The sequence below is a fragment of the Xanthomonas vesicatoria ATCC 35937 genome (assembly GCF_001908725.1).
GTDB classification, from domain to species: Bacteria; Pseudomonadota; Gammaproteobacteria; order Xanthomonadales; family Xanthomonadaceae; genus Xanthomonas; species Xanthomonas vesicatoria.
Genome location: NZ_CP018725.1, coordinates 976421 through 1091763, shown reverse-complemented (window position 1 = coordinate 1091763; position 115343 = coordinate 976421). Strand labels below are relative to the sequence as shown.

The window sequence follows — 115343 nt, the reverse complement described above, 5'->3', positions numbered from 1 at the left end:
ATGAGATCTCCTTGTCTGTGGTGCGAGCGTGTTGGGCGGTGGATGAATATGTTGTGAGTCGAACGCTGCCGCGCAACCGCCGCGCGCAGCGTGGAGTCAGCGGGCAAGCACGGCCAACAGGTATGCTGGGCGGATGCTCTATCTCGCCTCCCGTTCGCCACGCCGACAAGAACTGCTGCAACGCCTGGATGTGCCGTTCCAGACCCTGGAACTGGACCTGCCCGAGCTGCGCGCGCCCGCCGAATCGCCCGAACAGTACGTACAGCGCGTTGCACTGGACAAGGCGCATGCCGGCCTTGCGCAGGTGCGCGCGCGTGACCCCGACGCGATCGTGCTGGGCTCCGATACCGAAGTGGTGCTGGGCGAGCGCGTGTTCGGCAAGCCGGTCGATGTCGGCGATGCGATCGCGATGCTGCGCGTGTTGTCCGGGCGCACCCACCAGGTACTCACGGCGGTGGTTCTAGTCTGCGCACAGCGCGCCCCGGCGCAGGCATTGGTGGTGTCGGAGGTGACCTTCGATACGCTCGATGACGCGCAGATCGCGGCCTACGCGGCGTGTGGCGAGCCCATGGGCAAGGCCGGTGCCTATGCGATCCAGGGGCGCGCAGAACGTTTTATCCGCCATTTGTCCGGCAGCTATTCCGGCGTGATGGGATTGCCGCTTCATCACACCTCGCAGTTGCTCACAGCCTTCGGAGCGCATTGATGTCGGAAGAGATCTTGGTCAACGTCACCCCGCGCGAAACCCGCGTGGCGGTGATCGAGAACGGCATGCTGCAGGAGCTGCATATCGAGCGCGGCTGGCGCCGCGGCGTGGTCGGCAACATCTACAAGGGCAAGGTGCAGCGGGTGATGCCCGGCATGCAGGCGGCCTTTGTCGAGGTCGGGCTGGAACGCGCGGCGTTTTTGCATGCCAACGACGTGGTGCGCCTGGCACCGGCGCCGGCCAGCGTGGTCGATACCGAGGAAACCCCGATCCCGCCGCCGCCGGCTGCGTCGGTCCCGATTGTCGAGCTGCTGCGCGATGGGCAGGACATCGTGGTGCAGGTGGTCAAGGACCCGATCGGCACCAAGGGCGCGCGGTTGACCACGCAGATCAGCATTCCCTCGCGCTATCTGGTGCTGCTGCCGCAGTCCAAGATCGTCGGGGTGTCGGCGCGGATCGAGGACGAGGCCGAGCGGCTGCGCCTGAAGACCATCGTCAGCGAGGTCTCCGCACAGCACGGCGGCTTCGGCTACATCATCCGCACCAACGCCGAAGGCCAGCCCGCCGAGGCGTTGGCCGAGGACATCGCGTATCTGTCGCGGGTCTGGACGGTGGTCGAGCGGCGCGGGCGCGAAGCGCCGCCGTGCAGCATCATCTATGAAGACCTGAGCCTGCCCTTGCGGGCGGTGCGCGACCTGATCCGCAAGGACGTGGAAAAGGTCAAGGTCGACTCCAACGAAACCTTCGTGCAGTTGCAGGCGTTCGTGGCCAAGTACATGCCGGTGCTGGCCGAGCGGCTGGAGCTGTATACCGGCGACCGACCGATCTTCGACCTGTACGGGGTCGAGGACGAGATCGGCCGTGCGTTGAACAAACAGGTGCCGCTGAAATCCGGTGGCTACCTGGTGATCGACCAGACCGAAGCGATGACCACCATCGACGTCAACACCGGCTCGTTCGTGGGGCAGCGCAATCTGGAAGAAACCGTGTTCCGCACCAATCTGGAAGCGGCGCAGGCGGTGGCGCGGCAGCTGCGGCTGCGCAACCTGGGCGGCATCATCATCATCGACTTCATCGATATGGACGACCCGGAGCATCGCCGTCAGGTGCTGCGCACGCTGGAAAAGGCGCTGGCCCGCGACCATGCCAAGACCACGGTGTACGAGTTCTCGCCGTTGGGCCTGGTGGAAATGACCCGCAAGCGCACCGTCGAAAGCCTGGAGCGGCAGTTGTCGGAAACCTGCGGCCAGTGCGGCGGGCGCGGCACCATCAAGACCGCCGAAACAGTGACCTACGAAATCTTCCGCGAGATCACCCGTGCGGTGCGCCAGTTCGATGCCGCACGGCTGTTGGTGATCGCCTCGTCCAAGGTGGTCGCGCGCATCACCGACGAAGAATCCGCAGCGGTAGCCGAGCTGGAAGAATTCCTGGGCAAGAGCATCCGTTTCCAGTCCGACGATCAGTATCTGCAGGAGCAGTTCGACGTGGTGCTGCTGTGAGGCCGGGAATGGGGAATGGGGAATGGGGAATGGTTGTGGAGCAAGACACGCTCTACGGGACCTTCGTTATCCTTTCCAAGAAGAGGCATGTGCCGAGGGTTTATCGCTCGTGCGCCGCGGCGTGTGCTCTTACGATTCCCCACTCCCGATTCCCGATTCCCCGCCGTTAATGCCCACCCCGCTGCGCCGCCGTCTGCGCCTGTTCCGCCGCTATGCGATCACTGCCTGCGCGCTTGCGGTGGTCGCGGTCGCGTTGCTGGTGGGCGCAGCCAGTCAGGTGTTGCCGTTGGCCGAGGAGCACCCGCAGCAGATCGCCGACTGGTTGAGCCAGCGCGCCGGGCAGCAGATCGCCTTTGACCGCCTGGATACCGAGTGGACCCGGCGTGGCCCGCTGCTGCGGCTGGACGGTTTGCGGATCGGCCCGCATGGCGATGTGCGCGTGGGCCAGGCGGAAATCCTGCTGGCGATGTACGCCGGGTTGTTGCCGGGGCATTCGTTGACCGAGGTGCGCCTGCGCGGGTTGGCGCTGACCCTGCAACGCAGCGACGACGGTGTGTGGTCGGTGCAGGGCCTGCCGAGCGGGAAGCGCTCCGACCCACTAGATGCCTTGCGTCGGCTCGGCGAGATCCAGCTGGCCGAGGCGCGCCTGAAGGTGAGCGCGCCATCGATTGGTTTGGACACATCCTTGCCGCGGATCGATCTGCGCCTGCGCGTGAGCGGTTCGACGGTCAAGGTCGGCAGTCGCAGCTGGATCGATCTCACGCGTGCGCCGCTGACCGCAGTGCTGGACTTCAACCGCGACAGCGGCGACGGCAGCGCCTATTTGCAGTCCGATCCGGCCGATCTGGCGGCATGGGCGTCGCTGCTGCAGCTCGGCGGCATGCGCGTGGACGGTGGCGGTGGGCGCCTGCAGGCGTGGGCACAGCTGCGTGCCCGCCGCATCACCAGTGTCGTCGTCGATGCCGACCTCACCCAGATTGCGCTGTCCGGTGCGCCGCTACCAGATGAAACCGCACGCCGCGCGCTGCGCTGGGAACGCCTGCAGGCCCGTACGCGCTGGCGCACTATCGACGGCGGCTGGCGGTTGGATGCGCCGGTGCTACGGCTGGGGCAGGCGGCCGCGTTGCAGCGTCTGGACGGGCTGAGCATCGCCGGCGGACGTCGCTATGCGGTCGCTGCCAAACAGGGCGATGTCTCCGGCCTGATAGCCGCCGCCGCATTGAGCGATCAACTGTCGCCTGCGCTGCGCCGTTGGTTGATTCTGTCCAAACCGCAGCTGCGTGTGGCCGATCTGCAGATCGCCGGCGAGCAGGGTGGCCCCGTGCGTGCGCAGGGGCAGATCGAAGAGCTCGGTTTCCTGCCGGTGGGCAATTCGCCGGGAATCACCGGTTTACGCGGCCACGTCGACGGCGACGCACAGGGCGGCGAGCTGGACACTGCGGCGGACGCCACCGTGCGCTTCGACTGGCCCGCCGGCTTTGGCGTGGTGCACGAGATTCAACTGGCCGGCAAGATCGTCGGCTGGCGCGAAGGCGCCGGCTGGCAAGTTGCCACCCCGGCCCTGCGTGTGCAGGCCAAGGACTATGGCGCCAACGTGCGCGGGGGGCTGTGGTTCCAGAACGACGGTACCCGCCCGCGCATGCAACTGGCCGCGCAACTGGACGATGTAGCGCTGCCGGTGGCGCGCAAGTTCTGGATCCGCTCGAAGATGAGCAAGGCCGCCATCGACTGGCTGGACATGGCCGTGGCCGGTGGCGTGATTACCGGAGGCACCGGCCTGGTCAGCGGCGATCTGGACCAATGGCCGTTCGACAACAACGATGGGCGCTTCGAAGCGTTCGGACAGATCCGCGACGGCACGATTCGCTTCAGTCCGGACTGGCCGGCGATGCAGCAGGTGCAGGCCGATCTGCGCTTCATCGGCAATGGATTTTCGTTGCAGGGCAGCGGCGATCTTGCCGGCACCCCGATCGCGCAGCTGGACGCCGGCATCCCCAGCTTCAAGACCTCCGAGCTCTACGTGCGCGCCTCTACCCAGGCCGATGCGGCGCAACTGCTGGGCATGTTGCGTAAGAGCCCGCTGGAGCAACGTTACGGCGATACCCTGCGCAACCTCACCGTGTCCGGCCCGGCAACGGTGAGCTTCGATCTGCTGCGCCCGTTGCGCACCAAGGGCGTTGGCGGGCATCTGCAGGGCACGGTGGCGTTGCAGGGCGCCAAGTTGGCGGACGCGCGCTGGAATCTGGCCTTCGACCAGGTCAGCGGGCAGGCCGAATATCGCGACAGCGGGTTTGCAGCCGAGCACCTGAGCGTGCAGCACCAGGGTCGCACTGGCGAGTTGGCACTGCGTGCCGGTGGCTTTGTGCAGGACCCGGCGCAAGCCTTCGAGGCACGCCTGAACGCCACCCTGGACGCCAAGGAGTTGTTCGACAGGGCGCCGCAAATGGAATGGCTGCGCCCGTATGTGCATGGCAGCGCGCCATGGCAGGTGGGCGTGGACGTGCCGCTCCCGACACCGAGTCAACCGGATGCGCAGACACTGCTGACGCTGCGGTCGGAGCTGATGGGCACCACGCTGGATCTGCCCGCGCCGCTGGACAAGGCTGCCTCCCAACCGCTGGACACGCAGGTCAAGGTGGCCCTGCCGGTCGGCGATGGCGACATCGACGTGGCCTTCGGCAAACTGGTGGCGCTCAAGGCCAGCAGCCGTGGCGACCAGACCGGCGTACGCGTGGTCATGGGCACCGACACGGTGACCGAGCGCCCGCCCGCGAACGGACTTGTGGTCACCGGCCGCACCGCCTCGCTGGATGCGATCGACTGGATCAGCCTGGCGCGTGGCAGCAGCGACAGCGATGCCGATATGCCACCGCTGCCGGGCCAGCCGGCACCGCCCAAAAAAGACGCGGTGCCGTTGCAGCAGGTGGATGTGCAGGCGGACAAGCTGCTGATGATCGGCGGCGTATTTCCGCAGACCCGGCTGCGGCTGCGGCCGACCCGCGATGCGGTGGCGGTAACCCTGGACGGGCCCTCCCTGGCCGGCCAGCTCACCGTGCCCAACGCAGACGGCGGCATCGTGCAGGGCAAGCTCAGCACCGTGCGCTGGCAGCCGGTGGCCGACGCGCCCGAGCCTGCGGCCCCCGAGCCCGGCGACCCGCTGGCCGGTGCGCTGCCGGAACCGGCGCGCCGCGCGGTTGCCGAGTTCGACCCGGTCTCCATCCCGCCGCTGGCGCTGGATATCGACGACTTGCGCGTGGGCAAGATGACCCTGGGCGCGGCCATCCTACGCAGCAGCCGGCTCACCGACGGCATGCAGGTGGATCAACTGCAGCTGCGCTCGGACGACCAGAGCATCGGTCTGACCGGCGCCTGGCGCGGCAAGGGCGATGCCGCCAGCACACGGCTGTCGGCGCGGGTGGATAGCCGCAACCTGGGCAATCTATTGCAGAACCTCACCCTGGGCGGCCAGCTACGCGGCGGCGAAGGCCAACTGGAACTCAACGCCGGCTGGCAGGGCTCGCCGACGGGCTTTGCGCTTGGCTCGCTGGATGGCAACTTGAAGGTGGATGTGCGCAACGGCCAGCTGCTGGAAGTGGACCCGGGCGCCGGTCGCGTGCTGGGCCTGCTCAGCGTGGCGCAGCTGCCGCGCCGGCTGATGTTCGACTTCCGCGATTTCTTCTCCAAGGGCCTTGCCTTCAACACGCTGGACGGCGAGGTGCGCTTCGGTGACGGCTTCGCGCGCACCGATGCCATTCGCATCGCAGGCCCCGCGGCCGAGATCGCCATCCGCGGCCAGACCGATCTGCGCGCGCAGACCTTCGACCAGACGGTGGATGTGAACCCCAAGGCCGGGAACCTGCTGACCGTGGTCGGCGCCGTGGCCGGCGGGCCGGTGGGCGCGGCAGTGGGCGCGGCCGCCAACGCGGTGCTGGGCAAGCCGCTGGGCGCGATCGGCGCCAAGACCTACCACGTCACCGGGCCGTGGAAAGACCCGCAGGTGGACGTGGTCGAGCGCGAAGCGCGCGAGCGTGCGCCAAGCAAGCCAGCGCCCACTGGCAAGCCCGCCGCATCGCCGCGCTGACGCCGTCTGGCGCTTGGGTGCAACGTGCATCGATGGACTGGCAGGGGCGTTCCTCGGCGATGCCGGGCCTGGCGGCCGAGCCGTCGACCCGGTTGGCACCAACGGCGGGCGGTACGCCACCTGTCGCTTTGTACGCACCTCGATGCGCAGCCTCTGCTTATTGTACGCACCTCGATGCGCAGCCTCTGCTTAGCCGCCTGCCGCGTCCTCGTCGCTGCCGGCGCGCGTGAACATCGGCAAGCGAAGGCGGGCACGGTGGCCCGGTTGCGGCGTCGGGTCTGTTCCGGCGACGCCGCGAAAATAGCCGCGCTGCCACTTTTCGCGCGCTGCGGCCGATTGCGGTTCCGTGAGCGCATCTAAGAAGCGCGTGCGGCTGTGCGTCCAGTCGGCATGCTGTTGCGCCAGTTCCGGCGCCTCGGACAGCGGCATCCACTGCGGCTGCACCTGCTCGATCATCTGCCGTTGCAGCGGGAACAGATGGCAGAACGGCTCGCCCGCGTCGAAACGCACTCGCCCGGGCCGGGTGAAACGCCAGTTCATGGTGAAGGTGTAGAGGCTCCAGTCGGTTTCCACCAGGCCGCTCAATGCGCCGATGCCGTCCTTGGGCCGATTCAACGGCCCCGTGACGAACAGGTCGATGCCTGCGTCGGTGCGAAACAGGCAGGGCACATGGAAGGTCAGCACGCCGTAGCCGAAGTGGCTGATCGCCGGTGCCGCCGTGTCTGCATCGGCGCTGATGGTGATCGCCGCCAGTGCGTCGCCGCCGTTCCAACTGGCTTCGAAACCGGACTGGCACAGCAGCTCCCAGCCGTGCGCATTCGCAATCGCCAGCGGCAGGCAGCGATACGCATAGCGTTGATCGGTGGCGTCCATCCAGTCGCGCGCATGCGGGGCAGGGCGGATGTCCAGCGTGTGGCCATCCAGAACGTGGGCGATGAGCTTCATGCGCTGGCAGTGATCGAAGAACGAGCCGGCGATGATAGCCGCGCCACATGTTCAGCCGGACGACTTGTCTCCCCGGCGCGCGGGCCCCATCCTGACCGCATGACCGATAACGCTCTCACTCTGGCCGAAACCCGGCTGCTGCTTCCCTCCGGCCTGGATGCCGGCCATCTGGACCGCACCTTCGGCGCCCTGCTCGGCCCGGGCATCGACTTCGGCGATCTGTACTTTCAGCATTCGCGCCGCGAAAGCTGGAGCGTGGAAGACGGCATCGTCAAGGACGGTGCGCATTCCATCGAACAAGGCGTCGGCGTGCGTGCGATCGCCGGCGAAAAAACCGGCTTTGCGTATTCCGACGACATCCAGCGCGAGACCTTGCTGGAAGCGGCGCAGTCGGCGCGTGCGATCTCGCGCGACGGCGGCGCGCAATCCACCCGCGCGCTGGTGCGCGGCAACGGCCGCGCCTTGTACCCGGCCACCGACCCGATCGACGACATGGACAGCGCCACCAAGGTGGATCTGCTGCGCCGCATCGACCAGTACGTGCGCGCCGCCGACCCACGCGTCAAACAGGTGATGGTGAGCCTGTCCGGCGGCGTGGACACGGTGCTCATCGCCCGCAGCGACGGCGTGCTGGCGGCCGACGTACGCCCGCTGGTGCGCTTGAACGTGCAGGTGATCGTCGAACAGGGTAGCCGTCGCGAATCCGGTTATTCCGGTGGCGGCGGTCGTTACGGCTACGCCGAACTGTTCGCCGATGGCCGCCCGGAAGGGTTTGCGCGCGAAGCGCTGCGCCAGGCGCTGGTCAATCTGGATGCCATCCCCGCGCCGGCCGGCGTGATGCCGGTGGTGCTCGGTCCCGGTTGGCCGGGTGTGTTGCTGCACGAAGCCGTCGGCCACGGGTTGGAAGGCGACTTCAACCGCAAGGGCACCAGCGTCTATGCCGGGCGCATGGGCGAACGCGTCGCCTCACCGGGCGTGACCATCGTCGACGACGGCACCCTGGACGGCCGCCGCGGCTCGCTCAACATCGACGACGAAGGCACGCAGACCCAGTGCACCACGTTGATCGAGGACGGCGTGCTGGTCGGCTACATGCAGGACACCCACAACGCGCGCCTGATGGGCGTGGCGCCCACCGGCAACGGGCGGCGCGAATCGTTCGCGCACCTGACCATGCCGCGCATGACCAACACCTACATGCGCGCCGGCCAGCACGACCCGGAAGAGATGATCCGCTCGGTCAAGAAGGGCATCTACGCGGTGAACTTCGGCGGCGGCCAGGTCGACATCACCAGCGGCAAGTACGTGTTCTCGGCCACCGAGGCCTATCTGATCGAAGACGGCAAGGTCACCGCGCCGGTGAAGGGCGCCACGCTGATCGGCAACGGCCCGGAAACCATGCAGAAGGTGCGCATGATCGGTAACGATCTGGCCCTGGACGAAGGCGTGGGCGTGTGCGGCAAGGACGGGCAGAGCGTGCCCGTCGGCGTCGGCCAGCCGTCGCTGTTGATCGACGGCATCACCGTTGGCGGAACGCAGGCCTGAGATGCCGGGTATCGGGAATCGGGATTCGGGATTCGCAACAGCAGGGACTGCGGGTTTTGGTGGGTTCGGCCTGGGTGATTGGCCGTTTCCGCGGGAATTCGGGAAACGGGATTTGGGATTGGCAACGGCCGGCCTGGCCCTTGCGGGGCTGGTCGGATCGGGCGGAGCCTTATTCGTCGTCTTCCGACGCCGGTTCGCCGTCTTCCAATCCCGAATCCCCACTCTCCAATCCCTGCTCCTGAGACAGGTCGCGCAGCACCTGGAACAGCTCGCGGTAGGCGCGCGGCGGCTTGTTCTTGGCGCGTTCGTGGATCGCGTTGCGCACCAGCTGACGCAGTTGCTGACGGTCGGCGGCCGGGTAGGTTTCCAGCAACTCGGCCAGCGCGACGTCGCCTTCGGCGAGCAGGCGCTCGCGCCAGCGCTCGACGCGATGGATCGCCGCCACTTCGCGGCGCGCGGTGTCGCTGTTGGCATCCAGCGCATCGCGGATCGCAGCCAGCGTTTCATCGTCCTCGCGGCGCATGTGCTTGGCCAGAAACGCCAGCTGCCGCTTGTGCGCAATATGCGAGGTGATGCGCTTGCTCTCTTCGATATGCGGGATCAACGACTCGGGCACCGGCAACTTGGCCAGCTGCGCCGGCGTGAGCGCTACCAGCTTTTCGCCCAGGTCGAAAATTTCCAGCGCCTCGCGCCGTTGCTGGCTGCGGCTGGCGCCACGAAATTCACCGGTATCTTCATCGCGTCCGCGCATTGCCACTACATCCCGAAACTTGGTTAGTTGAATTCCGGCCGTGAATGGCCGGACGCCGGCGGAAGACTCCGCACCAAATTCAGACACTGCGGCCATGGATGGCCGAGCTTTCTGCGGAAGGATCCGCATCCAAATTCAGACAGTCCAGCCATGATGGCCGGGCTTTCGCGGACGGATCCGCATCCAAAGGATAAAGCATTGAACGCACTCTCCTCCGAAACCCGTGTCACCGACGACAGCCTGCAGCGCCTGGATGCACTGACCGATATCTCGCAACGCCTGCTCGAGCGCGCCCGTGCGGCCGGCGCCACCCAGGCCGAAGTGAGCTGCAGCGAAGAGCGCGGCCTAGACGTCAACGTGCGCCTGGGCGATGTGGAAACGGTCGAATCCACCCGCGACCGCGGCATTGCGGTGACGGTCTACTTCGGCAAGCGCAAGGGCAGTGCCAGCACCGCCGACCTGCAGGACGCCAGCCTGGAGTCCACCGTGGCCCAGGCCTGCGCAATTGCGCGCTATACCGAGGACGATGCGGCCTCCGGCCTGGCCGACCCGGAACTCATGGCGCGCGACTTTCCCGACCTGGACAGTTGGCACCCGTGGGCGCTAGACGCCGACACCGCGGTAGATCTTGCACTGGCCTGCGAGGCCGCCGGCAGGGATGCCGATGCACGCATCAGCAATTCCGACGGTGCCTCGGCCAGCACCGGGCTCAGCCTGTCGGTGTACGCCAATTCGCACGGGTTCATCGGCCGTGAGCGCGGCACCCACCATTCGATCAGCTGCGCGTTGATCGCCGGGCAGGGCGACGGCATGCAGCGCGATGGCTGGTACAGCAGCGCCCTGGCGCGCGAAGACCTGGAGGCGCCGGATGCCATTGGCCGGCATGCCGCGGCGCGCACCCTGGCAAGGCTGGCACCGCGTTCGCTGCCCACGGGCCCGCTGCCGGTGCTGTTCGCGCCGGAAGTGGCGCGCTCGCTGGTCGGCCATCTGCTGGGTGCGGTCTCCGGCGGCGCGCTGTATCGCCGTGCCAGCTTCCTGCTCGATAGCGTTGGCACCAAGCTGTTCCCGGACTGGTTCAACATCGAAGAGCTGCCGCATCTGCGCCGCGGGCTGCGCTCGGCCGCATTCGATGGTGAAGGCGTCGCTACGCGGCGGTCGGCACTGATCACCGATGGCGTGCTGCAGCGCTACGTGCTGGGCAGCTACTCGGCGCGCAAGCTGGGCCTGCAGACCACCGCCAATGCAGGGGGCGTGCATAACCTGCAGGTCAGCGCCAACGCCGGCGATCTGGCGTCGATGATTGCCGGCATGTCACGCGGCCTGCTGGTCACCGAACTGATGGGCAACGGGGTCAATCCGGTGACCGGCGATTACTCGCGCGGTGCCGGCGGCTTCTGGATCGAGAACGGCGCCATCGCCTATCCGGTCGACGGCCTGACCATCGCCGGCAATCTGCGCGACATGTTCGCCGGTATCGAGGCGGTGGGCAGCGACGTCGACCCGCGCTCGCACGTCAAGATCGGCTCGGTGCTGGTCAACCGGATGACCGTGGCCGGCGATAGCTGAGCCCGCGGCCCAGGCAGAGGTCTGGCCATGCCAACGGCTTAGTCGGCGGGCATTGCCGAGGCGTCGCAGCAGCGTGCGGGCCTTGGGCAGGCCATGCGCGTGTGCCATCTGGTCTCGGAAGTGCATGTGGGGCCTACCAGTACGCTGCAACAAAGCGTCGAACCCAACGTCGCTGCGCCCTGCCGCCGCGCGATCGCTGTGTCACCGCCTCACCGAAGGGCGCGTGCGATGACCGGTGGCAGGTGACTCAAACCAGACCATGTCTTCCCGCACTGGTGGCTGGCTGAATCGTTGTTATAGTCCGCCGCACCACAATCATGTTCGGGGAGAGATATGAGCGAGTTCGAGACACACGCAGCGCCGCCGCCGCCGCCGGTCGGTACCAGCACGCCGTCGGAGGAGCGCACCCTTGCGCTGGCCGCCCATCTGCTGGCCATCCTGACGTCGTTCATCGGTGCACTGGTGATCTGGCTGATCAGCAAGGACGCCAGCCCGTCCAAGCCGTTTGCCACCGATCAGGCCAAGGAAGCGCTGAACTTCCAGATCACCGTGATCATCGCCTACGTGCTGGCGGTGATCCTCACCATCGTGTCGTTCGGTATTTTGTTCTTCGTGCCGACGCTGGTGTGGGTCGCCAACTTGGTGTTCTGCATCCTGGCCGCAATCAAGGCCAACAACGGCGAGCATTACCGCTATCCGTTCGCGCTGCGCCTGATCAAGTAATCGGCGCGGTGTAAACAGCAAAGGCCCGGCATCGCTGCCGGGCCTTTGTCGTTTCAGACGATGACGCGATCAGTTCTGCGCCGGGGTGTTCTCGGCGAAGTACTCGTGGCTATCGGCATTGGTGATCGCCTGGGCCGGATTGCTTTGGGCAAGGCTGCGGGCGCCGGACTGACCGTAGACGCGGTCCTGCGTGCCGGCCACCACGGTGAAGTGGCTGGTCTCATGCACCAGGGTGCCGGCCTTGGAGTCGGTGCCAGTGGTCGACGCACTCCAGAACGCGTTGCAGACATGGATCTCGTACGGTTGGTTCGGATAGACGTAGGCGAAGGCATCTGCCAGATCCGCCTCACAGCTGCAGTTGATCGTCAGCTGGCCGTTGTTCTGGTCCAGGGCATTGTCGATGTTGACGAAGTTGGAGCTGACCCGGCTGTAGCGCGAGGCGTTGTAGGCGCCGAACCAGGTGGTGTAGCGGGCGCCGGTACTGCCGGCATTGAGGTAGTTGCGCGCGTTCTGCGAGTAGTTGCGCGCGGCAGTGACGGCACTGGCGGACTGGTTGGTGCGCGTGGTGCTGCAGTTGAGATAGTTGATGCCGTTGACCACGGCGGTCGGGCCGACGGCGAGCTGGCGCTGTACGCCACGACGTGCGCCGTCCAGCCAGACGGTGAGCGGGGTACTGGTGGCCACGGCCGGCAGGCCGTTTGCAGCCTTCATCAGGCTGCCGTCGGACAGCGAGGCGTACTGGAGGGTCGAACGCACCTGGATGGTGTAATTGCCGCTGGTGGACAGGTCATAGGCGCCCGCCAGATCCACCTCGCCCTGGACACTCTGGCCTGGCTGCAGGATGGTGAAATCGGCTGCCTTGGGCAGGCCACGCTTGACCAGACGCCCGGTGTAATCCACCGGCTTGCCGTCGCGGCTCACCTCCAGGATGCCGTTGTCCAGCGACTTGAGCGGCAGCTGATAGGTCGGAACGCGGGCGATTTGGCTGCCGTTGTTGGTGACGGTGACCGCGATCTTGCCTTGATGTCGCCCGGCCTGGTCGGCGACTGGCGCCAGTTCGATGGTCAACGGAACCGGTCCGCGCACGGACTGTGCCTGTGCCGAACCAAGCACGCCGACGACGGCCAGCGTGCCTGCTGCAAACGATGCGAGAAAAACATTCTTCACCAGTGACTCTCCTTGGTCGGGGGATGCCCGCCAGTGCGGGCAGGCCAAACCTAGGCAGAGCGAGCGGGCGCGACAAGTCGTTCAATTAGCGATATTTCTGGATGTCGCGTATCGGGTATGTGGCCCGGCACACCACTGATGTAGATAATTCAGCAATAAAGAGTGTCCGGCGTCATGAAATGAGCTAGCTCATGTGTCCTTGGCTGACACAAACCTGGGTGTCCAATGTGTCGTTTTGTGACCACGATAGCCCGTTGCCTGAATTAATCCGCATGACGGGCCGTGCGGCGGCGCACGGAATGCGCAAAGGTGTCGCATAAAGCGAGCGTGGGAGGTGGCTCAGGCGGCACCCGCTGTGAATAGGGGGGCATCTGTCAGCGCCGTGATGTGGCACGGAATTTGCGTTGGATGTCGCGCCATGGCATGAGTGCCGGCCGAGGGCGGGCCGGGGTGCTCTCCGACACCTGGTGTAACGCGCTCAGCGACGCTTTCGACATCGGACTCTCGGCACGCGTAATCGCCGCCGGAGTCAGGCGTTCAATCTGCCTTTGGTGCAGCGTCGCACGTCATCGCCGGCCTGTTTGCATGCGAGGCCAGCCGCACCCGGGCGCTAGGCGAATATCGGTGCGGCTGTCGGTGGTGTAGGAAGTGCCGGGAAGCGTGGCCTACGAACGGAATTGCACGTGATCCAGGCAACGGGTGCGCCCGCGTGGCAGGAACTGCCGTCTCTTTGTCTGTCGCGCATGCAGCGACTTCCACCGCCTCTGAGCGACCAACCGACAGCGCACTGGCGCAGCTGTTACTTGCAATCGGCATGGCCACTCGTGCACTTTGCTGCCCTGGCACCATCAAGCGCCTGGCGGCCGCTTGCGACGCTTGGTTGGCCGCGCTTAGTGCGCGCGGTCCACCGCAAACCGTCCCAGGGTCGCCAGGGTTTCGCCGGGCGGACCATAGGGCTGCAGCACGTCGTGCATGCGTGTCGCCAACTCGGCCAGCTTGGCCTTGGCTCCGTCCATGCCGAGCAAGGCGGGATAGGTGGATTTGGATTGCGCGGCGTCCTTGCCGGCGGTCTTGCCCAGCTGCGCCGAGCTCGATTCCACATCCAGGATGTCGTCGCGCACCTGGAAGGCCAGGCCCAGCGCATCGGCAAAGTCGTCCACGCGTTGCTGGTCGGCCGGCGCGGCGCGACCGCTGAGCGCGCCCATGCGCACTGCGGCGCGAATCAGCGCACCAGTCTTGAGCGCGTGCATGCGTTGCAGCGCGTGCAGGGATTGCACCTGACCGGTGGCGTCGATATCCAGCGCCTGGCCGCCGCACATGCCGCCGGCACCGGCCGCGCTGGCCAGATGCTGCAACCAGCCGACGCGTAGCTCGGCGCTGACCGGCGCGCTGGCCAGCAGTTCGAAGGCGCGGGTCTGCAATGCATCGCCAGCCAGGATGGCAGTGGCCTCGTCGAAAGCGATGTGTACGGTGGGCTGGCCGCGGCGCAGCGCGTCGTCGTCCATCGCCGGCAGGTCGTCGTGCACCAGCGAATAGGCGTGGATCAGTTCGACCGACACGGCAGGCGTATCCAGCAGGTCTTCCGCAGCGCGGAACAGTGCGCCGCTGGCGTATACCAGCAGCGGCCGCATGCGCTTGCCGCCGCCCAGCACCGCGTGCCGCATCGCCGCGTGCAGACGCTGCGGTGCCAGGGTGGCGCCGGGCAGGGCTGCCTCGAGGCTGCGCTCGGTGCGAGCGATCCAGTGGTCGAACAACGCAGAACTCACCTCAGCCGCCGTCCAGCGACGGCGGCTCGAAGGCTTCGGCAAGTTCGGGGCGGGCCGGGTCGGTCAGCAGGCGGACGCGCAGCTCGGCTTGCTCCAGCGCCTGCTGGCAATCGCGGTACAGACCGATGCCGCGTTCGTAAGCGCTGAGCGATTGCTCCAGGCTGAGGTCGCCGACTTCCATTTTCTGCACCAGTTGCTCGAGTTCTTCCAGCGACTGTTCGAAGCGGGCAACCGGGGATGTTTCGTTCAAGGACTTCTTGGCCATCGCTAAAGTGTGGGGCGCGCGCGCAGGCGGGTCAATTCGCGCCGGCATCGACGCGCCATTGCAAACGTGCGCCATTGGCCTGCAGCCAGTGCGTCAACGCAGCGGAAACGATGCGATCGCCGGCGGCAAGCACCTGATCGTCGGCCCAAAGGATCGGCAGGCGTTCGCGTTGCCACGGCGGCAGATCGGCGGTTTGCAGCACGTGCTTGAGCTGATGCGAATGCGTGCGCTGCGGCAGCACGATCCGCTCGCCGCCGTGTCGGCCGCGTACCAGCAACGGTTGCGCGAAGCGCAGCCCCGCGGGGCCGTGCAGGTGCAGTTGCGCACCGTCGGGCAACGACAAGGGCTGCGCGCCATCCCAGTGCGCGGACCACTGCGCAGGCCATGGCGGTGTCGGGCCAAGCAGGTACAGGCAATGCCGCCAGCGCCGCACCTGGATCTGTTGCCAGGCAAAGCAGGCTTGCCGATCCGGTGCGTGAGTGGCGATTTCCCGTTCCAGCGCGGCCACGCCCTGGGCGGGTAGCGGCGGCGCACCGGCTGCTGCGGCCCATGCACGCAGCAAGCGCGGCCGGCGTGCAGCGGGCTGTGCGCGTAATAGGTGCAGGTCCAATGCACCGTTTTCGGTCAGCAGGTCGGGAAGGACGGCCAGATCGTCGTGCTGCAGCAGATCGCTGGCGTCGGCGCTCAGCTGCGCGCTACGCGCCAAGGCAGCGGCGGCCTGCGGCCAGCGTTGCTGCAGCAACGGCAGCACCTGCGTGCGCAGGAAGTTGCGGTCGTAGCGGGCATCGGTATTGCTGGGGTCGTCGATCCAGTGCAAGGCATGCAGGCGCGCATAGGCCTGCAGGTCGGCGCGTGCATGCGCCAGCAACGGCCGCCACAAGATGCCCTGGGCAAACGGGCGCTGTATGCGCATCGCCGCCAAGCCATCCGGGCCCGATGCACGTAGTGCGCGCAGCAGAAACGTTTCGGCCTGATCGTCGCGATGGTGGGCCAGCGCCAGCCATTCGGCGGGTGCCAGGATTTCCGCAAACGCGGTGTGGCGCGCCTGACGCGCAGCCGCCTCCAGCCCCAAGCCGCGATCGCGCGCGACCTGGACCCGCACGATCTGCAGCGGCACCTGCAGGCCAGCGCACGTGCGCTGGCAATGCGCTGCCCAGGCGTCGGCATCGGCATGCAGGCCGTGATGCACGTGCAGCGCCCGCAGGCCGCGATCGCGGTACGCCGGCAGGGCAGCCAGTGCGTGCAGCAACACCCCCGAATCCATGCCGCCGCTGTAGGCAATCAGCACCGGGCCGGGTGGGGGGGCGGGCAGCTGCAGCGGAATGTCGGTCAGCACAGGCGTGATCCGGTGGCGAGTGCTGCGCGCAAGCGCTGCGCTTGCTGGGTAGCTGCCGGGCGGTCGCCTGTCTGATGCGGTGGCTGCGGGCGCTGCATCGACAATCTCGTCGTTTCCGGCGCGCGTCTATTCCGGCAATGGGGCGCAACTGCAGTGTCGAGGGCATCACGCCGCCGTGCGCGATCAGCGTCCTGATGCCCCACGGCGAATCCGAACGCAACCATTGCCGTCCGGAATCGCCGCCGTTCCAGGGCGCTAATGCACAACGCCGTGGCGACGTCAGCCGAGCAGCTCGATCGGCCACGCCGTGGATGCGTCATCTGCTTGCCATCGCCGCATTGCAACCCGCGCATCAGCGCTTGGCTGCAGCCTCGAAGGTGGCCGGCTTGGGCAATTCCACCGGCACGCCAGCGGCATCGCAGGTGCCGGCCTTGCACAGGCGCTCGCGCAGGCGCGGGGTGGCCTGGACGATGACGTGGTAGATCACGTTCTCTTCCAGCGTGCCGCGGAACGCCGCACTGCCCGGGCCGGTGGCCCAGATGCCGACGTCTTCGCCGCCGTGGCTTTCGGACTTGGTCGGCACCAGCGATTCCTGCATGTAGCTGGGGGCTTCGGTGTCGACATGGGTGAGGTCGGGGCGGCCGTGGGCCGGCTCGCTGCTGCTGGGCTCGTGCGGATACTTCTTCGGTCCGGCCGGCTGTGCGTTGGTCGCGCCGGTATGGCCGGGGCCATTGGCGTAGCTGAGGGTGGTGTAAGGCTGGCCGGCCAGGTCGGTGGCCAGCTGGGTGCGGTCGCCTTCTTCGCCGCCGGTGCCGCGCACCTTGCCCAGGATCGGGTTGCCGCGCACCGGGTAGCCGACGAAGTTGAGCGTGTGCGAATGGTCGGCGGTGACGATGATCAGCGTGTCTGCCGGCGCAGTTTCCACCGCGGTGCGCACTGCATCGGACAGCGACACCGTTTCGTCCAGTGCGCGGTAGGCGTTGCCGGCATGGTTGGCGTGATCGATGCGGCCGCCTTCGACCATCAGCACGAAACCATTGGGGTCGCGCGATAGCGACTGGATCGCGGTGCGGGTCATCTCGGTCAGGCTGGGCTCGCCCTGCGGGCCGCGGTTGCGGTCGTGGTCGAACTGCATGTGATCCGGCTCGAACAGGCCCAGCAGCGCGGGTGCGCCGGCGGCCGCCTGCAACTGCTGCTCGTTCCAGACGTAGGCGCCTTGCGGGTGCGCCTGTTGCCACTCGGCGACCAGATTGCGGCCGTCCAGGCGCAGGCCGACCTTGTCGTCGTACTCGGGGTCGCGCTCCTGCACGGTCTGGAACTGGCTGCGGCCGCCGCCGAGTACCACCTGCGGGCCGCGGCCGTAACGGGCGGTCGACAGCAATTGCTGGGCGATGTCCTGGCAGCCGGCAGCGCGCGCGGCCTCGGGCAGATCGGTATCGTTTTCCCAGTTGCGATCCGGCGAATGCGCGTAGGTCGCGGCCGGGGTGGCGTGGGTGAGGCGGGTCGTGGTGACCACACCGGTGGCCATGCCGGCGCTGTCGGCCAGTTGCAACCAGCTCAACAGGCCCTTGTTCAAACTGTCGGCGCAGTCGCTGCGGTTGCCGCTGCTGACGCCGATCGCGCCCATGTGCGATTTCACACCAGTGGTGATCGCGGTCATGGTGCCGGCCGAATCCGGGGTCTGCGAATCGGTGTTGTAGGTCTTGCTGAAGGCGGTGGCGGGAAACTGTTCCCACGACAGCAGGTTCTCTTCGCCCGGGCCGCCCTTGCGCTGGCCATCCAGGATGCGCGCGGCCGCCACCGTGGTCAGGCTCATGCCATCGCCCAGGAACAGGATCACGTTGCGCGCCTTGCCGGCCATGGCGCCATTGCCGGCCGCACGTGCGGCGCCGGAGCGGTACCACCACTGCGGGGTCTCGCCGGCCGGGTGCGTCACCGGCGGCACGTCCACGCGGACGGCGGCAGGTGCGGACGCGGTGGTCCCGGCAGTGGAGGCGCAGGCGGCTACGCACAGGGTGGTCAGGGCGGCAAGGGCAGGCAGGCGGTAACGCATCGGGCTCGAACTCGTGGCTGAATCAGCGCCCATTATGCCGGCCCGTGTCCGTCGCACAGATGACACGCTGCTGTTCCAGTCGTGGCCTCGCGGGCAAGGCAGGGCTGCGCTAAAGTGCATGCACTCTCCCCCGGATGATTCGACGACATGAGACTGGTTGCGGCCTGGTTGCGCATTCCGTTCTGGCAGCGCGTGGTGGCCGGCTTCGTTCTCGGCGCGATTGCCGGTGCGGCGATGGGCCCGGCGGCCGAGGTGTGGTTTGGCCCGCTCGGCGATCTGTACGTCACCCTGATCAAGATGATTGCGATACCGCTGGTGTTCTTCGCGGTGATCAATGCCATCTCGTCGCTGCACGGGCAAAAGTCGGTCGCCGCGCTCGGCGGTCGCACTTTCCTGTGGTTCGTGATCACCGCCACACTGGCGGTCGGCGTGGGCCTGGCGGTGGGCACGATCATGCAGCCGGGCGCCGGGCATTTCAGCCTGAGCGTGGACTCGGCATGGACGCCGCGCGATGTGCCCAGCCCGATGAAGGTGTTGCTGGATGTGGTGCCATCCAACCCGTTCTACGCACTCACCGGCATCGGCACCAAGACCAACGCCGCGGGCGAAACCGTGCTGGCCGCCGGTCGCGGCTCGATCCTGCCGGTGATCTTCTTTGCCGCATTGCTCGGCTTTGCGATGGTCAAGCTCGGCGAACGGGTGGCCGAGGCACGCAAGCTCACCGGGCAACTGAGCGACATCATGATCCAGGTGACGCGCTTCGTGCTGGAGATGACCCCGCTCGGCACCTTCGGTCTGATTGCAGGACTGGTCGGTAGCTACGGCTTCGCCAAGCTGCTGCCGTTCGGCAGTTTCGTGCTCGCGCTGTATGTGGCCTGTGCCATTCATATCCTGGTGGTCTACAGCAGCCTGTTGCTGGCGCACGGGCTCAACCCATGGAAGTTTTTCCGCGGTGCGGCCCCTGGCATGCAGGTGGCCTTCGTCAGTTCGTCCAGCTTTGCCGCCATGCCGGTGGCGATGCGTTCGATCACCCACAATCTTGGTGTCAACAAGGACTACGCTGCATTTGCGGTGCCGCTGGGCGCCAGCATCAAGATGGATGGCTGCGGTGCGATCTACCCGGCGCTGTGTGCGGTGTTCATCGCGCAATACACCGGCGTGCCGCTGACGGCCAACCAATACTTCGTGGTGCTGATCGCCTCGGTGCTGGGCAGCTTCGGCACCGCCGGTGTGCCGGGTACCGCAGTGATCATGGCCACCGTGGTGCTGAGCGCGGCCAATTTGCCGCTGGAAGTGATCGGCTATCTGTACGCCATCGACCGTATCCTCGACATGATGCGCACCATGACCAACGTCACCGGGCAGATGCTGGTGCCGGTGCTGGTGGCCAAGGAAACCGGTTTGCTCGACAAGGCGATCTATGAATCGGCATCCACCAATGTGGGGCTGGAAGATCCGCCCGCCGACAGCGCCAAGCCGCTGCGCTGAGCGCGACGCATGACGGTGGGATTCCCTGTGTTGCGCGAGCACCTGGCGCAACTGCCCGAGCTGGCCATCGTGGATGGCGTGTTCGTCCAACGTACGCTTGCCGACGATCCCTTCGAGGATCGCTATCTGGAGGTGCGGCGCAAGGAAGGCCGGTTATATACCGATGCGCAGGTCCGCAGCCTGCCGCGCCCCAGCGGCAAGCTCGGTACCAGCCTGGAATGGCAGGTGCGCGCGCTGTCGAGCACATTGCTGGTGCAGCACCTGCAAGCACGCGCCGGCGAGGGCGCCATTCTGGAATTGGGATGCGGCAATGGCTGGCTATCGCAGCTGCTGGCGCAATCGCTGCAGCGTGATGTGTGCGGCATCGACGTCAATCGCACCGAGCTCACGCAGGCCGCGCGTGTCTTCGGCCACGACCAACGGCTGAGTTTCGTCGCTGCCGATATCCAGACCTTTGCGTTGCCGCACGATGTCTTCGACGTCATCGTGGTGCCGGCGTGCATCCAGTATTTCCCGGATCCTGCTGCCCTGATACGCCACCTGCTTGCGCAGCTACGCGACGGTGGCGAGTTGCACATCCTCGACAGTCCGCTGTATCCAGACCGGCAGCGTGCCGACCAAAGCGCTGCACGCAGCCTGCGCTATTTCACTGGTCTGGGCGTGCCTGCGTTGGCCGAGCAATATCACCAGCACACCTACGCCGCCTTTGACGCGTTCGCGGTGCAGTGGCTGTTCGATCCGCGGCGCCTGGGTGCGCGCGTGCGCCGCATGCTCAAGCTGCGTCAGCCGCATTTTCCATGGTTGTGTCTTCGCAAGCAGGACAAACAGGGGCGGTAACTCGGCTGCGTCATCGCCCTTGCAGGGCCTCCACCAACGTCGTTGCTTGCGGCGCCTTGTGCTGCGCGACTGCGCCGACCACGAGAAAGAACGCCAACACGCCGATCAGCGGCCACAGCGTGTGGCGAACGCACAACCACCACCAGCCTTGCGCCTGCACGCCGCGCATGCGTCGATACAGCCCACCTGCCAGCGCCGCGTCCACCACAAGCTCGGCCATCAAGACTGGCGCCGACCACACCACCCAAGCGGCAGCCACGATTGCCACTGCCGCGGCGGCCAGCACTATCACTACGGCCACGATCGGCAGTGCGGCATCGCCATCGACGAAGGCGGGGAGTTCGCTGTCGCCCAAAACATCCGAGGTGGACCCGGATGGCGTGCTCCACGTGCCGGAACGACCCGCGCCGCTGGAATTGCCGCCGTGGCCCGCCCATCCCGAGGTGTCTTGCGCCGCGCTGCTGCCGAGGTCGACGCAGTCCTCCACGACGTCACCGTCGATGTCGTTACGCCAGCGTAGCCACGCCCACATCAGCAGCAAAAACACGCCGTACGCGAACAGCGTCGCGATCGGATAGCGGACGGCCATCGCATCGACGCCGGCATTGCGCAGCAGAAACGAGGCCAGCAACCCGCCTGTTGCGGTGATCAACACGATGGCGCTCATCTGCACGCGTGGCCATCCGTCGCGTTCCAGATGCCGCCGTGCTTGTTCGATGCTGACTCGTCTTCGGTCCGACATGACGTACTGCTTCCTGCTGCGGGCGGCCTTGCCCGGATGCCGAGAGTAAGTGACTTACCCTAATGCATGCACGTGCTTGCTTCAGATGTGTCATGTGTCAAGGCACGGTGGTCGATGGTGATCTGGCCGGCGTGAAGCGGACAGGCGATTGCGCACCAATACTTGAGAGGCACGCGTTCGGTGCGTGTAAGTCGGTAATCACGTGCGGTGGGCATGAGGCACCTGCGAGGCAGGCGCAGGGACATGCTTGCCGTCGGCGCATCCGAGTGCGCGGGGGCGAATCCCTTCAACGCGCGCGCATGGCACACTTCCAATCCATCCCCAGCGAGAGCGTCCAGTGATTGGCCAACAACGTGATCTGACATTTCGTTTTCTGGCCGAGCCCAGCGACGTCAACTTCGGCGGCAAGGTGCATGGCGGGGTGGTGATGAAGTGGATCGACCAGGTTGGCTTTGCTGCGGCCAGTGGTTGGAGTGGACACTACTGCGTGACAGTGGCGGTGGGCGGGATCCGCTTCGTGGCGCCGGTACGCATCGGCGATCTGGTCGCAGTGTCGGCCAAACTGGTCTACACCGGGCGCAGTAGCATGCATTTCGCCATCGACGTACGTGCGCGCAGCCCGATGGGCGGCGACTCGCGGCTGTGTACCCATTGCATCATCGTCTTCGTGGCGATGGACCCGGATGGCGTCACGCCGGTGGAAGTGCCTTCCTGGCGACCGGATACGCCCGAGGATCAACGCTTGGCTGAGTACGCGCTCAAGGTGATGGAGCTGAGCAAGGGTATCGAGGACACCATGGCGCACTACAAGGCCGATACTGACCGCTGACTTGGCGCGCTGCTGCCGATGTGCAGGCTGCGGCGGCTAGCGGCATTCGGGCAATTCATCGCTCACACGATGCCGGCGCAGCGGATTGATCAAGCGCCTAGTCGTTGCCTGTGTCATCGGTCACCACGACAGGTTCGCCGTCGTGGCTACTCGCGATGAGCGGCAGACGCAGCACCATGACGGCACCGCCCTGTGCGCTATTGTGTGCCGCGATGGTGCCCTTATGCTGTTCGACAATGCGCTGAACGATCGCCAGCCCCAGCCCCGTGCCCTTGCGACGCCGGGTGAAGAATGGATCAAACAGGAACGGCAGGTCGTCGGTGGCGAAGCCTGCGCCCCGATCCTGAACGCAACACTCCACTAGCCGTTGGCCATTGTCCTCGATCATGCTGGCGCTGATGGTCACCTCGCTGCCAGCAGGTGCGTGCTGCACTGCGTTCTCGATCAGGTTGACGAACACCTGTAGCATGCGGCCATGATTCATCTGCATCGCGCCGTCGCAGGTGTCCACCTGATTGACGATCGCAACCTCGGCCGCATCGGCGGTGGCGCCGCAGATGTGGCTGGCTTCGGCGATGACAGTGCCGAGGCGGCCACTGGCGAACGTATCGGTTGGCGGCCGGCCGTATTCGAGCAGGTCGGTCATTAACTTGTTTAATCTGCGCACCTCGCGGCGCAATACTTCCCGATGCCGTCCTCCGACGTGGTTGGAGCCGGCCTCCATAGCATCCAGTGTCGATGAAATGCCGAACAATGGGTTGCGCACCTCGTGGGCAACGCCTGCCATCAACGCACCGATGGCTGCCATGGCCTCGCTGCGACGCAACTCGGCCTGCAGCTTCGCGCGTTCCCGCTCGGAGAGCTCGCGCTCCTCGATTTCCTGGCGCAATTCCGACACCGTCAGCCGCAGCTTCTGCTCGCTGGCTTCCAGTAGTGCTTTGGAGACAGTGCTTTCCTGCAGTCGTGCCACCATCAGATTGAACTGCTGCGCCAGCGCGTCGAACTCGTCCTTGCCGTGCTCGATGATGCGATAGGCCAGGTCGCCGTCGCCGATGGCCTTGGTACCCGATGCCAGCCGTCTCAATGGTCTGACGACGGTCATGATCAGTAAGGCGCCCACGACCAACGCCACAACCAGATACAGCGGGATGGCATAGCCGAGCATGTTGAGCACGCGCACCGCAATGCGGTCTGCCTCTTTCTGCGGCGCCGTCAGCCCCTTCGCCGCCAACGGTTCGATCTCTTCGTCGGAGACGTCGTCGATGGCGTTTTGCAGCCGCACGAATTGCATCGCCATCGTATTGATGGCGTCTTCGCCTGCAAGCAGCTCATCCACACCATGCCGGACCTGCACGCGCAATGTCTCGACCTCCGCCGCGAGCCGACGCTCTTCCGGTCCCAGTGACAGGCGCCTGTAGCCGGCGACTGCGCTGTCGAGTTCTGCGACTTTTTCCAGCAACTGCGAGGTCGCCTGCGCCGTCGGCCTGCGTGCGTATGCCGAGAGCCAGAACCCCGTTCTGGCGGCCTGGCTTTCCAGGTTCCCTATGGCGACCAGCGTCTGCCGTCGCGCCGGTTCGCGGCTGGGCGCCACCGCCAGCATGCGGTGGTCGGCCAGTGCGTCGATCTGATTCAACAGCCCGGTGATGCGTTCGAAGGAGGCATCGAGCGCGTCGCGCTTTTCCATCAACGTCGTACCAATACCGGACAATGTCTTGAACTCGGCGGCAAGGTGGCGCCCCAGCTCGATTTCCCTCTCGGTGCTGCTCAACTGCATGTAGTTGGCGTGATAGCGGGAAAAGTCGGCGCTGTCGTTGGCGGTTTCTGCGCGGATATCCGGCAACGGTTGTGCAACGTATTGCAGGACGCCATACGCATATTCGCCGACGTTTTTTTCCATCTCGAGGGCGGCGATGCTGAACGGCGCATCGATCTGTTCGAGCTTGGTCAGATGGCCGACGACCTCGTCTAGTCCGCGATGGACGTAGAGCATGGACATCACCCCGAAGGCGACGATGATCGCGATGCCTGCGTAAATCTTCGCCTTGACCATGTCGTGTTCCTCTGCGCTGCTGTCGCGACGCGTGAATGCCCCGACGCTGCGACGCGCGCCCGTTCGGGAATGGTTTACGCGGTGCCGATGCCGTGCATCTTGATCTTCTGATACAGCGTGCTGCGTGGAATTCCCAGCCGCACCGCCGCCTGCTCCACCTTGCCGCCCACATCGCGCAGCACCCGCTGGATGTGCTGCCGTTCGAGTTGCTGAAGCGTGAGGTCCAGGGCGGGGACCTGCGCATCCTGCGCCGATGCCGGCTCGAAACGCAGGTCGCGTCGGGTAATGCTATCGCCATGGCACAGCAGTGCCGCGCGCTCAAGCACATTGCGTAGTTCGCGGATATTGCCCGGCCACGGGTAGTCGAGCAGCGCCTGTTGCGCATCCTCGCTCAGCTGGACGCGCCGCGCCGGGTCGGTTGCCAGACGTGTCAGCAGTGTGGACGCAAGCGCCAGGATGTCTTCTTTGCGGTCGCGCAGGGCCGGCATGGTCAACGGGATGCTACTGATGCGGAAATACAGATCGCTGCGAAACGTTCCTGCCTTCACCTTGCTGCCAAGGTCGTGGTGGGTGGCAGCAATCAGCCTGATGTCCACCTCACGTTCGCGCACCGCGCCCATGCGGCGGAACCGTTTCTCTTCCAGCACCTTGAGCAGCTTGGGTTGCACGCGTGGGTCGACATCGCCGATTTCATCCAGAAAGACGCTGCCGCCATCGGCAATCTCGAGCATGCCCTGCTTGCTGGCGCTTGCGCCGGTAAAGGCGCCTTTTTCGTGGCCGAACAACTCCGTTTCCAGAAACTCCGGCGACAGCCCGGCGCAATTCAGGTCCACGAAAGGCTCCTCGGCGCGCGCGCTGTGGTGGTGCAGCCACTTGGCGAGCATGCTCTTGCCGGTGCCTGTTTCGCCAAGGATCAGGATGGGGCTATCGCTGGCCATTACCTTGCTGGCCTGTTCGGCGAGCATGCGGATGGCTGGGCTTTCGCCCAGCAACGGGTTGACCCGTTCGCGCTGTTCGCGCTTGCTTGTCACCTGCTGCTGGCGCTGTAGCCGCCGGTTGGCCAGCAGGCGTTTGACGATGGCATGCAGCGCCGGCATCTCGATCGGCTTGGTCAGGAACTGCTCGGCTCCCTGTTTGATCGCTTGCACCGCCAGATCGATCGATCCATAGGCGGTCAGCACGATCAGGGGGACATCCGGGTCGATCTGCCTGAAATCGCGCAACAGATCGATAGCGCTGCCATCGTGCAGCCGGTAATCGATGACTGCGACATCGGGCGAGGAGGCCTGGAACAGCTCGCGCGCCCGCTGGCAACTTTCGGCATCGATGACGTCGTAGCCACGCGATTCCAGGAAGTCGCGCATGCCGAAACGGATGCTGTCTTCATCGTCGACAATCAGAATTCGTGTTCTTGCCAATCTTGGTCTCCTGCCGCCACGCTTGCTCAGAACGACAATTGTGTGCGCAGCAGCAGGATCTGCGGGTTGTCTTTCCTGCCCCTGCGCTCGCTGTGTACGTCGATGTGATTGAGCATGATACGCACGCGATCATTGAGGTAGTAGTTCAGGCCGAGGGTGATGTTGTCTTCCTCGCCGCCGCGCACGCCGCCATCGTCCAGATCCAGATGGCTGAAGCGGGCGGCCAACTCCCAGGCACCGGCCGACGGTTGCACCGACACGCTGCGAAACCTGCCGTGCCGGTACTGGCGTGACTGACCGGTGAGCACCCAACTGCCCATGACGTACCAGCCCTGTAACTGCGCGTCCGGGTCACCGTGATCACGCTTGATCGCCGCGCGCATCCATTCCGCCTGCAGCGAGGCGGGGCCAGCATTCGCACCGGCTTCCAGTCCGAGACGATCGATGCGGTCGATGTTGTCCAGGTTGCCGGTGTTCAAGAAACGCACATCCAGGGCACGCGATTCGGGCCGTGCATTGAATTTGACGTCGTCGCTGGGGTGCTCGAGCGAGACCGCCAGACCCAGATGCACGAGCGCGCCGCCCTGGCCGGTATTGATGGGAGTGTAGGTGGCCCGCACGGCTGCGCCGTGACCCTTGTCGCGTGCATCGATCGACGAGCCGAAGCCCATCGCCGATAGGGTATAGCGCTGGCGGTTCCTGCTGGCCCCCACGCCGATCCGGCGCGATGGCGCGAATGCATCGCTCACCAGCGCCCGTTCGATGAAGGTGATGTTGTTGGAGCTGTTCAATTCTTCCAGCCCGAACGGCACCTTGAACTGGCCGAACTCCAGATCGGCCGCTTTCCAGCCGTCGTATTGCAACGAAACGCCGTCGAAGCCCTCCTTGAATGCGCCTTCCTTGCGGGTGCCGGTGTCGGTGACGCTGTAGACCGCAGCGAAGTCGTAGGCGGCTTCGAACGACCAATCATCGGTGAGCTTGCCTTCCACATCGAGTTTGGCACGACGCAGCAGAAACGCATCGTCGAGCTGTCTGACATCGGCCCGGTAGGCGGCGTAATCCACGTGCACACGGCCACCGACGCGCAACTCGGCAGCGTGCGCTTGCGTCAGTGCGGCAAGGCACGCCGCCGCCAACGCAGCCCGCAGTGCGGTGCTCATGTCAGCATCCCCTTGGATAACGCAGACAGCGTCATGAACGCGGTACCAGCACGAAGTCGGTGCCCTGCGTCACCAGGCCGGCGTTATCGCTCACCAGCAGAAGATGCTGCGGATCGATGAGGGTCATGCCTTCGAAGTTGTCCGGTCCGGCAGGAAGCACGGCCACGGTCTCTGTCGCGCACAACCCGTCGCTGCCGCAGGCACCGAGATCCAGCCGGCGGACGCTGGCCCCGAACACGTCCTTGGTGCCGGTCTTGTTGCGCTCAAGCACCAGCACGCTGCCGTCGGGGAGCAGGTCCAGGCCCTTGAGGCGGCTCTGCGGCGAGTGGCGCCGGAACGACCAGTCCCGTTGCTTGGCATACACCGTATGGCGGTCCTCGCTCTGCCCCAGCAGCGGCGATTCGGGCGCGGTCAACAAACCGTAGGCCGGATGCAGTGCCACGCTCTCCAGCCCACGCCCGCTCTTGCGGTAATGGCTCAAATCGTTGGCGGGCGAGGGCACGGCCACATCGCCCAGGAGGGCGCCGTTTGGGCGGAAACGGGCGATCCGGGGCAACTTGTCTTCCAGCGCCACCACCAGTTCAGTATCGCCTGCTACGCCATTGGCGGAGTTATTGACCGCCAGCCCTTCGGCATTGAACGCCTTGGGAGGTAAGCCGGATGTTGCATCGACCAACGCGGCGGCGTGGACCGGCTCGATGCGCGTGATCCTGTTGCCGTCCAGCACCAGGCGGAAGTGGAATACGTAGCCGTTGTCGGAGACCGCATACAGCAAATTCTCGTCTGCATCCCAAGCCAGGCCGGACAGTTCGGTGAGGTGGATGCCGTCTACCATGGTCGTCGGTGCCAGCGTAAATCGCTGCGGCTCTACGGAAGCACCGGATGACGGCTGCTCGGTATCGGTATGTGATGGAACCTTGTTCGCGGAGTTGACGTGTGCGTCCTGTGCGCACGTCGTCAACAGCCCGACGCCGACCAGGGCGGCGGTGAGCAATACATTGAAATGCATGGGAGTGTCCTCTCGACAAAGAGCCCGCACGGTGTGGGGCCGGCTTGTGCGTGACCTGGGTGCGTCAGGCAGTCGGGGCCTTGCAAGTGGGAACCGCGGCGAGCTTGCGCAGTGCGGGCAGTAATTTGTTGTACTTGGAGACTTTGCCCAGCGCGGCCAGGCTGACGCAGTACTTGGACGCGCTGTTGGTGGGGTGCTGGTGCAGGACGCGCAACACCTTGTCGGCAATGCCGTTGGCGTTACCCGACTTGGTTTCGACAATGACCAGGTCGTCGTCGATTTCGCAGCTGCCGTCGTTATCCATGAACACCATGCCGCGATCGATCGTCATGCGTTCACCACCATTCCTGGCAACCAGCGTGGTCCGGCGATAGCGCATCCAGCAGATGGGTTCCAGTACCTGAGTGAGCTCACGCGCATATAGCTCGCGATAGGCCGCGCGGATCTGTTCCTGTGCGCGCGCATCCAGCACGCCATATTGATCCAGCGAGCAGGCGATCCGGCGCTTCTCGGTCTGGCCGCGCTTGCCCTTGAGTTTTATTTCGGCAAAGCACAGCTGCGCGTCGACATAGTGGCGCATGCGAATCTTGCAGCGCTGGCGCCGTCCACGGTGGTGGTCGAAGTAACTGGTATGTTCCGGGTCGTCGAAATAGCAGGTGTCGTAGATGAAATCTCGCTTGCCGTCGATCTCCAGAATGTCGAACTTTCCGATCAGCTCGGCCCATGCGGGCGCTAGCCGATCTTTGTGAACCACGTACTTGTTGTCGCGTCGGATCAGCATCGATGCAGTGGCGTTGAGTCGTTCCAGGCCGATGGCGCGAAACTGCTGCTCTGGATTCAAATCGGGGGCATCAGCGGGCCTGTCGATGCGATCCGGTTGTGGGGTCATCTCCCTGATCGGTGGAAAGATGGACGCCCGTTCGGCGACGCGTTGGTGCGGAAACATGGGGTGAAAAGCGCAGGGGTTCATGTTCGTCTCCTCAGGGTTTGCGGTAGAAGATCCGCATGCTCACGGTGTCGTTGAGGTAATCGATGGCGCGGACCTCGTAAGACACAACATCTACGCCTAGCCGCTCGGCGATACTTGCGTTCATCGCCTTCGGGTCGGAGAGCGCGTGAATATGGATCTGATCAAAGGTGATCTTGATGTTCTCGACCGAACGAACGATTCGCGGGTGGTCGAAGACGTAAGCGCCCAGCAGAACCAGCACGACCGTGGCGGAGATGAGCGGCAACGTGGTGCCTTGCACCGAACAGATCACCGCCATCGCAACGCTGCCGAAAAAGTAGGTGATCTCGATCTTGGTGATCGGTTCCGAGCGCAGCGTAAAGAGCGCCAGGATGGCGAACAGGCCGAAGCCGGCCGCAACGCTGAACTGCACGCTCGAAAGAATCGTGAGCACCGCGAACACGAAGATATTGAACAGGGCTGCGGCGGTCACCAGCTCCTTGTCCTGATGGCGGCGGTAGTACATGCCGAAGATCAATGCTAGGACGGCGGCGAGGTCTATACCGAAACGCGCAAACAGTTCGAAGAACGGCGTATGGATCAATGCGGATGACAAGGCTCTACTCCGGGACGGGCGGAATGCCGCGTTTACCGTGTTCTAAGCAGAACGCGTGCCAACCTCGACAGCAGAACTGAATCGACGCTCGAATGTGTTGTTTATCAGGCGGATACGGCCGACGTTGGTTGTGCGACCAGTGCCGTCAGCACCGTCGGGCGTGGCTCCGGTATCTGGCAATTCCAGGATCTGGACTGGATTCTGGAATCCATACACACGCTACGGCTCGGATCGTGTCTGCGTTGGCGTTGGCGTGTGTACGGTGTTCGTACGGGTCGCATTGCGCGCCTTGAACTGCGCCTTCGGCTTCGCCGCCGATCGAGCATCGTCTCGTAGTGCGGTTACGCCGTAGCATGCGTGAGCTGAGCGGCGGCAGGGGTTCAGCCGTCAGAGCCGGCGATTGGTTGCCCCCGTAGCTACAACGTCAGGCGGTCGCTGCCCCATGGCGCTGCGGACGCGTTGCGAACGGACCGCGTGACTTGCCGATCCACGAGATGGGCTTTGCACAGCTTTCCGTGGCACGATCGCGCAGGTGCTGCCTACCGCATCGACGGACCGGCGCATGCATTGATTGATCGTGCGATCGATCTGGTGAGACCGTCCACCACGGGGCTCCCCTGTGGCTCGTGCGGCAACCCCCGCGCCGTCAGTTACGAATGCAAAAAAAACCGCGGCTGGGCCGCGGCGGTGTTTGCGATTCACTGGAGCGTTAAAGCACCCGGCGCGCCTGGATGAACTTCTCGCTCCAGTAGCCACTGGCCAGCGAATCGACGCGTACGTCCTTGCCGCGGCTGGGCGCGTGCAGGAACTTGCCGTCGCCAACCACCAGGCCGACATGATCGATGCGACCGCGCTTGCCAAAGAACACCAGGTCGCCGGCCTTCAACGCATTCGGGTCCTTGATCAGTTCTGCAGATTCATCGCGGGCGATGTCACGCGAAACGCGTGGCAGGTCGATGCCGAGCGCGGTCTTGAACACATAGCCGACCAAACCGCTGCAGTCGAAGCCTTCGGTGGACTCGCCGCCCCAGACATAAGGGGTGCCGAGCAGAGCCATGGCGCGTTGCAGGATTACCTGCACGCGGCTGTCTGCGACGGCGTTCTGCGCAGCATTGGCAGCGCTCTGCGATACATCGTAATTGGCAAGCAGGCGGCTGAGGTCGCCGGCGAACATCGCCGAGCGGTCCATCAGCGGAATGGCGTCATTGGCGGCCAGGTGCGGAAGCAGGGCGGCCAGTGTTGCAGTGGCAGCGGCGTCGGCGCGGCTGCGGGTAGCGGCTTTCTCTGCGGCGACGGCGCTCTCTGGCGTGGTCGTCTGCGGAGCGGATGAGGCGGGATTGGCGGTCTGCGCTAGAGCGGGCAGCGCTGCAATCCAGAGAGCGGTGGCGCATAGCAGGCGGAGCGGTTTCCGGAGCGGAAGCGGTGCGGCGCCAGTTTTGGTCTGTTCGTCGTTCGTCACGCGGGAATCACAATTCTGCTGTCGATGCGGGATGATGCCCTGGTGAACGAATCGTTACGTTCAAAATAAGTTAACTTTCCGTTTTGTTACTTGTGACGCACGTCACATTTCAACGCAAAACCCGCTTTGAACCTGAATAATGGTCACGCCAATAGGCGCCATCGAGGAAATCCAAACGGACTGTACCGCCGGTGGTCGGGGCATGCACAAAGCGGCCTTCACCGACGTAAATACCGACGTGGCTCACGCTTCCGCCAGATCCAAAAAAGACCAGGTCCCCCGTCGCAAGCTTCTCTGGCGGGATCCGCGGGCCCTGGATGGCGGCCAGGTCGCGTGAGGTGCGCGGCAACGACAGCGCCAGCACATCCTTGTAGACATAGGTGACCAGGCCACTGCAGTCGAAACCGGTCTCTGGCGTGTTGCCGCCGAACCGGTAGGGCGTGCCGACCAGGCCCAGGGCACGCATCAGGATGTTGTTGGCGGCGGCCGGGTGGGCTGGCGGCACCTGCGGCCACACGCGCGCCGCCGGTGGCGGGGCGGACGGGCGGCGCACCGGTGGCTTGGACGAACAGCCGCCCAGCAGGAGCAGGCCCAGCAGCAAACAGGCCGTCGCGCGGTGCGCGCGGACGGCGAAAACTGGCGTGATATGCATGGAGCCGGGATAATGGGCGGTTCGGAAGGTCGCCATGATGGCGGCGCACCCGGCGGCCGACAAGCCGTCCTCCATCCTCTGCCACCGGGCAGCCTCATTCAGAGCTACGCATGAAGATCGAAAAAGACAGCGTCGTCCGCTTCCACTACACCGTTTCGGAGATTGGCCAGGAGCCGATCGAGAGCTCCAAGGAGCGTGACCCGTTGGCGATCATGATCGGCCACGGCAACATCATCCCGGGCCTGGAAGCGGCCATGATGGACAAGGAAGCCGGCGAGAGCTTCGGCGTGGACGTCAAGGCCACCGAGGCCTACGGTGAATACCGCGAAGGCCTGAGCCAGCGCGTGCCCAAGAAGCACTTCGGCGCCACCAAGCTGGTCCCGGGCACCCAGGTGGTGCTGCAGACCAACTTCGGCCCGCGCGCAGTCACCGTCCAGAAGGTCGGCATGAGCGTGGTCGACGTCGACCTCAATCACCCGATGGCCGGCAAGGATCTGCACTTCGACGTGGAGATCATCGAGGTGCGCGAAGCCACCCAGGAAGAGCGCGATCACGGGCACGTGCACGGCGACGGCGGTCATCACCACTAAGTGCGGCGGTCAACACCGCTGCGCGGCCATCGTCCGGGATGCCCGGCCGTTGTCACCAGCGCGCGGCGCGTTTGCACGCGGAGGGTTGCGTGGCACCCGTAGCCGGTTGCTAATGACGCCCACCATGGTGCTGGCCGTAGCCATTGATAGCTCCATTCCTGACGGCCCGCCCCCTCGGCGGGCCGTCTGCTTTTTACGGTGCGTCCCCCTGCTTCCGGGTGCCTGAGCTGCGATGACACAACGCGATCTGCTGTTACCCATTGCTGCAACCGAGCGCATCGTCGTACTTGACGTCCTGCGGGGCGTTGCGTTGCTCGGCATCTTGCTGATGAACATCGAAGCTTTCGCCGGGCCGCTGGATCTGGCGCTGAGCGGCGTGGAGCCGCATTGGCAGGGTGCCGACCGGGTTGCCGATGCGTTGGTCTACATCTTTGTGCAGGGCAAGTTCTACACGCTGTTTTCGATGCTGTTCGGCATGGGGTTTGCGGTGATGGCCCAGCGCGCCGAACGCGCCGGGCGCGGGTTTTTCGGCATGTATCTGCGGCGCACGGCCGGCTTGCTGGTCATCGGTCTGGCGCATGCGCTGCTGTTGTGGTCGGGCGACATTCTGGTGACCTATGCACTGCTGGCGTTGCTGCTGCTTGGCGCTCGCAATGCGCCGACGGTGACGCTGCCATGGCTTGCCGCGCTGGTGTACCTCTGCGCGCCGGCGCTGGTGCTGCTGTACGGCGTCGCCGGTGCACTGATGCAGGCCGACCAGGCGTCTGCGGTGGAGTGGAAAACGGCCATGGCCGATGTCGCGCAGCAGGCTGTGGCCAATGTGCAGGCACAGCGCGTTGCGCTCGGGCACGGCACGTATCTGCAGGCGACTGTGCAGCGCTGGCACGATCTGCGCGAAGCAATGAGCGGGTTGAGCATCAACGGCCCGGCCATGCTCGGCATGTTCCTGCTGGGGAGCTGGTTCGTGCGCTTTGGCGCGATTGCCGCGCCAAAGCGCTTCCCGCGGTTGTTCCGAATGTTGCGCTACGGCGCCTTGCCGCTTGGGTTGGGCGTGATGTTGCTGAGCTATGCAATGGAACCGTGGATGGACCCGGCGCGGTTGAGCCTGCGCCTGTCCGGCGCATTCGCGATGGCGTTGATCGCCGGCCCGCTGATGAGCCTGGGCTACGTCGCGTGGGTGGTGCGCTTCGCGCCGCATCTTGCCTGGCTTGCGCCGGCTGGACGCATGGCGTTGAGCAACTACCTGCTGCAGTCACTGCTGTGTACCTGGATTTTCTATGGATACGGGCTGGGATATTTCGAGCAACTGCCGCGGGTGTGGCAACTGCCGTTCGCGGCAGGGCTGTTCGCCTTGCAGGTGGTGCTGAGCCAGCTATGGCTGCGCTGGTTCCGTTTCGGGCCGATTGAATGGCTGTGGCGCAGCGTGACCTATCTGCGTGTGCCGCCGATGTGGCGCGGCAACGCGCGTGCTGGATAGCACGCGATGGCCGCCGTGCGCGAAGACGTGGTGGTGATCGGTGCGGGCGCGATCGGATTGGCCACCGCGCTGGCATTGGTGGAGGCGGGCCGTCAGGTACGCGTGCTCGATGCCGGCGCGATTGGCGCGGCAACCTCGCATGGCAACTGCGGCACCATCACGCCAAGTCATGCGCCACCGCTGGCGGCACCCGGCATGATCACCCAGGCGCTGAAGTGGATGCTGACCCCGGATGCGCCGCTGTATATCCCGCCGCGTCTTGATCCTGGGTTGTGGCGCTGGTTGCTGCGGTTTGCCCAGCGCTGCAATGCGCGCGATTGGCAGGCCAGCGCGCAGGCGCGTGCGGCGTTGCTGCACGACGCGCGTGCTCGGTTGGATGACTGGGTCGCACGCTATGCATTGGACTGCGAGTACCGCAACGATGGGCTGGATTATGTATTTGGCGACGCACGTCGCTTTGCGCAGTATCGCGACGAATGTGCGGTGCTGGCGCAGTGGGGGATCCAGGCGCGCGTGATCGAAGCGGACGACTACCTGCGGCAGGATCCGGCGTTTCGCACTGGGATTGCCGGCGCGATCCATTTTCCTGGCGATGCGCATCTGCGCCCGGAGCGCTACACCGCAGAGCTGGCCAGGGTGTTGCGCAGCCACGGTGCGACGATCGATGAACATTGCCGCGTGGAAGGCGTGCTGCCCGATGCATCCGGTGTACGCGTACAGACCGAACACGGTGCGCTGCAGGCGCGCGAGGCGGTCATCGCTACCGGGCCGTGGTCGCCGCTATTGGCTGCGCAGCTGGGCGTGCGCCTGCCGGTGCAGGCCGGCAAGGGCTATTCGATCACCTATAGCGCTCCCTCGCTAATGCCGCGTCGCCCGGTGGTGTTGAAGGATCGCTGGGTATTTGTCGTGCCATGGCGTGACCGGCTGCGGATCGGCAGCACGATGGAATTTTCCGGTCGCAACACGCAGCTCACGCCTACTCGCCTGGCAGCGCTGGAACGTGCGGCGGCCCAATACCTGCACGCGCCGTGCGGACCTGCAGTGATCGAGCGCTGGTACGGATGGCGGCCGATGACCTGGGACGATGTGCCGGTGTTGGGTGCGGCGCCGGCATGTCCTCACGTCTGGCTCGCAGCGGGGCATGGCATGCTCGGCATCAGCATGAGCACTGCAAGCGGAAAATTGATGGCCGACCTGATCACGGGCCGCGCACCTGCGCTGGACCCGCATCCTTACCGGGCGGAGCGATTCGCATGAGTGCGCGCTACGACTACGACGTGGTGATCCTCGGAGGCGGTTCCGGCGGACTGGCGGCCGGATTTCGGGCGGCAAAACATGGCGCACGCGTGGCGATCATGGAGCCCAATGAGTTGGGCGGCACCTGCGTCAATCTTGGTTGCGTGCCGAAAAAGGCGATGTGGCTGGCGGCCGATCTGGCCGGCAAGATCGAGCTGGCTAGTGCGCTGGGGTTCAAGGTGCCGCGACCGACGCTGGAATGGCAGGAACTGGTAACCCATCGGCAAGGCTATATCGCCAACATCCACGCCAGTTATCGGCGTCGACTCGATGAAGATGGCGTGGTGCTCATTCCGCAACGCGGCGTGTTACAGGACCGCCATACGATCATGGGCAGCGATGGGGTTGCGGTGACGGCCGAGCACATCGTGATTGCAACCGGTGCGCATCCCTTGCGTCCAAGTGTGGAGGGCGCCGAACATGGCGAAGTCTCCGACGACTTCTTCAATCTCTGTCATGCGCCTGCGCACGTGGCGATCGTTGGCGGTGGCTACATTGCGGTGGAAATCGCCGGGCTGCTGCAAGCGTTGGGCAGCCGCGTGCATCTGTACGTGCAGGGCGACCGGTTGCTGGAACGCTTCGATGCGGAACTGACGCTGCAACTGGCCGATAACCTGCGCCATCTCGGCGTGCGCCTGCATTTCGGTTTCACCACCACCGGCCTTGAGCGCGATGCGCAGGGCGGGCTGCGGGTGCATGGCCATCCGGCGCACCCGCGCGAGCAGGGTAACGACGTGTTCGACAAGGTGTTCTTCGCCGTCGGTCGGCGGGCCAACACTGCAGGCCTGGGGCTGGACTCTGTGGGGGTAGCGCTGGGCGAAAAGGGCGAGGTGGTGGTGGACGACGGTCAGACCACCACGGTGCCCAATATCCATGCGATCGGCGATGTCGGCGGCAAGGTCGGACTGACACCGGTGGCAATCGTGGCCGGACGCAAGTTGATGGACCGGCTGTTCGGCAATCAACCGGAGGCACGCATGGACTACGAAGGTGTGCCGAGCGTGGTGTTCTCGCACCCGCCGCTGGGCCATGTCGGGCTCACCGAAGAACAGGCGCGCGCGCGCTACGACGGCGCGGTACGTGTGTATCGCAGTAACTTCCGGCCAATGCTGCATGCCCTGGCCGACGCACCACAACGTAGCCTGTTCAAGCTGGTCTGCGTGGGTGACGAAGAGCGCGTGGTCGGCTTGCATTTGCTTGGCGAAAGTGCGGACGAAATGCTGCAAGGCTTTGCCGTGGCAGTGAAGATGGGCGCCACCAAGCGCGACTTCGACGAGACGGTAGCGATCCATCCGACGTCGTCGGAAGAGATCGTTTTGATGCATTGATGGATCGGTTAGGGGCTTTTGACTCTTGCCGTCGAGGCAGCATTCGTTGACGCGCTTGATCGCAGAAGCCCCGTGGCCCGGTCGGCATTGAGTCGCGTCAGCTGGCATGCTTGCCTGATGTCCAAGCCTCGTCAGCCAGCGCTGAGTCCACTTGCATCTGCCAAGTCGGCCGCGACTCCTGCTTCAAAGCCGGCCGCGCCTTCAGGCGAGCAGGTGCGGCTGCGCATTCTTGACGTCATCCGCGCCATTCCTGCCGGACGGGTCGCCGGCTACGGCGAGGTCGCCGCGCGTGCCGGGTTGCCTGGCCGTGCACGCATGGTGGCGCGTGTGCTCAGTGGCAACGACGACCCTGATCTGCCCTGGCATCGCGTCCTCCGCAGCGATGGCCGCATTGCCTTGCCGCCCGGGTCATCGGGCTATGACGAGCAATGCCAACGCCTGCGTGCCGAAGGGGTGCCGGTGGTGCAAGGGCGGGTCCGCCGCGCCACGGCTGCGCAGCGTTTGGATGCGGCCGTGTGGGGTCCTTCATAACGCTGCCGTTATCATCGACCGCATTCAAAAGGATGCCGCCATGCCTCAATTGCCGCCCGTCACCAAAGCACTGTTGATCGCCAATATCGGGTTGTTCCTGCTGCAATGGGCTTTGGGCGATCTGGGGGCGGGGGTGTTGCCATCCGACTCCACCTTGTCATGGCTCATGCTGTGGCCGATATCGAATGGCTTCGATGCGTTCTCGCCGGGCGCCAGCTTCATGCCGTGGCAGTTGCTGACTTATGCGTTTTTGCATGGTGGTTTCAATCATCTGTTCTTCAACATGCTGGCGCTTTTCATGTTCGGCGCGCCGCTGGAGCAGACCTGGGGTCAGAAGCGTTTTCTGACCTACTACCTGGTGTGCGTGGCCGGCGCCGGTCTCTGCCAGCTGCTGATGGCCTGGTTTACCCACAGTGGTGCACCGGTGGTGGGCGCTTCCGGCGGCGTGTTCGGGCTGTTGTTGGCCTACGGGATGCTGTTTCCGAATCAGCGCGTGATGCTGCTGTTCCCGCCAATCCCGATGAAGGCGCGGACGTTTGTAATTGTGTTCGGCGCCATCGAATTGTTTCTCGGTGCGACCGGTTGGCAGCCGGGCGTTGCGCACTTCGCCCATCTGGGCGGCATGCTGTTCGGCTGGTTGATGATCCGCTACTGGCGCGGCCAGTCGCCGTTTGGCGGCAGCGGTGGCCGTAAGGGTGGCGGCGGAAAAGGGCGCAAGCCGCCGCTGCGCGTGGTGCGTTGAGTCAAGGTGACGGTTTGCCGGGTCGGCATGATCCGTAGGAGCTGGGCTGGCTACGATTGAGCTTGCCGGTAACGCCGCGTCGCGGCCGGGTCCGCTCCTGCCGGGGCAAGGCGGAAGACGGTACATCGTCGGAACAGGCATGGCACTGGAGCATCTAGCGACCAGCGGATAGGGCAGCGCGCCGGCTGCAATGCGGACCCAAGGAGAGGTCCGGCCCGGCAGAAATCGGATCTAGCGGAAAGCGAATGGAGCTCACAGCGGATCAGGCGAAGGACAGATCAGGCAGATCAGGCAGATCAGGCAGATCAGGCAGATCAGGCAGATCAGGCAGATCAGGCAGTTTCCGCCACGAGTGCCAACAAAAAAAGAGCGCGGAATCCGCGCTCTTTTTATTGCCTATCGTCTCAGAGCTCAGCGCCAGATCTTGATCTGGTCTGCCTCCACGCGTTGCATCGGCTGGCCGGCCTTGCAGCTGAAGGCTGCACCGAATTCCGGCAGGTTGGACAGCGGGCCGTTGGTGCGCCACTGGCCGGGTGCGCGGATGTCGGCGCTGGCGCGCTGCACCGCTTCGTTCGGCGACAACTGCTGTGCCCACAGGCCGGCCCAGGCCGTGAAGAAGGCCTGCTTGTCGGCCTCGGTGGCCGCAGGTTGCGCCTTGCTGAAGGCCTGCCATGCCAGTTCGATGCCGGCCAGGTCGGCCAGGTTTTCTTCGGCGGTCTGCGCGCCGTTGACCTTGACGTTGGGCACGCCCGGATACGGGTAAGCCGCGAACTGGTTGGCCACCTTGCCGGTCAGCTGAGTCCAGCTGCTCTTCTCGGCAGGCGTCCACCAGCTGCGCAGCTCGCCCTTGGCGTCGACCAGCGAACCCTTGGCATCGATCGCGCGGGTGAGCTCGTGCGCCACCAGCGCACCATAGGCGCCGTACTGGGCCGCTGCGGTGCTGCCGGTGGTCAGCACCGGTGCCTGCAACACGGCAGCGGTGACGATCAGGCGGTTCTGTGCGATGTCATAGGCCACCGCCGGCTGCTGCGGCAGCACGTCCCAGCGACGGTCGGCGTTGCCCTTGCCGATGCGCTTCATTTCCTCGCGGTGACGCCAGGTCGAGGCGATCAGCATGTTGCCGCCGAAGCTGCCGCGGCCCATCGGCTGCACGGTGTAGTCCAGATCGCGTCGCGGTGCGCCGACTTCGATCTTCATCGCGGTCAGCTTGGCCTTGGCTTCGGCAACTGCCTCGCCATTGCCCCAGCCGGTACGCTCCAGCGCGGCCAGCTGCGCATCGCGGACCTGGTCGGCGATGGCCTCGGCCTGGCGGCGGGTATCGCTACTCAGGTAGCGCGCGACGTATTCGCGACCCAGCATCGGGCCAGCGGCCACGTTGATGGCGTCCAGCACCTGCTGCCAGCGCTGCGGCGGCAAAGCATCGCCGCGCAGCAGACGGCCGCGGAACTGGTACTCGGCATCGTGGAAACTCTTGGACAGGTACGGCGCCATCGCATCGCCCACGCGCCAGCGCAGATAGGCCTTCCACTGGTCCGGCTTGATGCTGACGATCATGCTGTCGAGCTGCTTGAACATCGCCGGGTCGGCCATCGACACTAGGTCGTCTTTGACGCCTTGTGCTTCCAGGAAGTCGGCCAGGCGCAGGTTCTTGTACTGCTTGGTCAGGTCCTTGGTGGCGATCGGGGCGTAGTTATTGAACGGGTTATTGATGCCCTGCACCGACTGCGCGCTGCGCGCAAGTGCGGTTTCGATCTGCAGCACGGAGGCGGCATCGGCGTCGAGCTTGTCGGCCGGGGTACCGGTCAGCGCCAGGATCTGCTTGACGTAGGCGCGGTAGCGGCCCATCAGCGCCTGGGTGTCGGCGTCGGTGCGGGTGTAGAAGGCCGGGTCCGGCAAACCCATGCCGCCCTGCATGAAGTAGCCGATGTGGCGGTCCAGCGCCTTCAGGTCTACGTCCGGGCCGAAGTTGAAGCCGACCGGGATACCGACCTGATGCAGCGCGGCGATCGAAGCGGGCACATCCTTGGCCTTCTTGATCGCGTCGATGCGCGACAGCAGGGGAGCGATCGGATTGGAGCCGTCCTTTTCGACGGCGGCTTCGTCCAGGCCGCTGGCCCAGAAGTCGCCGAGCAGCTTCTGCACGTTGCCCTGCGGGGCCTTCATTGACGCGTCCAGCAGCTCGCGCTGCTGCTGCAGGGCGCGCTCGGACAACTGACCCAGCGCGGTGACAGCGCCTGCCTGCGGGACCGGGTTGGCCTTGAGCCAACCGGCGTTGGCGTAGTCGTAGAAATCGGTGCAGGCCGCAGACACGGCCGGCGCCTTGGGGGCTGCCTTCTTCTTGCGAGCGGCGTCGGCGTCGGGAGCGGACAGCAGCGTGATCAGGCTGAAGCCAAGAGCGAGGGCAAGCGGGCGAATGGTGGGCATCGAGAAGAAGAGTGGCCAGAGTAAAGTCGGCGGAGTTTAGCAAGGCTGCGCGCTGCGCAGGCAGGCGCCCGCCGCCGTTCGTCATCGGCACCAGCCGTTTGCATGAACGTGACAGGCCCGCGTGTGCGGGCCTGTACGGTGTTATCGCATTTGGAAACGCTTGCAGCCGTTTACCAGATCACCACGCGGTCCTTGTCCGGGCGCACCATGGAATCGCCCTGCTTGCACGAAAACGCCTGCGCGAACTGAGGCATGTTGGATGGCGAGGCATTGGCGCGCAGGTGGTCGGGCGCATGCGGGTCGCTGGCCAGATAGACCAGCTGCTGCTGTTCGCGTACCTGCCCACGCCAGCTCAGTGCAAAGCCCAGGAAAAAGCGTTGATCCGGGGTATAGCCATCGATGCTGGCGGCCCGCTCGGGATGCGCGCGCAATGCACTCTGCAGGGCGTCGTAGGCGACATTGGTGCCGCCCAGGTCTGCGATGTTTTCGCCCAGTGTGAGCTTGCCATTGACGTGCAGGTCGGGGCGGTCGGGCAGGGGGGCGTAGGCATCGAACTGCTTGACCAGCGCTTCGGCCCGCTGCTCGAAGGCCTCGCGATCTTGCGGCGTCCACCAGTTGACATTGTTGCCTGCACCATCGAACTGGCTGCCCTGATCGTCGAAGCCATGCGTGGCTTCATGCCCGATGACGGCGCCAATGCCGCCATAGTTCAGCGCATCGTCCGCCTTGGCGTCGAAGAACGGCGGTTGCAGGATGCCTGCCGGAAAGTTGATGGAGTTGGTGCTGGGGTCGTAGTAGGCGTTGACGGTCTGCGGGGTCGTCACCCAACGCGTGCGGTCGGTGGGCTTGCCGATCTGGGCGATGTCGTAGCGATAGTTGAACTTGGACGCCGCCTGCAGGTTGCGGTAATAGGCGCCGGGAACGATCTCTAGCCCGGACCAGTCGCGCCAGGTATCGGGGTAGCCGATCTTGGGAAGGAAGGTTTCCCACTTGGCGAGGGCCTTGTCCCTGGTTTGCGCGCTCATCCAATCGACATTCTCGATACGCGTCTTGAGTGCAGCGCGAATGTTGTCGACCAGTTCGCCGGCGCGCCGTTTTGCCTCGGGAGTAAAGACCTTGGCCACGTAGAGCTGGCCCAGGCCTTCGCCCATGCTGGCATTGACGGTACGCAGTACGCGCTTCCAGCGTGGCTGTTGTTCGGGTTGGCCGGACAAGGTCTTGCCGTAGAACGCGAAGTTGTTGTCGACAAAGGCCTTGCTGAGCTGTTTGGATGCGTCGTCGATGGTATGAAAGCGCAGATAGGCCTGCCATTGCGCAATCGGTGCGCTGGCGAGCTGGCGGTCGAATTCTGCGAAGAAGCGCGGGTGCGATAACGAGAATCCGGCACCCGCGTCCACGCCTTGGGCTGCGAAGAATTGCGTCCAGGAAAAGTGCGGCGTCAACTTGTCCGCCTCGGCCAGGCTGACGAAGTGATACTGATTCTCTGGTTTCCGTGCATCGACCCGGGTCAGCGAGGCCGCTGCCAGGCGCGTTTCCAGCGCAAGCACATCGTTGGCCTGGGCGCGCGCTGCGTCCTTCGCGGTACCGGTGAGCTCGAACGACTTGGCGATGTAGTCCAGATACGCTTCACGGATGGGCGCGTACTCGGCGGCGCTGTAGTACTCCTTGGTCGGCAGGCCTAGGCCCCCTTCATTGGCGAAGGCGATCTGCATGTCCGCCTTGCGGAAATTGGCGCCAGCGCCGAAGTTGAAGACCTGCCCGTCGCCTTCGGCATAGCGGCTGGTGATGTAATCGGCGATCTGCTTGCCGGAGCTCAGCGCGGCGATGGCGTCGAGTTGCGGCCGGATCGGCTGATCCCCCGCAGCCTCGATCGCGACCTCGTCCATGCCTGACGCATACAGCATGCCGATCTTGCTGGCCACCGGATCGGTCTGTGCGCCGGTCTGTTTGGCGGCGTTCTCGGCGATCTCGCGCTGCGTGAGCAGGCTTTGTTCAACCAATATGTCGCTGACGCCCCAGCTGGTGCGATCTGCCGGAATGGGATTGGCCTTGCGCCATTTTTCGTTGACGAAGTTATCCAGGTCCTGGCACGCGCTGGTGGACGCATCCAGTGCGCTGATGTCCAGCGTCGGCACGGCCGCCGGCGCGGGCGTTGCTGCTGCCGGCATGGCCGTTTGCTTGGGGGCGTGGCTGTCATTTGCAGGCTTGCAGCCGGCCAGAGCGACCAGAAGTGCCATGGCGAGGGTGGAGGTCTTGAGCAGCGGCATGCGGATCGCTCTTGGTGTAAAGAGCCAAGAGCATAAGCGTGCGCCACCGTGACAGGGACGCAGGTTGAGATTTATTGAGACTCATCGGCCGCTGCGCGGCGACGTGCAGGGCGTGGCCGGTACCGTTGAGGTATCAGGCGCCACTGGCGCGTTTCATGGGTGTGGCGCTGCAGGCGCGTCGGAACCAACGGGCCGTGGCACACGCCATCTTTTCTTGTCAGCGATGAGATCGATGTCCGCTCGCTGGCGTCTTGTACTGCGGCAGACAACGGCACTTGCGCCAACCCGCACAAAGCGCAAAAAAAAGGGCGACGCTCGTTCGAGCGCCGCCCCTCATTGCATCACCTGGCAATTACCAGATCACAACCTGCTTGTCGCCCTGACGCACCATCGCATCGCCGGCCTTGCACGAGAACGCAGCGGCAAAGGCCGGCATGTTCGACGGTGCACCGATGGCGCGGAAGTTGGCCGGTGCATGCGGATCGGTCTTCAACCGCACCACCAGTTCTTCCGGGGTGAAGTTGCGGCGCCACACCGTGGCCCAGTTGAGGAAGAAGCGCTGGTCGCGGGTGATGCCGTCGGTCTTGGGATCGTCCTTGCCGGCAGTGGCGGTCTTCATCGCGTCATAGGCGGTGTTGAGGCCGCCCAGGTCGGCGATGTTCTCGCCCAGGGTCAGGTCGCCCTTGACCTTGTCGCCCGCCGGCGTGCGGTAGCCGTCGAACTGCGCGACTAGCTTGCCGGTGCGGCCCTTGAACGCGTCCAGGTCTTTTTGCGTCCACCAGCCCGGATCGGGGATGAAGTTGCCATCGGCACCGAAACGGCTGCCCTGGTCGTCGTACCCATGGGTCATTTCATGCCCGATCACCGCACCGATGCCGCCGTAGTTCATTTCCTCCGGCGCATTCGGGTCAAAGAACGGCGGCTGCAGGATAGCGGCCGGGAACACGATCTCGTTCTGCAGCGGGTTGTAGTAGGCGTTGACCGTCTGCGGGCTCATGCCCCATTCGGTCTTGTCCACCGGCTTGCCGATCTTGGACAAGTTCCACTTGTAGTTGAATTCCTGCGCGGCCAGCACGTTACCCAGGTAGCTATCGCGACTGGTGGCAAGGCCATTCCATTCGCGCCACTTGTCCGGGAAGCCGATCTTGGGCGTGAAGCTTTCCCACTTGGCGATGGCCTTGGCCTTGGTCTCCGGGCTCATCCAGTCCAGCTTTTCGATGCGCGCCTTCAACGCGGTGCGCAGGTTGGTCACCAGCGTTTCCATCTTGGCCTTGGAATCGGCCGGGAAGGCCACCTTGACGTACATCTGGCCCAGCGTCTCGCCGGCCTGGCCGTTGATGGTGGCCAGCACGCGCTTCCAGCGCGGCTTGATTTCCTTCTGGCCACGCATGGTCTTGTTGTAGAACGCGAAGTTCTCATCGACGAACGGCTGGCTCAGGAACGGCGAGGCGCCATCGACAGCGTGGAAGCGCAAGTAAGCGCGCCAGATTGCCGGGTCGGTGTCGGCGATCATCTTGCTCACTTCCTGATGGAAGGCCGGGATCGCCAGCGAGAACATCTCCGGCGTGGCCACGCCCTGCGACTTGAAGAACTCGGTCCACGACCAATTGGGAGTCAGCTTGTCGGCATCGGCCGGCGAGATCGGGTTGTAGGCCAGCGACGCATCGCGCGACATCTGCGTGCTGGTCTTGGAGACCTTGGCCAGGCGGGTTTCGAACGCGACCACCTGCTTGGCCTGCGCGGCGGCATCGGCGGCGGCGACGCCGGACAGCTCCAGCACCTTGGCGATATGCGCCTGGTACGCCTCCAGCTTGGCCTTGTTGCCGGCACTGGTGTAGTACTCCGGATCCGGCAGGCCCAGGCCGCCCTGCATCGCGTAGGCGATGTTCTGGCTGGACTTCTTGAAGTCGGCTTCGGCGCCGAAGCTGAAGAGATCGTTGTTGCCCTTGGCGGCGCTGCTGCGCAGATAGTCAACCAGCTTGGCCTGGTCGCCGATGGCATCGATGGCAGCCAGTTCCGGCTTCAGCGGCTCGATGCCCTGGGCATTGATCTTGGCTTCGTCCATGCCGGTGGACCACAGGTCGCCGACGATCTTTTCCACGCCGGTGGCGCCGGTGTCGGCGGCCGCCTGTTCGGCCAGCTGCTGCTGGATGGCGTTGGAGCGCTCGTCGAGCATTTCGAACGCGCCCCAGCTGGTGCGGTCGCCCGGCACCGGATTGGCAGCCAGGAACTTGGCGTTGGCGTAGGCGTTCAGATCGGTACAGGCATTGCCATTGGGGTCCAGATCGGCTGCGGTGAACTGGTTTACTGCCGGCAGCTTGCTCTGGTCCAGGGTCAGGGTCTTGGGGGCCGCCGGGGCGGTGGCCGCAGCGTCGCCCGCAGGGGCCGCAGGCGCGGTGTCTTCAGACTTCTTGCAACCGCTCAGCGCGGCCGCCACTGCCAGGGTCAGCGTCAATAAATGAGGTGTTCGAATCACAAAGGCTCCAGGAGCAACAGTCGATTGGGGAGCCCCGTCACGGGGCCGTGGCCGGCACTCTACGCCTCGCCAGCCGGCAGGCATGGTGTCGAAGGTCATGGGTGCGGGGTGTGTAGACGAGCCGGCTTGTTGTCGCTGTTGGGTCCGGCAGTCTTGCACGGGTGGCGACACGCAGCGGCAGTCGGGCGTTTTCTTGTCCTGGGCGTAGAAGCTGCGGGCCATGTTGGTGGTCACTGTTTGGCTTGGCCGTCGACGTCGATGTGTCGATAGCGATGAAGATGGCCGCCAAGGCCCGAATGGTCCAGCCGCGCACGCGGTGCTATATACGACTGCATGCCTACCGCTTCCGACCCGTTGGATGCTTTGATTGTCGGCGCCGGCCACAACGGCCTGGTGTGCGCGGCGTATCTCGCCAGGGCCGGCAAACGCGTGCTGGTACTGGAAGCGCGCGACGTGGTCGGCGGCGCAGCGGTCACCGAAGAATTTCATCCCGGATTTCGCAACTCGGTGGCGTCCTACACGGTGTCGTTGCTGCAGCCCAAGGTCATCGACGATCTTGCATTGGAGCGGCACGGGTTACGCGTGGTGGCGCGTCGCATCAACAACTTCTTGCCGCAGCCCACTGGCGAATATCTGCTGGCCGGGGCGGGGCGCACCGCGCTGGAAGTGGCCAAATTCTCCGCGCGCGATGCCGCTGCACTGCCAGCCTATGAAGCGCGCCTGGAGCAACTGGCCGATGTCTTGCGTGCGCTGGCCTTGCAGCCGCCACCCGATGTTACCGATGCCGGATGGCTGCGTGCGTTGCCGCAGCTCTGGCGTGCGGGCAAGGTGGGGCTGCAGCTGCAGGAATTACCGCTCGCGTTGCGGCAAGACCTGCTCGACCTGTTCACCATGTCGGCCGCCGAGTATCTGGATCGCTGGTTCGAGAGTGAGCCGATCAAGGCGCTGTTCGGCTTCGACGGCATCGTCGGCAATTACGCCAGTCCGTACACCCCGGGCACGGCGTACGTGTTGTTGCATCACGTGTTCGGGCAAAGCAATGGCGTCAAAGGCGCCTGGGGCCACGCGATCGGCGGAATGGGCGCCATCACCCAGGCGATGGCGGCCAGTGCGCGCGAATACGGTGCGCGGATGCGCACCGGCTGTGCGGTGGATCGGGTGTTGGTGGAGCAGGGACGTGCCGTGGGCGTCGTGACGGCCGATGGCGAAACGTTGCGCGCGCGTGCCGTGGTTTCGAACGTCAACCCGAAGTTGCTCTATCAGCGTTTGATGCGAACAGAGGACGTACCGGAGGCCACACGCGAACGCATCGCCCATTATCGCTGCGGCTCGGGCACCTTTCGCATGAACGTGGCACTGTCGCGCCTTCCCGATTTCACCGCGCTGCCCGGCGCTGGCGACCATCTCACTGCCGGCATCATCCTGGCCCCGAGTCTGGACTACATGGACCGCGCCTGGCAGGACGCACGCGCGTCGGGATGGTCGCGCGAACCGGTGGTCGAATTGCTGATCTCCAGTACGCTGGACGACTCGCTGGCACCGCCCGGCCAGCATGTGGCCAGCTTGTTCTGTCAGCACGTTGCGCCAACGTTGCCGGATGGCTGCCATTGGGACGATCATCGCGACGAGGTGGCCGACCTGATGATCGCCACTGTGGAACGCTATGCTCCCGGATTTGCCGCATCGGTCCTGGGGCGCCAGGTTCTGAGTCCACTCGACCTGGAACGCATCTTCGGCCTAGTCGGTGGCGACATCTTCCACGGCGCGCTTAGCCTCAATCAACTCTTCAGTGCACGCCCGATGCTGGGGCAGGGCGCATATCGCGGTGCGGTACCTGGGCTATATCTCTGCGGCTCGGGAACCCACCCCGGCGGTGGGGTGACCGGCGCGCCTGGGCATAATGCGGCGCGGGTGATTCTGGGCGGCTGACGCGACCGGCGATGGCAGCCAAAAAAAAGGCCTCAGAAATACCGAGGCCTGAAGTAAGCGTCCAGCCGATACCGAAAGCGTCGAATCGACGCTTTCGGCTCGCACACCATCAGAAGTCGTACGATGCAGTCAGGCGGACGTAGCGCGGCACGTTGTAGTTGTAGGGCTGCAGCCCCACTCGGTAGGTGTTCGATACGACAAACGGAGAGTCGCCTTCGTACACCCCGTCGACACGATTGGCGGTGCGGTCGTTGAGGACATTGAAGACCTGCACGCCCAGCGCCAGCTTGTGATCGGCGAACGAGGGACGGTATGTCAGACCCAGGTCTAGGTTCTTGATCCAGGGGGTGCGCCCGGCATCGCCAGGAGGCGAGGGTTCGCCCCCACAGTAGTGGTAGCCCGACCCATAGCCAATCGGGTCGTAGTCAACCGACGCTGCATCCGGGCCGCCGTAGAAACCCAGGCAGGAAATCGGCGTGCCCGACATGACGCGCAGGGTTGCAGAAGCCATCCATTCCGGAGTGATCTGATATGCCCCAAACGCCTTGATCTGATGACGGCGATCATTGGCCAGGCTGCCGCCGGCGTAATACATCAACGCGGCTGCATCCCAGTCCTGGGTCTTCGAAACGTCGGCCTGGCCCAGGTCGGACTTCACCTGGCCCTCGGTGTTGCCATAGCTGTGTGACCACGTGTAGTCGACGCGGCCATACCACTTCTCGTCGAAGGGATGTTCCAAGAACAAATCGACGGACACGTAGCTACGCTTGGCCTTGTCGGTGAAACCCCAGTCCGACTGTGACATGGCGACCTGTGTGTAGCCGGATCCATCCGAGTTGGGCAGGTTGTAGGTATTGGTCTTGCCGGGGTTGAACATCACGCAGCCGGGGATCTCCACCGAACCAGAATCGCCGCCGCTGGCGTCGATCTTGTCGGCCATACGGCCGGTGTCGCAGACGTCGTCAATGGCAGCCTGGAGCTTGCGATAGGTGACCTTGGCGCCCGAATTCCAGCTTTCGCCAAGGGTCTTTTCGAATCCAAGGATGAACTCATCCTGGTACTGGGACTTCAGATCCGTCGGCGCGAAAGCATTCGGATCCGGTGCCTGGCCGTATTCGCCATTGCTCGAGACCGGGCCAGGACCGATGGGGCGCAAGCCGGTCGGCTCGCCGTTGGCGTCGATACCGGTGTAGGCGAAGTATTCGTCGGTGTAGGTGGATGCCGACGCACCGCGGATCGCCACCTGGTTGGGCAATGCAAGATAGTAGCGGCCGAGGTTGGCGAAAACCTTCAACGACGAATCGCCGAAAACATCCCAGCTGGCGCCGACGCGCGGTGCCCACTGGTCGCCGCTGTCGACGTAGGCGACATGATCGCTGTTGAAGTTGGTGAATTTGTCGTTGCGGATGCCAAGCGTCAACAGCCAGTTGTCGTTGACCTGCCAGCGATCTTCCAGGTAATACGCCTTCTGCTCCACTGCCATGCTGGTGGTCGTGGTGAAGATGCGCTGCTGCGCGTAGTAACCATTGGTCCCTGCGCCAGTTGCTCCGACGCCTAGCGAGCCGCGCACGGGCGTGACCTCGTCAACGGCGCGGTTATAGATCCACTGGTAGCCAGGACCTGTTGTGCGAACGCCCTCGTCGTAAGCATTGAAGTACATGTTGTCGACGCCGGCGGTCAGGTCGTGATCGCCAAGCCGATAATTCAACTCCAGACGCAGGTTGCGGGTCTTGTTGATCGGATCATCGGCCTTCGAACGATTCGTGGCTTGATCGTTGGAGACCGGTGTACCGCCGTTGATTGCGGGGTTCTGCAGGTTCAACCCTGCGATGAACGGAAGCGTGGAGATCAGCGGATTGAATTGCTGATTGTGCTGCGTGCTCCTTCCCCATGTCGCATTCAGGGTGAGGTCGTCGGTGATGTAGCCGGTGTACTTGAAGATATCGTAGGTGTCTTTGATCTTGTAGGTGTCCGGATACAGCCCGGACGGGCCGCCATCCGACATAGTGTCGTAGCTGTAGTTGCTGTACGAGCCCGCACGGCGATCGGTGTTCTCGATGCGCGTGTACTCGAGGATGTTGCTGTCGTTGATGTTCCAGTCGACCTTTCCGTAAAACTTCGGCGAGCTGTAGTCGTAGTGATTACGTCCCTGCGCACTGGCGGCTGTCGCCGTGCTGGTGACCGCGCCATCGGTCTTGTCGGTCTCGCCTGCCACGAAAATAAACAGCTTGTCTTCAATCAGAGGGCCGCCTGCATAGGCGCTATACACAGTACGGCTCTGCACGTCATCCTTGCTGCTGCGGTACATCGTGCCTGCCAGCTCCGGATCTTCATAGCGGTAACGCGGGTTGGAGTTAAGCGTATTGGTCGGATACCAGACATCACCAACCGAACTCGAAAGATTCTTCGGTTCCCATACCGCCTGCGCCCCAAAATGCCATTCGTTGGTACCACGCTTGCCCAACTGATTGATCACGCCGCCGGTCGAGCGGCCGTACTTCGCGCTATAGCCGCCAGTGTAGGTTTCCTGCTGGTCAATCGCGCCGTAAGGCAGGCTGACGCCGCCCAGGTTGCTCAACGGATTGCTGACATTGAAGCCGTTGATGTAATACGCATTTTCGGTAACACCTGAGCCACCGAAAGACACTACCGAGCGCGAGCCATTGTTGAATGCACCCGCGCCGGACACTGCACCCGGTGCCAACAACGCAATCGCTTCGGCGCTACGGCCCAGCGGCAGTGTGGCCAGCTGTTCCGAGGTGATTACCGAGCGCGAGCTCGTCGAGCTCACATCGATCTTCGGCGCATTGGCAGCGGTGACAGTGATTGCACCAAGCGTGGTTGCATCCGCATTGCTGCCCCCGGCGCTGGCGCCAGCGAACGAGACTTCGGTGCCCGAGCCAACGCGCAGCTGCACATTCTTGCGGGTGTCGACGACCTGGTCGCCGCGCTTCAGGGTGACGGTGTAGGCGCCAACCGGCAGCGAACCGAGGTTGTAACGGCCGTTTGCGTCGACGGTGATGGTACGGCTCAGGCCGGTGTCGCTCTGCACGACGATCGTGCTGCCGGCTTCGGAGGGGGCGCTGCCATAGATGCTGCCAGTGGTGCTCTGCGCGTAGACCGCGCCGTTGGCTAGGCAAGCGCCAAGGACAACGGCGAGAGCGGTGCGCTTGAGGATTTGGCGACGAAACTGATTGCTCATTCCTGACCTTTCAACTGGGAGTGCGGATAAGGGGCGGTCATCGCGGAGTCAGATGGCCTTAACCCGAACGTAATGAATGTCTGCTTGGCAGTGCAAGCAGTTGAAACGATTTATTAATGAAATAGGGGCAATCCGCATCGAAAATGGGGAATTCGGCACAAATTCGCGCCGTGCGCCACAAACCAATAAACAACCTCGACAATGCAGTGCGAACCATTAGTTACATTTGATGCAGGTTATTTGGCGCTGCTAAGCGATCGCGACTACGGCTGTAGCGCTCAGGATCCGCTTGGCCCGATCAAATCAGAGGGCAAAAAAAAGCCCCGGCATGCGGGGCTTCATTTCAAGCATCACTTCCAGTCAAAACCGCACTGTTGTCCCCAGGTAGAAGAAGCGACCAACGTTGTCGTACAACGCCGAGTTGAAATCCGAGCCGAAGTAGTTGCGGGGCGGATCCTTGTCGAAGGCGTTGTCGATGCCGAGGTAGACGTCGATCTTCGAGCCGGGGAACTGATAGCCGAACTGGAAGTTGTGGTAAGTGTACGAGCCATTCTTGATCGGGCTGGCCGAACCCGGGTTGCTGTTGTAGCTCTCCGGGGTCACGCGCAGGTTGCCGTCAACGTAGTTCATGTCCCACGAGGCGCGCCATTCGTTCCAGTTGTATTTGGTCTGGAACTGCGCACGCCAGCGTGGGTCGGTCACGTAGGTCACGTACTCGTCGTACTCGGCCGGGAAATCCTGGAAGACCCATTCGCGTGACTGGATCAGGCGGGTGCCGACCAGGCGCAATACGGTGTTGCCTTCGCCGAGCTGGAAGCGGTAGTCCATTTCCAGATCCACGCCCACACGCCGCGAGCGTGACAGGTTTTCGTTGAGCGCCTGCCAGCCGATGATGCTGTGCTCGGGATAGATGCGGCCCTGCGGGTCGGTGAATCCGCCAAGCGGGGCGCGCTGCACGAAGCCGCAGAAGCTGTTGTTGATGCCGCCCGGGTTGTCTACGCAGCGCGTGGCGTTGGTTTCTGCAGTCACCGTGCCGATCGCGTCCTGCAAGTCGATGCGCCAGTAGTCGATCGACATGCCGAAGCCTTCGAAGAATTCCGGTTGCCAGACCAGACCATACGACAGGCTGCGCGCGCGCTCCGGCTTCAACTCCGGATTGCCCCCGCTCACGCCCGGACGGGTGGCGGTGTAGGTGTCGATCCAGCCGACCGGCACGCCCAGCGCGCTGCAGTTGGCCTGGCGCAATGCCACGTCGCCGGCAGTACCAGGACGATTGGAATTGGTCGGCAGGTAGTTGCAAGGATCGTTGATGGTCGCGAAGTTCTCGCTCTGCGAGTCGTACAGCTCGCCAATGCTGGGCGCGCGTACCGCCTGGGCCAGCGTGCCGCGCAAGCGCAGCGACGGGAGGATGGTCCAGTCCAGACCGATGTTCCAGGTCTTGGTCGAGCCGATGCTGTCGTAGTCCGAATAGCGCCCGGCCACATCCAGCGCCAGCCGGTCTACGCCGGGCAGGCCGGCGAGCAGCGGAATGGTGCTTTCGACGAAGACTTCCTTGACGGTGTACTCGCCGCCGCTGTTGGGAATGGCATTGAGGAAGGTCACCCCGGACGCAGCCAACGGGTCGGTGATTTCCTCGCTTTGTTCCTTGCGGTATTCCACGCCGCCGGCAACACCGATGTCGCCCGCCGGCAGAGACAGCAGGTTGCTGTTGGCGACCGATGCGCTGAACACGGTCTGCTGGATTTTGGCCTGCGAGCGCGCAGTGGTGTTGAACCACGCAGCCGCTTCCGGGGTGACCGCACCGTTGCCGAAGATGCTGAAAGGCACGCAACCTTCGCGCGCCAATGCCGAATACACGCGGTTGGTGTTGGGGTTGATCGCGTTCGGGTCCAGCGTGGTGCGGCAGACGATGTTGCCGTTGGCATCGCGTGCGGCATCGATACCGGCCTGCCAGCGTTCGTTGATGCGGTTGTTGAGGTTGAGGCGGTCGACCGTGGTCTTGCCGTAGTTGGCAGACACGTCATAGGTCCAGTTGTCGGTGAAGTTGCCTTCGGCGCCCAGCACGGCGCGGTAGGTCTTGCGTTCGATGTTTTCGCCGCGGCGGCCAGCATCGACGTTGAAGCGGTTCATCAGGATCTGGGTGGCGCCGCGTGAATCCATCAGGGCGCCGAGTTCCGGGCTCACGTACGGGTTCTGCCGGCGCACGCGCAGCGAGCTGTCGAAGGCGGGCTGGCCGAAAAATTCCGAATCGGTCTCGCTGTACTTTCCTTCGAAGAACAGGCGATGGTTTTCGCTGAGTTCGAAGTTCACCATCGTGTTGACGCTCTTGCGATCGAAGCCGGGCTGCAGGTCGGCCACGGCGTTGAGATCGGCGAAGTCGCAATCCACGCATGAGGTGTTGCTGACCACCGTGCCGTTGTAGCGGTTGCGGCGGAACGTGCCATCGTCATTGAACAGATAGCGGTTGCCGTAGGTGGCCGGGTTGCGGAAATCGAACGTGCCCAGGTTGAAGGTGCCGCCATAGGAAGTCGAATGGTTGCCGCCCGGGCCGCTCAGCACGGTCTGGGGGTTGCTTTCGCTTGGCGGGCGGCTGGGGTCGAAGCCGGGGTTCTGCACACTCACCAGGTACTCGCGACCGATGGCGCGGTTGCCGCGACCGAAGCGATCCTGCTTGCTGTATTCGCCCGAGATCGCGATGTTGCCGCGGCCTTGCGCAAAGTCGGTGCCGGCAGAGAAGCTGGCGAACGAGCGGTTGTAGTTGCCTTCATCGGCCAGGCCGGTCTGTGCCCGCGTCTCGAACCCAGTGAAACTTTTCTTGAGGATGAAGTTGACGACGCCGGCCACTGCGTCGGCGCCGTACACCGCTGACGCGCCGCCGGTGATGACTTCCACACGTTCGACCCATTCCACCGGAATCGTGTTGACGTCCACCGCGGTCGAGCCCGGGCTGGAACCCACATGGCGGCGCCCGTTGACCAGTACCAGCGTGCGATCGGTGCCCATCCCGCGCAGGTCAAGCAGGCCCAGGCCGGCAGTGCCGATAAAGCGGGTGGAATTGCCCAGTGTGTAGGTGGGTGCTAGTGCGGGCATGCGCGCCATCAGGTCGCTGATGGTGGTGGCGCCGGTGGCACGGATCTCTTCGGCAGTGATCGCGGTGACCGGTGACGGGGTGACGAAGCCAGTACGCGCAATGCGTGAGCCGGTGACGGTGACCTTGTCCAGGTCGGTGGTGTCCGGAGCCACGCCATTTTCGGACTGCGCGACAACGTGACCGGCGGGTGCGACTAGCGCGACCAACAGAGCGGCGCTCAAACGATGGCGACGGGTAGGGTGCGGGAGACGACTCGACATGAACGTGCAAATTCCTTGCTGGATGAGTTCCACAGCTGCGCTCGCTGAGCGCGGGCTGAATCGGAGCTCGAACGTAACAAGTCCTTCATTCCGTGTCCACAATTGTGAAATATGTCGTCGAATGACATGGCGTACGTGAGTTGTGCGGCGAGGCCGACAGCGGAGGCAACCGACATGAGCCGCTAAACTGGACGTCTTTCGCCGCGCGATCGGCATGGTTCGCGCAGCCGCACTCGACGAATGGGATAGGTAATGGGAACGATGAAGTGGAACAACGAGCCGTGCGCAATGGCCGGCGGCGCAGCAGGCAGCCAGGCATGAGCGGCGAACGCAGGATCGCCGCGCACGCGGTGCAGGGCGCACTGGCGCCGCACCCGCGTATCCGCAATGTGATTGCGGTAGGGTCGGGCAAAGGCGGGGTGGGCAAGTCCACCACCGCGGTAAATCTGGCGCTGGCGCTGCGGCAGCAGGGCGCGCGCGTGGGCGTGCTGGACGCCGACATCTATGGGCCGAGCGTGCCGGCGATGCTGGGGTTGAGCGGTAAGCCGGACAGCCCGGATAACAAGTCGATCGAACCGCTCCGCGCTTTTGGAATCGAGGCGATGTCGATCGGTCTGCTGGTGGATCAGGACACCCCGATGATCTGGCGCGGTCCGATGGCCACCTCGGCATTGACCCAGCTATTCAACGACACGCTGTGGGACGACCTGGATTATTTACTGATCGATCTGCCGCCTGGCACCGGCGACATCCAGCTGACCTTGTCGCAGAAGATTCCGGTGGCCGGCGCGGTGATCGTGACCACGCCGCAGGACATTGCCACGCTGGATGCGCGCAAGGCGCTGAAGATGTTCGAAAAGGTCGAAGTGCCGGTGCTGGGCATCATCGAGAACATGGCGGTGCACACCTGCAGCAACTGCGGCCATCGCGAGCATCTGTTCGGCGAAGGCGGCGGCGAGCGCATGGCCGCGCAGTACGGCGTGCCGCTGCTGGGGTCGCTGCCGCTGGATGTAGGAATCCGCGAGCAGGGCGATGCCGGCCAGCCGATCGTGATTGCGGCGCCGGACTCTGCGGCCGGCCAGGCCTATCTGGTGGCCGCCAGCCGCTTGTCGGAAGAATTGGGCAAGCGCCCGCGCGCCAGTATCCCGATTTCCGCCTCGCTGCTGTAACGCGTCGGCCGGCCTCCGGTGCCGGCCGCTGCTAGACTTTGCCGTCTTTCGCGCGGGCCGCCCGGCCTGCCGCCTTCCGTCTTCAAGGAACACCGCATGAGCATCAAGAGCGACCGCTGGATCAAGCGCATGGCCGAGCAGCACGCGATGATCGAGCCGTTCGAGCCCGGCCAGATCAAGCACGACGCCGTCGGCCAGCGCATCGTCAGCTTCGGCACCTCCAGCTACGGTTACGACGTGCGCTGCTCGCGCGAGTTCAAGATTTTTACCAACATCAACTCGACGATCGTCGACCCCAAGCATTTCGATCCGGGCAGCTTTGTCGATATCGAATCGGACGTCTGCATCATCCCGCCCAACAGCTTCGCACTGGCGCGCACGGTGGAATATTTCCGCATCCCGCGCGATACGCTGGTGGTGTGCCTGGGCAAGAGCACCTACGCGCGCTGCGGCATCATCGTCAACGTGACCCCACTGGAGCCGGAGTGGGAGGGCCACGTGACCCTGGAATTCAGCAATACCACGCCACTGCCGGCGCGCATTTACGCCAACGAAGGCGTGGCGCAAATGTTGTTCTTCCAGTCCGACGAAGTGTGCGAAACCTCGTACAAGGACCGCGGCGGCAAGTACCAGGGCCAGACCGGCGTGACGTTGCCGCGCACCTGATGCGTTGGTGCGGCCGTAGCCTTCAACAGGTCGCGGCCGCCTTCTCGCGGTAGCGCAGCAATTGGCGCACACCGGCGGCAATCAGGAACACCGGCCACCAGGTCGCGGTCAGGTGGCCCACATCCATCTGCGCTAACCCCAGGTTGTCCAGCAGAAACAGCGCGCCCAGGACGATCAGGAACAGGGCAGGAATCAGACGGTAGTTCATGACGACATCCTCGGTTGGTGTGAGGACATGCTGCGCTCGATGCGCCCGTCGATCAGGTGCCGGAAGTCAACAATCGCCGATGACAAACGTCATGTCGGCAGCGCCATGCGTGGACGGCCGCTGGCGCAGGTGTGGGCGCCGCCGCTGCTCGCTAGCCGCGACCAACGCGAAAAGCAGCGTTGGCGGAGATGTCGAGCGTTCCATTTCGAAGCGGCATCGATAGCGCATTAGGCTTCGCCCGTACCCGCATCCGCCTCGTGCGCGCATCTTTACACTCGAGTGGAGATGGGAAAGGGAGCTAGGCGATTCGTCTTTCGGTGCCAGACCAGATGGTGCGCACCAGCTTTCCCAATCGGGCAGGCAAACGTGCAGCGCTCGCCATGGCGCACAAGCTGCAAGGTCTGAGAGACTGCTAGCAGTGGTTGGCGAGGCTTCGCCCGTGCCCCTCATCCGCCCCGCGGGGCATCTTTCTTCCGGCGGGAGAGGGGAGCGCCGGGTGATTCATTTGCAATGCCAGGCCAGGAATTACACGCCGACGGATGGAGAGCCTTCAGCGTAAATACACCGCTCTGACGCTTCCCCGATCCCGAATCCCAGCCTTACCTACTTGCCACGCCCGAACAGCATGCCAATGCCACAGGCCACCAGCGCCGCCGGCCACCAGGTGGCGATCAGCTTGCCCAGGCTGAGGTTGGTCCAGCCCAGGTTGTTGGCCAGAAACAGCAGGCCCACAAGGATCAGGATCAGTGCGGCGACGACATTGGATTTCATGCGAGAGGGCAGGTTGGCGAACGGGCGCCTATCGTAGCCGCTGCGCCCATGCCGCGACACGCTCCTGCAGTGTGTCGGCGGCAAACCGCTGAGCCGGGCCGCTGCCCCAGACCGGCCCTGGCCAGGCCGCATCGCCGGGATGACGGCCGACCAGGTGCACGTGCAGCTGCTGCACGATATTGCCCAGTGCTCCGATGTTGAGCTTTGTCACCGCAGGCTCCGCGCGTAGCAGTTGCGAAAGCTGGTTGATTTCGGCCAGCAACAGGCGCTGCTGGCCACCATCCAGATCGATCCACTCGCTGACATCGGCCACGCGCGGCACCAGCACCAGCCAGGGGAAACGGGTGTCGTCCATCAGGCGCACCTGCGACAGCGGCCCGTCGGCGACAAACACGCTGTCGGCCGCCAGCCGCGGATCCAGCTGGAACTCGCCTGCCGAAGGGGCGCTCGATGCCGGCACGCTCATCCCAAGTGCGCCTCGAAAAAGCCCAGGGTGCGTTCGAGTGCCCGATCGGCGCTGTCGGCATCGTAATGGGTGGGGTCGATGCTGCGGTTGAAGGCGTGCCCGGTGGGATATACGAAGGTTTCCATCTGCGGCAGTTTCTCGCGGTGAGCCTGGATCGCCTCCGGCGGGATGCTGGCGTCGCGTTCGCCGAAATGGAACATCACCGGCGCCTTGGGCGTTTCGTCCAGCAGCTGGGTGTTGCGGCCGCCGTAATAGCTTACCGATGGCAGGCCCAGGCGGATGGCCGACAGCAGCGCCACCGAGCCGCCCCAGCAATAGCCCACCGTGCCCACCTTGCCGGCGCGGGTCAGTAGCGTGGCGGCGGATTTGACAACCTCCACTGCGCGCTCCAGGCCGACCGCATTGGCCAGTGCCAGGCCGCGCTGCAGGCTTTCCTGGTCGTAGGGCAGCTGTACGTCCTTTTCTTCCAGATCGAAAAAGGCCGGTGCCAGCACCTCATAGCCGCGCGCGGCGTAGTCGTCGGCCACTGCCCGGATATGCTCGTTGACGCCGAAGATCTCCTGGATGACCACCAGGCCGCCGCGCGGGCTGGTGGCGGGGGTGGCGTGCCAGGCGGCGACCTGGCCGTCGGGGGTGTCGAGTGTGGTCCAGTGACCCATGGGGATTCCTGATGTGCAGCGAGGGAGGCGCGCATTATCGACCGGACCGGCATCGCGAAAAGTGAGGGTTTCGCAAAGCCGGCCGGGCTGGCCCGGCGCGGCGGTTCAGAGCGCTGCCCGCACGCCGCTATAATTGGCCTTGCCCAGGCCCAAGGCCGCTCCGTTTCCCAGGCTCCTGCTTCCATGTCCCAGCTGAACCCCAAAGTCGGCTTCGTCAGCCTTGGCTGTCCGAAGGCGCTCGTCGATTCCGAACGCATCCTCACCCAGCTGCGCGTGGAGGGCTACGACATCGTGCCCAGCTACGACGCGGCCGATGTGGTGGTGGTCAATACCTGCGGCTTCATCGACTCGGCGGTGACCGAATCGCTTGATGCCATCGGCGAGGCGATGAACGCCAATGGCAAGGTGATCGTCACCGGCTGCCTGGGCAAGCGCCCCGAACAAATCCGTGAGGCCTACCCGCAGGTGCTGGCGGTGTCCGGCCCGCAGGACTACCAGAGCGTGATGGAAGCGGTGCATGCCGCCTTGCCGCCGCGCCACGACCCGTTCGTGGATCTGGTGCCCGACTACGGCATCAAGCTGACCCCGCGCCATTACGCCTACTTGAAGATTTCAGAGGGCTGCAATCACCGCTGCAGCTTCTGCATCATTCCCTCAATGCGTGGCGATCTGGCCTCGCGTCCGGTCGATGAAGTCCTGCGCGAAGCCGAGCGGCTGGTGCGCGGCGGGGTCAAGGAGTTGCTGGTGGTGTCGCAGGACACCTCGGCCTATGGCGTGGACCTGAAGTACGCCGAGCGCCCGTGGCGCGACCGCATGTACCAGACCCGCATGAAGGCGCTGTGCGAAGGCCTGTCGGAGCTGGGCGTGTGGACGCGCCTGCATTACGTGTACCCGTACCCGCACGTGGACGACGTGATCCCGCTGATGGCCGAAGGCAAGCTGTTGCCGTATCTGGATATCCCGTTCCAGCACGCCAGCCCGCGCATCCTCAAGCTGATGAAGCGGCCCGGTGCGGTGGAAAAGACGCTGGAGCGTGTGCAGCGCTGGAAGGCGATGTGCCCGGAGATCACGGTGCGCTCGACCTTCATCGTCGGTTTCCCCGGCGAGACCGATGCCGAGTTCGAATCGCTGCTGGAGTTCCTGGATCAGGCGCAGCTGGATCGTGTCGGCGCGTTCGCGTATTCGCCGGTGGACGGCGCCAGCGCCAACGCGCTGCCGGACCCGGTGCCGGAAGAGGTGAAGCAGCAGCGGCTGGCGCGTTTCATGGCCAGGCAGGCGGAGATCTCCGCCGCGCGGCTGGAAGCCAAGATCGGCAGCGTGCAGCAATGCCTGGTCGACCTGATCGAAGACGACATCGCAGTGGCGCGTTCGCGCGCCGATGCGCCGGAAATCGACGGCCTGGTGCATATCCAGAACGGCGGCGAACTGGGTTTGAAGGTCGGCGACCTGATCGACGTGGAAATCACCGACAGCGACGAGCACGATCTGTTTGGCGACGCGTTGCCGCCCACCGGCGCTGCCCAGCACGGGCGCGCGCTGAATCTGCAGATGGTGTAACCAGCCACGAGGTGGTGCACGTTGCGCAATGTGCGCCACCGCGCCGCCACTGGCCCGTTGTAGGAGCGCGTCAGAATGTGACGATGCGTTCGCGATCAAGCCAATCGCGCACGCTTCGCAACTGCAGCTCAGTCGATTGCGTCAACCGCCGGCGCTGAGCCCCGCCGGTGAGGGCATCGCGAGCAGAATGGCGCTAGCGTCAGCGGCGATGCTTCTCGCAGACCACACCATCGCGTCAGCCCGCGCCCCACAGATCGGCCCTGCGTTACCCGCGCACTACCTGCCGTAATCCACCGACACCACAACGAAGGTGTGCTTACCGGCGGGTAGTTGTGCCTCGAACTCATCGTCCACGCGTTTTTTCAACAACGCGCGCGCCAGCGGCGAATCGATACTGATCCAGCCCAGGACGGCGTCGGTTTCGTCCGGGCCGACGATGCGGTAGCGCAATAGCTCGCCGCTATCAGCATCTTCCAGCTCCACCTGCGCACCGAAAAACACGGCGTTCGGGTCGGTGGGGGCGGTGTCCACCACGCGCAGCGCTTCCAGGCGTTTGCTGAGATAGCGCACACGCCGGTCGATCTCGCCCAGCTGCTTCTTGCGGTAGGTGTACTCGGCATTTTCCGACCGGTCGCCCTCGGCGGCAGCTGCGGCCAGTGCACGCACCACCTCGGGGCGCCGCACCCGCCACAGGTCTTCCAGCTCGACCTTCAGACGGCTGTGCCCCTCGGGCGTGATCAACGCAGTGCTTTTTTCGGCGGGCGGGCGCCAGCGGCTCATGTGGGGCTTGGGGTATCGGACAGCGGGGGCGCGATGCTAGCGCGCATGGACGGCTTGCGCATCTGCCATCGCCCGGCGAAGCTTTGCGCCATTCTTAAGACACGGACGTCGTCATGTTGCTCATGCCGCTGCACAAACCTTGGTCGCGCCAGAACATTCCGTGGGTGACCCTGCTGCTGGTGCTGATCAATGTCGTGATCTATCTGGGTTATCAGCGCAAGGACGACGGGCTGGTCGACAACGCCGTGCATTACTACGTCGAGTCCGGGCTGGGCACGCTCGAAGCGCAGGCCCACGCACACTACCTGGCGCAGACCGCCGATCCCAAACTGCGCGCCGCGCGGCAGGGCAAGCTGGACAGCGTTCCGGCGCCGCAACGCACTATGTATCTGGCGCATCTGACGATGCACGATGCCGCCTTTGCGCGGGCGTTGCGCAGCGGGGCGCTGTTCAAGGACGAAGCGCAGATGCGCGAGTGGCGCGGCCTGCGTGCACCCTACGATGCCCGCTTGTCCAAGGTGTTCACGCTGCGGCATCTGCAACGCAGTTCGGAGTGGTCGCCGGCGCGCATGTTCACCGCCACCTTCCTGCATGGCGACTTGGATCATCTGTTCGGCAACATGGTGTTTCTATTGGCGCTGGGCACCTTTGCACGCACCACCTCGGGGCGCCGCACCCGCCACAGGTCTTCCAGCTCGACCTTCAGACGGCTGTGCCCCTCGGGCGTGATCAACGCAGTGCTTTTTTCGGCGGGCGGGCGCCAGCGGCTCATGTGGGGCTTGGGGTATCGGACAGCGGGGGCGCGATGCTAGCGCGCATGGACGGCTTGCGCATCTGCCATCGCCCGGCGAAGCTTTGCGCCATTCTTAAGACACGGACGTCGTCATGTTGCTCATGCCGCTGCACAAACCTTGGTCGCGCCAGAACATTCCGTGGGTGACCCTGCTGCTGGTGCTGATCAATGTCGTGATCTATCTGGGTTATCAGCGCAAGGACGACGGGCTGGTCGACAACGCCGTGCATTACTACGTCGAGTCCGGGCTGGGCACGCTCGAAGCGCAGGCCCACGCACACTACCTGGCGCAGACCGCCGATCCCAAACTGCGCGCCGCGCGGCAGGGCAAGCTGGACAGCGTTCCGGCGCCGCAACGCACTATGTATCTGGCGCATCTGACGATGCACGATGCCGCCTTTGCGCGGGCGTTGCGCAGCGGGGCGCTGTTCAAGGACGAAGCGCAGATGCGCGAGTGGCGCGGCCTGCGTGCACCCTACGATGCCCGCTTGTCCAAGGTGTTCACGCTGCGGCATCTGCAACGCAGTTCGGAGTGGTCGCCGGCGCGCATGTTCACCGCCACCTTCCTGCATGGCGACTTGGATCATCTGTTCGGCAACATGGTGTTTCTATTGGCGCTGGGCACCTTGCTGGAAGGGGCGATCGGCAGCGGCTGGTTCCTGCTGCTGTATCTGCTGGGTGGCTTCGGTGCCAGCGCAGCGAGTCTCTGGTGGCGCTGGGGCGAACCCGGTGGCGGGCTGGGCGCGTCCGGTGCCATCGCCGCCTTGATGGGAGCGTTCTGCGTGGTGTGGGGGCGCCGTCGCGTGCGGTTTTTCTACTGGTTTTTCGTGGTCTTCAACTACGTGCGCGGCCCGGCGATTTTGCTGCTGCCTCTATGGCTGGGCTGGGAGCTGTACAGCCTGCTGGGTAGCGATAACGGCGGTGTCGCGTTCGAAGCGCATGCCGGCGGGTTGATCAGCGGTGCGCTGCTCGGCGCGTTGCTGGTGGCGGTGCGACAGATCCGCCCGGCCTTCATGGACGAGGACGCTGCCGCGCAGGTGGACGACCGCTGGGAGCGAGCGCAGCGACATCTGGGCCGCATGGAAAACCTCGAAGCCGAGCGGCTGCTCGCCGAGCTTGCCGGTGAGACGCCGCACAGTTCCGAGATCGCGCTGGCCCGCTATCGCGTTGCCCGCAACGCCGGGCGCATGCATGAGGCCGTGCGCCACGCGCAGACGCTGCTGCACCTGCCCAGCCATAGCGCGCAACAGACACGCGTCCAGCTGGGCGTGGCAGCAGAACTGGGCAAGGACAAGATTGCCGTTGCGCTGCCGGCACGCATGGCTTTGGTCGACGCGTGCCTGCGTAACGGGCTGCTGGCCGACGCCGAGCGGTTGCTGAAGGAGTGCGATATCGATGCGCCACGCGCCGAGCTGGCGCAGCACTGGTTTGTACTGGCGCTGCGGCACGGCGAACTGCAGGCTGGCGCACAGCGCACGCGGGTGTTGCAGCTGGTGCGTGATCAATTTCCGGAGCAGGGGCAGGCGGTCAAGGCGCGCTTCCTGCTTGAGAATGGTTGAGGCGGCTGCGCGTTCGACCAGATTCCGGCCATCAACGGCAGGGGTTTGAAGTCGCATCAGGAGCGGCTGGGGAACTTGGCGAGCGGTCGTCGTTGCGCTTGGGTGGCGCGCTCGGCACCTCAATGCATGCCGTTGGCAGTGCCGACGGTGTCCGCCGTGCGGCTGTAGAGGCGGTCTATGCAGCGCGTCAAGACGTTCCGCGTATGGTTCGCGACCGCTCGCGGCGGTGTTTGGGATGCGCTAGGCCGGTTGGATCGCAACCGCCCGCAACGCTGCGTCCAGCTTTGTCCGTTGTGCGGGATCGTCGCAATGCTCCCAGGCGTTTTGCAGGATGGCGCGTGCCTGCGCATCGCGGCCGAAACGCTCGGCCAGCATCAGGCCGGCATCCAGCGACCAGCTCGGCAGCATCGGATCGCGTGGCCAGCCTGCGATGGCAGCCAGCAGCCCATCGGTGGCGAGCTGAAACTGCCCGGCCATCTTGGCGCGCTCGGCGAGCAGCGTGGCGTGTTCGGGCAGGAGCGGGGTGAATGCGGGGTCGCTGTCGAGGGCTTCGCGCTGCAACGCGAGCGCGCGGCGCTCCTGCTTCTCCTGCAGCAAGCGGTTGATGTATTGCCGGGTGTGCTCGCGCAGCTCGTCATTGCGATGATGCTGACGGAGCAGGCGTTGATACAGCTCATGCACTGCCAGGCTCACCGCGCGCGAGCGCACCGCGCCGCGCAAGGCCTGGAACGCCTCGTCGGAATGGCCGTCGCGCACGTACTGTTCGGCCTCGTCGAGCAGGCGCTGGTCCGGGTCGGCGCGTTCGTGCGCGGCCCCGCTGCTGGGCACGTATCCCAACTCTTCGTGGTACTGGTACACCAGATATCCGAGCAGATGAAAACTGGCGAACAGGGTCCAGATCGAGGCCATCATCACCGCTGCCTCGCGCACCAGCGGGGGCAGATACTTCAGTGCGACGAAGACCGCTGCCGTGCCGCTGCCCTGGATCACGTAGAGCAGGCCGTAGGCGGCCGGATACGGCCAGCCGATCCGCAGCGCCATGTCGATCGAAACCGCCGGGTTGAGCGCGCGACGCAGGCTGCCGTCGATGGCAAGGGAGATCAACATGCCGGGCAGCAACAGCATGCTGCCCAGATAGGCGATGGTCAGCCCGAATGTACCTGCGAGCGCGGCGGCGACGCCGATCACGATGCCCAGCGCGAAGGCCAGCAGGATCAGGCGCAGCACCGCGCTGTCGAAGCTGTCGTAGCCGAGCCGGGGCGCATCGGGTTGGCCATCGGCGGTATGCCGCAGGATGTCGAACGCGTAGGTGTAGGTCGCCATGCCGAGCACGCCCACGACCACCAGTTTGAGAATGCCCGGCAACACCAGCAACGCGCTGCACAGCGTCAGCGCGATCAACGCATACAACGCCGAGCCGCGCAGCGGGTAGGTGGCGATGGACGGAATGCGGGTCCAGAACGGTGCGGGCGCAGCCTGCGCGGCAGCCTTGCGTGCGCGAAAACGGTCTTCCATGACGCTCCCCAAGCGTGTGATGTGAAGGGATTGTGAGGCGATGCGCGGGCGGGTGCAATTGGCGCATCGCGTCTGGCCGGCGAGTCCAGTGGCATAGAGCAGCCCACTATGGCCCAGCGGCCTTAGACAGCGTGACGCAGGCCGCTGGCGGGGGCGGGGGCAGACCTGCTGCGTCGACCGTGCGAAAGCGCGCCGAGGGTGCTGGCACCTGCATTACCCACCACGATTGCGATCATCGTGATCATTGCAAAGGATGGGCCGCGGGACATCATGCCCATGGGCCGCGCGCATGGACTTCTATGCGGAACCTGTGGTCCGCTACCTGGCGGCTGTTTGCCAGGTAGCGACATTGCTGCGGGCAGCATGCGCTTGCGCGCCATTGCCAAGGCGCGGTCCGTCCCTCTTTCGCAAGGAACTTCGCTTGAATCCATCCGTCGCCGACACCCCGCAGGTTCGCATTCGCAGCATCGATGTGCTGTCCGACAACTGGTATGTGCTGCGCAAGGTCACCTTCGATTTCCAGCGCAAGGACGGCCGTTGGCAGACTTTGTCGCGCGAGGCCTACGACCGCGGCAATGGCGCCACTATCCTGCTCTACAGCCGCGCCAGGCAGACGGTGATGCTAACCCGGCAATTCCGCCTGCCGACGCTGCTCAATGGCAATGCGGACGGCATGCTGATCGAAGCTTGCGCCGGCTTGCTCGACCAGGACGATGCGCTGACCTGTATCCGCAAGGAAACCGAGGAGGAAACCGGCTACCGCATCGACAACGTGCGCAAGGTGTTCGAAGCCTTCATGAGCCCGGGCTCGGTCACCGAGCGGCTGTACTTCTTCGTCGGCGAATATTTCGACGGCGACAAGGTGAGCGACGGCGGCGGGGTCGAAGAAGACGGCGAAGAGATCGAGGTGCTGGAACTGTCGCTCGACGCTGCGCTGGCGATGATCGCCTCCGGCGAGATCGCCGACGCGAAGACGATCATGCTGCTGCAGTACGCCAAGTTGCATGGCGTGCTGGGGTGATCAACCCGTTCCGTTCGCTTGCCTCGTTCGATGGCTCATGACCACCGCAATTTAATCGGTCGTCGAGGCTAGGTCAGCGTATACGTTTGAGTTTCTTGTCGTGATACTCGGACGCACCGCCACTTTCGCAGTCCGAACCATCCTGAGAGAGCACGATGCCATGGCCTGCTCCAGGCGCGTCATTTTCGAGGATGCGAAAGCCATAGAGCGGGTAGTCAAGAGGCGGGTTGAGCGCTGGGTCTGGCTCCCGTTCCAGTATCAGACAGCTGCCTGCAATTTCATCTATCCACCATGTGCTACGTAGCGTCACGATCCTCTTTCGGTAGTTCGGATCCTTTCCCGAAAGGCCGGTGTACGTCAGCGTGTAGCGACGACTTTCCGGGCGCCCTTTGATGGCCACCAATCGCAAATCTGCGGTAGCCGAAGGGCAGGCACTTCGATCTACCTGTACCTGAATCTTGCCGGTGTAGCGTCCGGCGAGCAGATGTTGCCGGCGCTCGGGCCATTTAATGGGGCCGTAGTTGGAGCCGGGCGTGTAGTCGTAATCCGGATTGCGCGCCTCCTGTGCGGAGCATGTTGCTGTCGTGAGAAGCAATAAGCCAATTCCAAAACGATAACTGCTGAAGGTTTGCATGGTGTACGTCCTCGTCGTCGTCGGGGCGTTTAGCGCTTCCCACCAAAAATACTCCCAAAAAGACCGCGCACGATCTGTTGGCCGATCTTGCTGCCGATGGTGCGCGATGTCTGCTTGGCCATTGTTTCCAGCATGCCTTGGCGACGGCCGGTGCCGAACACCGCGTCCTTGACCGCTTTTCCGAATCCGCTGTCATGGCTTTCTTCTTCCTCGCGGGTACGCGCGGGCGGGGCGGCGGTCTGCTTGGCGACCTGTTCGACGCGGCGTGCCAACAGCTCGGCGGCCGATTCGCGGTTGATCGCGGTGTCGTAGCGCGTACCGACCGGGCTGGCGGCACGCACCTGTGCGCGCTCGGGCGCGCTGAGTGCGCCCATGCGGCAGCGTGGCGGCGCGATCAGGGTCTGCTGCACGGGCGCCGGCACGCCCTTGCCTTGCAGCGGCGATGCCAGTGCCTCGCCGGTGCCCAGACTGGAAATGGCCGTGGCCACGTCGAGCTTGGGATTGCCCACGAAGGTCTGCGCCGCAGTCTTGACTGCTTTCTGGTCGCGCGGGGTGTAGGCACGCAGCGCATGCTGCACGCGGTTGCCGAGCTGGCCAAGAATGTTGTCGGGAATATCGTCGGGAAACTGCGAGCAGAAATAGATGCCCACGCCCTTGGAGCGGATCAGCCGCACCACCTGCTCGATGCGCTGCACCAGTGCCGCCGGCGCGTCCTCGAACAACAAATGCGCCTCATCGAACACGAACACCAGCTTGGGCTGGTCCAGGTCGCCCACCTCCGGCAGGCCTTCGAACAATTCCGACATCAGCCACAGCAGGAAGGTCGAATACAGCTTCGGTTTGAGCACCAATTGATTTGCCGCCAGGATGCCGATCACACCGCGGCCGTCCGGCGCAACGCGCATCAGGTCGGCCAGTTCCAATGCGGGCTCGCCGAAGAACTGCTCGCCGCCATCCTGCGACAGCCGCAGCAGCGCGCGCTGGATCGCGGCCACGGACTGGCTGGACACCAACCCGTAACTGGTGGAGAGCTCCTTGCGTTCTGCCACCACCAACGCAAGCAGCGCACGCAGGTCGTCCAGATCCAGCAGCAACAAGCCGCGGTCGTCGGCCAGCTTGAACACGATGTCCAGCACGCCGGACTGGGTGTCGTTGAGTTCCAGGATGCGGGCGAGCAGGGTCGGGCCCATCTCGCTCACGGTGGTACGCACCGGGTGGCCGAGCTGCCCGTACAGGTCCCAGAACACCACCGGGCTGGCGGCCGGCGCGTAATCGGCGATGCCCACATCTGTGGCGCGCTGCAGCACGCCGGGCGCACCGTCGCCGGCCACGGCCAGGCCGGCGACGTCGCCTTTCACGTCGGCCAGGAACACTGGCACCCCCAACCGTGAGAAGCCTTCGGCCAGGGTCATCAAGGTCACGGTCTTGCCGGTGCCGGTGGCGCCGGCCACCAGACCATGGCGGTTGCCGAAGCGGCCTTCGAGCACGACCGGGAGATCGTCGGTGACGCCTTTGCCGAGCAGGAACAAGGCCATTGGGCAGATCCGGTGAGGAAAGACCGGATTCTAGCGGGCAACGTCGTCGCACAAATTTTGGGGCACACATGGGGCCTGAGGGCCAGGCGATGCGGCGAGCCGGCGGCCGTACTCGACACCGTCAATAGCGTGCTCGCCGGTCCCAGATACCCGGCTCCGCCGGTTTTAAATGCATCGGACAGGCGCGCCAAGCTAACGCGTCACTGACCTGCCGGCGGCGTCGCCTTGCCCCCGTGTCGTCCCGGCGGCTACCCTGCCTGACTTTCCGCTGCACTGTCTCCGATGCCGCTCGCTCATTTTGGTTTGCGCCCATGGCCTGTTCTGGCTGTGGTGGCGCTGATGTCTGTCGTCCCCGCCGCCCACGCCATCTCCAAGCGTGACACGGAGAAGGCTGCCGTGCTCGATGCACGCATGGCCGCTGCCGAAAAGCGCTATCGCGATGCCTTGGTGCTGGTGAACAACTCCGACCCCAGGGGCACCGCCGAAGGCGACGCCGCGCTGGAGGATATGGAGGACGTGATCGACGCCTGTATCAAGCAGCGCGGCTGTCTGGTGGCCAATCAGCTGGCCACCTACAAGCGTCTGCTCAAGGCGCGCGCCGATGCTGAAGCACCGGCTGCCGAAGAACCGGAAGACGACGACACCTTGTTGCAGGCCGACCCGGATCATCTCGGCCCGGCCGCCAATGGCGTGCCCGAGGCGGCGCGTGCGGCAACGCTGCTCAACGACCAGCGCCACGAGTTCGACAAGATGGTGCAGTACAACCCGGCCGTGCAGGCGGGCATCCGGCGCTGGCTGACCGATATGCGCCCGGCATTGATGACCAGCTACGACAACTACAGCAACCTGCGCGGAGTGATGTGGCCGGAATGGCAGAAGCGCGGCCTGCCCGAGGCGTTGCTGTTCGGCATCATGGCCAAGGAATCCAACGGCAAGGTGCACGCCAATTCGCGCGCGGGTGCGGCCGGGCTGATGCAGTTCATGCCGGCCACAGGGCGGCGTTTCGGGCTGGGCCCGGACGGCAGCGGCTTCGATACGCGCTTTGATGCACGCAGTGCCGCCGAAGCCAGCGCCGCCTATCTCAACGAGCGCATGGCCGGCCTCAACCGCAGCATCGAGTTGGCGCTTGCCGCCTACAACGGTGGCGAAGGCCGTGCTGCACGCGTCTTTTCGCAGACCGGCGGACGGGGATTCTGGGAGCAGGACGTCTACAACCAGTTCCCGGCCGAAACCAAGGACTACGTGCCGATGGTGATCGCCGCGGCGTGGATCTTCTTGCATCCGCGGCAGTACGGCGTGGATTTCCCCAAGCTCGACGCGCAGCCGGCCACGCTCAAGCTGGCCAAGTCCACCACGATCTATGAACTGACCATCTGCCTGGGCGGCACGGGCGTCCGCGAGGGTTACATGCGTGCGCTACGCAACCTCAATCCACGTTATGAGCCCGATGGCTGGATTCCCGCCGGCACCGTCATCAACGCTACCAACCGCATCGCCAGCCTGTACACACGTTACTGCGTGAACGGCCCGCGTGCGGATCTGGCACGGACCTTGATCACCGCCGATCTCAACAGTGCCATCGTGCGCAGCAGCGCAACCGAGTACACGCCCACCGTGGCGGTTGGCGATGTCAGCCCGATGGCCGGCGTACCCACCACCGTCGCCACCGGCCAGCCTGCGGTCGCCAAGCCCAAGGCAAGACAGGCGCGCAGCTACACCATCGCCAAGGGCGATACGCTTGGTCGCGTGGCGCAGAAATACCAGTGCGAGATCAAGGAACTGGCCAAGGCCAACGGCCTGAAGGCACCCAGCTACGCACTCAAGCCGGGGCAGAGCATCAAGCTGGCGGGCTGTGACCGTTGATGCGAATGTGCCGCTGATCGTGGATCGCGGCACGTTACAGGCAGCCGCTGGGAAACTGTCGCGAGCAGTCGTCGGGTGAGCGCGCGCAGCGCGCTCGGATTCAACGTGCGCGGGTGGTCGATGCGGTGCCGAGTACCGGCCGCGTTCGCTTGGCCATGAGTGCGGCGGTGCTGCGAGCTACGCTCAAACAAGCGCTACGACTGGCGCGGTGCCTGCCGCCTGCGAGGATGGCGGCGAGTCGCTTTCCTCGTTCCAGCGTGCCTTGAGGCCGTCCCACCACTGCGTCCACCGCGCACGCCAGCTTTGGCGCAATGCATCGGGGCCAAAGCGTTTGGCCTGGTGTTCTGCGAACTGCATCGCCTGCTGCATCAGCGGCGAGCCGTTCTGTTTGATCGCCTGCCACATGAAACGGGTAAGGATGCGGGCGATGACCAGATTGGAATCCAGGTCGCCGCTCTCCGCTTCCACGTGCTGGATCAAGGTCTGCAATTCGGCGCGTACGTCCGCAGGTACGCCAGGGTTTTCGCTGAGCCGTTTCAGACGGCGCAAGCCGTCCAGATAGCGGTGCTCGGCCAGGTCCAGGCCCGCGCGTGCCAGTTCGCCGAGCCATGGTGCCCGCACCGTCAGTGCAATCGCATCGACATGCAGCACCACGCTTTCCCAGCGCTTGTCCTGCATCGCGGCATAGGCCATCACCACGTGCAGCATCACCAAGGTGGCGAAGTCGCCCTCTGGATCGGCGCTGTTTTTCCATAGGCTGTCGCTGGACTGTTGTGCCAGTTGCGGCCATTGCTTGCGTTCGTAGGCCACCGAGCGCAATGCCGTGGCGATGACGCGCCCCTGCGGAGCGCAATCGCGCTCCAGCAGGTCGGCTTCGGCGATCGCCGGCAGCAGTTTGTTCGCCGATAGCGCCGTGTAGGACAGCATGGCGTGCAGCATGCAGATGTCGTCGGCGGTCAACGGCGCAGGCGGCGGGGTATCCAGCAGGGCGCCGCCGCGCTGATACGCCGCAAATGCGATCGGTAAGCCCTGCTCGCTGAAGTGTCGGTAGCCCCGGTATTGCAGGCCGTCGCGCAAATCGTCCAGTTGCTGCTGCTCGCTCTTATGAGTGCAGCCAGCCATTGCGGTGAGCAGCGCGATCGCCAGTGGCCATCGCAACATCCGTGTCGTCATCGAAGATCCTGAAAGCTGCCGGTATCCGGCTGACTGGAGAGTACAGGCGAGAGGGGCGCAGGGTCCGCCCGTTGTCCCGCACTGCCATGTGCGCGAAGCGGACGGTCACGAGTGCCACAACCGGCAAGAGCGCGGCGGGCCACGCTGCTGTGCGTCAGCCCACCTGACGTCGCGCCAATGCCTGCCCCAGGCGCACCGAGGTCTCTGCCGCCAATCCACCGGCAAGCGTTGCCGCACCCGGCGGCAGCAACACGATCACCGTCGAGCCGTAGTTAAAGCGCGCCATCTCCGCAAATCGCTCCAATACGATTCCCTTGCCACGGTAATCCTTGCGCGTGATGCGGTCGCCGTAGCGTGGAATTTCCACGCCGCTCCACACCGTTTCCACGCCGGACACCAGCAGCGCACCCACCATCACCGACGCCATCGGGCCGAACTCGGTGTCGAAGTGGCACACCAGGCGCTCGTTGCGGGCAAACAACCGCGGCACGTTGCGCACCGCATCCGGGCCCACGCTGAACAAGCGGCCGGGCACGTGCACGGTCTCGCGCAAGGTGCCGGTCCACGGCATGTGGACGCGGTGGTAGTCCTTGGGTGACAGATACACGGTGGCAAACAGGCCATCGTTGAACGGCACTGCGGCCGCTTCATCGCCCAGCAGTTCGGCGGCGGTGAACGACTGGCCCTTGGCCTGAAAAATGCGGCCGTTCTCGATTGGCCCGAGCTGACTGATGCGGCCATCGGCCGGCATCAGCACGGCTGCGGGGTCGGCATCGGGCACGCGTGCGCCCGGCTTCAGCGCGCGGGTGAAGAACGCATTGAAGGTGGGGTAGGCGAGCGGGTCCGGCTCCTGCGCTTCGCTCAGGTCCACGCCGAACTTGCGCGTGACCGTGTCGATCAACCATTGCTTGGTGGACGGCGTATCGGAATAGGCCAGCGCGCGCGCCATGGAGGACAGCAACCGATGCGGCAACACGTAGGTCAGGGAAGTGACGAAACTCACGGAGCGGTTACCTTGGTCAGCTGTTGGAGGTCGGCGGCAATCGCCTTGGGGTCGAGCGGAGGACGGATCAGGCCGGTCAGGCGGCCTTGCGGGTCGAGCACGGCGATGCCGGCCGAGTGATCCATGCTGTAGTCATTGGGGTTTTGATCGAAGTTCTTGCCCGGCACCTTCTGGAACACGAAGCCCAGCGCGGTGGCAAAGCGCTGCAGTGCCGGCACGTCCGCGGTGGCCGCCAGCGTGTCCTTGTGGAAGGCGTGGGCGTACTCACCCAGCCGCGCAGGCGGGTCGCGCTGCGGGTCCACCGACACGAACAGCAGGCGCGGGCGCAGGCCATCGGGGATGCTTTCCCATTGCTGCTGCGCCACGGCCAGGTCGGTCAGGGTGGTCGGGCACACATCCGGGCAGAAGGTGAAACCCAGAAACACCAGCGTCCAATGCCCGTTCAGTTCACCGGGCACCAGCTGGGTGCCATCGGACTGGCGCAGGCTGAACTGCGGCAAGGGGCGCGGCTGCGGGTAAAAGGTGATGGTCTGGGTGGGCGGCCAGGGTGAGCGGGGCGCACCGCCGAAGAACTTCTGGCCCAGCAACAACCCAAGACCGGCGGCCAGCGCCACCAGCAGCACGATGCCGGTATTGCGATTGAACATGGCGGTTTCCAGTGCAACGGACGCTCATGATACCGATCCGACCTCTATAATCGGGGGCCGATTCCTCTCTAGTTGTTGCCATGACTGCCGCCGCGGCCGACGAACTGCACACCATCATCGACCTGATCCGCTACGGCACCAGCCGTTTCAACGCAGCCGGTCTCACCTTCGGTCATAGCTACGACAACGCGCTGGACGAAGCTACCCAACTGGTGCTTCACAGCCTGCATCTGCCGCACGACCTGGGCCCGGCGTATGGTCAGGCGCGCCTGCTGCGCTCGGAGAAGGAGCAGGTGCTGGGCCTGTTCGAGCGCCGCATCAACGAGCGCGTGCCGGCGGCGTACCTGACCGGCGAGGCCTGGTTTGCAGGCCTGAGCTTCAAGAGTGATGCGCGCGCCCTGGTGCCGCGCTCGCCGATCGCCGAATTGATCGAAGCCGGCTTCGAGCCCTGGCTGGGCGGCCGCGAAGTGACCCGCGCGCTGGACCTGTGCACCGGCTCGGGCTGCATCGCGATTGCGATGGGCCACTACAACCCGCAGTGGGATGTGGATGGGGTGGACATCAGCGACGACGCGCTGGCGCTGGCCGCCGAAAACAAGGCGCGCCTGCATGCCGACAACGTCACCCTGCTCAAGTCGGATCTGTTCACCGGGTTGGGCGGGCGTCAGTACGACCTGATCGTGACCAATCCGCCGTACGTCACCAACGACGAGACCGACGCGCTGCCGCAGGAGTATTCCTACGAGCCGGAGCTGGGCTTGCGTGCCGGCGACGATGGCCTGGACCTGGTGCTGAAGATCCTGCGCGATGCGCCGCAGCACCTCAGCGAAGACGGCCTGTTGATCTGCGAGGTCGGCGAGTCCGAGCAGCATCTGATCAAGCTGCTGCCGGAAGTGGACCTGGCTTGGGTCGAGTTCAAGGTCGGGCAGATGGGCATCTTCGCGGTGGAATGCCGCGAGCTGATCGCGCACGGCGCGCGCATCACCGAGTTGGCCGGTGCGCGCTGAGGCGCCCACGTCCCGTCCGCAGCTGATCGATATCGTGCTGCTGGTGCCGGTGTCCGTCTTCGGGGCGGCCATTCCGTTCGGCTTGCTCGACGTGGCGTATCGCTTGTTCGACCCGATGTACGGCGGCCCGACTGCGCAGCGCTGGTTGAGCGCGGCAGCGGAAATCGGCTTCGGGTTGATGGCGTTCTTCGGCCTGGTGTCGGCGTGGATCGTGGTCGGCAGCTCTGATGCGACCTTGCGGGCAAATCGGCGTCGTACCTCGGTGGTTGCGCTCGGCCTGTTGTGCGGGATCGGCGTTGCGCTCTACCTGCTTGCCGATTGGATGCTCATTCGTAGTGACGAGCTGGACGTGTTTTTGTTGGTGTTCAGCGGGTTGTTTGCGATGGCGCCGATGCTGGTGGCGGCACGTCATCTGCCGCGCATCTTTTGCGCCACGCCACCTGCTGCGATGTTGAGAGGATGCCGCTATGGGCAGTAACAGTTTCGGCCGCCTGTTGACGGTCACCACCTTCGGCGAGTCGCATGGGCCGGCGATCGGCTGCGTGGTCGATGGTTGCCCTCCGGGCCTGGAACTGGCGCCGGAAGAGTTCACGCTGGACCTGCAACGCCGCGCCAGCGGCAAGAGCCGGCATACCTCCGCGCGCCGCGAAGCCGACGCCATCGAGATCCTGTCCGGCGTCTATGAAGGCCGCACCACCGGCACGCCGATCGGGCTGCTGATCCGCAACACCGATCAGCGCAGCAAGGACTACAGCAACATCGCCCAGCAGTTCCGCCCCGGCCATGCGGACTACAGCTATTGGCAGAAGTACGGCATCCGCGACCCACGCGGCGGCGGGCGCTCGTCCGCGCGCGAGACCACCATGCGCGTGGCCGCCGGTGTGATCGCCAAGAAGTGGCTCAAGCAGCGTTATGGCGTGCTGGTACGCGGTTACCTCTCGCAGCTGGGCGAGATCCGCCCGACCGGTTTCGACTGGGATGCGGTGGAAGACAACCCGTTTTTTTGGCCGCACGCCGCGCAGGTGCCGGAGCTGGAAACCTACATGGATGCGTTGCGCAAGTCCGGCGATTCGGTCGGTGCGCGCGTGGACGTGGTGGCTGGCGGTGTGCCCGCAGGCTGGGGCGAGCCGATCTACGGCAAGCTCGATGCCGAACTGGCCGCCGCGTTGATGAGCATCAATGCGGTCAAGGGCGTAGAGATCGGCGACGGTTTCGCCAGTGCCGCGCAAAAGGGCACCGAGCACCGCGACCTGATCACCCCGGAAGGCTTTCTCAGCAATCATGCCGGTGGCATTTTGGGCGGCATTTCCACCGGTCAGGCGGTGACCGCCTCGATGGTACTCAAGCCCACCTCCAGCCTGCGCCTGCCCGGCGCGACGGTGGATGCGGACGGCACGGTGGTGGATGTGATTACCACCGGTCGGCACGACCCATGCGTGGGTATCCGCGCCACCCCCATCGCCGAAGCGATGATGGCCTTGGTGCTGATGGATCAGGCGCTGCGTCATCGCGCGCAATGCGGCGATGTCGGCGAGGTCTCGCCGCGCATTCCCGGTCAGATCGATGTCTGAAGCAACGCGCCCCAAGGTGTGGGTCAGCCAGCCGTTGTTCGACGATGTCGTCGCGCAACTGGGTGAGTATTTCGAGTTGACCACCACCGAGCGCGTCACCGCGTATTCGTCGCAGCAGCTGGTCGCGCACCTGGCCGGCGTCGATGGCGCACTGATCACGCTCAACGAGCGCGTGGGCGCGGTAGAAATCGCCTCGGCCCCGCAGCTGCGCGCCATCGCCAACGTTGGCGTGGGCTACAACAATCTCGATATCGATGCGCTGAGCGCGGCCGGCATCCTTGCCAGCAATACGCCCGACGCGTTGACCGAAACCACCGCCGACCTGGGCTTTGCGTTGCTGATGGCCACCGCGCGCCGCATCACCGAGGCCGAGCGCTGGTTGCGCGACGGGCAATGGGGCCAATGGTCGTTCAAGACCCTGCTCGGCGCCGATATCCATGGCAGCACGCTCGGCGTCCTGGGCATGGGCCGGATCGGGCAGGGCATCGCACGCCGCGGCGCGCACGGCTTCGGCATGCGCGTGCTGTATCACAACCGCAGCCGGTTGCCTGCCCAGACCGAGCAGGACCTCAACGCGCAGTACGTCGATCTGGACAGCTTGCTGGCGCAGTCCGATCACCTGGTGCTGGTGCTGCCCTACACCAAGCAGTCGCACCACATCATCGACGCTGCCGCGTTGGGCAAGATGCGGCCCACTGCCACGCTGGTGAACATTGCGCGCGGCGGCATCGTCGATGAGCTTGCGCTGGCCGACGCGCTGGCCAATGGGCGCCTGGCCGGTGCCGGCCTGGATGTCTACGAAGGCGAGCCTGCGGTGCGCCCCGAGCTGCTGGCATTGCACAACGTGGTGTTGACCCCGCATATCGGCAGCGCCAGTTTGGCCACACGTCGCGCGATGGTGCAGCTGGCGGTGGACAACCTGATTGCCGCGCTCGGCCACGGTCCCAACGCCGGGCATCCGCCAAGCGCGCTCAATGCTGATGCGATCGCCGCCGCCAAACGCGGCGGCATGGTCGTGGACGCCAGCAAAACCGACGCGACCAAACGATAGGGAGCCTCCGCGGCCAGCGTGGGAGGTTCCCCGAACCCACACGCAGCGCGTTCCCCTCCTTCACTCTTTCGATAAAGACATCCTCATGAGCAACGAAAACCGTCGTTTCAATGTCGCGGTCGTGGGCGCCACCGGCGCTGTCGGCGAGACCATGCTGAGCATCCTGGCCGAGCGCAATTTCCCGGTCGCCAACCTGTATGCGCTGGCCTCGGCGCGTTCGGCCGGTGGGCAAGTGGAATTCAATGGCGGCAAGGTCGACGTGCTGGATCTGGCCGACTTCGACCCGACCGGCGTGGACATCGCGCTGTTCTCCGCAGGCGGCAGCGTGTCCAAGGAATACGGCCCCAAGTTCGCCGCCGCCGGCGCGGTGGTGATCGATAATTCTTCCGCGTTCCGGTACGACGACGATGTGCCGCTGGTGGTGTCGGAGGTCAATCCCGAGGTGCTCCAGCAGCGTCCGCGCGGCATCGTCGCCAACCCCAATTGCTCGACCATGCAGATGCTGGTGGCGCTGGGCCCGATTCACCGCAAATACGGGATCGAGCGCATCAATGTGGCGACCTACCAGTCGGTGTCCGGCGGCGGGCGTTCGGCGATGGAAGAACTGGGCAAGCAGACCAGCGAGTTGCTGAGCTTCCAGGAGATCGACCCGCAGCGCTTCCCGGTGCAGATCGCCTTCAACCTGATCCCGCACATCGATGACTTCCAGGACAACGGCTACACCAAGGAAGAGATGAAGCTGGTCTGGGAAACCCGCAAGATCCTCGGCGACGACACCATCCAGGTGAATCCCACCGCGGTGCGCGTGCCGGTGTTCTACGGGCACTCCGAAGCGGTGGCCATCGAGACCCGCGACAAGATCACCGTCGAAGCCGCGCGCGCGCTGCTCGAAGCGTCGCCGGGCGTGGAAGTGGTGGACGAGCGCAAGCCGGGCGGCTACCCGACGCCGGTGACGCATGCCTCCGGCAAGGATGCGGTGTTCGTCGGCCGCATCCGCGAAGACTTCTCGCACCCGCGGGGTCTGAATCTGTGGATCGTTTCCGACAACATCCGCAAGGGCGCCGCGCTTAACGCCGTGCAGCTGGCCGAGCTGGTCGCGCGGGAAGGCTGATCCTCCTGCCTTGTGGGGCGCGCCGGCGCGCGAGGGCTGTCACTGTGACGGTGCATCGCGCCCAGGTGCGCTCCTACAAGCCGATGGCTTGCGGCTTTTGACGGCCTGGTGCCTGGGTAAGAAAGCACCTGTCGTAAGAGAGTGCTCTTATATGACATGTAGCACTGCAACGGCCGATCGCATGCCGCAGCGCGTCGTTCGCATCAAGTGCAGCTTCGCGCAGTTCGTAAAGTTCCGACCACTAGCGATCGCCGCACGAGCCGATAGTGATTGCGCCAGCAGCCGACGCTGCTGAGCGGTAGGGGCACCCAGCAGCCGCGGCACGTCTTCTCCTTCAGTTGTTCCCGGAGCTTGCCGATTCACCGTCGGCAGCTGCGCGTCTGCGCCGATGTCGCATTGCGGCATCGCGAGCGCGGTGCATGCACGATGCACGAACGACTTTTTCGCTCGTTCAGCGGCTATATTGATGCCCATGAAACATAGGGGCGGGGGCGCGATGCGTCCGATACAAGGAATAGGTGCGTTGCTGCTGATGGCTTGCAGCGGCGCCGCCATGGCGTTGGGCTTGGGCGATATCCGGGTGCTGTCCAAACCCGGGCAGCCGTTGGTGGCCGAAATTCCGGTGATTTCCAACGAGCCGGGCGAGCTCGACAACGCGCGCGTGGCGCTGGCATCGGCGACCACTTTTGCGCGCGTCGGTCTGGAGCGGCCGCAAGGTCTGGTCAGCAGCCTGCAGTTCCAGTTTGCGCAGGACGCACGCGGGCGGGCGGTGATCCGCGTGACCAGCAATCAACCGGTGGATCAGCCGGCGATCAATTTTCTGATCGAAGTGGAGTGGAGCCAGGGCCGTCTGGTGCGCGAATATGCCGCACTGGTCGATGCGCCCAACACCGCGGCCGCGATCGCGGAGCCGGCCATCGACGCGCCGCGTGCCGGCGCCAGCAACACGATTGCACGTGAGCCGGCGGCCGCTCCGGCGGTGGAACGTGCAGACCGGAATGCTGGCGCTGCGGCAGCGGCTGCGCCGCCGCGTGCCGCGGCAACCGCGTCCGCTGCCACGCAGACCGGCGATGCATTGCCGGCCGTGCGCTCGGGCCAGACCTTGTCGGAAATTGCAGCGGGCCTGGCACGTTCCAGCGGGCATTCGCTGGATCAGACCATGCTGGCGCTGCTGCGGACCAATCCGGATGCCTTCGTCAACGGCAACATCAATCGCCTCAAGCAGGGTGCCGTCTTGCGCACGCCGCAGGAAGACGCGCTGGCGCAGGTCAATGCGGCCGAAGCAGCGGTGATGGTGCGCGAGCAGGCCGCCCAGTGGCGCCAGGCGCGCTCGGCCATTCCGCAACCGGCCGATGCCGGTGCGGCTGCAGCAACGCCTGCCCCCGCATCGGTAGCATCCGCCGCGGCCGCTACCGGCGCGCGGCTCGAAATCGCCCCGGCAGTGGCGAGTCAGACCAACACCGCCGGCGCCACGTCCGGCACCAGTGCCGAAGGCGAGGGCGAGATGGCGGCCAACCAACAGTTGCAACAGGCCAAGGAAGACATCGCCACCCGCGATGCGGAATTGCAGGACCTACGCTCGCGCGTGGCCGACCTGGAAAAGCTCAAGCAGCAACAGCAAGCCTTGATCGCCATGAAGGACACCGACCTGGCCGCCGCGCAGAAGCGCCTGGCTGACGCGCCGCAGGCCGCTCCACAAGGTGGCGGCTTCCCGCTGTGGTTGATCGGAGCGCTGGTGCTGATCGTGGCGGCCGTGGTCGCATGGCTGGCGGCGCGTCGTCGCAAGCCCTCGCCGCTGCCGCCGTTGCCGCGCCGTCAGTTCGACTTCGCGCCGCCGATCGCGGCGGTGGATACCGCCGAGCAGCAAGACGACCCGCAGGCCACCGAGCCCAGCGAGCACGACGTGCTACACGAAACCGAATTCGAACAAGCCAATTTGCGCGAAGACGAGCGCGCCCATGACGCGCAGACGCCGCTATCGGACGTGTTGCGGCGCGAGCCGCTGCTGTCCGAACCGGTCGTGGCGCCGCCGGTGATCAACAGCGACGAGTGGCGCGCGCTACGCGCGGCCCCGCCGACGGTGACAGCGCCCGAAGTGCACTCCCCGCAGGCCGAGCCCGCGCAGGAATCCGAGTTGCCGCCGCAGGTCGAGTCGCAGCACCACGAGCCTGGCGAGCACCCGGCGGCCGCATCGAGCGCCTCAGTCCAGGACGGCGTCGACGTCGATCACGCGCTGCAGCATCCCGAAGATGTCGAGCAGGCTGCGGTCGTCCCGGTGGAGCCGCCCACCGGGGCGAGCACTAGGGAATTCGCCTCGGCAGGGCGCGACCGCCTGGAATTGGCGGTGGCCTACATGGACCTGGGCGACAAGGACACCGCACGCGGTCTGTTGCTGGAAGTCGCCGCCACCGGTGACGAAGCCACCCGCGCCGAAGCGGCGCAATTGCTGGAGCAGCTGGCGTGAGTCCGGCCATGGATAACGTGGCGATGCGCGAGCGCCGGATCGATTACGTGGAGTTCGCCTCCATCGATCCCGACGCCAGCCGGGCCTTCTTCGAAACCGTGTTCGGCTGGCAGTTCCAGGCGTATGGCCCGGATTACCTAGCCTTCAACGACGGCCGTCTGGACGGGGGATTTTATCGCACCACGGTGCCCGCCCCGGCAGAAGGTGGCCCGTTGGTCGTGCTGTATGCCGACGATCTGGTGCCGATGCTCGAACGCGTGCGCGCGGCAGGCGGCGAGATCGTCAAGCCGGTCTTCGGCTTTCCTGGCGGCAGCCGGTTTCATTTCCGTGAGCCTGGTGGCAGCACGCTGGCGGTGTGGTCCGAGCGCGACGCGGCTTAAAGCCAACGGTGGATGGTGGCGCCTTGCCTACAGGTGCTGTTGGCCCCGTCACCGGCTGTACCATGCATCCGCAGGATCCGTAGCGCGCCTTCGGCGTTACCGTTTGCCTGTGCGCTTTGCGGTTCGCAGCAGTGGATGCAGACGCATCACCGATTCAATTAAGAGGCAGGTACCGATGCGTTATGCGCTGGGCGTGGAATACGACGGCAGCGAGTTCCAGGGCTGGCAGCAGTTGGGCGAGCACGGCGGGCCGAGCGTGCAGGCCAGTGTGCAGGCGGCGCTGTCGTCGGTTGCCGACGCGCCGATCCAGGTGGTCTGCGCGGGTCGTACCGATGCCGGCGTGCATGGTGAATGCCAGGTGGTGCACTTCGATAGCGATGCGCTGCGGCAACCGCGCGGCTGGATGCTGGGCACCACCGCGCGGTTGCCGCCGTCGATCGCGGTGCGCTGGTGCGTGCCGGTCGCCGATGACTTCCATGCGCGTTTCTCCGCGCGCGCGCGGCGCTATCGCTACCGTCTGCTGAACCGGCAGATCCGCCCGGCGCTGTATCGACAGACGCTGAGTTGGGAACGCCGGCCGCTCGATGCCGAGGCCATGCACGCCGCCGCGCAGGCGCTGTTGGGCGAAAACGACTTCAGTGCGTTTCGCAGTGTGCAGTGCCAGGCCCTGCATGCGCGGCGCAACCTGCAGGCCATTACGGTTCAGCGCATCGGCGAAGTGGTGGAGGTGCGGGTACAGGCCAATGCATTCCTTCATCACATGGTGCGGAATATTGTTGGCTCGCTGATTTTGATCGGAACCGGCGAGCAACCGACCGACTGGATCGCGACGTTGCTCGCCGGGCGCGACCGCACGGTTGCCGGGCCGACAGCGCCGCCACAAGGCCTGGTGTTTATCGGGCCTCTGTATCCTGCAGAGTGGCATCTGCCTGCCGAGGTGACCCAATGAATCGATCGCTGTACCGCACCCGTATCAAGTTCTGTGGCATGACCCGCGCCGGAGACATCCGACTGGCCGGGGAGCTGGGTGTGGACGCGGTAGGTTTCATCTTCGCGCACGGCAGCCCGCGCCGCGTGGCGCCAGCCGAAGCGCGCGCGATGCGCCAAGCGACCGCGCCGATGGTCGATGTGGTCGCTCTGTTCCGCAATAACTCCAAGGAGGAAGTGCGCGAGGTGGTGCGTACCGTGCGCCCGACGCTGCTGCAATTCCACGGCGAGGAAGATGACGCGTTCTGCCGCAGCTTCAATCTGCCCTACCTCAAGGCGGTGCCGATGGGCAGCGCCGGGGTCAACGGCGAAGACGCCAATGCCCGCACCTTGCAGTTGGCCTATCCCAACACGGCCGGCTTCCTGTTCGACAGCCATGCGCCTGGCGCCGGCGGCGGCACCGGCAAGACCTTCGATTGGTCGCGCCTGCCCACTGGTTTGCATCGCCCGTTTCTGCTTGCCGGCGGCATCACGGCCGACAATGTGTTCGACGCGATCGTTGCCACGCTGCCGTGGGGGGTGGATGTCTCCAGTGGCGTAGAGCTGGCACCCGGCATCAAGGACGGCCACAAGATGCGCAAGTTCGTGGAAGAAGTGCGGCGTGCCGATTGCCACGAGATGTCGTAGGTTGGGGGATTGGCAAGGGCTGGTCTGCTGCAAAGTTTTTGAGTTTTTACGATGGCTTGGGAGTCGACAGGTTCTCTGCAGCAGGTCGTTTGCAGAAGCACGCACTGGCACGCGCGTCGCGCCGACTCATTGCGTCATTCGCCGTGTTGAGGCCTCTGCGGCTCTCATCCAGGTAGGATCTCCTGCGCCGCTGCGCTTCTTTTGTAACGCGCGCCGTCGCCTTTGGTGCTACTGCACCCAGAGTCGGTAGGCGTAGCCCCTGCGCATTGCTGCATGCGATGCGCTTCCTTCGGTTCGACGAAATCAGCGAACACCAGCTGGCTGCATTCCGCGCCGTCTCTCGTCACCCCCGGATGCTCGTTACGGTTTGTTAGTCGCGCTTGAGCGCTGCTCGGCGTGCGATTGCGCGATGCAATCTCAGACTCCTGCGGTCTTCGGCGTCGTTGGCGTGAACTGATCCATGCCCAATGCATCGCCCAACCAGCCGGCAAGGCGTGCGATGCGTGGGTCTGGATTGCGTCTGGCGGCGCACAGCGCCCAGCGGCCGCGTGTAGCGGTGAATCCCCACGGTGCCAGCAGGCGTCCGGCCGCCAGGTCAGCGGCAACCAGCGGATACGGTGCAATGGCGATGCCCAGACCGGCGGCGGCGGCCTCCAGCAGATACACCAAGTGCTCGAACTCGGTCCCGAAGCACAGCGCGTCGGGTGCGAGGCCATGCGCCTGTGCCCATTCCGGCCAGGCTTGCGGTCGCGAGCGTGTGTGCAGCAAGCGGTGGTCACGCAGGGCGCCTGGGGGCTTTCCATCGATCTGCAGTGTGCTGGCCAACGGGGGGCTCAACACCGGGCCGATCCATTCCACACCCAGCTCGTGCACCTGCCATTCGCCGGGCCACGGTGGTGTGTCCAGCAGCAAGGCGGCGTCCAGGCCATCCAGATCCGGGCCGGGCGGTTGTTCGTTGGCCGACAGGTGCAGGCGCAGGTCGGGCAGGTCGCGCTGCAGCAGACCAAGCCGCGGAATGACCCAGCGCGCCAGCAGGCTGCCCGAGCAGCCCAGCACCAGCGGCGCCTCGCTGGCGGGGCGTCGTAATGCGGCCCAGGTGTCGGCCATCAGCGCGAAGCCTTCTCCGGTGGCATCACGCAGGCGGGTACCGGCAGTCGTCAGCACCAGGCCACGGCCCTGGCGAGCGAACAACGCCGCGCCCAGTGCCTGTTCCAGCGAGCGCACGTGGCGGCTGATAGCGCCATGGGTGACGTGCAGCTCCTGCGCGGCGCGGCTGACGCTTTGCAAGCGTGCAGCGGCCTCGAAGGCGCGCAGCGCCGCCAGCGGTGGAAGCACAAGGTTCATGTGTGAGTCCAGATCACAGGTTGCGGCCATCTTATCGATTTATCGCGGTGGCCGGCTGCGGTAAGGTAGCGGCTTCGCGTATGACCGCATTCGCTGCAGAGGATCTCCATGTCGGCCCAGCCCATCAGTGACTTTTACGCCTACCCGGATGCTGCCGGCCATTTCGGCAAGTTCGGCGGCCGGTTTGTCGCCGAAACCTTGATCGGCCCGCTGCAGGAACTGTCCGCTGCCTACGATCAGGCGCGTCGGGACCCGGCGTTCATCGCCGAATACGACAAGGACCTCAAGCACTACGTCGGCCGGCCTAGCCCGATCTATCACGCCGAGCGGCTCAGTCGCGAAGTGGGCGGGGCGCAGATCCTGCTCAAGCGCGAAGACCTGAACCACACCGGCGCGCACAAGATCAACAACACCATCGGCCAGGCGCTGTTGGCCAGCCGCATGGGCAAGACTCGCATCATCGCCGAAACCGGCGCCGGCCAACATGGCGTGGCCAGCGCCACGGTCGCGGCACGGCTGGGCCTGGAGTGCGTGGTCTACATGGGTGCCACCGATATCGAACGGCAGAAGATCAACGTCTACCGCATGCAACTGCTGGGCGCCAAGGTGGTTCCGGTGACGTCGGGCTCTGCCACGCTCAAGGATGCGCTCAACGAAGCGATGCGCGACTGGGTCACCAACGTGCGCGACACCTTCTACATTATCGGCACAGTGGCCGGCCCGGACCCGTATCCGCGCATGGTGCGCGACTTCAATGCGATCGTGGGCCGCGAGGCGCGCGAGCAGATGCTGCAGGACTACGGCCGGCTGCCGGATGCGATCAGCGCCTGCGTCGGTGGTGGTAGCAATGCCATCGGCCTGTTCCATGCCTTCCTCAACGACCCCGGTGTGAAGATCTACGGCGCCGAAGCCGCGGGCGACGGCATCGCTACCGGCCGCCATGCCGCGTCCATCGCTGCCGGACGCCCCGGCGTGCTGCACGGCAATCGCACCTACGTGATTTGCGACGACGACGGCCAGATCACCGAAACCCATTCGATCTCCGCCGGCCTGGATTACCCCGGCGTCGGGCCCGAGCACGCGTTCCTGTCGGATAGCGGTCGCGCCGTGTATCAGGGCATCACCGATGACGAGGCGATGGCGGCGTTCCATCTGCTGGCGCATACCGAAGGCATTCTCGCCGCGCTCGAATCCAGCCACGCGGTGGCGCAGTCGATCAAGCTGGCGCGCGAGATGCCCAAGGACGCGCTGATCCTGTGCAACCTGTCTGGGCGCGGCGACAAGGACGTGCACACCATCGCCGCGCGCGAAGGCATGGTGCTGTGATCGCAACCCAGGTGCGCAGGTTGGGCAGCGGATTGGCACTGCTGTGCATCTCTGGACTGGCCCTGGCCGCGGCGCCTGCGCCGCAACTGGATCGCAGTGGCGGGGTGCGCATTGGCCAGCGCTTCAGTGAGCTGGAAGCACGTGCGCACTGGGTACCGCTCAACGCGGGGCCGCTTGGACCGTGCGGCCATGTCGAGGCTGGGCTGTTACCCAACGGCGTGGCGATGATGGTCGAAGACGATCGCATCGTGCGTTTCGACATCGCCGATCCGGGCCCGGGCGGCCCGTTTGGCATCCATGTCGGCGACAGCGAAGCCGCCGCGCGGGCGCGCCTGCCAGCGGGCTACAGCGTCCAGCCGCATAAATATGGCCGCGACGGCGGCAACGATCATTATCTGACCTGGCGCGACCCGCAAGGCGAGTTCGCCGTTCGCTATGAAACCGGAGAAGGCACTGTGACATCGATGTACTGGGGAAGCTGGGACGCCGTGCAACTGGTGGAGGGCTGCGCATGAGCCGCGCGCCAGACCGTATCGCTGCGCGGTTTGACGCACTGCGTCAGGCCGGCCGCAAGGCACTGATTCCGTTCATCACCGCCGGCGACCCGTCGCTGGAAGCCACCGTGCCGGTGATGCACGCGCTGGTTCGCGCCGGTGCCGACGTGATCGAACTGGGTGTGCCGTTTTCCGACCCGATGGCCGACGGTCCCACCATCCAGCGCAGTTCCGAGCGCGCGCTGGGACGTGGTGCCGGCCTGGCCTATGTGCTGGAAGCGGTGCACGAATTCCGCCGCGAAGACGCCACCACCCCGGTGGTGCTGATGGGCTACCTCAATCCGATCGAAATCCACGGCACGCGGCGTTTCGCCGAAGCCGCGGTCGCCGCTGGCGTGGACGGCCTGCTGTTGGTCGACCTGCCGCCGGAGGAAGCCGACGAGACCCGCGAAATCTTCACCGAGGTCGGGCTGGCCCTGATCGCGCTGGCCTCGCCGACTACTAGCGAGCAGCGCCTGGACATGCTGTGCAGCACCGCGCAGGGCTATCTGTATTACGTGAGCTTTGCCGGCGTGACTGGCGCGTCGAATCTGCTCGATACCCATGCCGCCAGCGATCGCCTGCGCCAGTTGCGACAGCGCGCCGGTGCGCCGGTGGTGGCCGGCTTTGGCATCAAGGATGCTGCCAGCGCCGCCGCAATGGCGGTCGATGCCGATGGCGTCGTCGTTGGTAGCGCGCTGGTTGCGGCCCTGGCCGAAGCCGCCGATGTGCGCAGCGCCCGCGAAGGGGCCGAAGCCTTCCTGGCCCCGTTACGTCAGGCGCTGGATCACCCCTGAAACCAGACTAACGCTTGTCCGGCGTGGATGCGTCTGGCTTCGCCCGCATTCTCATCCACTCCTGCGCGGCACCTGCCCCATGAAGGGGGGCATGACCGGCCGGAGAAGGGGGCAAAGCCCCCTTCTGCAAGAGAGGGGTTGGGGTGAGTCGATGCGCCAGGCAGCGCCGTGCGGGAAGAGGCGCGCGCGTTGCGCAAGCATCGTCCAGCAACAAGCCAACCCGTCGCTCACTGTCCAATAGCCTGTCCTACAACGCTCAGCCAAAACCGCCATGACCCCGCGCTGCACCAGCCTGGGGCGCTGCGTTAGACTGTCGCCCCTCTGCGGCTCGCATCGCCGCCCTGCATGGATTGTCATACACGCATGAGTTGGCTCAGCAAATTGATGCCCTCCGGCATCCGCACCGAGAACACCCCGGCCAAGAAGCGCAGCGTTCCCGAGGGTCTGTGGGAAAAGTGCAGCAACTGCGGCAGCGCGCTGTACGGCCCGGAGCTTGAGGAGAACCTGGAGGTGTGTCCGAAGTGTGACCACCACATGGCCATTCGCGCCCGCGCGCGTCTGAACTCGCTATTCGACCCGGAAACTGCGACCACCGAAATCGCCGCCCAGCTGGGCCCGGTCGACGTGCTCAAGTTCAAGGACCAGAAGCGCTACGGCGAACGCATCAAGGCCAGCCAGAAGGCCAGCGGCGAATACGACGCGCTGATCGCCATGCGCGGCACGCTGAAGGGCAACCCGCTGGTTGCCGCCGCGTTCGACTTCGCGTTCATGGGCGGCTCGATGGGCTCGGTGGTCGGCGAGCGTTTCGCACGTGCGGCCGAAGTGGCGCTGGAAGTGGGCTGCCCGTTCGTGTGCTTCTCTGCCAGTGGCGGCGCGCGCATGCAGGAAGGCCTGTTCTCGCTGATGCAGATGGCCAAGACCTCCGCAGCGCTCGGTCGCCTGCGCGAAGCTGGCCTGCCTTACATCTCGGTGCTGACCCATCCCACCACCGGTGGCGTGTCGGCGTCGTTCGCGATGCTGGGCGACATCAACATCGCCGAGCCGCATGCATTGATCGGCTTCGCCGGCCCGCGCGTGATCGAGCAGACCGTGCGCGAAACGTTGCCGGAAGGCTTCCAGCGTTCGGAATTCCTGCTCGATCACGGCGCCATCGACCAGATCTGCGACCGTCGCGAGATGCGCGACCGCATTGCCGACCTGACCGCGATGATGATGCGTCAGGCACGTCCGCAAGAGGTTGTGGCATGAGGAGTGTCGTGAGCGCAGGACTGCGGATCTGCGCCTGGACGTCCGTCAACGGCGCGCGCCGTCGTGATTGCGGCGCGCGCTGCCTGGTCCCGGCCCTGTGAGCGCCCGCAAATACTTCGGTACCGACGGCATCCGCGGTCGGGTCGGGCAGGGCGTCATTTCTGCCGACTTCGTCTTGCGCCTGGGCAACGCGCTGGGCCGCGTGCTCACGCAAGGTCGTAGCAAGCGTCCGCTGGTGTTGATTGGCAAGGACACCCGCATTTCCGGCTACATGTTCGAGGCCGCATTGGAGGCCGGGCTGGTCGCCGCGGGCGCCGATGTGCAGATGATCGGGCCGATGCCGACGCCGGCCATCGCGTTCTTGACCAGTACCTTGCGCGCCGATGCCGGTGTGGTCATCAGCGCCTCGCACAACCCGCATTACGACAACGGCATCAAGTTCTTCTCCGCCGAAGGCGAGAAGCTCGACGACGCGACCGAAGCGGCGATCGAAGCCGCGCTGGACCAGCCGTTCCATACCGTGGAATCCGAACGCCTGGGCAAGGCGATCCGCACCCGCGATGCGATCGGCCGTTACATCGAATTCTGCAAGGCCAGCGTAGCGCGCGGCTTTACCCTGCACGGCCTGAAAATGGTGCTGGACTGCGCGCATGGCGCCACGTATCACATCGCGCCGATGCTGTTCCGCGAGCTGGGTGCCGAGGTGGTGGTGATCGGTGCTGCGCCGGACGGGCTCAATATCAACGACGGCGTCGGCTCCACGCATATCGACAATCTCGCCGCCAAGGTGCGCGAGAGCGGCGCGCATCTGGGGATTGCCTTCGATGGCGACGGCGATCGCGTGTTGATGGCCGACGACCAGGGTAACCCTGTCGATGGCGACGACCTGCTGTATGTCCTGGCACGCTCGTGGCAGGCTAGTGGGCGGCTTACTGGCACCGTGGTCGGCACCTTGATGACCAATTACGGGCTGGAGCCGGCGTTGGCCGCGCTGCAGATTCCCTTTCAGCGGGCCAAGGTGGGCGACCGCTATGTGCATCAAGCACTGGTCGAAGGCGGCGGTACGCTGGGCGGCGAAACGTCAGGCCATCTGCTGTGCCTGGACCGCGCCAGTACTGGCGACGGCATCGTCAGCGCGCTGCAGGTGCTCGAAGCGCTTGGCCGCGATGGGCACAGCCTGCGCCAAGCGCTGAGCGGCTTGACCAAAGTGCCGCAAAAGACCGTGAATGTGCGTCTGGACGGCGGCGCCGCCAAGGCCATCGTCGAAGCGCCGGGCGTGCAGCAGGCGCTGCAGCAAGCGCAGGCTGCCGTGCAGGGGCGTGGGCGTGCCTTCCTGCGCCCGTCCGGCACCGAGCCGGTGGTGCGCGTGACTGTAGAGGCAGACGACGCCGACCTGATGCAGGCCACGCTCGACCGGCTGTCCGGAGCGGTGCGTGACGCGGCGTGAGTCGCTGATCATTGGCGTCTGCGTCATCGTCGCCAAGGCCGCGACGTTCTATCTGTTGTATCGCCTGCTGATCTGATCGGCAGGCCTTCTCTCACTTCGACCAAGACATTCGTATGAGCGCGCGCATCCCCACCCTGGACATCACCCGTTTCAATACCGATCGCGACGCCTTCGTCGCCGAGCTCGGTGCGGCCTATCGCCAATGGGGCTTTGCCGGCATCCGCAATCACGGCATCGCGCAGGCCGATATCGATGCGGCCTACGACGTGTTCAAGGCGTTTTTTGCGTTGCCGGAAGAGGTCAAGCGCCGCTACCACGTGCCGGGCAGCGGCGGCGCGCGCGGCTACACCGCCTTCGGCGTGGAAACCGCCAAGGATTCCAAGCACTTCGATCTGAAGGAGTTCTGGCACATCGGTCGCGAGATTCCGGACGATTCGCCGTACCGCGACGTGATGGCGCCGAACCTGTGGCCGGAAGAAGTGCCCGGATTCCGCGAGCGTGGCTACCAGCTGTACCAGCAGCTCGACCAACTGGGCTCGCGCGTGCTTTCGGCACTGGCGCTGCACATCGGCTTGCCGCAGGACTATTTCGTCGACAAGACCAACAACGGCAACTCGATCCTGCGGCCGATCCACTACCCTCCGATCACCAGCGACGACATCCCCAATGTGCGCGCCGGTGCGCATGGCGATATCAACTTCATCACCTTGCTGGTCGGTGCCAGCGCGGCCGGCCTGGAGGTGCGTTCCAACGACGGCGAGTGGGTGCCGTTCACCGCCGACGCCGACACCATCGTGGTCAATATCGGCGACATGCTGCAGCGCCTGACCAACCACGTGTATCCGTCCACGATCCATCGCGTGGTGAACCCGCCGGGCGAAGCGGCGCGCAAGCCGCGCTATTCGGTGCCGTTCTTCCTGCATCCGAATCCTGACTTCTTGATCGACGTGCTGCCGTCGTGCATCAGCGCCGACAACCCCAGCCGCTATCCCGAGCCGATCACTGCGCACGGGTTTCTGGAAGAACGCCTGCGCGAGATCAAGCTGAAGTAAGTCGCGTATGGCAGCACCCTCTAAGGTGCGCAGCGTCCTGGCGCACGCGAATGCGTGGCCGTTTCGTCCACCGCGAACGGCCGCGTCCGCAACATCTGCCACGACACGCGCCACAGTTTCATTCATAAAAATCGCTTCTGTCCGGTTAAAGCTTGTATTCACCTGCGCCGATAACACAGTCTGATCGCTAGCGCGACGTCGGACTCGCCTGGCGCCCGCTACCGATTGCACTGGGTGGGGGCATGCGGATGCGTTGGTTCAGACAATTAGCTGCGGTGTCGGCTCTGGTGTTGAGTGGCGTGTCGGCCTCGGCTACCGCGACACCTGTCAGCATTACCGTGACCGATGCCAGTGGCGTATTGGTCGATGCGGTAGTCAGCCTGGAACTTCCGCGGCCGGCCGCAGCCGGCGCGGGCAAGATGCTGGAAATGGATCAGGTCAACTCGCAGTTTGTGCCGGCAGTGCTGGCAGTGCGCACCGGGACCTCGGTACGGTTTCCGAACAACGATCAGATCCGCCACCAGGTGTATTCGTTCTCGCCCGCAAAACGGTTTGAACTGCCGCTGTTTCAGGGAAGCACTGCGGCGCCGGTGCGGTTCGATCAAGCTGGTCTGGTCACGGTGGGCTGCAACATTCACGACTGGATGCTGGGCTACATCGTGGTCCTGGAAACGCCGTATTTCGGCAAGACCGGTAACGATGGCCGCGTGCAACTCGACGCACCCGCCGGCAATTACACCTTGCGCGTTTGGCACCCACGCATGAAGGGCGCTGCGGCGGAGGAGCCGTTGACCATTGCACGCGATGCGGTGCAGCGCCGTGTCACCTTGCAGACTGCCGGCGCCGCTCCTGTCGTCGCGCCGCCGGATGAGCGGGTGCGTGCGCTGCAGGACAAGTTCCGCCACGCCGATCCCAAGAAGCCGCATCCATGAGGGCGATGCGCCTGCACACGCGCATCGCGGTCCTGCTGGTGCTGGTCGTGCTGGCGACCCAGGCATTGACCTTCATCGCGGTGCAACTGGCAACCGAGCGCAGCGTCAAGGCACAGCTGGGCGAAGAGCTGCAGATCGGCGAACGCGTCTGGCAGCGCATCAACCTGCGCCGTGACGAGCAGTTGCTGCAGTCGGCGTCGGTGCTGGCGGACGACTTCGGCTTCCGTGCCGCGGTGGCCAGCGGCGATGTGCCCACCATGCAATCGGCACTGCGCAACCATGCCGCGCGCATGTCGGCGCAGACCGCCTTGCTGCTCTCGCCGGATGGTGAATTTTTGACCGGGCTGGCCGACCTTCCACAAGCCGAGCAATTGAGTGCGGTGCAGGCCTTGTTGCTGCAGGCGCAGCGCGATGGGCGAGCAGTGGGCGTGGTGGCACTGGATCAGCACATCGTGCGCCTGGCCGTCGTACAGGTACTGGCGCCCAACCGTGTTGGCTGGATTGCAATCGGTAATGAATCCGGCGACGGCCTGGCACAGGATTTTCGTAGCACGACCGGATTGGACGCCACGTTCTTTACCGATGGGCCGCCGCTGCGCGTGCTGGCTTCCACCCTGGAGCCGGGAGCCCGTCGCGAGTTCGCAAAGCAACTTCCCGTTGCCGAACGCACGCAAGCGGCGGCGATTCCGCTTAACCTCGGTGAGTCGCGCTATCTGGCCAAACTGCAGGTGATCCAGGGCGGGGGCCACGTGCGGGTGGCCCTACAGGCATCGCTGGATCGCGCAGTTGCGCCATATCGCACGCTTAAATTGCGCATCCTGCTGCTTGCCGGGCTGGCAACTGCCGCAGCTCTGTGCGTGGCCATTTTTCTGGCACGCAGCGTCAGCAAACCGGTGGCGCAACTGGTGCAGGCGGCGCGACGCATCCAGCGCGGCGATTATCAGACGGCTGTGGAGGTTCCTCCGGGACGCGAGCTTGCCGAACTGGCCGATAGCTTTGGGCGCATGCAGCACCAGATCGCCAGCCGCGAGCAACATATCCTGCACCAGGCAAGGCACGACGTATTGACCGGGCTGCCCAATCGGGTCTGGTTGCTGGAACGGCTGAGGAAAGTGACCGAGCAGACCGTCGCATCCGGCGGCACGGCAGCAGTCCTGATCCTGGATCTGCAGCGGTTCAAGGAACTCAACGACAGCCTTGGCCATGATTTTGCCGACCAGGTGCTGGTCGAGGCCGGCCGCAGGCTGGCAGAAGTGGTGCAGGAGCCAAACCTGGTCGGACGGCTGGGCAGCGATGAGTTCATGGTGATCGTGGCGCACGCCGATGCCAGTGCGGTGCAGCAGGATGCACAACGCCTGTTGCTGCAACTGCGCCACCCGCTGGTACTGCCGCAGGCACGCATCCAGCTCGAAGCCAGCATCGGAATTGCCCTGATCCCCGAGCATGGTGCAGACCCGGACACCTTGCTGCGCCGTGCCGATATCGCGCGACGGCAGGTGGACGACGTCGCCACCATCGGTGCCAGCATCTACCGCATGGGGCAGGACGAACAGCATCTGCGGCGGCTGCGTCTCACCGGCGATCTGCGTCAGGCCATCGGCGGTAACGAGTTGACCTTGCGCTTCCAGCCCAAGATCTGTCTGCGCAGCGATCGTGTCGAACAGGTCGAAGTCTTGGTGCGTTGGCATCACCCGACGCTTGGTCCGATCGGCCCCGACGAATTCATTCCGCTGGCCGAGCATTCGGGCGTCATCCATCCATTAACCCGCTTCGTGCTGGACGAGGCGCTGCGCTGCCAGGCGCGCTGGCGCACGCAAGGACTGGAATTGGGCATGGCGATCAACCTGTCGGCGCTGGATCTGGCCGATCCCGGGCTGCCCGATTACGTGCGTGCACGGCTGGAAGAGCATGCCGTGCCGGCGCAGTCGGTCACGCTGGAACTGACAGAGAGCGCGTTGATGCGCGATGTCGAAGCCGCGCTGCATATGCTGCACCAACTGCGCAGCGTCGGCGTACGTTTGTCCATCGATGACTTCGGCACCGGCTATTCCTCGTTGGCCCAACTCAAGCGCATGCCGGTGGACGAATTGAAGATCGACAAGAGCTTCGTCATGCAGCTGGCCGAAGGCACCGATGATGCCTTCATCGTGCGCAGCACCATTGATTTGGGCCACAACCTGGGCTTGAGCGTGATCGCCGAGGGCGTCGAAAACACCACCGCGCTCGGTCTGCTGCGCGGCTATGGCTGCGACATGGTGCAGGGCTATTTTTACGCACCACCACTGGAGCAGGGACCTTTCGTGGCGTGGTGCATGCGCCAACTTGGAATGGCCGCGCTGGCAGCGGTCGGAGCACAGCGATGAAGGCTGGCCTGCGCGTCGCGTATGTCTCAGCAGCGCTGTGTAGCGCGCTATTGCCAGCACATGGCATCGCCGGAGACGGGCGCTTGCTTGCCACAGGCGGTGTGTCGATGATCGAAGGCAGCAGCGGTGGCGGCATCGTGCCGTGGGCTACGCTGTCCGGTTACGGCACACGCGATGAGCTCGGCACTGTGCTGTTTGCCACGCATGTCGACAGCGGCGATTACCGGCTCGATGTACAAGGCGCTGCGCTGACGGTCGGTAACCGGCTGGAACTGTCGCTCGCGCGCCAGCGCCTGGACCTGGGTACCTTGCAGGATCGTCTTGCGTTGCCGTGGAACGCGCTTGGCCAGGACGTCTTCGGCGCCAAGCTGCGCGTGTACGGCGATCTGGTCTACGGGCGTGGCCCGCAAGTCAGCGCCGGCGTGCAGTACAAACGCCTGCGCGATGGCACGCTGCCGCTGGCGATCGGTGCGCGCGACGACCACGGTACCGATGTATACGTCAGCGCCAGCAGACTCTTGCTGCAAGGCGCCGGAGGCTATCAATTGCTGCTCAACGGCACGTTGCGCGCGACCCGCGCCAATCAGACCGGACTGCTCGGCTTTGGCGGCGACCGTCGCAATGGGTATCGGCTTGTCGCTGAGGCCAGCGCTGCGGTCGTGCTGTCGCCGTCGTGGGTGGTCGGTGTGGAATATCGCGACAAGCCGGACAATCTGGGCTTTGCGCGCGAGCAGGCCTGGGCGGACGGTTTTGTCGCCTGGTTCCCCAACAAGCACGTATCGCTGACCGCAGCCTGGGCTGATCTTGGCGATATCGCCACGCTGACCAACCAGCGCGGCCCGTATCTTTCCTTGCAGGTGGCGTTCTGATGAATCGATGGCTGCGGTGGTCCCTGCTATGCGCGCTGAGCTTGAGTGCCTGCGCCACAACGCAGCCGCGTCCCACGCTGTACGACGAACTCGGTGGGCAGGCCGGCATCGAGACGTTGGTGGAAACGATGTTGTCGCGCATTGCCGACGATCAACGGATCGTCGACAAGTTTGCGCGGGTCAACATCGTCATGCTTAACGCGCGCTTGGTGCAAAAGTTCTGCCACGTCGCCGACGGCCCATGCCCGGATACGGCCAAATCGATGCAACAGGCGCATGCGCATCTGGCCATCCGCGAGGGCGATTTCAACGCCCTGGTCGAAGATCTCAATTGGGCAATGGATCAACAAAAGATCCCGCGCCGCACCCAGAACCGCCTGTTGGCACGGCTGGCCGCCATGCATGGCGAGATCGTCAATCACTGAGGCGCGGAGACGGAATGCCGCATCTCGCAGCGCTCAGTGGTTAAATCGAATTCAACGCGCGTTGTCGAGGATATATGACTCGGGTCGAGCATGAATCGGACTTTTGACAGACTCCGCAACGAAAGAATAAACGCCTGCGGTCAAGAGCGCCGCCAATCCTAGTTGGATAATGAGCGCCTTCTTACTAAAATCTTGAAACGCCAATGCACAATATGCCAGGCAATGAAGGGGGAGAAAAAATCTCGTCTCGATTGCGCCAGGAATGATAGCCACACAGGGTGCGACCAAAGTTAAGGTGCATAGTATCCTTGCGCTCACAGACTGCTGGGATTGTGCGAAAAGGATGGCTTTGCCCAGTTGAGTGATGCCAAGGCTGACGATGATAAGGAAAAGGATCGATCGTGAATTTTTCTCGGCGGATGGTTGCTTGGTATAGACCTCGCCATCCCTGACGTCGAGGGCTGAGGCGGCATGGCGCAGATAGATCTGAGCGAACGTGATGGGGTGGTCCGCCATCAGTGCCAATATCTTCGCGAAGGACTGGTTGACCACAAACCCGCCATTCTTCTCCAATACTGCCGCGCCTCGCTCGTTGGCATAGAAGGTCGGAGTTGCCTTTCCGGTGATGGGGTCGATGTAGGTTTCATACCTATCAACGACCATGCCCCAAGTCAACTGCCTGACAAAAAGTGATGCGCCTCGGACATCTGTCACCACGAGCGGTGATAAAGTGGCGTGGTGTGTGTAGTTGATTGCCATCTGTGGCACAGCGCCCAGCAGTGAGCCTGCAAAAAATATTAAGAGCGCGAAAGTCCTGCGTTGAACGCTATTCGCAAAAAACGTTGCGGCAACGATGGCGAGTGCAATGAATGAAAATAGATAGATGGTTCTAATGTTGTATGTCAGATAGCAGGTCAGTCCTGCGGCGAATAATCCGTAGAATGACTTTGACCTGATTGATTTCACCGTTATGTGCAAGGACAGTGCCATAAATACAAGCGATGGTGCATCGCTTAATGGATAGGAAATCAGCCCCGGGAATACTGATGCAACGAGAAACGATGGGACGAGCCTTCTGGTGGTAGAGATTTTTCCGCCAAATATTGACCCGTAGAGGTTCGGGATTAATATGGAGAATGCGTAGGCATACCAGACTGATTGCCCTATTTTTAGAAAAAGTAGCCCTGCGGGCGGTGAGTGATTGAAGACGAGCCGGAAGGGGGTAAGTAGGAGCGGGTAGACGTAACCCCTGATCGTTTGCGGAAAGGCACCGTCGATGATGGCTGAGCTTATTGCCCAGTAAGCGCCGGCGTCGCCTGTAAAATCCCTCGCTTCAATGATTAGTTGGACTGCGAAAAAGATCACAGTGGCAACGATGAATGGAAGTAACCGTGAATCATTGCGTGTTGCTGCTGGTGCATATACGGGTGTTGTGTCAAACCTAATCATCGCTTTTTTGCTCGTGTCCTTGATGGTGATGTCATGCGACGACCCTCTTGGGTCGTACACGTCGCTTCAGCGCTTCTTACTTAGGAGGTATGCGCGCTTACTCCAGCGGCCGCACCCGATGCGAGCCGCGCGCCATCAGCCGCAGTGCCATTGAATGCGGCAGCAGGCGCAGAGCGGCATTGACCAGCCGATAGCGCCAACCCGGCACCGCAAGCACCTGGCCGCGCTCCAGTGCGGCGATGCCGTATTCGGCAACCGCATCGGCCTGCAGCCAGGCCCAGCCGGGTAGGGTGGACATCGCCTCGCGGGTGCCGGTGACGTCGTGGAATTCCGACCACGCAAAGCCCGGACATAGCGCGCACACCTTCACCGCGCAATCGGCGTTCTCCAGCGCCAGCGACTCGCTGAAGCGCAGCATGAAGCTCTTGCTCGCCGCATAGAGCGTCTGCCCGTCGGCACTGGGCGTGAGCGCGGCAAATGAAGCGACGTTGAGAATGCGTCCCTGGCCGCTGGCGCGGATCATCGGCAACAACCGCCAGGTCAGCTCGCACACCGCGCCGATCATCACCTGCAGAAAGCGCGCATGCGTGGCCCAGTCGTTGTGCAGGTAACGGCCCGGCACGCCGTAGCCGGCGTTGTTGACCAGCGTGCCCACCGTCCAGCCATTGCGCTGGATCTGCGTTACCAGCGCCTCGACCGCCGCGGGGTCGGCTAGGTCGGCCGGCAGCACCTCCACCCGCACCTGCGCGCCCAGTTCGGCGGCCAAGGCCTGCAGTCGATCCACCCGGCGTGCGCTCAGGATCAGCGGCACGCCCCGCTTGGCATACGCCCGCGCAATCTCGCGGCCGATGCCGCTGGAGGCACCGGTGACCAGCGCGAAGACAGGTGAAACGGACATGGCAGGTTCCTGTTTGGGGAGGGATGGGACATGTGGCGGACAGAAGTGTGCCGGTTGCCGCCAGGCCATGGGCTATTCTGTCGCCTGTCTTCAACTCAGGAACCTGCGCCTGATGCGTCGAAAGATCGTTGCCGGAAATTGGAAGCTGCATGGCAGCCGCACCTTCGCCACCGACCTGGTGGCCCAGGTTGCCGCGCACATGCCCCTGGAGGGTGTCGATGTCGTCATCCTGCCGCCACTGCCTTACCTCGGCGACCTGATCGAGGATTTCGAGGCACATCACCTGTCCTTCGGAGCCCAGGACGTCAGCAGCAACGAGAAGGGCGCCTACACGGGCGAGGTCTCGGCGACGATGTTGGTGGATGTCGGCGCCGAGTACGGGCTGGTCGGCCACTCCGAGCGTCGCCAGTACCACCAGGAGAGTAGTGAGCTGGTGGCGCGCAAATTTGCCGCGGCCATCCACGCCGGGCTGATCCCGGTGCTGTGCGTGGGCGAATCGCTGGAGCAGCGTGAAGCCGGTCAGACTGAGGCAATCCTACGTGCCCAGCTCGAGCCGGTGCTGGCCTTGGTCGGCAGCGAGGGGTTTGCCCATGCGGTGTTGGCTTATGAGCCGATCTGGGCGATCGGGACCGGACGCACCGCCAGTCCGGAGCAGGCGCAAGCCGTGCACGCCTTCCTGCGTGGCGAAGTCGCGAAGGCGGATGCTAGAATTGCCGACTCTCTGCCCATCCTGTATGGGGGGAGTGTCAAGCCCGACAACGCCAGCAAGCTGTTTGCACAGCCTGATGTCGATGGCGGACTTGTCGGAGGCGCCTCCTTGGTGGCCGAAGATTTCCTGGCCATTGCGCGTGCGGCGGCCGCTTGTTAACCCATTAAGTTTTGTCCGGGGACGGATTTCGAAATGCTGATGTTGATCCTCAATGTGGTCTACGTGCTGGTCGCCCTGGCGATGATTGCGCTGATCCTGATGCAGCGTGGCGCGGGTGCAGCAGCCGGGTCCGGCTTCGGCGCGGGCGCGTCGGGCACGGTGTTCGGTTCACAGGGAGCGTCGAACTTCCTGTCCAAGTCGACCAAGTGGCTGGCGGTGGTGTTCTTCAGCATCAGCCTGTTCATGGCGTGGTACGCCACGCACGGCGCCCGTCCGACCGATCAGAACCTGGGTGTGATGTCGCAGTCCGCCACCCCGGCGCCGGCTGCGGCCGGTGAGCTGACTCAGCCGTTGCCGCAGGCGCCTGCCGCCGGTGCGGTACCGACCGCTCCGTCGCAGTCTGCTCCTGCCGCCACACCCGCTGCTGCACCGGTGCAGTCTGCACCTGCGCCGTCGACGCCCGCGCCCAGCGAAGAAAACGCTTCAGAACCAGCACAAAAACGCTGAAGCCGGTTACAATACGCTGCGCACTGGGATGCCCAGCGGCGCAACGTATGCCCAGGTGGCGGAATTGGTAGACGCACTACCTTGAGGTGGTAGCGACTTAGGTCGTAGGGGTTCGAGTCCCCTCTTGGGCACCATTGTTTGGCTGCAGTTCCTGCGCATCGCGACGTGTCGCGCGCAGGGTCTGCCTATACCCCATGCCGGCACGCGGCGCGTGCGGGCAGAGGCAAGAGAGAATCGCTGTGCTGGCCGAATATTTGCCGAGTCTGCTGTTTCTGATCGTCGCCACCGGTATCGGCATCGTGCTGATGTTGATTGGTCGGTTCCTCGCTCCGCGCAGCCCGGACGCGCGCAAGCTTTCGCCGTACGAGTGTGGCTTCGAGGCATTCGAAGACGCGCGCATGAAGTTCGATGTGCGCTACTACCTCATCGCGATCCAGTTCATCGTGTTCGACCTGGAAATCATCTTCATCGTGCCGTGGACACAGGTGTTCATGGAGATCGGCGCACGTTCGCTGGTCACCATGGGTCTGTTCGTCGGCATGTTGTTCCTCGGCTTTATCTACGTGTGGAAGAAGGGAGCGCTGGAATGGGAGTGATTCAGACCCTGGATCGTCTGATGACCAACCCGATGCCGGAAGGCCGGGTGGAAGACATCCTGCGCCCGGACGGCGAAAACCCGCTGCTCGAAAAGGGCTATGTGACCACCAGCGTCGACGCGCTGCTGAACTGGGCGCGTACCGGCTCGATGTGGCCGATGACCTTCGGTCTGGCTTGCTGCGCAGTCGAAATGATGCATGCCGGCGCCTCGCGTCTGGACCTGGATCGTTACGGCGTGGTGTTCCGCCCGTCGCCGCGCCAATCCGACGTCATGATCGTTGCAGGTACCCTGGTCAACAAGATGGCTCCGGCGCTGCGCAAGGTCTATGACCAGATGCCGGATCCCAAGTGGGTCATCTCGATGGGCAGCTGCGCCAATGGCGGCGGCTACTATCACTATTCGTATTCGGTGGTGCGCGGTTGCGATCGCATCGTGCCGGTGGACATCTATGTCCCGGGCTGCCCGCCGACCGCCGAGGCGCTGGTCTACGGCATCTTGCAGCTGCAGAAGAAGATCTGGCGTACCCAGACGATCGCGCGCTGACACCCGTCTTCTCCTACCGAGAGCAGCCAAGCCCCCATGGCAGAGCAAGCATCTTCCTTCACTGACCGACTTGCGGCACGTTTCGCCGGTGCGCAGATCGCCGTGGCATTGCCGCGCGGCGAGGTGACACTGGAAGTCGCCGCGGCAGATTGGCACGCCACCTGTCTGGCGCTGCGCGACGAGCTCGGTTTCGAGCAGCTCAGCGACCTGTGCGGCGTCGATTACCTGGGTTACGGCAGCGACGAGTGGGATACCGCCGACGTGTCGTCGCAGGGCTTCAGCCGCGGTGTCGAAGGCAAGGCCGTCGGCCGCTTCGGTTGGGGGGAATTCCCCAGCCAGGAAAGCTCCACCGGTGCACATCCGCAGCACATGCCCAAGCAGCGCTTTGCGGTGGTCGCGCAACTCATTTCCTACCAGCACAATCAGCGTCTGCGTGTGCGTTGCTACGCCCCGGACGAACAAGTGCCGGTGGTGGCGTCGGTGACAGACATCTGGCCGGGCGTAAACTGGTTCGAGCGCGAAGCGTTCGACCTGTTCGGCATCGTGTTCGACGGCCACCCTGACCTGCGCCGCATCCTGACCGACTACGGATTCGTCGGCCATCCGTTCCGCAAGGATTTCCCGCTGATCGGCAACGTCGAAGTGCGTTACGACGAAGAGCGCAAGCGTGTGGTGTACGAACCGGTGACCTCGGTCGAGCCGCGCGTCGGTGTGCCGCGCGTGATTCGCGACGATGCCCGTTATGAGACTGCCGCTGGTGAAGTGGGCAAGTCGGAGACTGCCAAGTGAGTGAGTTCCGCCAGGCAACCGATGCCTTCGCGAGCAATCCTGTTGAAAGCAAGCAGGAAATCCGCAACTACACGATGAACTTCGGCCCGCAGCATCCTGCGGCGCACGGCGTGCTGCGCCTGATCCTGGAAATGGACGGCGAGACCGTGGTGCGCGCCGATCCGCATATCGGCCTGCTGCACCGTGGCACCGAGAAGCTGGCCGAGTCCAAGCCGTTCAACCAGTCGGTTCCGTACATGGACCGCCTGGATTACGTGTCGATGATGTGCAACGAGCACGCTTATGTGCGCGCGATCGAGTCCCTGATGGGGATCGAAGCGCCCGAGCGCGCACAGTACATTCGTACCATGTTCGACGAGATCACCCGCATCAAGAACCACCTGATGTGGGTCGGTTCCAACGCGCTCGATCTGGGCGCGATGGCGGTGATGCTCTACGCATTCCGCGAGCGCGAAGAATTGATGGACGTCTACGAGGCGGTCAGCGGCGCGCGCATGCACGCGGCCTACTACCGTCCCGGCGGCGTCTACCGCGATCTGCCCGACCGCATGCCGCAGTACAAAGAGTCTCGCTGGCACAAGGGTGGGGCGCTGAAGAAGCGCAACGCCGGTCGCGAGGGCACGCTGCTGGACTTCCTGGAGGAGTTCACCAACACCTTCCCGGCGCGCGTGGACGAATACGAAACGCTGCTGACCGATAACCGTATCTGGAAGCAGCGCACCGTGGATGTGGGCATCATTAGCCCGGATCTGGCGCGTGCCTGGGGCATGACCGGCCCGATGCTGCGTGGTTCGGGCATCGAGTGGGATCTGCGCAAGAAGCAGCCGTACGCCAAGTACGACTCGGTGGATTTCGATATTCCTGTCGGCACCAACGGCGATTGCTACGACCGTTATCTGGTGCGCGTGGCCGAGATGCGCGAATCCAACCGCATCATCAAGCAGTGCGTGAAGTGGCTGAAGGCCAATCCTGGCCCAGTCATGGTCACCAATTTCAAGGTCGCTCCGCCAAGCCGCGAAGGCATGAAGGACGACATGGAAGCGCTGATCCATCACTTCAAGCTGTTCAGTGAAGGCTACTGCGTGCCAGCCGGCGAAACCTACAGCGCGGTCGAAGCGCCCAAGGGTGAGTTTGGCTGCTACCTGATGTCCGATGGCGCCAACAAGCCGTTCCGCGTGCATCTGCGCGCGCCGGGCTTTGCGCATCTGTCGTCGATGGACGCGGTGGTGCGTGGCTATTTGCTGGCCGACGTCGTGGCGATGATCGGTACTTACGATTTGGTTTTCGGTGAGGTTGACCGATGAAGGCGACGGGTAATTTCGAGGCGGCGCGCGACGTCGATCCGCAGGTTGTGCTGAGCGACAAGACGCGCGCGCACATCGATCACTGGCTGGCCAAGTTTCCGCCAGATCGTAAGCGGTCTGCAGTGCTGCAGGGCTTGCACGCTGCGCAGGAGCAGAACCAGGGCTGGCTGACCGACGAGTTGATCGTTGGCGTGGCCAAGTATCTGGAACTGCCGCCGGTGTGGGCCTACGAGGTCGCCAGCTTCTACTCGATGTTCGAGACCGAAAAGGTCGGCCGCCACAATGTGGCGTTCTGCACCAACATCAGCTGCTGGCTCAACGGCGCCGAAGATCTGCTGGCGCACGCAGAGAAGAAGCTGGGCTGCAAGCTGGGTCAGTCGACGGCCGACGGACGCGTCTACCTCAAGCGCGAAGAAGAGTGCCTGGCGGCCTGCTCCGCAGCGCCGATGATGGTCATCAACGGCCACTACCACGAGCACCTGACGAAAGAGAAGGTCGACGCGCTGCTGGACGGGCTGGAATAAGACATGGCACATCATCACGCACCTACAGGTCCCGTCGGTCCGGCGCCGTTGCCGCATCAGGTCGTCTACACGACCCTGCATTACGACACGCCGTGGTCGTACGAGAGCTACCTCAAGACCGGTGGCTACGCCGCGCTGCGCAAGATCCTGGAAGAAAAGATTCCGCCGGCCGACGTCATCGAAATGGTCAAGGCGTCCAACCTGCGTGGCCGTGGCGGCGCGGGCTTCCCGACCGGTCTGAAGTGGTCGTTCATGCCCAAGGGCACGATGCAGAAGTACATCCTGTGCAACTCGGACGAATCCGAGCCGGGTACCTGCAAGGACCGCGACATCCTGCGTTACAACCCGCACTCCGTGGTGGAGGGCATGGCGATCGCCTGTTACGCCACCGGTTCGACCGTGGGCTATAACTACCTGCGTGGTGAGTTCCACCACGAGCCGTTCGAAAACTTCGAGCTGGCGCTGGCCGATGCGTACGCAAATGGCTGGCTGGGCAAGAACATCCTCGGCAGCGGCGTGGATATCGATATCTATGGTGCGCTGGGTGCCGGTGCCTACATCTGCGGCGAAGAAACCGCATTGATGGAGTCGCTGGAAGGCAAGAAGGGCCAGCCGCGCTACAAGCCGCCGTTCCCGGCGAACTTCGGCCTGTACGGCAAGCCGACCACCATCAACAACACCGAGACCTACGCGTCGGTGCCGGCGATCATTCGCAACGGCCCGGAGTGGTTCCTCGGCTTGAGCAAGACCAAGAATGGCGGCCCGAAGATCTTCTCGGTGTCCGGCTGCGTGCAGAAGGGCGGAAATTTCGAAGTGCCGCTCGGCACCACTTTCGACGAACTGCTCGAAATGGCCGGCGGTTTGCGCCCAGGTCGTAAGCTCAAGGGCGTTGTGCCTGGCGGTGTGTCGATGCCGGTGCTGAAGGCAGACCAGGTCGCTGGCCTGCAGATGGACTACGACACCCTGCGTGCGCTGGGCACCGGTCTGGGTTCGGGCGCCATCGTGGTGCTGGATGACAGCGTCTGCTGCGTGCGTTTTGCCTGCCGCATCTCGCAGTTCTTCCACAAGGAATCCTGCGGCCAGTGCACCCCGTGCCGCGAAGGCACCGGCTGGATGCACCGCGTACTGGAGCGCATCGTTGCCGGCAAGGCCACGATGGAAGACCTGCATCAGCTGCGTACCGTGGCTGGCCAGATCGAAGGGCACACCATCTGCGCGTTCGGTGAAGCGGCGGCATGGCCGATTCAAGGCTTCCTGCGCCAGTTCTGGGACGAATTCGAGTACTACATCGTCAACGGTCGTTCGATCGTCGACACGCACGTCGGAGTGGCCGCATGAGCGCCCAACCAGTGAATCCGAACGTGCCACCGGACCATGTCACTGTCGAGATCGACGGGCAGAGCCTGGTGGTGCCGAAGGGTTCGATGATCATCCAGGCCGCCGACAAGGCCGGCATTCCGATTCCGCGCTTCTGCTACCACGAGAAGCTGCCGATCGCGGCCAACTGCCGCATGTGCCTGGTGGACGTCGAAAAATCCCCGAAGCCGTCGCCCGCCTGCGCCACGCCGGTGATGGACGGCATGAAGGTCACCACGCGTAGCGAAAAGGCGCTGAAGTACCAGCGCAGCGTGATGGAATTCCTGCTGATCAATCATCCGCTGGACTGCCCGATCTGCGATCAGGGCGGCGAGTGCGAACTGCAGGACGTATCGCTCGGCTACGGCCGCTCGGTGAGCCGCTTCAATGAACGCAAGCGTGTGGTGCCGGACGAAGACATCGGTCCGTTGGTCGCCACCGAAATGACCCGCTGCATCCAGTGCACGCGTTGCGTGCGCTTCACGGCGGACATTGCCGGCACCTACGAGCTGGGTGGCATGTATCGCGGTGAAAACCTGCAGATCGGCACCTACGACGGCAAGCCGCTGACCACCGAAATTTCCGGCAACGTCATCGATGTCTGCCCGGTCGGCGCGCTGACCAACAAGGTGTTCCAGTTCCGTGCGCGTCCGTGGGAATTGATGGCGCGCGAGTCGCTGGGTTACCACGACGCGATGGGCTCGAACCTGTTCCTGCACGTGCGTCGCGGCGAAGTGCTGCGCACGGTGCCGCGCGAGAACGAGGCGGTCAACGAGTGCTGGCTGTCCGATCGCGATCGTTACTCGCATCAGGGCCTGTATTCCGAGGACCGTGCGGTCAAGCCGCTGAAGAAGGTCAACGGCGAGTGGACCGAAGTGAGCTGGACCGAAGGCCTGGCCGCTGCGACCCAGATCCTGCGTGACAACGCCGGCGATCAGCTTGGCGTGCTGGTGCACCCATCCACCTCCAACGAAGAGGGCGCATTGCTTGCGCGTCTGGCCGAAGGGCTGGGGAGTGGCAATCTGGATCACCGTCTGCTCAATCGCGATTTCTCCGACGCTGCGGTTGCCGAAGCTTTTGCAACGCCGCTGGCCGAGATCGAGCAGGCCGATGTAGTGGTGCTGTTCGGTACCAACGTGCGTCATGAGCTGCCGTTGCTGCATGCACGTCTGCGCAAGGCGCACATCCAGAACCGCACGCAGATCCATTCGGTCAACCCGGTCGATTTCGATTTCGCCTTCACCCAGGCCAGCCGCACCGTGGTTGCGCCGTCGAAACTGGCAGGTGCGCTCGACGATGCCGCGTTGCGCGATGCGGTCAAGGGCGCGACACGCGCCGTGATCGTGGTCGGCGCCTTGGCCGAGAATCATCCGCAGGCTGCGGCATTGCGCGCTGCTGCACGTGACTTCGCTATCGCAACCGGCGCCTCGCTGTGCCGTATCCCGCAGGGTGCGAACGCAGTGGGCCTGGTGTCGCAAGGTGTATTGCCGACCGCACGTGATGTGGCCGGCATGCTGGCGCAGCCGCGTCAGGCGTATGTGTTGTACGGCATCGAACCTGGGCTGGATTTTGCCGACGCCGCCGCTGCCCGCGGAGCGCTTGCCGGTGCCAAGGTTGTTGCATTCAGCCAGTTCGCCTGCGCTTCGACGCGCGATGTGGCGGACGTGATTCTGCCGATCGGCGCATTGCCGGAAATCGATGCCTCGCTGACCAATCTCGATGGCCGCGTGCAGACGGCACGTGCCGCAGGCCGTTTGCCGGTCGAAGCGCGTGAAGGCTGGCGGGTGCTGCGTGCGCTGGGTGGCGAGCTGGGTCTGGCCGGTTTCGAGTTCATCGATCTGGTCGGCCTACGTGCCGGCATGCAGAACCGCGATGTGCGCCCGGTGGCCTCGGCTCAGCCGCAAGCGGTTAGTGACGGGCTCGAAGTCGCGGCGACCGCTGCGATCTACCGCACCGACGCGGTGGTACGTCGCGCCGCTGCATTGCAGTCGCATCCGCTCAACATCGCGCCGTGCGTGGCGATGCATCCGGAGCAGGCTGCCCAGTTGCAGGTTGGCGCAGGCCAGATGGTCAAGGTGGGCACCGACGCTGGTAAGGCGACGTTGCCGGTGATTCTGGACAAGCGCGTTGCACCGGGCACGGTGTGGATCGAGTCCGGCCATGGCGCAACCGCGCCGCTTGGCGCCGGTCGCGTAACGGTGGTGGCTGCATGAACGAATTGCTGTTGAACGTGGTCGATCCCTTGCACCAGTGGTTCCTCGGACTGGGCGATGGCGGCATCGTGCTGTGGACCGTGTTGAAGATCCTGTTGATTGCCGTGCCGGTGATCATTTCGGTGGCCTTTTACGTGGTCTGGGAGCGCAAGCTGATCGGCTGGATGCATGTGCGCCACGGGCCCATGTACGTGGGTATGGGCATCTTTCAGGCCTTCGCCGACGTGTTCAAACTCCTGTTCAAGGAGATCCTGCAGCCCAGCAGCTCGCACAAGGCGATGTTCATCATTGCGCCGCTGTTGACGCTGGCGCCGGCATTCGCGGCGTGGTCGGTGGTGCCGTTCGATGCGCAGCTGGTCCTGTCCAACGCCAACGTCGGTTTGCTGTATTTGCTGGCGATGACCTCGTTGGGCGTGTACGGCATCATCCTGGCGGGTTGGGCATCCAACTCCAAGTACGCCTTCCTGGGTGCGATGCGCTCGGCCGCGCAGGTGGTCAGCTACGAAATCGCGATGGGCTTTGCGCTGGTCGGCGTGATGATCGCCTCCGGCAGCGTCAACCTCAGCCAGATCGTGTTCGCGCAGGCGGGTAACTCCGGTTTCTTTGACTGGTTCCTGATTCCGCTGTTCCCGTTGTTCATCGTGTACTGGGTCTCCGGCGTTGCCGAAACCAACCGCGCGCCGTTCGACGTGGTGGAAGGCGAATCGGAAATCGTTGCCGGCCACATGGTGGAATACTCGGGTGGCGCGTTCGCGCTGTTCTTCCTGGCCGAATACGCCAACATGATCCTGGTCAGCTTCCTGATCTCGATCTTCTTCCTCGGTGGCTGGCTGAGCCCGATCCAGGGTTGGGTCACTGCGGACATCTCGCCGTGGATCAATTGGCTGTGGACCGGCGGTTGGCCGTGGCTGCTGATGAAGGTGTTCTTCTTCGCCAGCGCCTACATCTGGTTCCGTGCCAGCTTCCCGCGCTACCGCTACGACCAGATCATGCGTCTGGGTTGGAAGGTGTTCATTCCGCTCACGATCGTATGGATCGCAGTGACGGCGTTGATGGTGTTTTACGGCGTGATCCAGAAGGGCGTGTAATTGATGAACAAGATTACCCATTACTTCAAGAGCCTGCTGCTGCTCGAACTGCTTGGCGGTTTGTGGCTGACGTTGAAATACACGTTCAAGCCCAAGTACACCGTGCTGTACCCGATGGAGAAGTTTCCGCAATCGCCACGCTTCCGTGGTCTGCACGCGCTGCGTCGCTATCCCAATGGCGAAGAGCGCTGCATCGCCTGCAAGCTGTGCGAAGCGGTCTGCCCGGCATTGGCGATCACCATCGACTCGGCCAAGCGCGAGGACGGCTCGCGCCGCACCACGCGCTACGACATCGACCTGTTCAAGTGCATCTTCTGCGGCTTCTGCGAAGAAAGCTGCCCAGTGGACTCGATCGTCGAGACGCACATCCTCGAATACCACTTCGAGAAGCGTGGCGAGAATATTGTCAACAAGCCGCAGCTGCTGGCGATCGGAGACCGGCTAGAGGCCGAGATCGCCGAGCGTCGCGCTGCCGATGCCGCCTTCCGTTGAGGTCATGATGGACTGGGTCTCTATTGCTTTTTACGCCTTCTCCGCAATCGCGGTGGTGTCCGCCGGTGCGGTGATCAGCGTGCGTAACCCGGTGTATGCCGTGTTGTGCCTGATCCTCACCTTCTTCTCGATGGCGTGCATCTGGTTGCTGGTCGGCGCCGAGTTCCTTGGCGTCACGCTGGTGCTGGTCTACGTGGGCGCGGTGATGGTGCTGTTCCTGTTCGTGGTGATGATGCTGGACATCGACACCAGCCGGCTGCGCGAGGGCTGGGTCAAATACATGCCGCTGGGCGTGATCGTTGCGGTGGCGATGCTGGCGCAGATGGTCACCCTGATCGGCGTGAAGTCGCGCACTGCCACACCGTTCCCGGTCGATAATGCAGCGGCGCAGGCAGCCGACAGTTCGAATCTGACCTGGCTGGCCAAGAGCCTGTACACCGAGTTCCTGCTGGCGTTCGAATTTGCCGCTGTGATCCTGACTGTGGCGGTGGTGGCTGCGGTGATGCTGACCCTGCGCAAGCGCACCGGCATCAAGCTCCAGAACGCCAGTGAGCAGTCCCGCGTGAAGGCGGGCGACCGTCTGCGCATCGTCAAGATGGCAGTCGAAAAGCCAGTACAGATTGCGCCGCACGTCGATGCGGCGGACGGACAGGAGGCGAAGTCTTGATTACCTTGGGCCACCTGCTTGGACTGGGCGCGGTGCTGTTCTGCATCTCCCTGGCCGGCATCTTCCTCAACCGCAAGAACGTCATCGTGTTGCTGATGTCGATCGAGTTGATGCTGCTGTCGGTCAACGTCAACTTCATTGCATTCTCGCGCGAGCTAGGCGACACCGCCGGTCAGTTGTTCGTGTTCTTCATCCTGACCGTTGCCGCCGCGGAGGCCGCCATCGGTCTTGCGATCCTGGTGACTCTGTTCCGTACGCGCCGCACGATCAATGTGGCCGAAGTCGACACGTTGAAGGGCTGACCCGTAGATGGAAATCACTCTCTCCAAGAGTCTGCTGATCGCAGTGGTGCTTGCACCGCTGGTCGGCAGCATCATCGCCGGCCTGTTCGGTCGTCAGGTGGGGCGCAAGGGCGCGCAGTACGTCACCATCCTCGGCGTCGCAGTCAGCTGTGCGCTGTCGTGCCTGACCCTGTACCAATTGGTGGAGCAGGGCGCCAGCCCGTTCAACCAGAACCTGTACACCTTCTTCGACGTCGGTAACTACTCAGCGCATGTCGGCTTCATGGTTGATCGCCTGACCGCGATGATGATGGTGGTGGTCACCTTCGTGTCGCTGCTGGTGCACATCTACACCATCGGCTACATGGAAGAAGACCCGGGTTACCAGCGCTTCTTCAGCTATATCTCGTTGTTCACCTTCTCCATGCTGACGCTGGTGATGAGCAACAACTTCCTGCAGCTGTTCTTCGGCTGGGAAGCGGTGGGCCTGGTGTCCTACTTGTTGATCGGTTTCTGGTTCAAGCGCCCGACCGCCGTGTTTGCCAACATGAAGGCGTTCCTGGTCAACCGCGTCGGCGACTTCGGCTTTATCCTAGGCATCGCCGGCGTATTGTTGTGGTTCGGCTCGCTGGATTACTCCACGGTGTTTGCCAACGCCACCACCATGGCCGGTGCCAAGGTGCAGTTGTTCGCGGGCCACGAGTGGAGCGTGATGACGCTGATCTGCATCTGCCTGTTCATCGGTGCGATGGGCAAGTCGGCGCAGGTGCCGTTACACGTATGGCTGCCGGACTCGATGGAAGGCCCCACGCCGATTTCGGCATTGATCCATGCCGCAACGATGGTCACGGCCGGCATCTTCATGGTCGCGCGCATGTCGCCGCTGTTCGAGCTGTCGGAAACCGCGCTGAACTTCATCCTGTTCATTGGTGCGACCACGGCCTTCTTCACCGGCCTGATCGGCATCGTGCAGAACGACATCAAGCGCGTGGTGGCGTATTCGACGCTGTCCCAGCTGGGCTACATGACCGTGGCGCTGGGCGTGTCGGCCTACTCCGCTGCCGTGTTCCACCTGATGACGCATGCCTTCTTCAAGGCGCTGCTGTTCCTGGCGGCCGGCTCGGTCATCATCGGCATGCATCACGAGCAGGACATGCGCAAGATGGGCGGCCTGCGCAAGTACATGAAGGTGACCTACTGGACCAGCGTGATCGGTACGCTGGCGCTGGTCGGTACGCCGTTCTTCTCGGGTTTCTACTCGAAGGACACCATCATCGAGGCAGCCGCACACCATGCCCACGAGTCGCATAGCTGGATCGCAACCTACGGGTACTGGTCCGTGCTTGGGGGTGTGCTGGTCACCAGCTTCTACAGCTTCCGTCTGTTGTTCCTGACCTTCCACGGCAAGGAGCGTTTCCGCGATGCCCATGCGCACGATGCGCATGCCCATCACGACAGCGCGCACACCGATGCCGAAGCGCAGGTGCATGCGCACGACAGTCACGCGCACGATGTCCATGCGCACGACGCGCACGGCCACGACGATCACGGTCATGGGCACCACGGAGCGCACGAGCCGCACGAGTCCAAGTGGGTGGTGACGTTGCCGTTGATCCTGCTGGCGATTCCGTCGGTGGCGATTGGCTTCTTCACCATCGGCCCGATGCTGTTCGGTACCGATTGGCAGGGCCACCACGCGGCGCACGCGGTCAAGGGGCAGGCCGTGTCGTTCTTTACCGGTATCGTCGATTTCTACGACCCGGCGCGCGACACCGTCGGCGCACTGGCCGAAGAGTTCCACGGCCCGGTCGCCTTCGCGCTGCACGGCATGATGGCTGCGCCGTTCTTCCTGACGGTCGCCGGTCTGCTGCTTGCCGCGCTGTTCTACCTGTGGAAGCCGGACCTGGCCACCAAGTCGCGCAGGGCGTTTGCGCCGATCGTGTGGCTGCTGGAAAACAAGTACGGCTTCGACAAGCTGTGGATCAATGGCTTCGCCGGTGGCGGTGTTGTCCTTGGCAAGGCGTCACGCGCGATCGATACCCATGTGGTCGACGGTGTCGTCGTCAATGGTTCTGCCCGACTGATCGACCTGGCTGCAAATCTGCTGCGTCGCACGCAATCCGGTTTCCTCTATCACTACGCCTTCGCAATGATCATCGGTTTGATCGCCTTGTTGGCGGTACTGATGCATTTCTGGCGTTGACCTGTACGGAATAAGAAAACGTGTCGAACTGGCCTTTACTGTCTATCTTGATCTGGCTGCCGATTATCGGTGGCGCCCTGATCCTTGCGTTGCGCAACGCCGAGACTGCCCGCTGGGCATCCTTGGCGGTGGCGGTGGCGACCTTTGTGCTGAGTCTGCCGCTACTGGGCTACGACACGGGCAATGACGCCATGCAGTTCATCGAACTGCACGCCTGGATTCCGGCCTACAACATTGGCTACAACCTGGGCGTGGACGGCATCGCGGTCGCGTTGATCGTGCTGACCACGTTGGTGACGGTGCTGGCATTGATCGGCGCCTGGCGCTCGATCGACAAGCGCGTCAATCAGTACGTGGCCGCGTTCCTGATCCTGGAAGGCGTCACCGTCGGTATCTTCGCTGCCACCGACGCGATGCTGTTCTATGTCTTCTTCGAAGCCATGCTGATCCCGATGTTCCTGATCATCGGTGTCTGGGGCGGCCCGCGGCGTATCTACGCGGCGATGAAGTTCTTCCTGTACACCTTCCTCGGCTCGGTGCTGATGCTGGTGGGCTTGGTCTACCTGTACCTGAAGGGGGGCAGCTTTCAGCTGGCCGACCTGTATGCGCTGCAGCTGACAGCCAAGGAGCAGACCTGGATCTTCTTCGCGTTCCTGATCGCGTTCGCGGTCAAGGTGCCGATGTTCCCGGTGCATACCTGGCTGCCGGACGCGCACGTCGAAGCGCCGACCGCCGGTTCGGTGATCCTGGCGGCGATCGCACTGAAGATCGGCGGTTACGGCTTCCTGCGCTTCAACCTGCCGATCGTTCCCGATGCAAGCCATGAGTTTGCGTGGCTGGTGATTACCCTGTCGTTGATTGCGGTGGTCTACGTTGGCCTGGTGGCGCTGGTGCAGGACGACATGAAGAAGCTGGTGGCGTATTCGTCCATCGCGCACATGGGCTTCGTGACCCTAGGCACCTTCATCGCCTTCACCCTGGTGCGTGAGTACGGCAGCACCGACGCTGCACGCCTCGGCTTGCAGGGCGCGATGGTGCAGATGATTTCGCACGGCTTTGTCTCCGGCGCGATGTTCTCCTGCATCGGTGTGTTGTACGACCGCATGCACACCCGCCGCATCGCCGATTACGGCGGCGTGGTCAATGTGATGCCGTGGTTCGCGACGTTCTCCATGCTGTTTTTCATGGCCAACGCCGGTCTTCCGGGTACCAGCGGTTTCGTCGGTGAGTTCATGGTGATCCTGGCCAGCTTCCAGAAGCATCCTCTGGTTGCCTTCGCTGCTGCCACGACCCTGGTGATCACGGCCGCCTACACACTGTGGCTCTACAAGCGCGTGTTCTTCGGCGAAGTGGCCAATGCCCACGTGGCGGAGCTAAAGGACATCAACGGCCGCGAGGCCTTCGTGCTTGGGGTGTTCGCTGCTGGTGTGCTGGCCCTGGGCCTGTATCCGAAGCCGCTGACCGATCTGATGGAACCATCGATCGCCAAGCTGGCTACCCAGATCGCCGCGAGCAAGCTTTGACCGCTTGCCGTACGTTTTGATTCTCAGGATTTGATGATGACCACGCCAACGCTCGTGCCGTTGACCACCGCCGACCTGGCTCCGCTCGTTCCAGAGCTGGTGCTGATCGGTGGCGCCTTCGCACTGCTGATGTTCGACCTGTTCATGAGCCAGCGGAACAAGGTCTGGACCCACCTGTTCTCCGTCGCCGTTCTTGCCGTGGTGCTCGCGTTGTTGGCGACTGGCACGGGCGGGCAGGGCGACATCTTCAACGGCATGTTCGTGCGCGACACCGCCGCGGACGTAATGAAGACCGTGATCGTGCTCGTCAGTGGGTTGAGCCTGGTGTATGGATGGACCTATCTGCGCGAGCGCAATCTCTACCAGGGCGAAATCCCGGTGCTCGTGCTGTTCGCTACCGCCGGCATGATGCTGCTGGCATCGGCCGGCAGCCTGTTGATGGTCTATCTGGGGCTGGAATTGCTGGCGCTGTGCTCGTACGCGCTGGTCGCATCCAACCGCGACAACGGCCTGGCGACCGAAGCGGCGATGAAGTATTTCGTGTTGGGTTCGTTGGCATCGGGTCTGTTGTTGTACGGCATGTCGCTGGTCTATGGCGCCACCGGCACCTTGAGCCTGGCTGGCATCCATGACGCGATCGAAGGCTCTGGCGAGCGCACGCTGCTGCTGACCGGCACCATCTTCATGATCGCTGGTGTGGCATTCAAGCTGGGCGCGGCGCCATTCCATATGTGGCTGCCCGACGTCTATCAGGGCGCGCCGGCACCGATCGCGCTGTTCATCAGCTCAGCACCCAAGTTGGCGGCGTTCGGCATGACCTACCGCCTATTGGAAGTGGGCATGGGTCCGCTGTCGCCGCAGTGGCATCTGTTGATTGGCGGCTTGTCGGCGCTGTCGCTGGTCATCGGCAATCTGATGGCCATCGCGCAGAGCAATCTCAAGCGCATGCTTGCGTATTCGACGGTGTCGCACATCGGCTTCCTGCTGATGGGCGTGGCCGGTGGTGGCGAAGAAGGCTATGCGGCTGCGATGTTCTATGCAGTGAGCTACACCATCATGTCGACCGCTTCCTTCGGCGCCATCATCGCGCTGTCGCGCAATGGCTTCGAAGCCGAGAACATCGACGACTTCAAGGGCCTCAACGCGCGCAATCCGTGGATGGCCGGCCTGGTGCTGTGCATCATGGCCTCGCTGGCCGGTATTCCGCCGTTCCTGGGCTTCTGGACCAAGCTGGCCGTGCTCGGCGCGGCAGTGAAGGGCGACATGCTGTGGCTGGCGCTGGTGGGTGTGATCTGCGCGGTGATCGGTGCGTACTACTACCTGCGTGTCATCAAGGTCATGTACTTCGACGAGCCGGTCGGCGAGCCATTGCCGGCGAACAACGACCGCGTACTGGGCACGGTGCTGGGCGTCAACGCGCTTGCGTTGCTCGCGCTGGGCCTGGCCTGGAGTCCGATCATGGTGTGGTGCCAGCGGGCGTTTGCCGGCCTCGCCTAAGCGCGTTCGTACGCGAGTGTCGTGTTCTTTGCGACATCTTGTTGCGCGCACATGGCGCGGATCTGAAATAAACTTGTGATTAGTGTTTCGTTTTTGTTGCATTGCGGTTATCATTCGCCGCGACGTTGAACAGCCACCACGGTGTCCAACAGATGAAAAACTAGGGCTTGCAATTGCCGCTCAAGTTCTTCATAATTCCGCTTCTGCTGCGGGGTGGAGCAGTCTGGCAGCTCGTCGGGCTCATAACCCGAAGGTCGCAGGTTCAAATCCTGCCCCCGCTACCAAGTTTCGAATTGTTGCTTTACTGCAGTGATTCAACTTCTTGGATCGTAAGGACGCATGTTCCCGTCTTTACGCCGACCCTGAGAGGTCGGGCTTTTTTCACGCAAGGGGCCCATCGGGCCCCTTGTTTTTTCCGGAACCGGAAAGTTTGCTGCCGGTTGCCGGGGTTCTACTGGCAATCATCTGATCAGGGCAGTCTGTGAGCGAAAAAGCGACCGAAATCGCGAATCTGCTGAGTCCAACGGTTGAGTCCCTGGGCCTGGAACTGCTGGGCGTGGAGTATCTTCCTGCACCAGGTGGCGCCACGTTGCGCCTTTACATCGATGTGCCGCTGGCCGAACAGCCCGAGCGTGTGATCAACGTCGACGATTGCGAGCGCGTGAGCCGCGAAGTGTCAGCCCAGCTCGACGTCGAAGACCCGATCAGTGGCAACTACACCCTGGAGGTGTCTTCGCCAGGCGTGGACCGTCCGCTGTTCACCCTCGAACAATTCGCGCGCCATGCCGGCGAGTCCGCAAAGATCGTGTTGAAGCTTGCGCAGGATGGTCGGCGCCGGTTTCAGGGTCAGATCCTGCGTACCGAGACGGAAGCCGATGCCGTGGTGTTTTCGGTCGACGGCAAGGACGTACAGATCGGCTTCGACAACATCGACAAGGCGCGCATCCTGCCGGATTGGGTCGCTTTGGGCTTGGCGCCGCAAAAACCGAATAAGCCCGGCCCGAAAAAACCCGGGCACGACAAGAAGAAACCATCCAACGAGTCGGCGGCTGGCAAGCCGCGCGCGGAGTGACTAAATGAGCAAGGAACTTTTGCTGGTAGTGGATGCGGTGGCCAACGAAAAGGGCGTGCCGCGCGAAGTGATCTTCGATGCGATCGAGGCCGCGCTGGCTTCCGCAGCGAAGAAGCGCTATCCCGACCAGGACGTGCTGACGCGCGTGACCATCGACCACAAGGACGGTAACTACGAAACCTTCCGCCGTTGGGAAGTTGTGGCCGACGATGTGGTGATGGAGTCGCCGGATCGCCAGGTGCGTCTGATGGATGCCATCGACGAAGCCGACGGCGTCGAGGTGGGCGACTACATCGAAGAACAGATCGAAAACCCGGATTTCGGCCGTATCGCCGCGCAGGCTGCCAAGCAGGTGATCGTGCAGCGTGTGCGCGAGGCCGAGCGCCAACAGGTGGTGGATGCCTGGAAGGATCGCGTGGGCGAGCTGATCACCGGTGTGGTCAAGCGCGCCGAGCGCGGCAACATCTTTGTCGATCTGGGCGGCAATGCCGAAGCCTTCATTCCGAAGGACAAGGGCATTCCGCGCGATGTGCTGCGCCCGGGCGACCGCGTGCGCGGCTACCTGGCCGAAGTGCGCTCCGAACCGCGTGGCCCGCAGCTGTTTATCAGCCGCGCCGCACCGGAATTCATGATCGAGCTGTTCAAGCTGGAAGTGCCGGAAGTGGGCCAGGGCCTGGTCGAGATCAAGGCCTGCGCACGTGACCCGGGCGACCGCGCCAAGATCGCCGTGATCGCGCACGACACCCGCACCGATCCAATCGGCGCCTGTATCGGCATGCGCGGTTCGCGCGTGCAGGCGGTGTCCAACGAGCTCAATGGCGAGCGCGTGGACATCGTGTTGTGGAACGAGAACCCGGCCAACTTCGTGATCAACGCGATGGCGCCTGCCGAAGTGCAGTCGATCATCGTCGATGAAGACAAGCACTCGATGGACCTGGCCGTGGCAGAAGACCGCCTGGCGCAGGCGATCGGCAAGGGCGGCCAGAACGTGCGTCTGGCCAGTCGCCTGACCGGTTGGCAGCTCAATGTGATGACCGCCGATCAGGTGGCAGCCAAGTCCGAGGCTGAACAGGCATCGGCGCGCCAGCTGTTCATGGATCGCCTGGAAGTGGACGAAGAAATCTCCGCGATCCTGGTGTCCGAAGGCTTCAACACTGTCGAAGAAATCGCTTACGTCCCGGTTGGCGAACTGCTGGCGGTGGAAGGCTTCGACGAAGACATCGTCGAAGAGCTGCGTGCCCGTGCCCGCGATGCGTTGCTCAACGCTGCGCTGGCCGAGGAGGAAGGCCTGGAAGGAACTCAGCCCACCGAGGACCTGCTGGCGCTGGAGGGGATGGACGAGGAAACGGCCTTTGCTCTGGCCGAGCACGGCGTGCGCACCAGCGAGGACTTGTCCGACCTGGCAGCGGACGAGATCGTCGACTTCGGCATCGAGGGCATGACCCAGGAGCGCGCCGCGGCGCTGATCCTGGCGGCCCGCGCCGAGGAGATCGCCCGTTTGGAGCGCGGCGAATGAGCCGGCAATGAACCGCGCCCTGACCCCATCAGGGCTTAGAATCAGCGTTTCCCTTGCTCTGGGCGAGGGGGCGCCAACCAGATCATAGGATCCGAATGTCGCAGCAAACCACCATCCGCAAGCTTGCCGAACTGGTCAATACGCCGGTCGATAAACTGCTGGTTCAACTGGCCGAAGCCGGAATGAAGTTCAGCGGTCCCGACCAGGTCGTGACCAGCACCGAAAAGATGAAACTGCTTGGCTTCCTGCGTCGCACGCATGGCAAGGCCGACACGCCTGCCGAAGCGGCGAGCGAAGCTGCCAAGAAGATCACGCTGAATCGGCGCAAGCTGCAGGAAGTTACGGTCAACGCCGGCCGCACCAAGACCACGGTTAACGTGGAAGTGCGGCAGAAGCGTACTTACGTGAAGTCCGAGAACGAAGGCAGCGGCCGCGCCGCGCCGATGACGCCTGACGAAGAGCGCGCCGACATTTTGGCCAAGCTCGCCGCCTCGCGTCAGCGCAATCTCGACGAGCAGCAGGCGCTGGCCGAAAGCGATCGTGTGCGCGATGAAGCCATTCAGCGCAAGCGCGACGAAGAGCAGGCCGCAAAAGAACGTGCAGAAGCCGAGCGCAAGGCTGCCGAGGAAGCCGCTGCGGCTGCCAGTGCGCCGGCCCCGGTGGCTGCTGCGCCGACGCCGTCGACGCCTGCCGCGCGTGCACCCTCTTCGCCGTCTTCGGCACCGCGTCCGGCCCGTCCGGCTGGCGCTTCGCCTGCCTCGCGTCCGGCGACGCCGGCACGTCCAGACGATCGCAACAACGCCGCCAAGCACAAGACGCGCGGTTCGCACGTCATGGTGGCTGGCGTCGAAGATGACGATGCGACCAAGCGCTTTGCCGGGCAGTTGCATCTGTCTGCGGCCGACCGTGCGCGTCGTTCCAACGTGCGTGGCAAGCCGACCGGGCGTCCGGGTTCGTCGTCGTCGCGTCGTGGCAACGATGGTGGTCGCGGAAGCAACCAGAGCAACAGCGGTCCGCACGGGTTCGAGCGTCCAACCGCACCGGTGGTGCGTGAAGTGGCGATCGGCGAGACCATCACTGTGGCCGATCTGGCGCAGAAGCTCGCGCTCAAGGGCGGCGACGTGGTCAAGGCGCTGTTCAAGATGGGCGTCATGGCGACCATCACCCAGAGCATCGA

At 64.3% G+C, this 115343-nt stretch carries 96 protein-coding genes, 2 tRNA genes and 2 pseudogenes (2 of these 100 running past the window's edge); 63 read left to right on the top strand and 37 right to left on the bottom strand.

Annotated elements, in window-relative coordinates; translation table 11 throughout:
- Nucleotides 1–2, bottom strand: a 2-nt sliver of a protein-coding gene (locus BJD12_RS04790; protein WP_005997883.1) for an SIMPL domain-containing protein. Its footprint begins 736 nt before the window's first position; only 2 of the gene's 738 nt are visible here; the start codon is cut by the window's left edge — 2 of its three bases fall inside, at nt 1–2; the stop codon falls past the left edge of the window.
- Between the two features lie 131 nt (nt 3–133).
- Between BJD12_RS04790 and BJD12_RS04785 the strand changes: the two genes are divergently transcribed.
- From BJD12_RS04785 to BJD12_RS04775, 3 genes are all read left to right on the top strand, one after another.
- On the top strand, nt 134–706 hold the full coding sequence (locus tag BJD12_RS04785; protein WP_005997884.1) for a Maf-like protein: 573 nt from the start codon (nt 134–136) through the stop codon (nt 704–706).
- The gene (gene rng, locus BJD12_RS04780) at nt 706–2205 is read left to right on the top strand and encodes a ribonuclease G (protein WP_005997886.1); all 1500 of its coding nucleotides are present in this window, start codon (nt 706–708) and stop codon (nt 2203–2205) included. The genes BJD12_RS04785 and rng overlap by 1 nt, the downstream gene beginning before the upstream one ends.
- A 169-nt stretch (nt 2206–2374) precedes the next feature.
- Entirely contained in the window at nt 2375–6286 is a 3912-nt protein-coding gene (locus BJD12_RS04775; protein WP_005997887.1) for a YhdP family protein, read from the top strand.
- Between the two features lie 189 nt (nt 6287–6475).
- Here BJD12_RS04775 and BJD12_RS04770 read toward each other — a convergent pair whose 3' ends face one another.
- Nucleotides 6476–7231, bottom strand: coding sequence for a DUF6065 family protein (locus BJD12_RS04770; protein WP_005997889.1), 756 nt, complete (start codon nt 7229–7231; stop codon nt 6476–6478).
- Between the two features lie 99 nt (nt 7232–7330).
- Between BJD12_RS04770 and tldD the strand changes: the two genes are divergently transcribed.
- A complete protein-coding gene (gene tldD, locus BJD12_RS04765) occupies nt 7331–8776 on the top strand; it encodes a metalloprotease TldD (RefSeq protein WP_005997891.1) in 1446 nt (481 codons plus the stop codon).
- 169 nt (nt 8777–8945) lie between these two features.
- Here tldD and yjgA read toward each other — a convergent pair whose 3' ends face one another.
- Entirely contained in the window at nt 8946–9527 is a 582-nt protein-coding gene (gene yjgA / locus BJD12_RS04760) for a ribosome biogenesis factor YjgA (RefSeq protein ID WP_039421100.1), read from the bottom strand.
- Between the two features lie 198 nt (nt 9528–9725).
- Between yjgA and pmbA the strand changes: the two genes are divergently transcribed.
- Both pmbA and BJD12_RS04750 read left to right on the top strand, forming a co-directional pair.
- Complete coding sequence (gene pmbA, locus BJD12_RS04755) at nt 9726–11093, top strand: metalloprotease PmbA (protein ID WP_039421114.1); 1368 nt, start codon at nt 9726–9728, stop codon at nt 11091–11093.
- A 333-nt stretch (nt 11094–11426) separates the two neighbouring features.
- Nucleotides 11427–11816: a DUF4870 domain-containing protein gene (locus tag BJD12_RS04750; RefSeq protein WP_039421102.1), complete on the top strand. Its 390-nt coding sequence runs from the start codon at nt 11427–11429 to the stop codon at nt 11814–11816.
- Between the two features lie 69 nt (nt 11817–11885).
- On the opposite strand, the gene BJD12_RS04745 is transcribed toward BJD12_RS04750, so the two are convergent.
- The 5 genes from BJD12_RS04745 to BJD12_RS04720 all read right to left on the bottom strand — a co-directional run bounded on the left by BJD12_RS04745 (nt 11886) and on the right by BJD12_RS04720 (nt 18403).
- On the bottom strand, nt 11886–12983 hold the full coding sequence (locus tag BJD12_RS04745) for a M35 family metalloendopeptidase (protein ID WP_005990611.1): 1098 nt from the start codon (nt 12981–12983) through the stop codon (nt 11886–11888).
- Between the two features lie 890 nt (nt 12984–13873).
- Complete coding sequence (locus BJD12_RS04735) at nt 13874–14749, bottom strand: polyprenyl synthetase family protein (RefSeq protein ID WP_042828334.1); 876 nt, start codon at nt 14747–14749, stop codon at nt 13874–13876.
- 1 nt (nt 14750) lies between these two features.
- Nucleotides 14751–15014: an exodeoxyribonuclease VII small subunit gene (locus BJD12_RS04730; protein ID WP_005995187.1), complete on the bottom strand. Its 264-nt coding sequence runs from the start codon at nt 15012–15014 to the stop codon at nt 14751–14753.
- Between the two features lie 31 nt (nt 15015–15045).
- Nucleotides 15046–16350, bottom strand: a complete 1305-nt coding sequence (gene tilS, locus BJD12_RS04725; RefSeq protein WP_005995186.1) for a tRNA lysidine(34) synthetase TilS — start codon at nt 16348–16350, stop codon at nt 15046–15048.
- A gap of 352 nt (nt 16351–16702) precedes the next feature.
- Complete coding sequence (locus BJD12_RS04720) at nt 16703–18403, bottom strand: alkaline phosphatase (protein WP_005995185.1); 1701 nt, start codon at nt 18401–18403, stop codon at nt 16703–16705.
- A 147-nt stretch (nt 18404–18550) separates the two neighbouring features.
- On the opposite strand from BJD12_RS04720, the gene BJD12_RS04715 reads away from it, so the two are divergent.
- Nucleotides 18551–19891, top strand: a complete 1341-nt coding sequence (locus BJD12_RS04715; RefSeq protein WP_058564035.1) for a dicarboxylate/amino acid:cation symporter — start codon at nt 18551–18553, stop codon at nt 19889–19891.
- A 9-nt stretch (nt 19892–19900) separates the two neighbouring features.
- Nucleotides 19901–20728 (top strand): class I SAM-dependent methyltransferase, encoded by an 828-nt coding sequence (locus BJD12_RS04710; protein ID WP_005994303.1) that lies wholly within the window; start codon nt 19901–19903, stop codon nt 20726–20728.
- Nucleotides 20729–20738: 10 nt separating this feature from the next.
- On the opposite strand, the gene BJD12_RS04705 is transcribed toward BJD12_RS04710, so the two are convergent.
- On the bottom strand, nt 20739–21470 hold the full coding sequence (locus tag BJD12_RS04705; RefSeq protein ID WP_042828227.1) for a hypothetical protein: 732 nt from the start codon (nt 21468–21470) through the stop codon (nt 20739–20741).
- A gap of 337 nt (nt 21471–21807) precedes the next feature.
- Here BJD12_RS04705 and BJD12_RS04700 point away from each other — a divergent pair, with 337 nt between their 5' ends.
- Nucleotides 21808–22299, top strand: a complete 492-nt coding sequence (locus BJD12_RS04700) for an acyl-CoA thioesterase (protein ID WP_005994298.1) — start codon at nt 21808–21810, stop codon at nt 22297–22299.
- Between the two features lie 97 nt (nt 22300–22396).
- Here BJD12_RS04700 and BJD12_RS04695 read toward each other — a convergent pair whose 3' ends face one another.
- From BJD12_RS04695 to BJD12_RS04660, 8 genes are all read right to left on the bottom strand, one after another.
- Nucleotides 22397–24349: a sensor histidine kinase gene (locus BJD12_RS04695; protein ID WP_005994296.1), complete on the bottom strand. Its 1953-nt coding sequence runs from the start codon at nt 24347–24349 to the stop codon at nt 22397–22399.
- A gap of 74 nt (nt 24350–24423) precedes the next feature.
- On the bottom strand, nt 24424–25767 hold the full coding sequence (locus tag BJD12_RS04690) for a sigma-54-dependent transcriptional regulator (protein ID WP_039422175.1): 1344 nt from the start codon (nt 25765–25767) through the stop codon (nt 24424–24426).
- Nucleotides 25768–25793: 26 nt separating this feature from the next.
- A complete protein-coding gene (locus BJD12_RS04685) occupies nt 25794–26927 on the bottom strand; it encodes an OprO/OprP family phosphate-selective porin (protein ID WP_005994293.1) in 1134 nt (377 codons plus the stop codon).
- Between the two features lie 31 nt (nt 26928–26958).
- Nucleotides 26959–27936 carry an esterase-like activity of phytase family protein gene (locus BJD12_RS04680; protein ID WP_005994292.1) on the bottom strand — a complete coding sequence of 326 codons (978 nt, stop codon included), beginning with the start codon at nt 27934–27936 and terminating at the stop codon, nt 26959–26961.
- A 64-nt stretch (nt 27937–28000) separates the two neighbouring features.
- On the bottom strand, nt 28001–28825 hold the full coding sequence (locus BJD12_RS04675) for a polyphosphate polymerase domain-containing protein (RefSeq protein ID WP_050812882.1): 825 nt from the start codon (nt 28823–28825) through the stop codon (nt 28001–28003).
- Nucleotides 28826–28916: 91 nt separating this feature from the next.
- Entirely contained in the window at nt 28917–29501 is a 585-nt protein-coding gene (locus tag BJD12_RS04670; protein ID WP_042828224.1) for a DUF4956 domain-containing protein, read from the bottom strand.
- Nucleotides 29502–30210: 709 nt separating this feature from the next.
- Nucleotides 30211–30960 (bottom strand): C40 family peptidase, encoded by a 750-nt coding sequence (locus tag BJD12_RS04665; protein ID WP_005994289.1) that lies wholly within the window; start codon nt 30958–30960, stop codon nt 30211–30213.
- Between the two features lie 109 nt (nt 30961–31069).
- Nucleotides 31070–31612: a C40 family peptidase gene (locus BJD12_RS04660; RefSeq protein WP_039422249.1), complete on the bottom strand. Its 543-nt coding sequence runs from the start codon at nt 31610–31612 to the stop codon at nt 31070–31072.
- 110 nt (nt 31613–31722) lie between these two features.
- On the opposite strand from BJD12_RS04660, the gene BJD12_RS04655 reads away from it, so the two are divergent.
- The 6 genes from BJD12_RS04655 (at nt 31723) to BJD12_RS04630 (ending at nt 37576) form a co-directional block, all read left to right on the top strand.
- A complete protein-coding gene (locus BJD12_RS04655) occupies nt 31723–32202 on the top strand; it encodes an FKBP-type peptidyl-prolyl cis-trans isomerase (protein ID WP_005994287.1) in 480 nt (159 codons plus the stop codon).
- 232 nt (nt 32203–32434) lie between these two features.
- Nucleotides 32435–33679: a DUF418 domain-containing protein gene (locus BJD12_RS04650; protein WP_005994286.1), complete on the top strand. Its 1245-nt coding sequence runs from the start codon at nt 32435–32437 to the stop codon at nt 33677–33679.
- A 6-nt stretch (nt 33680–33685) separates the two neighbouring features.
- Nucleotides 33686–34936 carry an NAD(P)/FAD-dependent oxidoreductase gene (locus BJD12_RS04645; protein WP_005994285.1) on the top strand — a complete coding sequence of 417 codons (1251 nt, stop codon included), beginning with the start codon at nt 33686–33688 and terminating at the stop codon, nt 34934–34936.
- The gene (gene gorA, locus BJD12_RS04640; RefSeq protein ID WP_005994283.1) at nt 34933–36303 is read left to right on the top strand and encodes a glutathione-disulfide reductase; all 1371 of its coding nucleotides are present in this window, start codon (nt 34933–34935) and stop codon (nt 36301–36303) included. The genes BJD12_RS04645 and gorA overlap by 4 nt, the downstream gene beginning before the upstream one ends.
- 117 nt (nt 36304–36420) lie before the next feature.
- Nucleotides 36421–36834: an MGMT family protein gene (locus BJD12_RS04635; RefSeq protein WP_039422191.1), complete on the top strand. Its 414-nt coding sequence runs from the start codon at nt 36421–36423 to the stop codon at nt 36832–36834.
- A gap of 40 nt (nt 36835–36874) precedes the next feature.
- The gene (locus BJD12_RS04630) at nt 36875–37576 is read left to right on the top strand and encodes a rhomboid family intramembrane serine protease (protein WP_039422194.1); all 702 of its coding nucleotides are present in this window, start codon (nt 36875–36877) and stop codon (nt 37574–37576) included.
- Between the two features lie 411 nt (nt 37577–37987).
- Here the strand turns inward: BJD12_RS04630 and BJD12_RS04625 are convergent, their stop codons facing one another.
- From BJD12_RS04625 to BJD12_RS04615, 3 genes are all read right to left on the bottom strand, one after another.
- Nucleotides 37988–40000, bottom strand: coding sequence for a M13 family metallopeptidase (locus tag BJD12_RS04625; RefSeq protein WP_005994277.1), 2013 nt, complete (start codon nt 39998–40000; stop codon nt 37988–37990).
- A gap of 170 nt (nt 40001–40170) precedes the next feature.
- Complete coding sequence (locus BJD12_RS04620) at nt 40171–42267, bottom strand: M13 family metallopeptidase (RefSeq protein ID WP_005994275.1); 2097 nt, start codon at nt 42265–42267, stop codon at nt 40171–40173.
- A 352-nt stretch (nt 42268–42619) separates the two neighbouring features.
- On the bottom strand, nt 42620–44722 hold the full coding sequence (locus tag BJD12_RS04615; protein ID WP_005994273.1) for a M13 family metallopeptidase: 2103 nt from the start codon (nt 44720–44722) through the stop codon (nt 42620–42622).
- 354 nt (nt 44723–45076) lie between these two features.
- Here BJD12_RS04615 and BJD12_RS04610 point away from each other — a divergent pair, with 354 nt between their 5' ends.
- Nucleotides 45077–46672, top strand: a complete 1596-nt coding sequence (locus tag BJD12_RS04610; RefSeq protein WP_005994271.1) for a phytoene desaturase family protein — start codon at nt 45077–45079, stop codon at nt 46670–46672.
- 109 nt (nt 46673–46781) lie between these two features.
- On the opposite strand, the gene BJD12_RS04605 is transcribed toward BJD12_RS04610, so the two are convergent.
- Together BJD12_RS04605 and BJD12_RS04600 are read right to left on the bottom strand one after the other, a co-directional pair.
- Nucleotides 46782–49874, bottom strand: coding sequence for a TonB-dependent receptor (locus BJD12_RS04605; protein ID WP_005994269.1), 3093 nt, complete (start codon nt 49872–49874; stop codon nt 46782–46784).
- Nucleotides 49875–50234: 360 nt separating this feature from the next.
- Complete coding sequence (locus tag BJD12_RS04600; RefSeq protein ID WP_042828223.1) at nt 50235–53225, bottom strand: TonB-dependent receptor plug domain-containing protein; 2991 nt, start codon at nt 53223–53225, stop codon at nt 50235–50237.
- A 317-nt stretch (nt 53226–53542) separates the two neighbouring features.
- Here BJD12_RS04600 and apbC point away from each other — a divergent pair, with 317 nt between their 5' ends.
- Together apbC and dcd are read left to right on the top strand one after the other, a co-directional pair.
- Nucleotides 53543–54394 carry an iron-sulfur cluster carrier protein ApbC gene (gene apbC / locus BJD12_RS04595; RefSeq protein ID WP_005994266.1) on the top strand — a complete coding sequence of 284 codons (852 nt, stop codon included), beginning with the start codon at nt 53543–53545 and terminating at the stop codon, nt 54392–54394.
- Nucleotides 54395–54490: 96 nt separating this feature from the next.
- Nucleotides 54491–55060: a dCTP deaminase gene (gene dcd, locus BJD12_RS04585; protein WP_005994264.1), complete on the top strand. Its 570-nt coding sequence runs from the start codon at nt 54491–54493 to the stop codon at nt 55058–55060.
- 22 nt (nt 55061–55082) lie between these two features.
- Here dcd and BJD12_RS04580 read toward each other — a convergent pair whose 3' ends face one another.
- The 4 genes from BJD12_RS04580 to BJD12_RS04565 all read right to left on the bottom strand — a co-directional run bounded on the left by BJD12_RS04580 (nt 55083) and on the right by BJD12_RS04565 (nt 57164).
- On the bottom strand, nt 55083–55268 hold the full coding sequence (locus tag BJD12_RS04580) for a LiaI-LiaF-like domain-containing protein (RefSeq protein ID WP_005994262.1): 186 nt from the start codon (nt 55266–55268) through the stop codon (nt 55083–55085).
- Between the two features lie 603 nt (nt 55269–55871).
- On the bottom strand, nt 55872–56039 hold the full coding sequence (locus BJD12_RS04575; RefSeq protein WP_005994260.1) for a LiaI-LiaF-like domain-containing protein: 168 nt from the start codon (nt 56037–56039) through the stop codon (nt 55872–55874).
- Between the two features lie 28 nt (nt 56040–56067).
- On the bottom strand, nt 56068–56505 hold the full coding sequence (locus BJD12_RS04570) for an HIT domain-containing protein (protein WP_005994258.1): 438 nt from the start codon (nt 56503–56505) through the stop codon (nt 56068–56070).
- A complete protein-coding gene (locus BJD12_RS04565; protein WP_005994257.1) occupies nt 56502–57164 on the bottom strand; it encodes a dienelactone hydrolase family protein in 663 nt (220 codons plus the stop codon). Before BJD12_RS04565 ends, BJD12_RS04570 begins: the two co-directional genes overlap by 4 nt.
- A 183-nt stretch (nt 57165–57347) precedes the next feature.
- Here BJD12_RS04565 and rimO point away from each other — a divergent pair, with 183 nt between their 5' ends.
- Nucleotides 57348–58721 carry a 30S ribosomal protein S12 methylthiotransferase RimO gene (gene rimO / locus BJD12_RS04560; RefSeq protein ID WP_005994254.1) on the top strand — a complete coding sequence of 458 codons (1374 nt, stop codon included), beginning with the start codon at nt 57348–57350 and terminating at the stop codon, nt 58719–58721.
- Nucleotides 58722–58997: 276 nt separating this feature from the next.
- Here the strand turns inward: rimO and greB are convergent, their stop codons facing one another.
- Nucleotides 58998–59501 carry a transcription elongation factor GreB gene (greB, locus tag BJD12_RS04555; protein ID WP_005994252.1) on the bottom strand — a complete coding sequence of 168 codons (504 nt, stop codon included), beginning with the start codon at nt 59499–59501 and terminating at the stop codon, nt 58998–59000.
- A gap of 113 nt (nt 59502–59614) precedes the next feature.
- On the opposite strand from greB, the pseudogene BJD12_RS25195 reads away from it, so the two are divergent.
- Nucleotides 59615–60169 (top strand): annotated as a pseudogene (locus tag BJD12_RS25195) (rhomboid family intramembrane serine protease); the annotation flags it as partial.
- Here BJD12_RS25195 and BJD12_RS24750 read toward each other — a convergent pair.
- Nucleotides 60136–60273: pseudogene (locus BJD12_RS24750) on the bottom strand (transcription elongation factor GreB); the annotation flags it as partial. The pseudogenes BJD12_RS25195 and BJD12_RS24750 overlap by 34 nt on opposite strands.
- A gap of 113 nt (nt 60274–60386) precedes the next feature.
- Here BJD12_RS24750 and BJD12_RS04540 point away from each other — a divergent pair.
- Nucleotides 60387–61853: a rhomboid family intramembrane serine protease gene (locus tag BJD12_RS04540; RefSeq protein WP_042827879.1), complete on the top strand. Its 1467-nt coding sequence runs from the start codon at nt 60387–60389 to the stop codon at nt 61851–61853.
- Between the two features lie 240 nt (nt 61854–62093).
- Here the strand turns inward: BJD12_RS04540 and BJD12_RS04530 are convergent, their stop codons facing one another.
- Nucleotides 62094–63368 (bottom strand): hypothetical protein, encoded by a 1275-nt coding sequence (locus tag BJD12_RS04530; protein WP_005991301.1) that lies wholly within the window; start codon nt 63366–63368, stop codon nt 62094–62096.
- Nucleotides 63369–63789: 421 nt separating this feature from the next.
- On the opposite strand from BJD12_RS04530, the gene nudK reads away from it, so the two are divergent.
- Nucleotides 63790–64389 (top strand): GDP-mannose pyrophosphatase NudK, encoded by a 600-nt coding sequence (gene nudK / locus BJD12_RS04525; protein ID WP_005991303.1) that lies wholly within the window; start codon nt 63790–63792, stop codon nt 64387–64389.
- Between the two features lie 73 nt (nt 64390–64462).
- On the opposite strand, the gene BJD12_RS04520 is transcribed toward nudK, so the two are convergent.
- Both BJD12_RS04520 and BJD12_RS04515 read right to left on the bottom strand, forming a co-directional pair.
- Complete coding sequence (locus BJD12_RS04520; protein WP_074059321.1) at nt 64463–65023, bottom strand: hypothetical protein; 561 nt, start codon at nt 65021–65023, stop codon at nt 64463–64465.
- A gap of 29 nt (nt 65024–65052) precedes the next feature.
- Nucleotides 65053–66558, bottom strand: coding sequence for a helicase HerA-like domain-containing protein (locus BJD12_RS04515; protein WP_005991305.1), 1506 nt, complete (start codon nt 66556–66558; stop codon nt 65053–65055).
- 282 nt (nt 66559–66840) lie between these two features.
- On the opposite strand from BJD12_RS04515, the gene BJD12_RS04510 reads away from it, so the two are divergent.
- Entirely contained in the window at nt 66841–68421 is a 1581-nt protein-coding gene (locus tag BJD12_RS04510; RefSeq protein WP_042827880.1) for a transglycosylase SLT domain-containing protein, read from the top strand.
- Nucleotides 68422–68604: 183 nt separating this feature from the next.
- On the opposite strand, the gene BJD12_RS04505 is transcribed toward BJD12_RS04510, so the two are convergent.
- The 3 genes from BJD12_RS04505 to BJD12_RS04495 form a co-directional block, all read right to left on the bottom strand.
- On the bottom strand, nt 68605–69594 hold the full coding sequence (locus BJD12_RS04505; protein WP_042827881.1) for a hypothetical protein: 990 nt from the start codon (nt 69592–69594) through the stop codon (nt 68605–68607).
- Between the two features lie 154 nt (nt 69595–69748).
- Entirely contained in the window at nt 69749–70597 is an 849-nt protein-coding gene (gene asd, locus BJD12_RS04500; protein WP_005991311.1) for an archaetidylserine decarboxylase, read from the bottom strand.
- The gene (locus tag BJD12_RS04495; RefSeq protein WP_005991313.1) at nt 70594–71244 is read right to left on the bottom strand and encodes an SCO family protein; all 651 of its coding nucleotides are present in this window, start codon (nt 71242–71244) and stop codon (nt 70594–70596) included. Before BJD12_RS04495 ends, asd begins: the two co-directional genes overlap by 4 nt.
- Before the next feature lie 80 nt (nt 71245–71324).
- Between BJD12_RS04495 and prmB the strand changes: the two genes are divergently transcribed.
- From prmB to BJD12_RS04450, 9 genes are all read left to right on the top strand, one after another.
- Nucleotides 71325–72251: a 50S ribosomal protein L3 N(5)-glutamine methyltransferase gene (gene prmB, locus BJD12_RS04490; RefSeq protein WP_005991315.1), complete on the top strand. Its 927-nt coding sequence runs from the start codon at nt 71325–71327 to the stop codon at nt 72249–72251.
- Nucleotides 72241–72729 carry a hypothetical protein gene (locus BJD12_RS04485; RefSeq protein ID WP_005991317.1) on the top strand — a complete coding sequence of 163 codons (489 nt, stop codon included), beginning with the start codon at nt 72241–72243 and terminating at the stop codon, nt 72727–72729. The genes prmB and BJD12_RS04485 overlap by 11 nt, the downstream gene beginning before the upstream one ends.
- Nucleotides 72719–73822, top strand: coding sequence for a chorismate synthase (aroC, locus tag BJD12_RS04480; RefSeq protein ID WP_005991319.1), 1104 nt, complete (start codon nt 72719–72721; stop codon nt 73820–73822). The genes BJD12_RS04485 and aroC overlap by 11 nt, the downstream gene beginning before the upstream one ends.
- Nucleotides 73815–74873, top strand: coding sequence for a 2-hydroxyacid dehydrogenase (locus BJD12_RS04475; protein ID WP_005991321.1), 1059 nt, complete (start codon nt 73815–73817; stop codon nt 74871–74873). The genes aroC and BJD12_RS04475 overlap by 8 nt, the downstream gene beginning before the upstream one ends.
- A gap of 85 nt (nt 74874–74958) precedes the next feature.
- Nucleotides 74959–75984 (top strand): aspartate-semialdehyde dehydrogenase, encoded by a 1026-nt coding sequence (locus BJD12_RS04470; protein ID WP_005991323.1) that lies wholly within the window; start codon nt 74959–74961, stop codon nt 75982–75984.
- A gap of 496 nt (nt 75985–76480) precedes the next feature.
- Nucleotides 76481–78448 (top strand): motility hub landmark protein FimV, encoded by a 1968-nt coding sequence (locus BJD12_RS04465; protein ID WP_080553066.1) that lies wholly within the window; start codon nt 76481–76483, stop codon nt 78446–78448.
- Nucleotides 78445–78828, top strand: coding sequence for a VOC family protein (locus BJD12_RS04460; protein WP_042827882.1), 384 nt, complete (start codon nt 78445–78447; stop codon nt 78826–78828). The genes BJD12_RS04465 and BJD12_RS04460 overlap by 4 nt, the downstream gene beginning before the upstream one ends.
- Before the next feature lie 175 nt (nt 78829–79003).
- Entirely contained in the window at nt 79004–79777 is a 774-nt protein-coding gene (truA, locus tag BJD12_RS04455) for a tRNA pseudouridine(38-40) synthase TruA (protein ID WP_005991329.1), read from the top strand.
- Entirely contained in the window at nt 79774–80442 is a 669-nt protein-coding gene (locus tag BJD12_RS04450) for a phosphoribosylanthranilate isomerase (RefSeq protein ID WP_005991331.1), read from the top strand. The genes truA and BJD12_RS04450 overlap by 4 nt, the downstream gene beginning before the upstream one ends.
- Before the next feature lie 417 nt (nt 80443–80859).
- On the opposite strand, the gene BJD12_RS04445 is transcribed toward BJD12_RS04450, so the two are convergent.
- Nucleotides 80860–81786, bottom strand: coding sequence for a LysR family transcriptional regulator (locus BJD12_RS04445; RefSeq protein ID WP_005991333.1), 927 nt, complete (start codon nt 81784–81786; stop codon nt 80860–80862).
- 108 nt (nt 81787–81894) lie between these two features.
- On the opposite strand from BJD12_RS04445, the gene trpB reads away from it, so the two are divergent.
- The 10 genes from trpB to BJD12_RS04395 all read left to right on the top strand — a co-directional run bounded on the left by trpB (nt 81895) and on the right by BJD12_RS04395 (nt 92778).
- The gene (trpB, locus tag BJD12_RS04440) at nt 81895–83112 is read left to right on the top strand and encodes a tryptophan synthase subunit beta (RefSeq protein ID WP_005991336.1); all 1218 of its coding nucleotides are present in this window, start codon (nt 81895–81897) and stop codon (nt 83110–83112) included.
- Complete coding sequence (locus BJD12_RS04435; RefSeq protein WP_005991338.1) at nt 83109–83627, top strand: hypothetical protein; 519 nt, start codon at nt 83109–83111, stop codon at nt 83625–83627. Before trpB ends, BJD12_RS04435 begins: the two co-directional genes overlap by 4 nt.
- The gene (trpA, locus tag BJD12_RS04430; RefSeq protein ID WP_005991340.1) at nt 83624–84442 is read left to right on the top strand and encodes a tryptophan synthase subunit alpha; all 819 of its coding nucleotides are present in this window, start codon (nt 83624–83626) and stop codon (nt 84440–84442) included. The genes BJD12_RS04435 and trpA overlap by 4 nt, the downstream gene beginning before the upstream one ends.
- A gap of 363 nt (nt 84443–84805) precedes the next feature.
- Nucleotides 84806–85690, top strand: coding sequence for an acetyl-CoA carboxylase, carboxyltransferase subunit beta (gene accD, locus BJD12_RS04425; RefSeq protein ID WP_005991341.1), 885 nt, complete (start codon nt 84806–84808; stop codon nt 85688–85690).
- A gap of 97 nt (nt 85691–85787) precedes the next feature.
- Nucleotides 85788–87137: a phosphoglucosamine mutase gene (glmM, locus tag BJD12_RS04420; RefSeq protein ID WP_005991343.1), complete on the top strand. Its 1350-nt coding sequence runs from the start codon at nt 85788–85790 to the stop codon at nt 87135–87137.
- Nucleotides 87138–87250: 113 nt separating this feature from the next.
- Nucleotides 87251–88189, top strand: coding sequence for an isopenicillin N synthase family dioxygenase (locus tag BJD12_RS04415; protein ID WP_005991346.1), 939 nt, complete (start codon nt 87251–87253; stop codon nt 88187–88189).
- Between the two features lie 248 nt (nt 88190–88437).
- Nucleotides 88438–89121, top strand: coding sequence for a methylamine utilization protein (locus BJD12_RS04410; protein WP_042827883.1), 684 nt, complete (start codon nt 88438–88440; stop codon nt 89119–89121).
- Nucleotides 89118–91484 (top strand): putative bifunctional diguanylate cyclase/phosphodiesterase, encoded by a 2367-nt coding sequence (locus BJD12_RS04405; RefSeq protein ID WP_042827884.1) that lies wholly within the window; start codon nt 89118–89120, stop codon nt 91482–91484. The genes BJD12_RS04410 and BJD12_RS04405 overlap by 4 nt, the downstream gene beginning before the upstream one ends.
- A complete protein-coding gene (locus BJD12_RS04400; RefSeq protein WP_005991353.1) occupies nt 91481–92353 on the top strand; it encodes a DUF3034 family protein in 873 nt (290 codons plus the stop codon). Before BJD12_RS04405 ends, BJD12_RS04400 begins: the two co-directional genes overlap by 4 nt.
- Nucleotides 92353–92778, top strand: coding sequence for a group I truncated hemoglobin (locus tag BJD12_RS04395; RefSeq protein ID WP_042827885.1), 426 nt, complete (start codon nt 92353–92355; stop codon nt 92776–92778). The genes BJD12_RS04400 and BJD12_RS04395 overlap by 1 nt, the downstream gene beginning before the upstream one ends.
- A 51-nt stretch (nt 92779–92829) precedes the next feature.
- On the opposite strand, the gene BJD12_RS04390 is transcribed toward BJD12_RS04395, so the two are convergent.
- A complete protein-coding gene (locus tag BJD12_RS04390; RefSeq protein ID WP_228860927.1) occupies nt 92830–94287 on the bottom strand; it encodes a hypothetical protein in 1458 nt (485 codons plus the stop codon).
- 37 nt (nt 94288–94324) lie between these two features.
- A complete protein-coding gene (locus BJD12_RS04385; protein ID WP_005991359.1) occupies nt 94325–95125 on the bottom strand; it encodes an SDR family NAD(P)-dependent oxidoreductase in 801 nt (266 codons plus the stop codon).
- Nucleotides 95126–95237: 112 nt separating this feature from the next.
- Between BJD12_RS04385 and tpiA the strand changes: the two genes are divergently transcribed.
- From tpiA to infB, 21 genes are all read left to right on the top strand, one after another.
- Nucleotides 95238–95993 (top strand): triose-phosphate isomerase, encoded by a 756-nt coding sequence (gene tpiA, locus BJD12_RS04380; RefSeq protein WP_005991361.1) that lies wholly within the window; start codon nt 95238–95240, stop codon nt 95991–95993.
- A gap of 33 nt (nt 95994–96026) precedes the next feature.
- On the top strand, nt 96027–96500 hold the full coding sequence (gene secG, locus BJD12_RS04375) for a preprotein translocase subunit SecG (protein ID WP_005991362.1): 474 nt from the start codon (nt 96027–96029) through the stop codon (nt 96498–96500).
- 49 nt (nt 96501–96549) lie between these two features.
- Nucleotides 96550–96634 (top strand) — tRNA-Leu (locus BJD12_RS04370).
- Between the two features lie 105 nt (nt 96635–96739).
- Nucleotides 96740–97096 (top strand): NADH-quinone oxidoreductase subunit A, encoded by a 357-nt coding sequence (locus tag BJD12_RS04365; protein ID WP_005991364.1) that lies wholly within the window; start codon nt 96740–96742, stop codon nt 97094–97096.
- Nucleotides 97087–97641 (top strand): NuoB/complex I 20 kDa subunit family protein, encoded by a 555-nt coding sequence (locus BJD12_RS04360; protein WP_039420570.1) that lies wholly within the window; start codon nt 97087–97089, stop codon nt 97639–97641. The genes BJD12_RS04365 and BJD12_RS04360 overlap by 10 nt, the downstream gene beginning before the upstream one ends.
- A gap of 36 nt (nt 97642–97677) precedes the next feature.
- Nucleotides 97678–98430, top strand: coding sequence for an NADH-quinone oxidoreductase subunit C (locus BJD12_RS04355; protein WP_005991368.1), 753 nt, complete (start codon nt 97678–97680; stop codon nt 98428–98430).
- Nucleotides 98427–99734 carry an NADH-quinone oxidoreductase subunit D gene (locus BJD12_RS04350; protein WP_005991370.1) on the top strand — a complete coding sequence of 436 codons (1308 nt, stop codon included), beginning with the start codon at nt 98427–98429 and terminating at the stop codon, nt 99732–99734. The genes BJD12_RS04355 and BJD12_RS04350 overlap by 4 nt, the downstream gene beginning before the upstream one ends.
- Nucleotides 99731–100258: an NADH-quinone oxidoreductase subunit NuoE gene (gene nuoE / locus BJD12_RS04345; RefSeq protein ID WP_005991372.1), complete on the top strand. Its 528-nt coding sequence runs from the start codon at nt 99731–99733 to the stop codon at nt 100256–100258. Before BJD12_RS04350 ends, nuoE begins: the two co-directional genes overlap by 4 nt.
- A gap of 3 nt (nt 100259–100261) precedes the next feature.
- On the top strand, nt 100262–101596 hold the full coding sequence (nuoF, locus tag BJD12_RS04340; protein WP_042827886.1) for an NADH-quinone oxidoreductase subunit NuoF: 1335 nt from the start codon (nt 100262–100264) through the stop codon (nt 101594–101596).
- The gene (gene nuoG / locus BJD12_RS04335) at nt 101593–103827 is read left to right on the top strand and encodes an NADH-quinone oxidoreductase subunit NuoG (protein WP_042827887.1); all 2235 of its coding nucleotides are present in this window, start codon (nt 101593–101595) and stop codon (nt 103825–103827) included. Before nuoF ends, nuoG begins: the two co-directional genes overlap by 4 nt.
- Nucleotides 103824–104915, top strand: a complete 1092-nt coding sequence (nuoH, locus tag BJD12_RS04330) for an NADH-quinone oxidoreductase subunit NuoH (protein ID WP_005991377.1) — start codon at nt 103824–103826, stop codon at nt 104913–104915. The genes nuoG and nuoH overlap by 4 nt, the downstream gene beginning before the upstream one ends.
- Before the next feature lie 3 nt (nt 104916–104918).
- Complete coding sequence (gene nuoI, locus BJD12_RS04325; protein ID WP_039407442.1) at nt 104919–105407, top strand: NADH-quinone oxidoreductase subunit NuoI; 489 nt, start codon at nt 104919–104921, stop codon at nt 105405–105407.
- A gap of 4 nt (nt 105408–105411) precedes the next feature.
- Nucleotides 105412–106074, top strand: coding sequence for an NADH-quinone oxidoreductase subunit J (locus BJD12_RS04320; protein WP_005991381.1), 663 nt, complete (start codon nt 105412–105414; stop codon nt 106072–106074).
- Nucleotides 106071–106376, top strand: a complete 306-nt coding sequence (gene nuoK / locus BJD12_RS04315; RefSeq protein WP_005914274.1) for an NADH-quinone oxidoreductase subunit NuoK — start codon at nt 106071–106073, stop codon at nt 106374–106376. Before BJD12_RS04320 ends, nuoK begins: the two co-directional genes overlap by 4 nt.
- Nucleotides 106377–106383: 7 nt before the next feature.
- On the top strand, nt 106384–108558 hold the full coding sequence (gene nuoL, locus BJD12_RS04310; protein WP_005991383.1) for an NADH-quinone oxidoreductase subunit L: 2175 nt from the start codon (nt 106384–106386) through the stop codon (nt 108556–108558).
- 20 nt (nt 108559–108578) lie between these two features.
- Complete coding sequence (locus BJD12_RS04305; RefSeq protein WP_042827888.1) at nt 108579–110081, top strand: NADH-quinone oxidoreductase subunit M; 1503 nt, start codon at nt 108579–108581, stop codon at nt 110079–110081.
- Between the two features lie 36 nt (nt 110082–110117).
- A complete protein-coding gene (gene nuoN, locus BJD12_RS04300; protein WP_042827893.1) occupies nt 110118–111578 on the top strand; it encodes an NADH-quinone oxidoreductase subunit NuoN in 1461 nt (486 codons plus the stop codon).
- Nucleotides 111579–111785: 207 nt separating this feature from the next.
- A tRNA-Met gene (locus BJD12_RS04295) sits at nt 111786–111862 on the top strand.
- A 197-nt stretch (nt 111863–112059) separates the two neighbouring features.
- A complete protein-coding gene (rimP, locus tag BJD12_RS04290) occupies nt 112060–112650 on the top strand; it encodes a ribosome maturation factor RimP (RefSeq protein ID WP_005991389.1) in 591 nt (196 codons plus the stop codon).
- 4 nt (nt 112651–112654) lie between these two features.
- Entirely contained in the window at nt 112655–114166 is a 1512-nt protein-coding gene (nusA, locus tag BJD12_RS04285; RefSeq protein WP_005991391.1) for a transcription termination factor NusA, read from the top strand.
- Between the two features lie 95 nt (nt 114167–114261).
- Nucleotides 114262–115343 carry the 5' portion of a translation initiation factor IF-2 gene (infB, locus tag BJD12_RS04280; protein ID WP_005991393.1) on the top strand. It continues 1627 nt past the right edge of the window, so the window shows 1082 of its 2709 coding nt (coding positions 1–1082); its start codon is at nt 114262–114264; its stop codon lies beyond the right edge, outside the window.

Excerpts from the sequence above, each read along its gene's own strand:
- greB (WP_005994252.1), bottom strand. The coding sequence starts at position 59,501 with ATGAGCCGCTGGCGCCCGCCCGCCGAAAAAAGCACTGCGTTGATCACG.
- BJD12_RS04385 (WP_005991359.1), bottom strand. The coding sequence starts at position 95,125 with ATGTCCGTTTCACCTGTCTTCGCGCTGGTCACCGGTGCCTCCAGCGGC.
- nuoG (WP_042827887.1), top strand. The coding sequence starts at position 101,593 with ATGAGCGCCCAACCAGTGAATCCGAACGTGCCACCGGACCATGTCACT.
- rimO (WP_005994254.1), top strand. The coding sequence starts at position 57,348 with ATGTCCCAGCTGAACCCCAAAGTCGGCTTCGTCAGCCTTGGCTGTCCG.
- BJD12_RS04445 (WP_005991333.1), bottom strand. The coding sequence starts at position 81,786 with ATGAACCTTGTGCTTCCACCGCTGGCGGCGCTGCGCGCCTTCGAGGCC.
- BJD12_RS04770 (WP_005997889.1), bottom strand. The coding sequence starts at position 7,231 with ATGAAGCTCATCGCCCACGTTCTGGATGGCCACACGCTGGACATCCGC.
- BJD12_RS04620 (WP_005994275.1), bottom strand. The coding sequence starts at position 42,267 with ATGCCGCTGCTCAAGACCTCCACCCTCGCCATGGCACTTCTGGTCGCT.
- BJD12_RS04695 (WP_005994296.1), bottom strand. The coding sequence starts at position 24,349 with ATGGTCAAGGCGAAGATTTACGCAGGCATCGCGATCATCGTCGCCTTC.
- nuoI (WP_039407442.1), top strand. The coding sequence starts at position 104,919 with ATGAACAAGATTACCCATTACTTCAAGAGCCTGCTGCTGCTCGAACTG.
- BJD12_RS04625 (WP_005994277.1), bottom strand. The coding sequence starts at position 40,000 with ATGCCCACCATTCGCCCGCTTGCCCTCGCTCTTGGCTTCAGCCTGATC.
- BJD12_RS04650 (WP_005994286.1), top strand. The coding sequence starts at position 32,435 with ATGACACAACGCGATCTGCTGTTACCCATTGCTGCAACCGAGCGCATC.
- BJD12_RS04415 (WP_005991346.1), top strand. The coding sequence starts at position 87,251 with ATGAGCGCGCGCATCCCCACCCTGGACATCACCCGTTTCAATACCGAT.
- BJD12_RS04685 (WP_005994293.1), bottom strand. The coding sequence starts at position 26,927 with ATGAGCACCGCACTGCGGGCTGCGTTGGCGGCGGCGTGCCTTGCCGCA.
- nusA (WP_005991391.1), top strand. The coding sequence starts at position 112,655 with ATGAGCAAGGAACTTTTGCTGGTAGTGGATGCGGTGGCCAACGAAAAG.
- BJD12_RS04320 (WP_005991381.1), top strand. The coding sequence starts at position 105,412 with ATGATGGACTGGGTCTCTATTGCTTTTTACGCCTTCTCCGCAATCGCG.
- nuoN (WP_042827893.1), top strand. The coding sequence starts at position 110,118 with ATGACCACGCCAACGCTCGTGCCGTTGACCACCGCCGACCTGGCTCCG.
- nuoF (WP_042827886.1), top strand. The coding sequence starts at position 100,262 with ATGGCACATCATCACGCACCTACAGGTCCCGTCGGTCCGGCGCCGTTG.
- BJD12_RS04705 (WP_042828227.1), bottom strand. The coding sequence starts at position 21,470 with ATGTCGGACCGAAGACGAGTCAGCATCGAACAAGCACGGCGGCATCTG.
- prmB (WP_005991315.1), top strand. The coding sequence starts at position 71,325 with ATGACTGCCGCCGCGGCCGACGAACTGCACACCATCATCGACCTGATC.
- BJD12_RS04660 (WP_039422249.1), bottom strand. The coding sequence starts at position 31,612 with ATGCATATCACGCCAGTTTTCGCCGTCCGCGCGCACCGCGCGACGGCC.
- BJD12_RS04355 (WP_005991368.1), top strand. The coding sequence starts at position 97,678 with ATGGCAGAGCAAGCATCTTCCTTCACTGACCGACTTGCGGCACGTTTC.
- BJD12_RS04675 (WP_050812882.1), bottom strand. The coding sequence starts at position 28,825 with ATGACCCCACAACCGGATCGCATCGACAGGCCCGCTGATGCCCCCGAT.
- BJD12_RS04510 (WP_042827880.1), top strand. The coding sequence starts at position 66,841 with ATGCCGCTCGCTCATTTTGGTTTGCGCCCATGGCCTGTTCTGGCTGTG.
- BJD12_RS04565 (WP_005994257.1), bottom strand. The coding sequence starts at position 57,164 with ATGGGTCACTGGACCACACTCGACACCCCCGACGGCCAGGTCGCCGCC.
- BJD12_RS04570 (WP_005994258.1), bottom strand. The coding sequence starts at position 56,505 with ATGAGCGTGCCGGCATCGAGCGCCCCTTCGGCAGGCGAGTTCCAGCTG.
- BJD12_RS04395 (WP_042827885.1), top strand. The coding sequence starts at position 92,353 with ATGAATCGATGGCTGCGGTGGTCCCTGCTATGCGCGCTGAGCTTGAGT.
- rng (WP_005997886.1), top strand. The coding sequence starts at position 706 with ATGTCGGAAGAGATCTTGGTCAACGTCACCCCGCGCGAAACCCGCGTG.
- BJD12_RS04470 (WP_005991323.1), top strand. The coding sequence starts at position 74,959 with ATGAGCAACGAAAACCGTCGTTTCAATGTCGCGGTCGTGGGCGCCACC.
- BJD12_RS04730 (WP_005995187.1), bottom strand. The coding sequence starts at position 15,014 with ATGGCCAAGAAGTCCTTGAACGAAACATCCCCGGTTGCCCGCTTCGAA.
- BJD12_RS04680 (WP_005994292.1), bottom strand. The coding sequence starts at position 27,936 with ATGCATTTCAATGTATTGCTCACCGCCGCCCTGGTCGGCGTCGGGCTG.
- BJD12_RS04610 (WP_005994271.1), top strand. The coding sequence starts at position 45,077 with ATGCCTACCGCTTCCGACCCGTTGGATGCTTTGATTGTCGGCGCCGGC.
- BJD12_RS04450 (WP_005991331.1), top strand. The coding sequence starts at position 79,774 with ATGAATCGATCGCTGTACCGCACCCGTATCAAGTTCTGTGGCATGACC.
- BJD12_RS04600 (WP_042828223.1), bottom strand. The coding sequence starts at position 53,225 with ATGTCGAGTCGTCTCCCGCACCCTACCCGTCGCCATCGTTTGAGCGCC.
- BJD12_RS04655 (WP_005994287.1), top strand. The coding sequence starts at position 31,723 with ATGAAGATCGAAAAAGACAGCGTCGTCCGCTTCCACTACACCGTTTCG.
- nuoL (WP_005991383.1), top strand. The coding sequence starts at position 106,384 with ATGGAAATCACTCTCTCCAAGAGTCTGCTGATCGCAGTGGTGCTTGCA.
- dcd (WP_005994264.1), top strand. The coding sequence starts at position 54,491 with ATGAGCATCAAGAGCGACCGCTGGATCAAGCGCATGGCCGAGCAGCAC.
- trpA (WP_005991340.1), top strand. The coding sequence starts at position 83,624 with ATGAGCCGCGCGCCAGACCGTATCGCTGCGCGGTTTGACGCACTGCGT.
- BJD12_RS04495 (WP_005991313.1), bottom strand. The coding sequence starts at position 71,244 with ATGTTCAATCGCAATACCGGCATCGTGCTGCTGGTGGCGCTGGCCGCC.
- secG (WP_005991362.1), top strand. The coding sequence starts at position 96,027 with ATGCTGATGTTGATCCTCAATGTGGTCTACGTGCTGGTCGCCCTGGCG.
- BJD12_RS04710 (WP_005994303.1), top strand. The coding sequence starts at position 19,901 with ATGACGGTGGGATTCCCTGTGTTGCGCGAGCACCTGGCGCAACTGCCC.
- BJD12_RS04630 (WP_039422194.1), top strand. The coding sequence starts at position 36,875 with ATGCCTCAATTGCCGCCCGTCACCAAAGCACTGTTGATCGCCAATATC.
- BJD12_RS04635 (WP_039422191.1), top strand. The coding sequence starts at position 36,421 with ATGTCCAAGCCTCGTCAGCCAGCGCTGAGTCCACTTGCATCTGCCAAG.
- gorA (WP_005994283.1), top strand. The coding sequence starts at position 34,933 with ATGAGTGCGCGCTACGACTACGACGTGGTGATCCTCGGAGGCGGTTCC.
- BJD12_RS04750 (WP_039421102.1), top strand. The coding sequence starts at position 11,427 with ATGAGCGAGTTCGAGACACACGCAGCGCCGCCGCCGCCGCCGGTCGGT.
- BJD12_RS04360 (WP_039420570.1), top strand. The coding sequence starts at position 97,087 with ATGGGAGTGATTCAGACCCTGGATCGTCTGATGACCAACCCGATGCCG.
- BJD12_RS04465 (WP_080553066.1), top strand. The coding sequence starts at position 76,481 with ATGCGTCCGATACAAGGAATAGGTGCGTTGCTGCTGATGGCTTGCAGC.
- trpB (WP_005991336.1), top strand. The coding sequence starts at position 81,895 with ATGTCGGCCCAGCCCATCAGTGACTTTTACGCCTACCCGGATGCTGCC.
- BJD12_RS04530 (WP_005991301.1), bottom strand. The coding sequence starts at position 63,368 with ATGGAAGACCGTTTTCGCGCACGCAAGGCTGCCGCGCAGGCTGCGCCC.
- BJD12_RS04580 (WP_005994262.1), bottom strand. The coding sequence starts at position 55,268 with ATGAACTACCGTCTGATTCCTGCCCTGTTCCTGATCGTCCTGGGCGCG.
- tpiA (WP_005991361.1), top strand. The coding sequence starts at position 95,238 with ATGCGTCGAAAGATCGTTGCCGGAAATTGGAAGCTGCATGGCAGCCGC.
- BJD12_RS04520 (WP_074059321.1), bottom strand. The coding sequence starts at position 65,023 with ATGCAAACCTTCAGCAGTTATCGTTTTGGAATTGGCTTATTGCTTCTC.
- BJD12_RS04785 (WP_005997884.1), top strand. The coding sequence starts at position 134 with ATGCTCTATCTCGCCTCCCGTTCGCCACGCCGACAAGAACTGCTGCAA.
- BJD12_RS04605 (WP_005994269.1), bottom strand. The coding sequence starts at position 49,874 with ATGAGCAATCAGTTTCGTCGCCAAATCCTCAAGCGCACCGCTCTCGCC.
- BJD12_RS04720 (WP_005995185.1), bottom strand. The coding sequence starts at position 18,403 with ATGCGTTACCGCCTGCCTGCCCTTGCCGCCCTGACCACCCTGTGCGTA.
- nuoE (WP_005991372.1), top strand. The coding sequence starts at position 99,731 with ATGAAGGCGACGGGTAATTTCGAGGCGGCGCGCGACGTCGATCCGCAG.
- BJD12_RS04505 (WP_042827881.1), bottom strand. The coding sequence starts at position 69,594 with ATGACGACACGGATGTTGCGATGGCCACTGGCGATCGCGCTGCTCACC.
- aroC (WP_005991319.1), top strand. The coding sequence starts at position 72,719 with ATGGGCAGTAACAGTTTCGGCCGCCTGTTGACGGTCACCACCTTCGGC.
- BJD12_RS04645 (WP_005994285.1), top strand. The coding sequence starts at position 33,686 with ATGGCCGCCGTGCGCGAAGACGTGGTGGTGATCGGTGCGGGCGCGATC.
- BJD12_RS04410 (WP_042827883.1), top strand. The coding sequence starts at position 88,438 with ATGCGTTGGTTCAGACAATTAGCTGCGGTGTCGGCTCTGGTGTTGAGT.
- BJD12_RS04540 (WP_042827879.1), top strand. The coding sequence starts at position 60,387 with ATGTTGCTCATGCCGCTGCACAAACCTTGGTCGCGCCAGAACATTCCG.
- tldD (WP_005997891.1), top strand. The coding sequence starts at position 7,331 with ATGACCGATAACGCTCTCACTCTGGCCGAAACCCGGCTGCTGCTTCCC.
- accD (WP_005991341.1), top strand. The coding sequence starts at position 84,806 with ATGAGTTGGCTCAGCAAATTGATGCCCTCCGGCATCCGCACCGAGAAC.
- BJD12_RS04715 (WP_058564035.1), top strand. The coding sequence starts at position 18,551 with ATGAGACTGGTTGCGGCCTGGTTGCGCATTCCGTTCTGGCAGCGCGTG.
- BJD12_RS04475 (WP_005991321.1), top strand. The coding sequence starts at position 73,815 with ATGTCTGAAGCAACGCGCCCCAAGGTGTGGGTCAGCCAGCCGTTGTTC.
- BJD12_RS04400 (WP_005991353.1), top strand. The coding sequence starts at position 91,481 with ATGAAGGCTGGCCTGCGCGTCGCGTATGTCTCAGCAGCGCTGTGTAGC.
- apbC (WP_005994266.1), top strand. The coding sequence starts at position 53,543 with ATGAGCGGCGAACGCAGGATCGCCGCGCACGCGGTGCAGGGCGCACTG.
- BJD12_RS04775 (WP_005997887.1), top strand. The coding sequence starts at position 2,375 with ATGCCCACCCCGCTGCGCCGCCGTCTGCGCCTGTTCCGCCGCTATGCG.
- yjgA (WP_039421100.1), bottom strand. The coding sequence starts at position 9,527 with ATGCGCGGACGCGATGAAGATACCGGTGAATTTCGTGGCGCCAGCCGC.
- nuoH (WP_005991377.1), top strand. The coding sequence starts at position 103,824 with ATGAACGAATTGCTGTTGAACGTGGTCGATCCCTTGCACCAGTGGTTC.
- truA (WP_005991329.1), top strand. The coding sequence starts at position 79,004 with ATGCGTTATGCGCTGGGCGTGGAATACGACGGCAGCGAGTTCCAGGGC.
- BJD12_RS04515 (WP_005991305.1), bottom strand. The coding sequence starts at position 66,558 with ATGGCCTTGTTCCTGCTCGGCAAAGGCGTCACCGACGATCTCCCGGTC.
- BJD12_RS04575 (WP_005994260.1), bottom strand. The coding sequence starts at position 56,039 with ATGAAATCCAATGTCGTCGCCGCACTGATCCTGATCCTTGTGGGCCTG.
- BJD12_RS04405 (WP_042827884.1), top strand. The coding sequence starts at position 89,118 with ATGAGGGCGATGCGCCTGCACACGCGCATCGCGGTCCTGCTGGTGCTG.